Here is a 112,898-nt window from a genome sequence, read left to right as displayed (position 1 = left end):
CCAGACGCCGCAATCCGCTGCACTCCCTGGGGCGCGGCTCACGGTTGGTGTTATTCGAACCATGGCTAGGTGTCGCGACCTGAGTGATCATATACCTTCAAAGAGTTATGCTTTATTCCAAGGTCGAGCTGCCCTTGAGGCGCTCGGTGAGAGCCTGAAAGCGGAAAGCGCAGGAAGTTGAGCATGAGCGGTGCGACTATTCACACGCAGGTCCGAACGACGCCACAGTTGCGGGAAGAGATCCGCCAGTCGGCCCTGTCCGAGCGGGCGCTGGCGACGAAGTACAACGTCACGCGCTCGACGGTGCGCAAGTGGAAGTATCGGGATACCAGCGCCGACCGCAGCCATCGGCCGCACACGCTCCACACGGCGCTGCCCGCGGCGCAGGAGGCGATTGTGGTGGAGCTGCGGCGCTCGCTGCTGCTCTCCACCGACGACCTGCTGGTGGTGGTGCGCGAGCTTATCGAACCCGACCTCAATCGCTCGACGCTGCAACGGCTGCTGGTCCGCCATGGCGTCTCTAACCTCAGGGACCTGGTGGCGCAGCCTGAAGATGAGGTGAAGCCCGCGAAGACGTTCAAGGACTACGAGCCAAAGTTTGTGCACGTGGACATCAATTACCTGCCCGCCATGGCCGACGAGGAGGGACGTACGTATCTGTTCGTGGCGATCGATCGGGCCAGCCGCTGGGTCTACCTGGAGCGCCACCGGGAGAAGTCGAGAGAGGCCGCCCTGCGCTTTACCAAGCATCTGCACGAGAAGGCCCCGTTTCATATCCATGCGCTGCTCACTGACAACGACCAGGTCTTCACCGACCGCTTCACCCAGAAAAACCGCCAGCCCTCCGAGCGGCATGTGCTCGACCGGTTGTGTACGAAGATGGACATTGACTATCGACTGACGCCGCGTCGGCATGCCCAGACGAATGGGCTTGTAGAGCGGTTCAACGGGCGCATTAGCGGGCCCAGCGCCACATAACCCGGGTTCAGGCGCTCAAGCGCTGGCATAGGGAAAACCCAATTTATTCCGGAAACAGGTATACGAACAATCAGGTCTTGGTAGCTAGGAGAGGGAATGATCCCTAACTTTAATCACTCAGGCGTGCTGCCGCCCTTTTTACCGGAGATTGGCCCCACTGATGCCGCGGCGATGGCCCCTTTTCGAGTCTCGATAACCGATCTCGTCTCCGGCTTTGCGGGCAGTCCCGAGCGAGATGCGATAATGAGAGGGTTGCTCGATTACCGGGCGGAACTTGTGCGCTCGGGAATACAGAGTGGATTCCAGTGGATTGCTGGAAGTTTCGTCGAGGATTGCGAGAGCAACCGAAACCGATCGCCCGCCGATGTCGATATTGTCACTTTCGCTCGGCGCCCGCCGGGGCGCAAACAATACTCTGATTGGGCAGCCTTCTGTCGCGAGAATTCAGATCTATTCAAGAGGTCTGTGATAAAAGCGAACTATTCATGTGACGCGTTCTTCATTGATCTTGAAATCCCGGCCGAGATGGTCGTCTCGTACTCACGCTTTTGGTTCGGACTATTTTCCCACCAACGGGAGACCTATTTGTGGAAGGGGATTCTACAGGTGCCGCTGGTTGGTGATGACAGCCAAGCGCGGGAGTTAGTCACTGGAGGCTCGGCTGATGCCCCATAAGCTAAGAATTGATTCGCTTCAGGCAGAGTTAGCCGAACTGCGCAAACTCCAAACAGATGCGCAGGAAATGGGCGACATAGTTGGCGAGTCTCAGTTTTCCGAGAAAATCGAGGAAGTCGGTGCGGAAATTGAGCGACTCAAGTGCGCTGAATCACCATTTGCCAATGTCGCTCTATTTTTTTCAGGTAAACCGGTATTCGGTTCGCGTGGAATTGCCGCCGATTTCGCTGGAAAAGCCCTTGAGCACTACCAAGGGTTGGTTTCTAGGTTGTATGCGAAGCAGGAGTTGGGCGCTTTGGGTGAACGGGGCCGAATACCGATGCGCGCAAGTACTAATTTGATGGTTACAGGACTGACTCACGGATCGTTTGGTTTTGTCCTTGAGGAGCTCTCCGATCAGGATGAACTGCACGAGACGGCGCTTAAAGAAGTAGTATCAAATGTGTCGCATCTCCTCTTTACTGCGTCGGTCGAGAGCGACAGTGAATTCGAGCGAGTCTTAGAGGACTTGGATTCTCGGACATTGGTCGTAATGCGTGACTTCTTTAAGGAGTTGGATTCGAAGGAAGCAACGATTCGGGTTGTGGAAGATAAAACGGAATTTTCATTGGATGCCATGGCAATCGATCGCGGCAGAATGCGAACCGAAGCAACCGAAATCGATGAGAAAACGGAGTCGATATCCGGGGTCCTCTTGGGGCTTTTGCCTGAGCACAGGAGATTCGAGCTACGAGTGAATGATGGAGACACCCTTTATGGAACAGTTACTAAAGATGCCGCTGCACAATTCGAAGAAGCGGTTGAGGAGGGGCGGGTCGCCGCACAAACCTATTGTGAAGCGGAGTGTCTAGTCCGTGAAGTGCGACCGCTTAACAGAGAGGCAAAGCTGACCTATCGAATTACTCAGTTCAATAGAATCGGCGGAGGCAAATAACTATACGCTTAAGCCGGCGCTCGCAATTTTGCGCGCCTCAGCTATCTTTTATGCGGAATTGAGCGATCCGATGGACATATCTAGATGAAGGCTAAGGAACTGACTAAATGAATCGAAGCCCACGGGTCGCTCTACACGCCACGCATTAGCTCTAAATCGTACGGACATTTAGGTAGGGGAGAGCGGATATGTCGGATTTGATAACCATCATTACCGGTGCCGGGACGGGTATCGGGCGCGCTCTGGCGTTGCGCTATGCCGAACAGAGCCGAGCCGTGCTGGCCATCGGGCGTCGCAGCGAGCCGCTTGAGGCGCTGGCCGCGGAAAATCCGGCAATCCATGCCTGTGCCGCGGATGTGAGCACTGATGAAGGTCAGACAGCGATCGAAGGCGCCGTTGGCGAATCAGGCGTCGAGGCGCTGATTCATAACGCCGGCGTCCTGGCACCAGTCGGGCCATTGCTGGATCAATCCGCCGACGATATCCGCCAGCACCTAGCCATCAACCTGGAGGCGCCGATCGCGCTCAGCCGCAGGCTCCGGCCGATGATGGACACGGATGCCCGAATCCTGCATATCTCATCGGGCGCGGCGCACCGAGCGCTGCCTGGCTGGGGCGCTTATTGCATTAGTAAAGCGGCGTTATACATGGCTTATGAGGTTCTGCATCAGGAGCTTGCCGAGTCATCGATCAGCGTCGGCAGCCTGCGGCCAGGCGTAGTGGATACGCCGATGCAGTCGTTGATCCGATCACAGTCGGTCGAGGATTTCCCCGCGGTGGAGAACTTCCGCGCGCTTAAGGAGAACGATGCTCTCACGTCACCGGAGAATGTGGCGCGTTTCATCGACGCAGTGCTCAAGCTGCCAGCCGATCGTTTCAGCGCCGGTGAGTGGGACATCCGTGAACACTGGGATGCCGTTGTCGATGGATAAGAGCGGGGAGATATGACGGCAGTTGAATGGTGCTCAGCATAGCCTCGATTGCGTTATTTAACATAATATATATTATACGCACTAATATTAATGCCCGGAAAAAGCCATAACGGCTTCTGACTGCTCCCCGACCTTGGTAACCTGTGCACTTATGGCGGTAACCATCCACGACTGGATCCTTACTGAAGCGGTCCGTCTCCATGAACAACAGCACGGTCGCAGCCACGACGATGACACCGCGAACGCGGTGGCACGGTCGACAAACGGCTCTCTGACCGATCAGCTGGCGGCTCGCGCAGTGGCACTGCCTGAGGCGGCCACGGCGGCGGCTGACCTCAAGCATCTCAAGCATGCGTTTCAGCTGTTCGTTATGGCGGCGCTCGTCGGTGCAGCGCTCGCAGGCTGGTTCGCCGCACGCGCTGCACTGGAGATACGCGACGTCGATGCGTTGCTCGTACTGGTCGCGCTGCTGGGGCTGCCAAGCCTGACGCTGGTCGGCTGGCTGATCGTCATGATTGCTCGTCCTGGCTGGCGTTCTGACGGGATGCTGATCGGTCCGCTGCTACGCGGCTTTCTCGAGCGGCTGGCACCGAAATTCCTGCACAGCGATCTGGCACCCAGTCTGGTTCGCGCCTGTGTTTATCTACTGCGTACACCGGCCGGACAATCGCGCCTCGCGGCGATCATCCATGGTTTCTGGCTGGCGTATACGAGCACCGCCATCGCCGCCATGGCGCTTTATTTCAGCATTATCGAGTACACACTCAGCTGGGGTACGACGATTCTCGACGCCGAGGTTATCGTTGGTCTGGTGAGTGGCCTGGCCAGCTTGCCGGCGGCGCTGGGGCTGATGCCCGAGGTGCAGTCTGACTGGGTTCTCGCCGCCCGGGATGGTACGGCGACGGCCGCGCATCGCGCCGCCTGGGCGGCCTTTCTTGTGGGCGCGGTAGCCATTTACGGGGCATTGCCGCGTCTCGTGCTGGCGGTAGTCTATGGCCTGCTCGGGCACTTTCAGGGCAACCGAATGGCACTGGACACGGGACTACCTGGTTATCTGCGACTGCGCGAGCTGGTTCATCCGGCGTCGGCACCAGCCAATCAATCCGAGGCACCCATGGCCACCCTCCCCCGCGCGCCACGGCAGGCCGCGGAAACCGCCACGGGCCCGATACTGGTCATCGCCGCAGAGCGCACCACCGATGACCTGTTGGCGGCGATTCCGGATCTCAGCGCGCCGGTCATCGGAGCGGTTGACACACGTGCCGCCCGGCGACAGTTGATCGCGGCGCTGCAGGCGCAGCCCCATCCGACGACGGGGCTGCTGGCCACCTGCTCGCTCCTTCGTACACCGGATACCGGAACTGCCTACATCCTGGGCGACATGGCGAAAACGGCGGATGCTCCGCTGATCCTGGTACTACACGACGCAACGGAGCTCGCCTCGAGGGGCGGTGATCCGCAGGCACGCATTGCCGACTGGGATCGGCTTGCGGATTCAATCGGCGCCGATTACGTCGTTTTCGATCACCAACAACCGGATCCGGCGGCGATCGCATCGATTCGCCAATGGACCGACGAGGCGGAAACAGCATGACCGACGCACCCATCCTTGATGTCGGTATTGTCGGACACACCAACGCCGGCAAGACGTCATTGGTTCGAACTCTCACCCGCAACCGCAGCTTCGGCGAGGTCGAGGATCGCGGCGGGACCACCCGCCGCGTGTCAGCGGCAACACTCGCCGATGGCGACGCAACGCGGCTGCGTCTCTGGGATTCTCCCGGACTGGAGAATGCCCCGACCCTGCTCGACCATCTCGAGGAGACGAGCACGCAGCGCCACGACGGTCTGGCCGCGCTTCAACGGCTTCTCGACGATCCCCACATCGCACGTCAGTTCCCCGAGGAAACCCGGGTCCTCGAGCTGACCCTCGGCTGCGATGTACTGCTCTATGTCGTCGATGTGCGCGAGCCGGTGCTCGAGAAATACAAGGACGAGTTGGCGGTGCTGGCGAGCAGTGCGCGGCCGATTATTGCCGTGCTCAATTTTGTCGCCGCGGACGACAGTCGGGAGTCGGAATGGCGCGACGCCCTCGCCCGGGTCACGCTGCATACCGTGGTCGCCTTCGATGCCCGGGTACGGAGCCTTGATACGGAGCTACAGCTCTACAAGAAGGTTGCGAGCCAACTCAATGATTTCGAACCGGCAATCGAGGCCTGGATCTCCCATCGGCAGACCGAGGAACATCAGTGTCGCGAGGCCGCACGTTCAACCATCGCTACGCTGTTGGTAGACGCTGCCGCCGCGCAGCGAAGCCTGAAAAAGACCGACCGGAATGGTCCCGATCCCTCTCTCGAGGCGCTGCGGGAGGCGATTCGGGCGCGTGAGCAGGTGTGTAGCGAGACTCTGCTCGCCCTCTACGCCTTTGCCGACGAGGACTACGAGGACGACGACTGGCCGCTGGCGAGTGGTTACTGGCCGGAGGACGTATTCAGCGTCGATGCGCTCAAGCGCTATGGCCGGCAGGGTGCCGGGTATGCGGGAGCGGGCGTGGGGATCGGGGCCGCCTTCGATATCGGGACCGGAGGCCTGTCACTGGGTACAGGCACCCTGCTGGGGCTGTTGGTCGGCAGTAGTACGGGCGCGGCACGCGCTTTGGTGCCGCCGTTGTGGAAACGATCCTACGGACAGCCTCCGGTCTGCGTCAGCGACGAGACGCTGGAGCGACTGGCGGCACGGCAACTGCACCTGATCAACGCCCTCAACCGCCGTGGTCATGCCACGACCGAGACGCTGGAGGGGGAGCAGGCGGCGCTCTTCGAGAATACCGAGCGGGTCGCCCTGTTGCACAAGGCACGCCAGCACCCGGAATGGTCATCCCTGAATGCGGATTTCAGGGACAGTGCCCAGCGTAACGAGGTGATTGAGAAGGTGGCCGCAACCCTGCCCGATTTCTACATCGACTGATCCGGCACCAGAAGCACCGGAACATCCAGCCCGCGGCAGGCCGCCTCGGCCACACTCCCCAGAAGCAGCTGTTGCAAAGGATTGCGCCCCCGCTTGCCAAGCACGAGGAGGTCCACGTCTTCGGCATCGGCCATTTCGGTCAGCACGCGACGTGGATCACCTTCCGCGATACGGGTCTCAAGCGATGCGATGCCTTCGGAGAGCTCCGCCAGATGAGACTTCGCCTCGGCGACGGCACTGCTCTCGCTCCCGGCGTCATCGAGCACCGTGACCGCCAGTGCCCTCTGCGCCCGTCCGGCCAGATCGGCGAAAACCGCCTCCGCCGACTTCGCGGCTGTTGAACCGTCCGTTGCCAGCAGAATGGTTTGATCGGTTGCCAGGCATTCCTCTCCCACAGGCTCCAGCCACAGCGGCATTCCTGCCAGTCGAGCGGTATCAAGGGCGGTACTACCGAGGAAGAACTCATGGAAGCGACTCTGGCCCCGACTGCCCATCAGCAGCAGATCAGCGCCAATATCGTCAGCGGCCGCGACCAGCTCCGCCCCGGGCTCGCCGGTTCGGATCTGCCAGTCCACATCGAGCCCCGGTGAAGCGAGCTGACCCGCTTCCTCCGTCAGGCGCTGCTCGTACCAGGCCCTGTGGCTTTCCTCGGGCACCGATGGATAGCGGCTGCTGAGTACATACACCAGGGTTACGCGCTCCAGCCCCGAATCGCGTAATGCCTCCACCCGCCGGCGAACACAGGGCCAGGCCGGTGAAAAATCGATTCCGATCAGTGCGTGCTTAAACATCACTCTCTCCTTGTCCACTTTTGCCCGCTGCCATCTCGAGACCGTCAACGAAAAGCCGCCGGAAACCCAGAAAGCCCTCCAGTCGAACCGTCAGCGGTTGCTCGATCCGCAGATCATCCGCCACATAGACGCGGATACCTTCCTTAATCTCCGAGACATAGCCAGCGGGGTCTCCGGGTTCTCCCGGATCCGCCACCGGCACCGAAGCGGAACCACCGCAGCAGCCATGGCGGGTTGACCCGCGAATCATCATGCTGCCGCCGAGTCGCGTAACCCAGTCCCTGGCCTCCGGTGTGATTTCGATGTCGAGTCCGGTCATTAGCTGCTTGCCTGCGCTACCGGGAAGTACCCGCGCGTCTGGTTGGCGATCCAGACCAGCCCCAGCATTAATGGCACCTCGACCAGGACGCCGACCACGGTGGCCAGCGCCGCCCCGGACTGCATCCCGAATAGCGAGATCGCCGCCGCCACGGCCAGCTCGAAGAAGTTGCTGGCACCGACCATCGCGCCCGGGGCCGCCACGCTGTGGGGCACGCTCCAGGCCTTGGCCCAGCCGTAGGCGATCGCAAAGATCAGGAAGGTCTGAACAACCAGCGGCACCGCGATCAGTACGATGTGCAGCGGGTTCTGCAGGATGACCTCGCCCTGGAATGCGAACAGCAGCACCAGCGTCAGGATCAGGCCAACGGGTGTCACCGGGCCCAACCGCTTCATGAAGACGTTGTCGAAGTAATCGATGCCCTTGCTGGCGATCACGTAGCGGCGCGTGGCGTAGCCGGCGGTCAGCGGAATCACGATGTAGAGAAAGACCGACAGTCCGATCGTCTCCCAGGGAACGGTCATATCCGAGAGCCCCAGCAGGAACATCACGATCGGCGCAAACGCGAACAGCATGATGAGATCGTTGAGTGATACCTGCACCAGGGTGTAGGCGGCGTCACCCCGCGTGAGATAGCTCCAGACGAAGACCATGGCGGTACAGGGGGCCGCCCCCAGCAGAATGGCGCCCGCCAGGTACTCCCGGGCCAGGCCCGCCTCGATCAGTGGCTCGAAGAGCACGACCAGGAAGAACCACGCAATGGCGAACATCGTGAAAGGCTTGATCAACCAGTTCACCGTCGTGGTGATAATCAACCCCTTGGGCTGGCGACGTACGCCCGCAATGGAGTCGAAATCCACCTGCACCATCATCGGAAAGATCATGGCCCAGATCAGGATCGCGACCGGGATCGACACCTGTGCGTACTCGAAACGCGACAGAAGCTCGGGCACCACGGGCGCGAACTGACCCACCGCAATGCCGGTCACGATCGCCAGCGCCACCCAGACTGACAGGTAACGCTCAAAGAGGCCCATGCCCTCCTTGATATCCGGGGAATTATCAGTCTTGCTCACGCTTAACCTCCAGTAACATTCATATCTGCATATGCGTATATAACAATAATCGGATGGTGCGCTGCATCGGCCGTTGTGTCAAATTCCTGCCAACCGGGAGTTCATTACGCCCGCTTTCCGGGTAGCCAACGCACCCTAACCCCGTGATAATGCGACTCCACGCAGCCTGAAGATATCCATGACCGAAAACGACGAAAGCTCGCTGATCCGGAAGGTAACGGTGGGGTCGACGACGTTTACCCTCCTCGGGACGGCCCATGTCTCACCGCAGAGTATCGCCGACGTACGCCAGGAGGTGGATAACGGCGCCTACGATGTCGTTGCGGTCGAACTCTGCGACAGCCGCTACCAAAACCTGATGAATCCGCAGGCGATCGAGCAGCTCGATCTCTTCGATGTCCTGCGTAGCGGCAAGGCCGGGATGATCATCGCGAGTCTCGCCCTCGGCGCGTATCAGCAGCGCCTCGCCGAGCAGTTCGACATCCGGCCCGGCGCCGAGCTGGAGGCGGCAGTCCACGGCGCACGGCGTCGGCGCCTGCCGGTCTGGCTGGTCGACCGCGATATCGGTACCACCCTCAGGCGTGTCTATCGGAATGTTCCCTGGTGGCAGCGACCCATGCTGTTCACCGGACTGCTGGGCAGCCTGCTATCGCGCGATCAGGTCAGTGCCGAGGATATCGAGCGGCTCAAGCAGGGGGATATGCTCGAGTCGACCTTCAGTGAATTCGCCGCGGGCTCGGCGCGGCTCTTCGAGCCGCTGATCAATGAGCGCGACCGCTACATGGCCGCCCGCCTGCTGGCAAGCGCCGACGCGGCGGAGGCAACGCCACGGTCGGTACTCGTGGTCGTGGGCGCCGGCCACCTGAGTGGCCTGGAAAAGGCGCTTGAGGCCGGCTTCGACGACCCCGCCGCGGAATCCGAGCGACTCGCGCATACCCCGGCGCGGTCGCGCTGGCCGAAGCTCATTCCCTGGGTAGTTGTCGCGATTATCCTCACTGGTTTTGCCATCGGTTTCAGCCGCAGCAGCGAGCTCGGCTGGCGCCTCGTGACCGACTGGGTCCTGATCAATGGCAGTCTCTGTGCGCTGGGCGCCGCCCTCGCCCGCGGTCATCCATTCACGGTCATCGGCTCGTTCGTAGCTGCGCCGTTAACCTCACTGAACCCCACCATCGGCGCCGGGTTTGTGGCCGCGGCCATCGAACTGATGAGCCGCAGGCCCCGGGTCGAGGACTTCCGCGGCCTGCGCGAGGCGGTAGCCGACTGGCGGGGCTGGTGGCGGAACCGGGTGGCCCGGACGCTGCTCGTTTTCCTGTTCGCTACCCTCGGCTCGGCGGCGGGGACCTACCTAGCCGGCTTTCGCATCATCGGCCAGCTGGTCTAGCGCTCAACCCGCGGCGGACGGGGTCGCCCTTGGAAAGCAGGCGTAAAAGTTCTCCGCGGTCTGTTCGGCCACGGCATCAGCGCTCAGGCCCTGCAGGTCCGCCAGGCAATCGATGACCTCGCGGACCCAGCCGGGGCGATTCTCCTCGCCCCGGTGAGGCACGGGCGCCAAATAGGGGCTGTCGGTTTCGACGAGCAGACGATTCATGGGCAGTCCGCGAACGGTCTCCCGCAGCGCCTCGGCCCGACGAAACGTCAGAATCCCCGACAACGACAGGTAAAAGCCCAGATCAAGCATGCCGCGGGCTATCGTGGCGTCCTCCACGAAACAGTGGATCACACCCCCGACCTCGTCGGCCCGGCTCTCGCGCAGTATAGCCAGGGTGTCGTCGGGCGCCATGCGGCTGTGGACGATGATCGGGCGTTGTGACTGTCGGGCGGCCTCGATATGGCGTCGAAAACGATCCCGCTGCCAGCCGTAGTCGCCGGCTGCGTCGCCGTAATCGAGTCCCGTTTCACCGATCGCGACCACGCGGGGGTGATCGGCCATGGCGGCCAGCGCATCGGCCTCCGGATCCTCCCCGTCGCCACAGGGGTGAACGCCTACCGAGGTGAAGACGTCGTCGTGGCGCTCGCTAAAGGCAATCAGCCGGTCTCGCTCCTCCACCCCGACGGCCACGTTCAGGAACGCGTCGACACCCGCGGCGCGGGCCTCGGCAAGGGCGTTGTCGGCGCTCTCGGGGCGCTCGAGCAGGTGGAAGTGGCAGTGTGAATCGATAATCATGGCCGACTCCAGATCAAAAACAGGGCTTCGATGGACAGTTCACGGCTGAGGGGCTGTTCGGCGGCATCACGCAGCGGCAGCAGATCTGTCTGGATCCGTCTCAGCCGCTCGACGGTGAGCTTTTCCTGCAGTCGCTCGAGCCCGGGATAGCCGCTCAGTCGACGGCGGGCATCAATCGCTCCGCGCATGAGCTGAATGGCGAGGCGTTGCATGTGCTGCGTCGTCTCCAGGGCGCCCACCGACCGCCATTCCATGGCCACATCGACGGGGCTCCGACGCTCACCGATAACGGCCGCAAGATCACCGGCCAGCGCTTCGAAACGCTCGACACCCTCGGCCGCGGCCAGATGCCGGGCGCTCAGCGGGCTGCCACCGGCCAGCTCGAGCAGTGCCTCGGGGGCGGCAACGCCCTGCGTTTGCAGCCACGACACGGCCTCGGCCCGTGGCGGCACACCAAGACGATAATGCTGGCAGCGGCTGCGAATGGTGGCGCTCAAGCGCCCTGGCTGATGACTGACGAGGATCAGCACCATGCCGTCGGGGGGTTCCTCGAGGGTTTTCAGCAGGGCGTTGGCCGTATGCCGATTCATGGCCTCGGCCGGGCTGAGAACGGCAATACGGCGGCTGTTATGCTGGCTCGTGCGATGGCTGAATTCGGTGAGTTCACGTGCCGATTCGATCTTGAGGATACCGCTCCCACCGGTTGCCGGCTCGATGATGTGCAGGTCCGGGTGACTGCCCGCCATGCGCAGCCGACAGTCCCGACAGGTACCGCAGGCGGCTCCCCCGATCGGTTGCTGGCAGAGCAGCCGGGCCGCCATGGCCCGCGCCAACTCACCCTTGCCGGTTCCGGCCGGACCACCGAGCAGGAGCGCATGCGGGATCCGCTCGGCCTCGGCGCTGGCCTGAAAGCGTGACCAGGCGGACACCTGCCAGGGCAACGGCATCGAGCTGGATGGCGCCCCGGTCTCAGTCATCGAATCGCGCCGAGAGGATCGTCGTGATCGTCGCCTGGACCCGTTCGAGTGCGGGCGACGCATCCACGCGGCGGATACGGTCCGGCTCGGTGCGGGCGATCTGTGCATAGGCCGAACGGACCGCCTCGAAAAAGCGCTGGTGCTCCGATTCGAAACGATCCGGGGCACTCCGGCCGGCAGCACGAGCCAGCCCGGTTGCCACGGGCAGATCCAGCCACAATGTCAGTCCGGGCCGCAGATCGCCCATCAGCCACTCGGCGAGCCCGCGCACCCGCTCGACGCCGAGTCCGCGACCGCCGCCCTGGTAGGCGAGGCTGGCGTCGGTAAACCGATCGCAGATCACCCAGCGACCGGCCTGTAGCGCCGGCTTGATGACCGTCTCGAGATGCTCGGCCCGCGCCGCGAACATCAGCAGCACCTCGGCCTCTGCGCTCATGCCCTGCTCACGGTGGCCGAGTAGAACGGCGCGCAGTTCCTCCCCGAGCGCGGTACCACCTGGTTCGCGCGTAATCAGCGGGTCATCACCCCGCGCGATGATCCAGTCGCTGACCGTTGTCAGCGCCGATGTCTTGCCCGCTCCCTCGATGCCCTCGATGGTAATGAAACGCCTTGTATCCATGCCGCTACTCCTCCTCGCCCAGCTGGTAGCGACGCACGGCGCGGTTGTGCGCCTCGAGCGTTGCCGAGAAGACGTGGCTGCCATCCCCGCGGCTAACGAAATACAGGCTGTCGCCGGCCGCCGGGTTGACCGCGGCGTCGATGGCCGCACGGCCGGCAAGCGCGATGGGCGTGGGCGGCAGACCGTGGCGGGTGTAGGTGTTGTAGGGCGTATCGGCTCGCAGGTGACGACGCAGCAGATCGCCGTCGAATTCCTCGCCGAGGCCGTAGATGACCGTGGGATCGGTCTGCAGGCGCATGCCGCGGTTGAGTCGCCGAATGAAAACACCGGCGATGCGACGGCGTTCATCCGCCTGCCCGGTCTCTTTCTCGATGATCGAGGCCAGCGTCAGGGCCTCGTCGGCATCCGCCAGCGGCAGATCATCGGCGCGCTCGGCCCAGGCCGACTCCAGCGTGGATTCGAGGTCGCGGTTGGCTCGACGCAGCAGGGCAACATCGGTGGTCCCGCGCGGGAATCGGTAGGTCTCCGGGAGGAAACGCCCCTCCGCGGCATCGTCGGGGCGATCAATGGCGGTCATGATCGCGGCGTGGTCGACATCCGGCGGTAGGGTCCGATCAATCGCCGGATGCCCGTGGATCGCGGCGATCAGCTCCTCGATCCGCCAGCCCTCGATAATCGTGAATCGATACTGCACAACATCGCCATCGACCATGCGCTGCATCAGTCCCGCGGCGGTGAGTCCGGCGTCAATCGCGTATTCTCCCGCCTGTATCCGCGCCGCAGCGCCCTTCCAGCGGGCATAAAGCCGCAGTGGCAGCGGATGATCGATAAGCCCCCGATCCGTGAGCAGCGTCGCAACCGTGGCAAAGCTCGATCCCGAGGGAATCGTGACGGGAGGACGATCGGTCTCGGTGAGCGGGGTTTGCTCGATTTGCTGGATCTTCTGGCTCGCAGCGATCGCGAGGGCCGCGAGCAACACGACCAGGAGCAGTGCAGCAACGACAAGGACACGACGGATTGTCATGCGCCCGTCACCGCCGGCATCAGCGCCGTTTTTGCCCGGGCGATCTCGGTCTGGAGCCGCGCGACCCAGGGCGAGAGCGGTAATGGCATCCCGGCAATGGAGTGGACCGGCCACAGCCCGATCAGGCTGTTCGTCAGCATAACGCCTCCCCGGTCGCCTGGCAGATCATCCCGCCGGAGGGTGTCTCGCTCAACCGTTGCGCCCATCGCGTTCGCCCGCTCCAGGAGCCATGTCTGCATCACGCCATCGACGCCGCAGTCTTCGGTGTTCGGTATACAAAGATCATCGCCGCGATCGACGATCAGGTTGGTTGCAGTCGCCTCGATCACGCGTCCATCGGTGCTCTCCATCAGGCCCTCGGCGATTTCCGGCGTCTGCCATTCCCGACGTGCCATGACCTGTTCGAGCCGATTGAGATGCTTGATCCCGGCCAGTGCAGGCTGGATCGACAGTCGCATCGCGCAAAAGCGGACGGCGACACCCTCTGTCCACCACTCGGCCGGTCTCGCGGGAGCAGGAAGACAGCGCACGATGCGCGTAGGCCGGGGTGAAAGTGGTGGGGCGTAACCTTGCCCGCCGATACCCCTCGTGGCGCTGATGCGCAGGACGCCGAAGCGTGGGAGCGCGAGTCTTTCAAGGTCGCCAACCCATGCCCCGCGGGGAGGTGATTCAAAGCCGAGCCGCTCGCAGCCGCTTTCGAGTCGGGCCAGGTGGCGGTCCCACAGCTTCGGCTTGTACTCGACCACGGCGATGGTCTCGAAGACCCCGTCACCGTAGCTCAACCCGCGATCCGCAACGGCGATTGACGGCGTCGGTTCGCCGTTGACGAGAACCGGCTCGGTGTTCTCGCTCACGCGTCCAGGGCGCGGAAGATGACCGTGCCGTTGGTGCCGCCGAAACCGAACGAATTCGACAACGCCGCCCGAACAGGTTGCTCGCGGGCGACGTTGGGCACCAGGTCCATATCCAGATCGTCGTCCGGGGTGTCGAGGTTGATCGTCGGCGGCAGAATACCGTCGCGCATCGCGAGGAGCGTGAAAACCGCCTCCACACCGCCGGCCGCGCCGAGCAGATGCCCGGTCATGGACTTGGTGGAGCTGATTGGCAGTTGCCGTGCACGCGCCCCGAAAGTGCCCTGAACGGCGCGGATCTCGGCCCGGTCGCCGGCCTGGGTCGAGGTCCCGTGGGCGTTGACGTAGTCGATCTGATCCGGGCTCATTTCCGCATCCTCGAGCGCCCGGGTCATGCAGCGCTGCGCCCCTTCGCCGGTCTCCGCCGGCAGGGTCATGTGGTGGGCATCGCCGCTCATCCCGAAGCCGGCGATCTCCGCATAAATGGGTGCGCCGCGCCGCCTTGCCTGCTCGTACTCCTCGAGAATCAGCACGGCGGCACCATCACCAAGGACAAACCCGTCACGTCCCTGGTCCCAGGGACGACTCGCGGCCTGCGGATCGTCGTTTCGGGTGGACAGTGCCCGCGCCGCCGCGAATCCGCCCAGGCCGGTCGGCGTGGTGGAGAACTCGGCCCCGCCGGCGATCATCGCATCGGCATCGCCGTAGGCGATCATCCGCGCGCTCTGGCCGATATTGTGCGTGGCACTGGTACAAGCCGTTACCGTGGCGACGTTGGGCCCCTTGGCCCCGAGCAGAATCGATAGATTGCCGGAGACCATGTTGATAATGGCGCTGGGAATGAAAAACGGCGAAATCCGCCGCGGTCCCGACTCCAGATAGGTCTTGTGACCCTCTTCAATGGAGTGGATACCGCCGATCCCGGAGCCCACGGAGACGCCGATTCGATCGGCATTCTCCGCATCGATTGTGAGGCCGGAATCCCGCAGTGCATCCATCGCTGCAGCGATTCCGTAATGTATGAAGGGGTCCATCTTGCGGGCTTCCTTGCGACTCAGGTACTCAGTCACATCGAACCCCCGAACCTCGCCGCCGAAACGAACGGCGAACGGTTCGGTGTCGAAGCGCTCGATCGGCCCGATGCCGCTGCGCCCTTCCCGGATGCTCTGCCAGGCCGCGTCGACGGTATTACCGACCGGCGAGACGATGCCCAGCCCGGTGACTACGACCCTGCGTCCAATCACCCGCGAACCCCCTGCGATTACTCTTCGAGATGCCGATTGATGTAGTCGAACGCGTGCCGAACCGTCGTGATCTTCTCGGCTTCCTCGTCCGGGATCTCGCACTCGAACTCTTCCTCGAGCGCCATCACCAGCTCGACCGTGTCCAGCGAATCCGCGCCCAGATCGTCGACAAAGGAGGCCTCGGCGGTCACCTCGTCTTCCTTGACGCCGAGTTGCTCGACTACGATCTTCTTGACTCTTTCCTCGATGCTACTCATCTCGCTCCTACCTCTCGGATTGCAATTGTGGGGCTATGGCCCGAACCGGGGCGTATTCTATGGAATACGGTGACAATGCGCCAGCGACCGGCTACTGCATCAGCAGCCCGCCGTTAACGTTTAGGGTTTCACCGGTGATGTAGCCACCGGCGGGGGATGCCAGGAAACACGCCGCCGCGGCGATGTCCGCCGGCTGGCCCAGACGCTGTAGTGGCGTCTGCGCGGTCAGTGCCGCGCGTTGATCGTTATCAAGCGCATCGGTCATATCGGTCTCGATGAAGCCGGGCGCAATGGCGTTGACGGTAATGTTGCGGCTGCCGACCTCGCGCGCCAGCGACCGGGTCATGCCCAGCAGGCCGGCCTTGGCGGCGGCATAGTTGGCCTGGCCGGCATTGCCCATGAGCCCCACCACCGAACCGATGTTGATGATCCGCCCGCGTCGGGCCTTCATCATGCCGCGGAGCACTGCGCGAGAGACCCGGAAAACGGCGTTCAGGTTGGTCTCGACCACGCTGTCCCAGTCGTCATCGCTCATGCGCATGGCGAGATTGTCGCGGGTAATGCCGGCATTGTTAACCAGGATGCCGGGCGTGCCCTCGCGCGCCGCGATCTCGCCTACGCAGGCCGTAATCCCCTCGCGATCCTGGACATCAAGCGTGACACCGCGGCCACTCAGCCCGAGCGATTCGAGATGCGCACTGATGCGCTCGGCGCCGATATCGCGGGTGGCGGTCCCGATCACGGTCGCCCCGCTGCGTCCGAGTTGCTCGGCGATCGCTGCGCCAATGCCCCGGCTGGCGCCGGTCACGAGCGCGACCTCGCCATCAAGCTGCAGATTCATGTCACCTCCAGTGTGTTGAGTGCCTGCGCCAGCGAGTCCGGATCGTGGATCGCCTGAATGCCCATGCGCCGGTTGATGCGTCGGTTAAGCCCCGCGAGGACTTTGCCCGGCCCGCACTCGACCACCTGCTCGATCCCATGCCCGGCGATCTGCTGGATACACTCGGTCCAGCGCACCGGTGAGCGCAGCTGCGCAACCAGTCGCTCACGAATCGCTGCGGGCGTGGTGGCAAAGCTCAGGTCGACATTGTGAATGACCGGGACGCTCGGCGCCTGCAAGTCAACGCCGGCGAGGCGATCGGCCAGACGATCGGCGGCCGGCGCCATCAGCGAGCAGTGCGCGGGGACACTCATCGGGAGCATCACCGCGCGTTTGGCACCGGCCTGACGTGCAGCCTCAAGGGTCCGCTCGACCGCCTCGCGATGGCCGGCAATCACCGTCTGTCCCGGTGCATTGTAGTTGACTGGCTCGACCACGGCCTCCGTCACCTCGGCACAGAGCGCGGCGAGAGTGGTCTCGTCCAGTCCCAGGACCGCGGCAATGGCGCCCTCACCCTCCGGCACCGCTGCCTGCATGAAGCGGCCACGATCGCGCACCAGCTCCACGGCGGTGGGAAAATCGAGGGCGCCGGCGGCAACCAGCGCCGTGTACTCGCCCAGGCTGTGGCCGGCCATCATCGCCGGCAGCGCTCCGCCACCCTCTCGCCAGGCGCGCCAGACGGCGATGCCGGCCGTGAGCATGAGCGGCTGGGTGTGATCGGTACGGTTCAGCATCGACTCCGGTCCCTCGCTGGCAAGGGCCCAGAGATCCTCCCCCATCGCGGTCGATGCCTCGATGAAGGTCTTCTGGACCACCGCGTGGCGGTCGGCGAGCTCGGCGAGCATGCCCAGTGACTGGGAGCCCTGGCCGGGGAATACGAATGCGAGGTCGTTACGCGTTGACATGTGGCATCCCGTTCAATACCGAATCAGGGCGGAGCCCCAGGTAAAACCTGCCCCGAAGGCCTCGAGAAGCAACAGCTCGTCGCGCTGGATGCGACCATCGCGCACGGCCGTGTCGAGCGCGAGCGGGATGGAGGCCGCAGAGGTGTTGCCGTGCTCTGCCACCGTGCTCACCATCCTCGACGGTGGCAACCCGAGTTTGCGCGCAGTCGCCGCCATGATACGGATGTTCGCCTGATGCGGGACCAGCCAGTCCACGTCGCCCCGCTCAAGGCCATTGGCGCTGAGTGTCTCATCGACGAGTGCGCCAAGGGTGCGCACGGCGACCCGGAAGACCTCGTTGCCACGCATGCTCACCTTGCCATGGCTGCCCTCGAGCCGTTCGTAGCCCTGCGAGACGCCCCAGGGGACATGCAGCAGCGGAGTCTGCCGGCCATCGGCATGCAGATGCGTGGAGAGGACACCCGGCGTATCACTCGCCTCGAGGACAACCGCCCCGGCGCCATCGCCGAAGAGCACACAGGTACTGCGGTCCTTCCAGTCGAGGATCCGCGAGAAGACCTCCGCGCCGATCACCAGCGCGCGCTGCGCGCCGCCGGTGCGAATGAACCGGTCGGCCATGTCGAGACCATAGACAAAGCCGGAGCAGGCCGCGCCGATGTCGAACGCGACTGCGCCCGGGGCAATGCCGAGCCGTTCGACAAGGCGGCAGGCCGTGCTCGGGAAGACATGATCGGGCGTGGACGTGGCGACCACCACCAGATCGATATCGTCTGCCGTGAGGCCGGCCGCGGTCAGGGCCCTCGCCGCGGCGGCCTCGGCGAGGTCGGAGCAGATCTGGTGGGGCGCGGCGACGTGCCGCTGAGCGATCCCCGTACGCTCGAGGATCCAGCGGTCGGTGGTGTCGACCATTGTCTCGAGCTCGGCGTTGGTCACCACCCGGTCCGGCAGGTAACCACCGGTACCGCGAATACGGGAACGGTTCATTGCTCCGGCTCCGCATGGAAGATTTCACTGAGCCGGGCATCGATCCGGCGGGGAATCGCCTCGACCGCCTCGACAAACCCGGTCTCGATCGCCTGCTCGAACGCCCAGGCGTCGGCGCTGCCGTGGCTCTTGACGACCACGCCCCGCAGCCCCAGCAGACTGGCGCCGTTGTACTGTCGATGGTCGAGCCGGCGTCGCAGGGCGCGGAGCACCGGCATCGCCACCAGCCCCGCCAGCCGCGTGAACAGATTGCGACGAAACTCGTCGCGCAGATACTGCGAGATCATCGCCGCCACGCCCTCACTGCTTTTGAGCGCGACGTTGCCGGTGAAACCGTCGCAGACAACCAGGTCCGCCACATTGCGGAACATGCTGTCACCCTCGACGTAGCCGATGTACCGCAGGTCACTATCCTGCAGGAGCTGGGCGGCGTGCTTGACCTGATCGTTGCCCTTGATCTCTTCCTCTCCGAGATTGAGCAGGCCGATCCGGGGATGGTTACTGTCACCGAGCGCTTCTACCAGCACCGATCCCATCACCGCGAACTGAAAGAGATGCTCGGCGGTGCAGTCTACATTGGCACCGAGATCCAGCATCCGGAACCGGCCGCCGCGACAGGGGATGGTGGTGCAGATCGCCGGGCGGTCGATGCCCGGTAATGTCTTGAGCCGGTAGCGCGCCGTGGCCATCAGCGCACCGGTGTTGCCGGCGCTGACGCAGGCATCGGCCTCCCCCGAGCGGACCAGGTCGATGGCCACCCGCATCGATGAGTCGCGCTTGAAGCGCAGCGCCTGGGAGGGTGACTCGTTCATATCCACGACCTGGCTGGCGGCATGGATGCGCAGACGGGCGCGCACCGGCGGGTCGAGCGGCTCGATCTGGCGCTCGAGTCGGTCGCGATCACCCACAAGGATGAGCGTCAGAGAGGGGTGCCGGCCGATTGCCGCGGCGGCGGCCTGGACCGTCACCGACGGCCCGTGGTCACCGCCCATCGCATCAATGGCCAGCGTGCAGGATTGAGCCAACGAGGCTAGTCGTCCTTACCGGTGGTCACCTTGCGGCCACGGTAGTAACCGTCCGCCGAGATATGATGCCGGCGGTGCGTTTCGCCGGTGGTCGGTTCGACACTCAGGCTCGGGTTCTTGAGCGCGTCGTGACTCCGGCGCATGCCGCGACGGGAGGGCGATTTCTTCGATTTCTGTACGGCCATTGTATTGTCCTGCGTTTCGCTGGTTCAGTCAGTGTGTTTCGCCCGAATCGTCACGCTTGAGTGATTCGAGCACCTGGAACGGGTTTTCCCGTACCGGGGTCGGTTCGTCCGCCGGGCCGAATTGCCGCTGCCCGCCGTCGCAGTTCACATCCTCATGCATCGGGATGAGCGGTAGTCCGAGAATAATCTCATCCTCGAGCACCGTGGCGACATCCAGCCACCCTCTGGGCGCGACCACCACGGGGGTGTCCGCGTCATAGGCGTCGGCCTCTGCGATGCGATCCACGACGATCAGATCGAAGGCACCCTCGACCGCCAGCGATACCGGCGAATGGCAGCGCTCGCAGTCCATGGTGACGACCGCCTGGCAGTCGCCACGACACCCCGGATGCGAGGGGCCGACCGTTAGCGTGATCGATCCTGCGACCTCGCGGGCGTGACCCCCGAGCTCGTGAATCCGCGGTAGCGAATCACCGGAGAGCGTCCCTGTCCAGGCGTGCTCGCCCGCGGCGAGTCGGCCAATATCGATCGAGCGCGGCAACTCATCGTCGTGCATAACCGCTGGATGTTAGGCGCCCGGTCGATTGCTGTCAAAAACGGCCGGTCTCCCCGTCGTGATTGCGTCTGCACGCGCAGTCGCCGACCATAACCGCCCTGGTGACATTGCATAAGGATCCGTAATGACCTCGATCATACTTGCGTCAAGCTCCCCCTATCGCGCGGCGCTGCTGCGCCGTCTACAGATCGACTTCGAGGCGATCGCCCCCGGCATCGATGAGCAGCGCGGCACCGACGAACCCGCCGAGGCCTATGTCCGGCGACTCGCACGCGACAAGGCGGAGGCAATCGCCGCGCGTTATCCGCAGGCCATTGTCATCGGCTCGGATCAATGCAGCGAGTGCCAGGGCGAGATTCTCGGCAAGCCGGGGACTACCGAGCGCGCCATCGAGCAACTTCTCAACGCCTCCGGTCAGCGCGTCACGCTCTCGACCGCCGTGGCCGTTCACGATCCCGCCAGCGGACATACCGAGGTCGACTGCGTTGGCACCTACGTCCAGTTCCGGCGGCTCGGGCGCAGCGCCATCGAGCGCTACGTCAACACCGATCAGCCGCTGGACTGCGCCGGTGCCTTCCGCGCCGAGGGGCTGGGCATCAGCCTGTTCGAATCGATACAGACCGACGATCCCAACGCGCTGATCGGTCTTCCGCTGATCGCGCTGAATCGGCTGCTTGGCCGGATCGGCGTGATCCGTCCCTGATCAGCGCATCATCAGCGGGTCCTGCAATCGCAGCCAGGTCGTCGCCGCGGCGCTGCCAAACCGCTCCAGCGCCCGGTCGAACAGGCCGCGACGCGGCGTGTAGTCGACACGTTGTGGTGCGCCGATGACCTCGCGGGCAACGGTTTCCGGGCTGCCGCGGGCGTCGGCCAGTCCCAGCTCGATACCCTCGCCGCCGGTCCATGCGCGTCCCGAGAAGAGGTTATCCGGCTCCCCGTTCAGCCGATCGCCACGACCCGCCCGGACCGCCTCGATAAACTGCACATGGATGTCGTCGAGCATCCGCTGCATGGCAGCCACCTGGTCATCATCCGGGGGCATGAACGGATCGAGGCCGGACTTCTCGTCCCCGGCGGCATAGACGCGCCGCTCGATCCCCAACCGCTCGATGGCATCGGCGAAACCGAATCCGCGGTTAATGACCCCGATCGACCCGATGATGGACGCGCCATTGACGTGGATATCGTCCGCGGCGGCGGCGATGTAATACGCCCCCGAGGCCATGACGTCGCCGGCAACCGCGTGAACCGGCTTGTCCGGATGGGCGGCGCTGAGTCGGTTGATTGCCTGGTAGATGCGACTCGAGGCCACCGGCGATCCACCGGGACTGTTGATCTGGAGCATGACGCCGCGGGCATTGTCCGCCTCGAATGCGCGCTCTAGCCCCTGGATGATCCGTTCGGCATTGGCGGGCTGGCCGGCCAGAATCGGTCCGTTCACCTGCACTACCGCCGTATGGGGACCGGTGCCGGCGCCCTCTCCGATGGGCAGCGCTGTCCTCAGTGACGAAAACACCGCCACGGCGATCAGCGATAGCAGCACCAGCCGCAGAAATATTCTCCAGCGCCGCGAACGGCGACGCTCGCGAATCCCCTCGAGCGCGACCTCACGCAGTGTTTCGCGGGCCCAGGATTCATCATCACTCATCGATTCACTCCAGCATCAGGGGCCGTAACGGCCGGTTATTTTTCGGTGAGGCGCGTGAGCACCGCCTGCAGTTCGCCCGGGAGCGGCGCGCTCGCCTCGATCCGCCCATACCCGGGCAGATCGAACGCCAGCCGTTCGGCGTGCAGGAAAAGGCGCTTGAGCCCTTTCGATCGCAGCGCCTGGTCGGCGCGTTCATCGCCATAACGACGATCCATCGCCACGGGACAGTCGATGGATGCGGCATGCGCCCGGATCTGGTGAGTCCGACCGGTATGCAAGGTTGCCCGGACCAGGCTCCACCCTTCATAGGACGTCAGCGGAGTGAAATCGGTTCGCGCAGATTGCCCCCGGGGATGGACCCGCATGGTCCGCTCGCCCCCCTTGCCCGCCTCGGCACACAGCGGGGCATCCACTCGTCGAATACCCGGCGGGAGCGATCCGCGCATCAACGCGAGGTAGTCCTTGTCCACGGCGTTGTCGCGAAACGCCGCATGCAGGGCGCGCAGTGCCGAGCGACGCTTGGCAAGGACCAGGCAACCGCTCGTGTCACGATCGAGTCGATGCGCGAGGTCCAGAAACGGTGCGCGCGGGCGCATGATCCTCACCGCCTCGACCACACCATAGGCAATGCCGGAGCCGCCGTGGACCGCCATGCCGGAGGGTTTATCGAGGATCAGCAGACGATCGTCCTCGTGCAGGATTGCCGATTCGAGGCGCTCCATGATCCGTGCCGACGGTGCCATGGTCTCGCCGGGTGCGGCCTGACGGACCGGCGGGATCCGCACCCGGTCACCCTCGGCGAGGCGGTAGGTGGGCCGGATCCGACCGCCGTTAACCCGCACTTCACCGCGACGCAGTAGTCGGTAGATCCGCGTTCTCGGCACGCCCTTGAGCTGACGCAGCAGGAAATTGTCAATGCGTTGTCCCGCGATTTCCGCCGCCACGGTATGCATGCTGGGTCCCGCCAATGGGGCTCTCCGTTGTTGATCAGCCACCAAGATTGCCACAGATCCCGGGGCTTTTTGGACGCCTTGGCGGCAGATTGCTATGCTGTAACTGCTCTGGCAGGTGAGAGAGGCGCGAGACGGTGCGCTCCCCGCAGGGTGGAAAAGAATGCTGAGTGGGCGGCGGCAAGCGGCTGGCGTCCGATGGAACAAAACAATCAACCCAACAACGCGCCTCGCCGGGCGCCCGCAGATGGACACCCCATGATGGGTCTATTGATCCCGCGTATCAGCTGCCTGCCGTTGACGCTCGCCAGTTTCCTCTGGCGCTGCGCCGGCCAGCTATGCGCGTGTGCGGACGCCACGGAGGGGCGCCGGAGACGAATTCGGCATGAAGAGAATGCTCGTCAACGCAACCCAGCCCGAGGAGCTGCGCGTTGCACTGGTCGATGGCCAGTCCCTCTACGACCTCGATATCGAAACCCCTGCGCGCGAGCGTAAGAAAGCCAATATCTACAAGGGACGGATCACCCGCGTCGAGCCCAGTCTCGAGGCGGCGTTCGTCCAGTACGGTGCCGAACGACACGGTTTCCTGCCATTCAAGGAAATCGCGCCGGAATACTTTGACGGTGGCGACGACATCGACCCCGGCAGTGTCTCCATTGCCGATGTCGTTACCGAGGGCCGCGAGGTCGTCGTCCAGGTCGAAAAGGAAGAGCGCGGGACGAAGGGCGCGGCGCTGACCACGTTTGTCAGTCTTGCCGGCCGCTACCTGGTGCTGATGCCCAACAACCCCCGCGCCGGCGGCGTCTCGCGGCGGATCGAGGGCAACGAGCGCAACGAGATTCGCGATGCGCTGAAGACTCTCGAGGTGCCTGACGGCATGGGGCTGATCGTGCGCACGGCAGGTGTCGGTCGTAACGCCGAGGAGCTGCAGTGGGATCTCGATTACCTGCGCAACCTCTGGACGGCGGTCCAGAAGGCCGCAGAGACCAAGTCGGCGCCCTTCCTGATCTACCAGGAAAGCAACGTCATCATTCGGGCCCTGCGGGACTACCTGCGCGCGGATATCGGCGAAATCCTGATCGACGATCGTGAGATCTACGAGCGCGCCCGGGAATTCGTCGAACAGGTAATGCCGCACAACCTGCAGAAGCTCAAGTTCTACGACGACAAGGTCCCCCTGTTCAGCCGCTACCAGATCGAAAGCCAGATCGAGTCGGCCTTCCAGCGAGAGGTCCGTCTGCCTAGTGGCGGCGTCATCGTCATCGACCACACCGAGGCCCTGGTGTCCATCGATATCAACTCGGCGCGGGCGACCAAGGGCGCCGATATCGAGGAGACGGCGCTCAAGACCAACCTCGAGGCCGCCGAGGAGATCGCCCGGCAGCTGCGGCTGCGCGATCTCGGCGGACTGATCGTCATCGACTTCATCGACATGGGGCCCAATCGCAACCAGCGCGAGGTGGAGAACTGCGTTCGTGACGCCGTCAAGCAGGACCGTGCCCGCGTCCAGCTGGGCCGTATCTCGCGGTTCGGGCTGCTGGAGATGTCCCGTCAGCGTCTGCGCTCGTCGCTCGGGGAATCGGCGCTCGAGGTCTGCAGCCGCTGCAGTGGCCAGGGCACCGTGCGCAGCGTCGAGTCCCTCGCCCTGTCGGTGCTGCGGATCATCGAAGAAGAGGCGATGAAGGACAAGACCGGGAAGGTGGTTGCCCAGCTGCCGGTCGATGTCGCGACTTTCCTGCTCAATGAAAAACGCGGCATCCTCGAGACCATCGAGGCGCGCAACGGCATCGGGGTGATCCTCATCCCCAACCGCAATCTCGAGACGCCACACTACGAGCTCGAGCGAGTGCGCAGCGACGAGGAAACGGAGACTGGCACCAGTTACCAGATGGGAACGGCAGAGACCGCACCGAGCCGGGCCGAGGAGCTTCTCACGGCCGAACGGCCCCAGGCCGAGCGGCCGGCCGTCAGCAGCGTGAGTGCCGGTCGCCCCGCCCCGGCCCCCAGCCAGCCCGCGACACCGGAACCGACACCGACGCCCGCGCCGGCATCCGCACCGGCATCGCCGGTCGCGACCGGAAACGAGCGCGACACCCCCCGCGCGCCGGGACTGATCGGCTGGCTGAAACGTCTCGTCAGCGGCGACGACAACGCCACGCGTGACTCACCGATGTATTCGTCCACGGCGCGGACGACCTCGGATGCGCAGACCGGTGCAAGCGATGGCGATTCGTCGGACGAGTCGTCGTCACGGTCGCGCAGTGGTAACGGTCGCCGGCGGCGCAGCGGCAGCGGTAATCAGGGCAATCGTCGTGGCGGCCAGCGTCGCAATCGCGCCACCGGCGCCGATACCGCATCTGCTGACTCCGCCACCGACGCGTCAGTAGCGAACGACGAGGCCCCTGTGACCACGGCTGATTCCGGGGCATCGGGTTCGGAGGAATCGCGAAGCAGCGAAAAGCGCAAGGGCAAGTCGAAGCCTTCCGGAAAGAAGAAAGACAAGAGCAAGGATACGGAAAAGGCCGAGCCGAAACCGGAGTCCGTGCCTGAGGACGAGACGCGGGGGACGACATCCGGCAACGACACCGAGCCCGTCGAGCCGGTCGATGACGGGGATGAGTCCAACGGTGAGAACGCCGCTAACGGCAATCGCAGCCGGCGTGGCCGCCGGGGTGGCCGTCGTCGGCGTCGCGGCGGCGGCAATGGCAAGGGTGGCGACGAAAACGGCGTTGACGCGACCGCGGAGACCGAGGCGGCACCTGCCGATCAAGCCCCGGCGGAGCCGGCGAAAAAGCCGTCACCCGAGCCCCGGCCAGAGCCCGAGCAAGAGCCCGAGCCCGAGGCTCAACAGACGCCTGAGCCCGAACCGGAGAAGGAAAAGCCCCAGCGGCGCCGCTCACGATCGGGCGGCGGTCGTCCCCGCAAGACCGGGAAGACCGACGAGTCCTCGGCGGCCCCCGAGTCGGCGGCACCGGCGTCCGTGACACCGGAGGGTGACCCGCGCCGCTGGTCGGGGCGCCCCCGTCTGCCGTCAGAGGAGACGGATTAGTCGGTTATCCGGCGACGCACGCTGTCGAGCAGGCCATTCGCGGCGTCATCGATGAGTTCGTAGACGCTGCGAAAGCCTGAATCGCCACCGAAGTAGGGATCCGGCACCCAGTGGACTCCCGGTGACGCCGCGAAGCTCAGCATCGGCTGGATCTTTGCCTGGTAGTCACTGGGTGCCTCAGCCCGAAGCCACTCGTAATTGCCCTCGTCCATTGCCAGGACGTAGTCGAAGAATTCGAAATCGAAGCCGTCCACCTGCCGGGCACGCAGGTCGCTGATATCGATACCCTCCTGCGCCATCATCGCCTGCGCGCGTCGATCCGGCGCCCTTCCAACGTGGTAGTCATGAGTGCCGGCGGAGTCCGTGGACACCTGTTCGGTCAGTCCCTCGACACGCAGCCGCTCACGGAAAATCCCCTCGGCGATGGGGGAGCGACAGATATTACCCATGCAGACGAACAGTACTCGCGTCATTACCTACTCTCCTGATGTGATTCGGGACCGATGGCGGCTTCGGCCATCGCAAGGTCCGCAGCGGTGTCGATACCGGGCCCGGGACGCTCTCCGGCATCGGCGACCTGGATGTGGATTCCGGCCTGCAGTGCCCGCAGCTGCTCGAGCTGCTCGATCCGCTCGAGCGGGCTCGGTGGCAACGCCGGATAATCGAGCAGGAATCCCGCCCGATAGGCATAGATCCCGAGATGCCGGCGGGCAATGGCATGGACCATCTCGCTCGTCCCTTCCCGATCGCGGGGAATGGCGGCGCGGCTGAAATAAAGCGCCCGGCCGTTGTGATCGGTGACCAGCTTGACCGCGTGTGGATCATGCAGTTCATCGCCATCCGCGATCGGTGTGGCGAGGGTCGCCATCGAGGCGACCGGTGTCGATGCCAGCGTCTCCGCCACCTGGGCCAGCAGGGCGGGCGGCATGAGCGGCTCATCGCCCTGGAGATTCACGACAACGGCATCCGTGGCAAACCCGTGCAATCCGACCACCTCGGCGATGCGCTCGGTGCCGCTCGCGTGGTGCGGCGCCGTGATGCAGCATTCGGCACCAAAGGCGCTGACGCGGTCGGCAATCGCCTCATGATCCGTTGCAACAATCACCCGCTCGGCGCCGCTCTCGATCGCCCGCCGCCAGACATGCTCGATCACCGGCCGACCCCCGAGCGGGAGCAGCGGTTTGCCGGGCAAGCGGGTGGAGGCATAGCGGGCTGGAATCACAACGGTAAAGCCGGTCATGAAGTCCCCTTTCGGTTATTGAAGCGTTGTTGCGCCCGATCGAGCAGTCCTTCCAGACACCGGGCCGATGGATGATCGGGTTGTGCGGCCACCGGCAGATACCAGCTCGCCTGCGGGGCGATTGCGCGGCATTTGACGGCATCCTTTTCGGTCATGACCACGGCGGCGTCATCGCCGAACCGCAAATCACCTGCCCGGTATCGGTGATGATCACCCAACGGGTGCGCGACCACTTCGAGACCCATCGCGCGCAGGACATCGAAAAAGCGCTCGGGATGCCCGATCCCCGCCACGGCGTGCACACGGTCGCCACTGGCGGGCGCTGCCGGCGCCGAGTCAGTGACAGGCCGGAGGTCACCGGGAATCAGCATGAAGCGGTACCCATTCTCATCCACTGCGCCGCCGTGGCCGATCACGGCGTCGACCTCCGCAAGCCGGGACGGCGGTTCGCGGAGCGGCCCGGCGGGCAGACAGCGAGCGTTGCCATGACCGCGCCGCGCGTCCACCACGACGATTTCGACATCGCGTGCCAGACGATAATGCTGCAGGCCGTCATCACTGATCACCAGGTCAACGTCGCCGGTGGCGACCAGGGCATCGGCGGCCGCGGCCCGGTCGCGCCCCGTCATTACCGGGTACCCGGTACGCTTTGCGATGAGGACCGCCTCGTCGCCCACCGCGGCGGGATCGCTATCGCCCGTCACCGCCGTTATCCCGCGAGCGCGGCCGCCGTATCCCCGTAATACCACGCCGGGCCGCCAGCCGCGCGCCGCGGCGGCCGCGACCAGCCAGATCACCAGCGGAGTCTTGCCGCTACCGCCCACGGCGAGGTTGCCGACCACGACCACCGGTGCCGGCATCGCCCGCGCGATCGGCTCGAGTCGACGGCGGCGGGATGAGGCAATGCAGCGGAAGAGCCACTCCACCGGCCCGAGCAGCCGAGCGAGTACACCATTATCGGCCCAGAAGCCGGGCCAGTGCCTAGTCATCGTCCGCCTGCGACCACTCGCTGCGGAATTGCAGGCGATGCAGCGCCGCGTAGTGCCCGCGGCTCGCGATCAGTTCGGCATGCGTGCCCTGCTCCACCACTCGGCCCGCATCGAGTACGACGATACGATCGGCGCGCTCGATGGTCGAAAGCCGATGGGCAATGACCAGGGTCGTGCGGCCACGAATCAGGCGCTCGAGCGCCGACTGGATGTGCTGTTCCGACTCCGAGTCGAGCGCCGAGGTGGCCTCGTCGAGAATCAGCACCGGTGCGTCCTTGAGCAGCGCCCGGGCGATCGCGAGGCGCTGGCGCTGGCCGCCGGAGAGTTGCACGCCGTCGGCGCCGATGAGGGTCTCGAACCCGGACGGCAGCGCATCGATGAAATCCCGGGCGTTGGCCGCTTCCGCCGCGGCGACGATCGCCTCGCGCGACGGCATCGGATCCTTACCGTAGGCGATGTTCTCGGCAATGGTGGTATTGAACAGAACCACTTGCTGTCCCACCAGCGCGAGCTGTCGCCGCAGGGCGTCCAGCCGATAGTCCGCGAGCGCGACGCCATCGAGACGGATCTCGCCGGCCGTCGGTTCATAGAAGCGGGGCAGCAGGTTGACCAGTGTGGTCTTGCCGCTCCCGGAGCGCCCCACTATGGCGACGGTCTCGCCTGCGGGGATATCCAGATTGATGGCATCGAGTACGGCCGCGGTACCCGTGTCATAGGCGAAGCACACATCGCGGAACGAGATCTGCCCGCCAACACGTTCCGGCGCGTACTCGCCGTTGTCGGTCTCGGGCGGCTCATCGATAATCTCGAATATGCTCTCGCCGGCGGCGATGCCGCGCTGTATCTCGGCATGGACGCGGGTGAGCCGCTTGAGTGGCTGTAGCAACAGCATCATCGCGGTGATGAACGAGACGAACGTCCCCACGCTGACCGACGTGACACTGCCCTGCGAGGTCGCCAGCCAGACCACGATGGAGAGCGCCAGTGCCGCGCAGAACTGCACCACCGGCGTGCTCAGGGCCTGTGTGCTGGCGAACTTCATGAACTGGTCGATGTTGCGCTGGTTGGCGGTCTCGAAGCGTGCCTGCTCGACCCGCTGCGCGCCGTGCATGCGCACCTCGTCACTGCCCTCGATCGCCTCCTCGGCGACGTAGGCGATACTGCCCACCGATTGCTGGATGGTATGACTGAGGCGTCGGAAACGCTTGCTGACATAGAGCACGACACCGATTACTACCGGCCCGAGCAGCATGAAGGTGAGCGTCAGCGACCAGCTGAGCCAGGCCATGTAAGCGAGCAGGAAGAACACCGTCGCGCTGTCGCGGATGATGATCACCATGGCATTGGTGCCGGCCTGGGCCACCTGCTCGACGTTATAGGTCAGTCGCGAGAGCAACATGCCCGAGGAGATGTCATCGAAATAGCGCCGCGGCAGCGTCAGCAGCCGCGCAAACACCTCGCCGCGCAGCCGGGCGATCACCCGGCGACTGATCCACGCCGTGCTGTACTGGGCGGCGAAACTGCTGATTCCCCGCACCAGGAAAATGGCAAGCACGCCGAGCGGAATCAGCTGCAACACCGCCGGATCGCGTTCGACAAAGCCTGAATCGAGCATGGGTTTGACAAGCCATGCAAACCCGGCCTCGCTTGCCCCGGTAACCAGCATGCCCGCCACGGCCACCACCGCGACGCGCCAGTAGACGAGGACATAGGCGATCAGGCGGCGGTAGATCTGCATCCCCGTGGCCGCCTGCATGCCGCTGGATGATCGGCTCATGGTTTCCCGACCTGCCCGGTAGTGGCGATGCTGACATTCGCAAAGCCGGCCCGACCCGCCTGGTCCATTACCCGCAGCACCCGTCCATGCGAGACGGTACGATCCGCGCGGATGAGCAGGCGCTCGGTGGCCGCCGGTTGCTCGGCGCGAGCCGATGCCAGTGCGCGGCGAAGCGCCGTCGCCGTGTCGGCGATGGGTGTTCCGTCGATACGCAGATCACCTCCGGCACCGATCACGATCTCCACGGGCGCGGTCGGCACGGGCTCGCCGGTCTCTGCCACCGGCAAGGTGATCTCGAGTGCCTCGCGGTCCGTAAACGTGGTGGTGACAACGAAAAACACCAGCATGAGGAACACGACATCGATGAGGGGGGTGAGATTGATCTCGGGGGCCTCGGGCTCACGGTCGCTCAGTCTCATGCCCGGCTCACCGTAGTCGTGTTGCGGGCAAGCACATCGGCGAGCTTCAGTGCCTCGCGCTCGATGGCCACGACCAATCGGTTGGCACGACCGCGCAGGTAGCGGTGCGCCGCAACACTCGGGATCGCCACGGTCAGTCCGGCCCCGGTGGTGATCAGCGCCTCGCCGATGCCGCCGGCCAGGGCCCGGTTACCACCCAGGCCCTCGGCGTTGATGGTGCTGAATACATCGATCATACCGATCACCGTCCCGAGGAGACCCAGCAGAGGGGTAACCGCTGCGATGGTCCCCAGTGTATTGAGATGGCGCTCGAGCTGCATGGCCTCGACGCGGCCAGTCTCCTCGATGCGCTCGAGCATCGCCGATCGCGGGCCGTTTGCATGGCTGACGCCGGCGGCGATCACCCGCCCCAGCGGCGATCCTGCCCGCAGGCGGCGCAGATTGACCGGGCCCAGCGCATCGGTCGCCACCAGTCGCCATACCTCGGGGACGAGATCCGCCGGGGCCACCCGCTGGCTTCGCAGTATCCAGACGCGCTCGACGATGATCGCGATGGCAAGGATGGACGAGAAGATGATGGGGGCCATGACCCAACCACCGGTACCGATCAGTTCCCACACGTTGACTGGCGCGACTCCATGGATACCCCCGGATAAGGTCGTCGATCATAATGGATTCGCGGGCCGTCCCGAAAGCGCCCGCGCCGCGGGGACTCGTGCAGCAGGCCGCGTCCGGGGCCCCGCGAGGCCCGCCAGCGCGGTGATTGCCCGCCTTTGAGCTCGAGCCGCAGTGCGCCCTGCAGGCCGGTGTCATGCAACGGTATCCGGCGACAGCGCAGACGCTCGATGACCGCCGCGTGGGGCATGTCATAGGCGTTGCGATAGCCCGCGGAGATGATGACCCGCGCCGGCGCGGCGGCCGCGAGAAGTGCCGGGCCAGTGCCCGTCCGGCTGCCGTGGTGCGGGGCCTCGAGGGCCACCACCGGCGTCTCGATGCGGAGCGCGATGCGGCGTTCAATAGCCCGATCGATGTCGCCGGTAAAAACCACATCACCGCCGCTCGAGCTGAGTCGCAAAACGCAGGAGGCCGCATTGCCGCTGGCAGTAGCGGGGTGATCGGGCCACAGATACTCGAATCCGACCCCATCCATCTGCCAGGTCTGTCCGGCCTCGCAGCGCCGCGCCTCCGGGAACCGGGCCAGCGGTTCACCGACATCGACGCGATCGATCGCAACCGCGTCGTCCAGTGCCGCGACGCCCCCGCGGTGATCGCGATCGGCATGGGTCACGATCAACCGGTCGATGCGCTCAATGCCCCGCGCCTCGAGGAACGGGATCAACGAGAAGGCCGCGGCATTCGCACCGCCGAACCAGGCCGGTCCGGTATCGACAATCAGGGTATGCGCACGGGTCCGGATGACCGCGGCATTGCCCTGACCTACCTCCAGCCAGGTAATCGTGGCCGAGCCAGGGTCGAGCGGATCGGGACGGGCCATGAAAAAGACGGTGATCAGCGGGATGGCCAGAACGCGAAGGGGTGTCCCGCGCGGTGAGAGCAGCAGAATCAGGCCCAGGCACAGCGCCCCGGTCGTGACTCCGCCCGCGGGGTTGAGAGGCCAGTCCGATACGCCGGCATCGAGCATATGGCCACCGGCGGCCATCAGGGCGTCGAGCAGCCGGGCGAGCACCCCCAGGATCGGATCGCCCGCGGCGGGCAGGCCAAGGCTGACCAAGGTTGCGATCAGCGCCGCGGGCACGATGAAAAAAGAGAATAGCGGCAGCACGATCAGATTGACGAGCAGCCCCGCCGGGCTCCAGCTGCCGAAGAAAAGCCCCGAGAGCGGGGCTAGCCCGATCAGCAGCGCGACCTGAATACGCCACAGGCCCGCGATCGGCCCCGGGCGCTGTCCCCGCACCGCCAGCAGGATAATGGCAACGGCGAGGAATGACAGCCAGAACCCGGCGCCCAGCGCGGCTGCCGGATCGATCAGCATAACGGCGGTAGCCGCGACCGGCAGCACCCGCCACGGCGTGACCCGGCGGCCGAACAGCCCTGCCAGCGCCAGCACCGTGAACATCACGAGTGCGCGCAGCGTCGGCAGTGCGAAACCGGCCATCGCGGCATAGCCGAGCGCCGCGCCAACCGCCACCAGCGAGGCGGTCAGGCCCCGTCGCCCGGGGAGTCGCGCGTGCATCCACAGCCGGCGGCCCGCGGCGTAGCCAAATGCCGCGACGAGCCCGATGTGCAGACCCGATATCGCCATCAGGTGGCTGGTGCCGCTCGCGCGCAGGATCGCCCAGGTCCGATCATCGAACCCGCGCCGATCACCGGTCACGAGCCCCCTGAGGAGCGCCGCGCCGGGCCCCTCGGTGGCACTCGAACGCGCGATGTGTCGCGAGAGTCGGGCGCGCCAGTGGACAAGACCGCGAGCCGGCGCCAGGCGCTGCGCCTGCGCGGGCTCGGTGATATAGGCCGTGGCATCGATATGCTCACTCGCGAGCCATTTCTCGTAATCGAATCGCACCGGGTTCATGAAGCCGCGCGGTCGGCGCAGGCGCAACGGCAGACGCCAGCGCTCGCCGGCGGCGATAACCGGTGCATCGGCATACAGGCTGATCCGGATGCGCCGCGGCAGATGCCCGGTATCGTCATCGATCCGCTCGGGGCGGAGTACGAAACGCTGGCGACCGTCGGATTGCTCGGGCAGCGAGGCGACGCGCCCGACGACCTCTACCGACTCGGTGGGATCGATGTCCGGGCGCCGCTCGAGGGCACTGGCCTGGCCGATAAGCGCGACGACGACGCCGACGGCGACCCAGCCCGGCCACCGCCCGCCGGCGGACAGTGCCAGGCACGGCAGCAACGGGGTGATGACGAGCAGCCCGGGCGCGAACTGCACCGGGGTGAGAGCGCCGAGCATGAGTCCGGCGAGCAGCGCCGCGAGCGTATCCCCAAAGCTGCCCGCCGCCATGCGCCACCCCTGTCCCGTCTCGAGGGGATCAGGCTAGCAACGCGGCTCAGACGATCCGCAGCAATCCGTCGGCGAGATTCATCCGCCGGTCCATCCGGGCCGCGACATCAAGGTCATGGGTCACCAGCACAACGCTGGTCTCGTTGGCCCGGTTGAGCGACTGGAAAAGCGCCAGCACCGACTCGGCGGTCTGATCATCGAGATTGCCGGTGGGCTCGTCGGCGAGCAGGCAGGCCGGACGGGTGACGAGCGCTCGCGCGATCGCGACCCGCTGACGCTCGCCGCCGGAGAGCTCACCGGGTTTGTGGTCCAGACGATGATCGAGCCCCACCGACTCCAGCATTGCCGCGGCGGCGGCGCGGGCGTCGCGGATCGCCTCGCCCCGGATCAGCAGTGGCATGGCGACGTTCTCGATGGCGGTGAATTCACCCAGCAGATGGTGGAACTGGTAGACGAATCCCAGTGCGCGGTTTCGTAGCCGACCGCGTGCCGCCGCGCCCAGCCGGCTCACCGGCTGATCGGCGATCCGCACCTCGCCGCTGTCCGGATCCTCGAGCCCGCCGAGCAGTTGCAACAGCGTGCTCTTGCCGGACCCGGAGCGTCCGAGGATCGCGATCTGCTCGCCGGGTGCCACCTGGAAGTCGAGCCCGCGCAGCACGTCGACGTCGAGTCCGCCTTCGTGGAATCCCTTGCCGACGCCGCGGCATTCGAGCACCGGTGCCCGCTCATTCATGGCGCAGGGCCTCCGCCGGTGCCGTTCGCGCGGCCCGCCAGGCGGGATAGAGCGTCGCCAGCAGGCTCAGGCCCACCGCCGAGAGGCTGATCCGCCAGACATCCGCAGCGCGCAGGTCCGAGGGCAGCTCGCTGATCAGGTAGATATCACCCGAGAGGAACTGGGTGTTGAAGAGCTGCTCGATGGCCGGGACGATGGTTTCGACGTTGAGGGCCAGGGCGACACCGGCCCCCGTGCCGATCAGCGTCCCGACAATCCCCAGCAGACTCCCCTGGATAATGAAAATCGCCATGACCGTTGCCGGTCGGGCACCGAGCGTGCGCAGGATGGCGATATCGGAGCGCTTGTCCTGCACCGCCATGACGAGCGTCGAGACGATGTTGAACGCCGCCACGCCGACGATGAGCATCAGGATGATGAACATGACCGTTTTCTCCATCGCGACCGCACGAAAGAAGTTGCGATGCTGCATGGTCCAGTCGCTGACGCGATAGCGACCGGGGAGTTCGCTGGCGATGGTGCGGACGCGCTCCGGCGCCGCCATCAAATCGGTGAACTCGAGCCGTATGCCGGTCACCGCATCCCCCATACGCTGGAGGCGCTGTGCATCGGCGAGATGGATCAGGGCCAGCGAACCGTCGTACTGGGCCATGTCCACCTCGAACACCCCGGCAACTTCGAAACGGCGCAGGCGTGGCAGGATACCGGCGGCCGATGCGCGTACCTCGGGCGTAATCAGACTGATCGCATCACCGCGTCCCACGCCCAGTTCCGCGGCCAGGCGCTTGCCGAGGATAATGCGCCAGGCGCCATCCTCCAGATCGTCGAGGCGACCGGAGACCAGGTTATTGGCGATCCGTGACACCGAGCCCTCGCGGGCCGGATCGATCCCGCGGACCAGCGCCCCGGTGACCGCCGAGCCCCGAGTGAGCATGACCTCGCCGTTGACGAACGGGGCGGCGCCGATCACCGACGCGCGCTCGCTGAGCTCCGGCAGGAGCGACTGCCAGTCCTCGAGCCCGCCGTTGCCGCCCTGAACCGTTGCATGGGAAACCATCCCGAGGATGCGCTCGCGCAGCTCCTTTTCGAAGCCGTTCATCACCGAGAGGACGGTGATAAGGGCCATCACCCCCACGGCAATACCCAGCATCGAGCTCGCGGAAATGAACGAGACGAAGCCGTTGCGGCGCCGGGCACGCGTATAGCGCAGGCCGATAAAAAGCGGAAGCGGTCGGATCATGTGATCACCGGGATTCGGCGATCCACGCGAATACCCTCGCCAACGGGCGTCGCCCCGACGCCGATCACGGCCACCCCGGCGGCGCGCGCGGCACGGAGCGCGACACCATAGGCGGGATCGATCCGGTCGGCCGGACGGATCTCGTCGACATCGGGGCGCTGGGCGCAGAAGATAAGCATCGCGCCCTGCCCTCGCTCAGCGAGGCGCTGCAGGACTTCGAGATGGCGCACGCCGCGGCTGCTCGGGGCATCGGGGAAGACCGCCACACCGGTATCCACGGCAGCGGTGACGTTCTTGACCTCGATGAAGCGGCCATCGCCCTCGAGCCGGAAATCGGCGCGCATCGGCTCATCGGGGACGTTGACCTCGGCGCGCGGCCTGCCGGCGCCCACCACCTCGGGGATGAGCGCGGGATCGCCGAGGGCCTCGGCAACAAGGCGATTGGTCCGGCCGGTATGGATGCCCACCCGGATCCCGCCCTCGACCTCGACCTGCTCCCAGGTATGGGCATACTTGCGACCGGGGCGGTCGCTGTGCGACAGCCAGACCCGCATTCCCGGCTCGGCGCAGCCGAGCATCGAGCCGGTGTTGGGGCAATGGGCGGTCACCGCCTCGCCGCTGTCGAGCGTCACGTCGGCCAGGAATCGCTTGTAGCGACGATGCAGGATTCCGGTGGTGAGCGGCGCGTCGTATTCCATCAGCGCAGTCTAACCGCTGCGGCAAAGGCGTTCATCCCGTTTCCCGTGCTCGCTGCATTGGGTAGACTCCGATTCTCGACCTATTTTGATTGCCGGGTTCATGCCGAATACTACCCCCCTGCTCGTCCACCATGATCTGCCCACCCGCGCCGGGACCCGCCAGGACTGGTTCGGTCTGCCCGGCGATGCCGGCGCGCTGGCGATCGCCGAGACGGCCGCCCGTCACGACGGACCACTGCTGGTGATCACCACCGGTACCGCCGAGGCCGAGGAGCTGCGCCGCGGGCTGCGCTTTTTCGGTGTCGGGGACATCGCACTGATGCCCGACTGGGAGGTACTGCCCTACGACGTCTTCTCGCCTCACCAGGACATTACCTCGGAGCGCTTGCGCGCACTCCACCGGTTGCCACGCAAGCGGGACGGTGTCGTGATCGTGCCGGCGGCAACGCTGATGCAGCGCATTGCCCCGCCGTCCTTCCTCGAAGGCACGGTGATCCGGCTCGCCACCGGTCAGCAGCTGGACCTCGAGCCAATGCGCAGCGCGTTGCAGAGCAGCGGTTACCGTTGTGTCTCCGAGGTGCTCGAGCATGGCGAGTTCGCGGTACGCGGCGCGATCCTCGATCTCTACCCGATGGGCGCCGAGGCGCCGTTCCGGATCGATCTGTTCGATAACGAGATCGACACCATCCGCAGCTTCGATCCGGAAACCCAGCGCAGCATCGACCGGCTGGAGTCGGTCGAACTGCTGCCGGCGCACGAATTCCCCACCGACGACGAGGGCATCAAGCGCTTTCGCCGCCAGTACCGGGCGCGCTTCGAGGGCGATCCCACGGCGAGCCCGGTCTATCAGTCGGTCAGTGACGGGCATATCCCCAACGGCATCGAGGCCTATCTGCCGCTTTTCTTCGAATCGACGGCGACACTGTTCGACTACCTGCCGGCCGGCACCCTGGCTGTGCGCATGGGCGCGGTGGATGACCAGCTGGCGAGCGAGTGGTCGCAAATCGGTGAGCGCTACGAGCAACGCCGCCATGACCGCGAGCGACCCCTGCTACCGCCGGATGTCCTCTATCTCGATCCGGATGCCGTACGTCACCACCTCCACGCCGGCGCGCAGATCGATCTGCCGGCGGATACGAGCCGCGAAGCGTCGCGCAATCGCGATCGTGCCCTGCCGGCCGAACCGCTGCCGGATCTGCGCACCGCCCCGGGGGATGACACCGGGGTTGCATCGCTTCACTCGTTTGTCGACGGGTTCGAGGGGCAGGTGCTGCTTACCGCCGAGACGGCCGGGCGCCGGGAGGCCTTCCGCGAACGTCTCCAGGCCGCGGGGATCCGTGTTCGCGACGTCAGTGACTGGGCCTCGTTCGTCGCCGATCGGCCGGCGCTCGGCCTGACGGTTGCTCCGCTGGATGCGGGGTTCCGGCTGCCGGAGACCGGGCTCGCCGTGGTTCCTGAGTCGGCACTGCTCGGCGAGCGCGTGGAACAGCGTCGGCGCCGCAAATCGTCTCCCGACCGTGACCCGGACGCCATCATCCGTGACCTCACCGATCTGTCCATCGGCGCCCCGGTGGTGCACGAGCAGCACGGCATCGGCCGCTACCAGGGACTGCAGACGCTGGCGGTGGATGGCATCGAGACGGAGTTTCTGACCCTCGAGTACGCGGCAGGTGACAAGCTCTACGTCCCGGTCGCATCGCTGCATCTGATCAGCCGCTACACCGGTGCCGATGATGATGGCGCACCGATGCATCGGCTCGGTAGCGGACAGTGGGACAAGGCGCGCAAACGTGCCGCTCAGAAGGCACGCGACGTCGCCGCCGAGCTGCTCGATATCTACGCCCGCCGCGAGGCGCAGCAGGGTGAACCGCACATCGTCCCGGCGGAGGATTATGCCCACTTCGCCGACCAGTTCCCGTTCGAGGAAACCCCTGATCAGCAGACCGCCATCCATGCCGTGCTGCAGGATCTCCAGCAGATCCGGCCGATGGACCGGGTTGTCTGCGGCGACGTCGGCTTCGGCAAGACCGAGGTCGCCATGCGCGCGGCGTTTGCCGGTATCCAGTCGGGGCGACAGGTGGCGGTACTCGTCCCGACGACGCTGCTCTGCCAGCAGCATTTCCAGAACTTCAAGGATCGCTTCGCCGACTGGCCGGTACGGATCGAGCAGCTGTCGCGCTTCCAGTCCGCCAAAGAACAGTCGAAAACGCTCGAGGCGCTCAACGAAGGCAAGGTCGATGTCGTCATCGGCACCCACAAGCTGCTCCAGCAGTCGGTCCGCTTCAAGCGCCTGGGGCTGATGATCATCGACGAGGAGCACCGTTTCGGCGTGCGGCAGAAAGAGGCGCTCAAGCGGCTGCGTGCCAACGTCGATGTGCTCACACTGACCGCCACGCCGATCCCTCGCACGCTGAACATGTCGCTCGCCGGCCTGCGCGATCTATCGATCATCGCCACACCGCCGGCGCGGCGCCTGGCCGTCAAGACGTTTGTCAACGAATGGGATGACACCACCATTCGCGAGGCCTGTCTGCGCGAGCTCCATCGGGGCGGCCAGGTATACTTCCTGCACAACGACGTCGACAGCATCCAGCGGATTACCGAATCGCTCGCGACCCTGCTCCCCGAGGCCCGCGTCGGCACGGCTCACGGTCAGATGCCGGAGCGCGAGCTCGAGCGGGTGATGCTCGATTTCTACCACCAGCGATTCAATATCCTCGTGTGCACCACCATTATCGAGAGCGGCATCGACGTCCCGACGGCGAACACCATCGTCATCAATCGCGCCGACCGGCTCGGGCTTGCCCAGCTCCACCAGCTGCGCGGCCGGGTGGGCCGCTCGCACCATCGTGCGTATGCCTACATGGTTGCGCCGCCGCGGCGCAGCCTGACCGCGGACGCCGTCAAGCGGCTGGACGCGATCTCGTCGCTGGAAGACCTGGGAATCGGCTTCGCGCTGGCGAGCCATGATCTCGAGATCCGCGGTGCCGGTGAGCTCCTCGGCGAGGGACAGAGCGGGCAGATCTACGAGGTGGGATTCAATCTCTACAGCGATCTGCTCGATCGCGCGGTGAAATCGCTAAAAGCCGGCAAAGAGCCGGCGCTTGAGCAGCCGCTTGAGCAAAGCGCCGATGTCGATCTGCATATCCCCGCATTGCTGCCGGAGGACTACCTGCCGGATGTCCACACGAGGCTGGTCATGTACAAGCGCATCGCGAATGCCAACGACGCCGGGGCACTGCGCGAGTTGCAGGTCGAGATGATCGACCGCTTCGGACTCCTGCCCGATCCGGCCCGCAACCTCCTCGAGATCGCCCGGATCCGCCAGCAGGTCCAGGCCATGGGCATCACGCGCTTCGAGGTCGGCCCCGGGGGCGGCGTGGTCCAGTTCGGGGAATCACCGCAGGTGGACGCGAGCGCGCTGGTGCGGCTCGTCCAGGAGCAGCCGGCCGTCTATCGGCTGGAAGGCCAGGAGCGCCTGCGCATCAGGCGCGAGACCGAAACCGCGCAGGCCCGCATCGAGCTGGTCGACCGGCTGCTCGAGTGGATGGCCCTGCGGGAGGCGGCATGATCGGGCCCGCACGCGCCGCGGCGTTGGCCCTGGCGCTGGTGGTCATTGCCGGGCCGGCGTCGGGCCAGGCGCAGGACGACTCCGCTGCGCCGCCGCGCTATCAGGTCGAAGTGATCGTGTTTACCCAGCCGCCCATCGGCGAGAGCGTCGAGGAGGCACCGGGCACTGAGCCCATCCCCCTGCCCGACCGCCTCGCCTGGCCCCTGGGTGGATCAGACGACGGTCTACTCGGCTATGACCGCCTCCCGGTATCGAGCTACCAGTTGACGGACACTGCTCGCCGCATCGATGCGCGGCCGGGATTCGACGTCCACTGGCATGCGGCGTGGAATCAGCCGGGGGTAAGCCGCAGTACGGCGCAGCCGTTGGCATTGCCCGCCATTGAGTCGATCCCGGCGCTGGACGGCACGATCCAGATCTCGCGCGAGCGCTTTCGTCATGCGCGGGTGGAACTGCGTCTCGCCGAGTCGGCGGACACCCACTGGACGCTTAGCGCGAGTCGCCGGCTACGCGGCGAGCAGCCCCACTATTTCGATCATCCGGTGCTCGGTGTCGTGATTCGGGTCGATCCGCTGGGCGAGGATTAATCCTCGTCGGCCGGGTCGGCGGCGTAGATCGCGTCGACATTACGTAGATAACCCTTGTAGTCCATCCCCGCGCCGAACACGTACCGCTCCGGCACCGTGAGGCCGACGAAATCCGCGGCGAGACCCGGTACCCGTCCGGCGTTGGGCTTGTCCGCGAGAACGGCGGTATGCACGGAAGCTGCCCCGTGCTCCAGGCATTCGTCGATCAGACCACGGAACGTATGACCCTCATCGAGGATGTCATCGACGATCAGGACATGGCGATCGCGCAGCGGTGTCTGCGGCCGCGCCAGCCACACCAGTTCTCGCCCGGTGGTGGTTTTGTGATAGCGAGTGGCGTGGATGTAGTCGATTTCCAGCGGGAAATCCAGCCGATTGAGCAGTCGCCCCATCGGCACGATCGCCCCGGTCATCACCCCCAGGACCAGTGGCCGGGTGTCCGCCATCACCGCGGTGATCTGCTCGCCCAGCCGATTTAGAGCCGCCTCGATGGCATCGGCATCATGCAGGCACTCCGCGCGCTCGAGAACACCCGCAAGTTGTTCGGCGGTCAGTTCTACGCCCTGGGTCATGATCATCGCTCCATTGTCGAAAGCCGCGCAGTATAGCGGTCGCCTTACAAGGCATCCAGTAACGCTCGGGCCTGGCGGTAGTCATTACTGGCATGGAGGGTGTCGAGCCCGGAGCCGCCGCGACCATGCAGGCGGGCCAGACGCAACGCCGTCAGCGGATCGGGTGTCACCCACCGGTCGAGAAACGGGTCGATGCGGCGGCCGGCGTTGCCGTACAGCACCATGTCACAGCCCGCTGCCAGCGCCCTGTCGGCACGCTGTGCCAGATCGCCCTCGGTCGCGGCCGCGGCCATCTCCAGGTCATCGCTGAAAATCGCGCCCTGGAAACCCAGCGACCGGCGCAGATATCCGGTCCAGGCGGACGCGAATCCCGCCGGACGAGGGTCCACCGCCGGAAAGCTCACATGCGCCATCATCACGCCGGCGAGGCCGTTATCGATCAGCCGTCGGAACGGCAGCAGATCCTGGTGGACGAGGTCCGCCAGGGCGCGCTTGTCCACTACCCGCTGCTGGTGGGAATCGGGCGCGGTCCCGCCGTGGCCGGGGAAATGCTTGCCGATACAGATCGAGCCGGCCGCACGTACCCCGCGCTGCCAGGCGAGGCCCAGTGCGGCGACTGTTGCCGGATCGCTGCCGAAGGCGCGATCGCCGATGACTCGACTGACGCCGCGATCGAGGTCAAGCACCGGAGCAAAGCTGAAATCGACGCCCAGCGCGCGGAGCTCTGCCGCCATGACCCAGCCGGCCGCCCGGGCGGTATTCCGCGCCAGTGCCGGAGCCGCTGCGGCCGCGCGACCGATCACGCCCGTCGCCGGCAGGACCGTAAGCCCGCTCCGAAAGCGCTGAACGCGACCGCCCTCCTGGTCCACGGCGATCAGCAACGGGGGCTGGCGCAGCGCCTTGATGGAGCGGGTCAGCGCGAGCAACTGGGCGGGGGTCTCGAAGTTGCGGGCGAACAGCAACACCCCGCCCACCGCCGGGTGTTGCAGTCGCCGGCGCTCCTCACCGAGCAGCTCCAGTCCCTCGATACCGATCATGAGTGGGCCGAGCATCAGTCGCTGGCTCCGATCCAGACCGGCATGCCCGGTCGGCAGGCATTGAACAGCGCGATGATCTCGGCGCTGTGCAGACGGATGCAGCCGTGGGAGCGGGGTATACCCATGGGCTCGGTCTCCGGGGTGCCGTGGAGGTAGATAAAGCGTCGCTGGCTGTCGACCGCCCCGCCGCGGTTGAACCCGGGCTCGCTGCCGCAGAGCCAGAGGATTCGGGTGAGGATCCAGTCGCGTTGCGGGTAGGCGGCGGCCAGCGCCGGGGAGTAGACCTCACCGGTCGGGCGCCGCGCCACGAAGACGCTGCCGGCGGGCGCCGATGCGCCGATCATCGCCCGAATCCGGTGCCAGCCCCGCGGCGTGGCACCGCTGCCGTTGAGCTCGCCGGCGCCCGCCGCCGCCGTCGACACCGGCCAGCTCTGTACCACCCGCTCTCCCGCGCGGATGTCGAGTCGCTGTCGGGGCAGAGAGATCGCGATCCAGTCGTCCATCCGCTGTCTCTGGTGGCTCATGGGGCGAATGCTATCCTAGTCGTCTAATCAAAAACCACGAAGGGGGACTCGCCCATGAAACGACTGATCCTGCTGCGCCACGGGCAGAGCGTCTGGAATCTCGAGAACCGGTTCACCGGCTGGCATGATGTGGATCTGAGCGACAAGGGCCGCGACGAGGCGATTGCCGCCGGCGAACTGATGCACGCCGCCGGCATTGCCCCCGATGCGCTCTACACCTCGGTGCTCACCCGCGCCATCCGTACCGGATTCATGGGACTCGATGTCCTCGATCGGCTGTGGGTGCCGATGATCAAGGACTGGCGGCTCAATGAGCGCCACTACGGCGCACTGACCGGCCTCGACAAGGCCGAGACCGCGGCCCAGTACGGCGACGAGCAGGTTCATATCTGGCGCCGCAGTTTCGCCACGCCACCGCCGGCCCTGGACAGCGATGACGCCCGTCACCCGCGCCACGACCCACGCTATGCCGATCTCGATCCCGCGCGGCTGCCGGCCACCGAATCGCTCAAGGATACCCTCGCAAGGGTACTGCCCTACTGGGAGAGCGACCTGGTGCCGGCGCTCGAGCGCTATCCAACGCTGCTGATCGCCGCCCACGGCAACAGCCTTCGTGCGCTGGTCAAACACCTCGAGGGGATTTCGGACGAGGATATTACCGGCGTGGAAATCGCTACCGGCGACCCCCTGGTCTACGAGCTCGGTGATGACTTCGGCGTCGAGCGCAAATACTCCCTGAGGGAAAACACTTGAGCGAGCTGCCGCATCTCAATGCCTCGGGTGAGGCGCACATGGTGGATATCGGCGCGAAGCCCGACAGCGAGCGCGTTGCGGTGGCCGAGGGGTGGATCGTCATGGCGCCGGACGCCCTGGGGAGCCTGGAGCGCGGTGAGCTGAAAAAAGGCGACGCCCTCGGCACCGCCCGTATCGCCGGCATCATGGGCGCGAAGCGCACCGCGGATCTAATACCGCTGTGTCACCCATTGTCGCTCTCGAGGGTGGAAGTGACGCTCACCGTGGATGTCGACAGCTCGGCGGTCCGCTGCGAGGCATCAACAGCAACCCGCGGCGCCACCGGTGTCGAAATGGAAGCACTGACGGCGGTGCAGGTAGCCCTGCTCGCCGTCTACGATATGTGTAAGGCCCTCGATCGTGGCATGACCATCGAGGGCGTCCGGCTCATCCACAAGCGTGGCGGCCGTTCCGGCGAGTGGTGGCGCTAGCCGTCCACCGCCTGGTTGACCTTGGCGGCATAGATGAAGTCGTTTTCGTGCAGCCCACCGATCGCGTGGGTATGGATCTCGACCTCGCACCAGCCGTAGCCGAAGCGGATATCCGAGTGATGATCCTCCTGCTCGGCGACGTCACCTGCCTTGTTCGCGACCGCCTGGGCCTTCGCGAAGTCGCCCGTTTTGAACAGCCGGCTAATCCGCGTCGCATCGTCGTTGAGCGTCCAGCCCGGGATGTCCGCGAGATAACGCTCTGCCTCTTCGCGGGTCAGCGGATCGATACCCCCCTGGCAGGGGGTGCACTTCTTTTCGGTCAGACTCATGAGAGCTCCTTTTCTGCGCCCGGCGATTCGGCCGGGGTCGATGTGGTTCACCAATTACTAGCAAACCATTGATCCGGTTCGGTATTCAAGTGGGGTCAATGCCCTGGTCGCGCGCCTTGGCCTGCTGATAGGCGGCCTCGAGCCGGTCGAATCCTACCGATTCGAGATCTTGACCCGTATTGGCAATAATCGCCTCCAGGCCCCTGAAACGGCGCTCGAATTTGGCATTGCCATCGCGCAGCGCCTGCTCGGGATCGACACCGATCTGGCGCGAGAGATTGACACAGGCGAGTAGTAGATCCCCCATCTCTTCGTGGACATGCGCAGGGTCTCGCGGTGAATCGCCCAGCGCCTCTTCGAGCTCACCGAGTTCCTCGCGCAGCTTGTCGATGACCTGACCCGGTTCCGGCCAGTCGAATCCAACCCGTGCCGCCCGCGACTGGAGCTTGCGGCTGCGGGTCAGTGCCGGCAGCGCCAGCGGGACATCATCGAGCGCGCTCGGAGCGGCATCGCCGGAGGCACGCTCGGCACGTTCTTCCGCCTTGATGGCCTCCCAGGTCGCCCGCTGTGACCCGGCGGTGGTCTCCTCGCGATCGCCAAAGACATGCGGGTGGCGGCGGATCAGCTTGTCCGTCACCGCCCGGGCAATCGCCTCGAAATCGAAGCTGCCCGCCTCGCGGCCGATCTGGGCATAGAAGACCACCTGGAAGAGCAGATCACCGAGCTCGTCGCGCATGGCGGGGTGATCGTCACGCTCGATGGCATCCGCCACTTCGTAGGCCTCTTCGAGCGTATGCGGGACGATGCTGCGGAAATCCTGGGCACGATCCCACGGACAGCCCCGCTCGGGATCGCGCAGTCGCGCCATGACCGCGAGCAGTTCCTCCACAGCAGTCATCGGCGCTGATACTGACTGCTGCCGAACAGCTGCTCCTTGGCGGCATCGTCCAGCGCCGGCGCGCGGGCGTCGGCGAGCACCTGAAGACCGCGCTGCACGGCCGGCCGCTCACTGATTGCCTCGTACCAGCGCTTGAGGTTCGGATAGTCGTCGAGCGACTGACCCTGGTCGTCATGCGGACGAATCCACGGATAACTCGCGATATCGGCGAGGGTATAGGTATCGGCCGCAAGCCATTCGTGATCGGCAAGCCGACGATCCATGACCGCGTAGAGGCGGCTTGCTTCATTGGTATAGCGGTTGAAGGCATAGTCGATATGCTCGGGCGCGTACTGGCGGAAGTGGTGCGCCTGGCCCAGCATCGGACCCAGTCCACCCATCTGGAACATCAACCATTCCAGTGTGTTATAGCGTTGTCTTGCATCGTCCGGAACGAGTTGGCCGGTCTTTTCAGCCAGGTACAGGAGGATTGCCCCCGACTCGAAGATCGAGATCGGCTCACCGCCCGGTCCGTCCGTATCAACGATCGCCGGGATCTTGTTGTTGGGACTGATGCGCAGGAACGCCTCGCCGAACTGGTCGCCCTGGCCGATATTGATGCCGTGGACCTGGTAGTCGAGTCCGAGTTCTTCGAGGGCGATGTGGACTTTATGACCATTCGGTGTTGGCCAGGTGTAAACGTCGATCATGCGGATTCCATCCTTTATAATAGAACTATGAACGAAATGTCCGGTTTTCAGAGACGTCCCAGTGTGCCGGTGAAGGTGGGCCACGTCACGGTGGGCGGCGATGCCCCCGTGGTCGTGCAGTCCATGACCAATACCGACACAGTGGACGAGGTACGCACCGCGATTCAGGTTGCCGACCTGGCGCGCGCCGGATCCGAGCTGGTCCGCATCACCGTCAACAACGAAGAAGCGGCACGCGCGGTTCCGAGGATCCGTCAGCGGCTCGATGACATGGGTGTGGATGTGCCGCTGGTCGGCGATTTCCACTTCAACGGTCATCGCCTGCTGAGGGCCGTGCCCGAGTGCGGCGAGGCGCTGGGCAAGTGGCGAATCAATCCCGGTAACGTGGGGAAAGGCAGCCGCCGCGACCCGCAGTTCACCGAGATCATCGAACTCGCCCGCGACATGAACCGCCCGGTGCGCATCGGCGTGAACTGGGGCAGCCTGGATCAGGATCTGCTCTCGCGCCTGATGGACGAGAACGCCGCACGTGCCGAACCGAAGCCGCCGGAGGCGGTTATGCGCGAGGCGGTGGTCGTCTCCTCGCTCGAGAGCGCCGAGCGCGCAGAGTCGATCGGTCTGCCCCATGACGCGATCATCATCTCCTGCAAGATGAGCCGCGTGCAGGATCTGATCAACGTCTACCAGGATCTCGGCGCACGCTGTGACTTCCCGCTGCATCTCGGCCTCACCGAGGCGGGGATGGGATCGAAGGGCATCGTCGCCTCTACCGCGGCGTTGTCCGTGCTGCTCCAGCAGGGAATCGGCGACACCATCCGGATCTCGCTGACGCCGGAGCCGGGTGGCGACCGCACCCAAGAGGTCATCGTCGCCCAGGAGATCCTCCAGACGATGGGGCTTCGCAGCTTCACGCCCCTGGTGGCGGCCTGCCCCGGCTGCGGGCGCACCACCAGTACCTACTTCCAGGAGCTCGCCGACGAGATCCAGACCCATGTCCGCGATCGCATGCCGGAATGGCGCGAGCACTATCCCGGCGTCGAGTCGATGAGCCTCGCGGTGATGGGCTGCGTGGTCAACGGTCCCGGCGAGAGCCGCCAGGCCGATATCGGCATCAGTCTGCCGGGCACCGGCGAGAAGCCGGTCGCGCCCGTGTACGTCGATGGTGAGAAGACCGTGACGCTCAAGGGCGATAATATCGCCGGCGAATTCAAGGCACTCGTCGAGGATTATGTGGAGCGCCGTTACGGGATGGCCAGCGCCGACCGCTGACGGATCACCACCTCACTCGATGATCTGATCGCGCTTGTCGGTAACCGATTCCCAGCCCTCCGCATCGGCGGGGGGATCCTCGCGGCGGCTGAGCACGGGCCACTGCTGCGCCAGACGCGCGTTGAGGGCGATAAAGTCCTGCTGATCGGCGGGCACTTCATCATCCGGATAGATCGCATCCACCGGGCACTCCGCCACGCAGACCGCGCAGTCGATGCACTCCTCCGGGTCGATTACCAGCATGGTCGGACCACCATGGAAGCAGTCTACCGGACAGACCTCCACGCAGTCCGTGTACCGGCAACGAACGCAGGATTCGGTGACGACGTAGGTCATGCGCCCGACGCCCCGGTCGAGGGCTGCTGCCGCGTCGACAGGGCACCACAGATATCGCAGCGCCAGCCACCACCATTGTACTGGTCGACCAGCGCGTCACGGATCTCCGGTCGCGCCGCGAAATCCGCCAGCGTAATCCCGTTCAGGAACGCCTCGATCCGATCGGCAAGCCCCGCCCATAATTGCGCGTCGAGGGCGGAGGTCGCGCGCCGCGGCCCGCCCTGCCCGTCCATGAGCGTAATCACCTCGCCCATGGAAATGGCCTCGGGGTCACGCCCGAGTCGATACCCGCCACCGGGACCGGGCGTGCCACGAACGAGCCCCGCGCGTCGCAGCTTCCAGAAGATCTGGTCGATGTAGGACATCGAGATCCCCTGGCAAACGGAAATCTCCGCCAGGGGAACCGCACCCGCCTGATTGTGGACCGCCAGGTGCAGCAGGGCGCTGACGGCATAACGGCTCTTCGCCGACAGTCTGATCATTGCGTTGTCACGTCTGCTCGTTATCGCTGCCCCTCAATCCATAAGGGGCCACGGTATGCGAATGGTTGACCGGCCCGTGCCCGTGACCGAGTGGTGATGCGCTCGCCAGGGCATCGTGCAGATAATCCCTGCCTCGGTGGACGGCCGCATCGAGCGGGAGTTCCCGGCCCAGCCCCTCGGCGATTGCCGAGGCCAGTGTGCAGCCCGTGCCATGGTCACTGGTGGTCGCGATACGGGGATGCTCGAAGCGCTGGCTACCCTCCCCGGTGGCGAGGACATCGATCAGCGTCTCGCCATCGAGATGCCCGCCCTTGAGCAGGACGGCCTCGCAGCCGAGTGCGAGCAGCGCCCGGGCCGCGTCATCCATGGCGGCGGCTGACTCGATCGGCCGGCCGAGCAGTGCCTGCGCCTCCGGGATGTTCGGCGTAATCAGCCGGGCGTGGGGAATCAGTCGGTCGCGGAGATAGGCCATACCATCATCCGCTACCAGCCGGTCGCCGCTCTGCGCGACCATCACCGGATCAATCACCCAGGGGACATGGCCGGCGCAGCGCTGGAGTTCATCGGCAACGGCATCAATCACGGCCCGGTCGTGGAGCATCCCGGTCTTCACGCAATCGACGCCCAGATCATCCACCACCGAGCGGATCTGCTCGCGGATGAAGGCCGGCTCGACGCCGACAACGCCCTGTACACCCCGCGTGTTCTGTGCCGTCAGCGCGGTGATGGCGGTCATCGCGTAGCCACCGAGTGCGGTGACCGTTTTGATATCGGCCTGTATGCCGGCACCCCCGCCGGAGTCGGAGCCGGCAATGATCAGAATGCGTGCGGGGCTCATGACGATCCTCCGTGATAAGTCTGCTCGTAGAGACGACGAGCCTCTCGCCGGTCGGGCTTGCCGGCACCGGTGAGCGGCAGGCTGTCGACCACCTCGATCACCGCCGGATGCTTGAAACGCGCAAGGCGCCCCTCGAGCCAGGCAGACAGCGCCGCCGACGCATCATGCGCGGGGCCGGTCAGCCAGGCAACCGGCCTCGCCCCCCAGTGCGCATCGGTGATGCCGAATACCAGGGCGCCGGTGACATCGGGGTGGCCGCGAAGGACGGTCTCGACCTCCTCGGCGGCGATGTTCTCGCCACCGCTGACAATGACATTGTCGAGCCGGCCGACGATAAAGACCCGTCCGGTATCATCTTCCCGGGCGATATCCCCGCTGCGGATCCAGCCATCCTCGCTCCAGCGCTCCGCCGTGCGGGCCGGATCATCCAGGTAACCGTCAAAATCGTGGGGACTGCGCATCTGCAGCTCACCGGGTTCATCGACCGCTACGGGCCGAAGAGACGCCGGCTCGACGATGCGGTAGTCGGTGTGGAAAAAACTGGTGCCAACGCTCGCCCGGTCGACGGCCGCCTCGTCGGCCTCTCCCGGTTGAGCGGCATTGATGAAGTTCGACGGCCCGGCCTCGGTCAGTCCGTAGGACTGCCGCACGCTGATGCCACGCGCCAGGAACGGCGCCATGCTCGCCTCGGCGCAGGGCGCGCCGGCGGTGGTAATGGCCTCGAGCGATTGCAGCGAATGCGTGGCGAACGCGGGACGCGCGGCAAGCGCCTGCAGCATCGCCTCCACCGCCCCCAGGTGGTTAATGCCGTAGGCATCGATCGCGCTCAGGACGGCGTCCGGATCGAATGCCGGCGGAACGACCGCGCACCCCCCTGCATAGAGGATAGGAATGAGCGTGTTCCAGCCACCGATGTGGAAGAGCGGGAACAGCACGAGCTCGCGGCGCTTCGCCAGTGCACCGTCAGCGGCGAGCAGGAGCTCGATCGCATTCCAGAGCATCTGGCGGTGGCTGATACGGCAGATCTTGGGCAGACCGGTACTACCGCCGGTATGCACCAGCAGACAAGGGTCTGCCAGGGCGAGCGCGCGGTTGATCGGCGCCGTTGTCTGGCGCGCGAGCGCCTGCTCGGCCGGACTCCCGGGCGCACCGAAGCGCAGTCGTGCCAGAGCGGCGTCATCGACCCCGAGCGCATCGACGAAATCATCCAGCGCGTCGTCGAATACCAGCCATGCCGGCGCGAGCCGCTGGATAAGCTCACCCGCCTCGCTGGATGTCAGCCGATGGCTGACCGGTGCGATCACTACCCCGGTCTTCCCCGCCGCGAGGAAGAGCTCGATCGCCTCCAGCCGATTGCGGGTAATGAGCGCGACGACCTGCCCCGGGGTCAGCCCGGCTTCATCGACCATCCAGTGCGCCCAGCGTCGCGCACGGTCATCCAGCTCACGGTAGGTCAGCCGCTGGTCCGTCGCCGGATCGACCAGCGCCGTTCGCGTCGGCGTGAGGGTCCGTCGGCGACCGCTCCAGTCACCGACCCAGTTCATCGGGCGCTGATCCCCGGTTGAATCCATGTTCATCATCCCTCGGAATTCCAGCAGAATATTCGCATGCAGTACAACGACCTCATCGATATCGGCGTCAACCTCACCCATGCGCGCTTCAATGCCGATCGCGATGCGGTGATCGAGCGGGCAACGGCCGCCGGTGTCACCGGCATGATCCTCACCGGCGTCAACCTCGCGGAGTCGGAATCCGCCGTGACGCTCGCAGAGACGCGGCCGGCCCTCATGCACGCCACGGCCGGCGTTCACCCGCATCACGCCGATCAGTGGTCGAGCCCCGCGGCCCGATCACTACAGGCATTGATCGAGCGGCCTTCCGTGGTGGCCGTTGGTGAGACGGGGCTCGATTACAACCGCGACTTCTCACCGCGTTCGGACCAGCGGGCAGCCTTTGCCGCCCAGCTCGAGATTGCCGCCGCCAGCCAGTTGCCGGTCTTCCTGCATCAGCGCGATGCCGAGGCCGACTTCCTTGCCATTCTGCGCGAGCATCGCGCGGCCCTGCCCGCCGTGGTCCTGCACTGCTTCACTGGGGACCGGACACTCCTCGAGGCGTGTCTCGCACTCGATGTCCACATCGGCATTACCGGCTGGGTAGCGGATGACCGGCGCGGCGCCGAGCTGCGGCGCTGTGTGCCCGACATCCCGCTCGACCGGCTGATGATCGAGACCGACGCCCCGTTCCTGTTGCCTCGCAACCTGCCGGAACCGCCGGCAAAACGGCGTAACGAGCCGGGTTTCCTGCCCCATGTCCTCGAGGCCGTTGCTGCGCTTCGCGACGAATCGGCCAGCCACCTGGTCGCATCCACCGCGGCAACAAGCCGCCGCTTTTTCCGGCTGCCCGGGTAAGGCAGCGCCCTCGCTATGCGGTGGAGGGCGTGGCTGGCGTTTCCAGCGCTGCCTGGCGGGCCTCGAGCGCCTGATCAATCACCTCGGGGCCGGCGCCGCGAACCGCGCCCTGCTCGCTCAGCGCCCGACGCCAGATGCGGGCCCCGGGCAGGCCCTGGAAGAGCCCCGAGAGATGCCGCGTAAACCGCGTGATCGGCATGCTCGGCTGCCAGTGCTCGGCCACGTAATCGCGGTAGGCCCGAACAACGTCGTCCCGGGCAGGCGCCGCGCACGAGAGATCGCCGAAAATACGGCGATCGGCCTCGGCCAGTAGCCACGGGTTGTGGTAGGCCTCGCGTCCGATCATGACGCCGTCGAGCGTATCGAGCCAGGCCAGCGCGGTATCGAGATCGCGGATTCCGCCGTTCAGCATGATCGGCAAAGCGGGAAAGTCGCCCTTGAGGGCTGCCACGCGATCGTAGCGCAGCGGTGGCACATCGCGGTTCTGTTTCGGTGAGAGCCCCTGCAACCAGGCCTTGCGGGCATGCACGATCAGCGCATCGGCACCGCCATCGATGACGGCCTGCGTGAATAAGCACAGTGCGTCGTAGGAATCGTAATCGTCGACGCCGATACGCGATTTAACCGTGACCGGCAGCCGCGTTGCCGATCGCATCGCCGCGACGAGCTCGCCGACAAGCGCCGGCTCGCGCATCAGGCAGGCGCCGAATCGCCCCGACTGGACGCGATCACTGGGACAGCCGACATTGAGATTGATCTCATCATAGCCCCAGGCCTCGGCCAGCTCCGCGCCACGGGCGAGCTGTAGCGGATCGCTGCCACCGAGCTGCACCGTCACGGGCGTCTCGGCGGGATGCCCTTTGAGGAAGCGTTCGGGGTGACCGTGCCACAGGGCCTGCGCCGGGACCATTTCCGTATAGAGCTGCGTGTGGCGGCTGATCAGGCGTAGCAGGTACCGGCACGCAGGATCAGTCCAGTCCATCATCGGGGCGACGCTCAGACGGCGGTGTTGCGCCATACTCATGCGGGTCGCAATCGCGCTATCCTCTGCGCGAGGTTCATTCAATCGGGTATCTGATGTCATTGGTGCGATTTTACACCACTTCCGGCTGTCGTCTCTGTGATGAGGCGTATGCCCTGCTCGTACCGGTTGCCCGCCGGCGCGGAGTCGATATCGAATGCGTCGATATCATGGACGATCCGCAGGCAGAGGCGACCTACGCCGAATCGATCCCGGTCATCGACTGCGACGCCCGCGCCGATGTCCTGCGCTGGCCATTCGATACCGCGTCGCTCTACCGGTATCTGCCGTGACGCGTGCGCGCCCAGGTATCCGCCTTTTCTGCGTTGTCATCGCGGTGCTCTGCGTGGCAGCCATGACAATGGCACCGGCCGCATCGGCACCGCGCGGCGATATCTGGGTCCGGGTGGACACCGAAACCGCGGTGACGGAAGTCTGGCGGGGCAATGAGCGATTGCTGGAGCTCGACGACATCGCATTCGGGCGCGGCGGCATCTCGGATCTGCACCTCAGGGGCGACCAGACCACGCCACGCGGTGAGTACCGGATTACCCACTTCAACCCGCAGAGCCGCTTTCATCGATTCATCGGCATCAACTATCCCACCCTCGATCATCTCGATCGGGCGCGACGACGGGGTGACCTGTCGGACCGCCGATACCGTATGACACTGGAGAAGGGACTGCGAGACGGCCGCTTCCCCCAGGACGGAGTCCTCGGTGGGCACATCGGGTTCCATGGCATCGGTGACGGTGATCCCGATATCCACCAGGCATTCCACTGGACCAAGGGCTGTATCGCGATGACCAATGAGCAGATCGAAACGCTGCAATCCCTGGTCGATGTGGGTACACCCGTGGTGATTGAATAGCGGGCGGGGGTTGAACTACGGCGGGTAGCGCGTAATCATGCGATGGACATTCATGGCGTTTAACCGCTGATAATGTCATGTCAGGAATAGACGTCATACAAGAATCAAGGAGATTTACTATGAGCCAGACACTTAAAACCATGCTCAAACTCAGTGCCGCAGCCGCCTCCGTCGGCCTGCTGGTTGGTTGCGCCTCGCAGACCTCGATGCAGGACCTGCAGGCCGAGATCGACGATGTCCGTGGGCTTGCCGATTCCGCGATGGATGAGGCGAGCACCGCCATGATGACCGCCGAGGGAGCGGAGACCTCCGCTGCCAACGCCAACCGCAAGGCTGACGAGAACAGCGAGAAGATTGATCGCATGTTCGAAGAGTCGATGTACAAGTAAGACCTTGTCAAAAAGTCTGACCCAAACCCCGCATTAGCGGGGTTTTTTATGTCTGGACGGCTACCGCTCCCGGGCGATGGAGCTCACCTCGTTACGCCGCGATATCGCGGCGGGCATCCCGCTTGCGGCGTCCATGACGCGCACCAGCCGCTGATGATCCACCCGAGCCGCACCGCGATCGATCACCGCGGAGATCGCCTCGACGGCATTGCGCATCGGTGGGGATTTCATCGGGTCGTAGGCGTTTTCGGCTTCGGGGGGCAAAACCGGATGTGCCTCGATCAGCAGCTCGCCGATCGCCCATCCCGCTTTCACGGGCTGATTGACAATACGCACGCTGGCTCCCGAGGACACCCGGTTGAAAAGCGATTCGACGTCCTCCGGAAACATGCGGATACAGCCATGAGTGACGCGCATGCCGATGCCCCGTGGCTCGTTGGTGCCGTGAATGAGATAGGCGCCTCCGGGAATGTCCAGACGCATCTTGTGCCGGCCGAGGGGGTTTTCCGGCCCGGGCGGGACTGCATCCGGGAGCGGCCGCCCCTGTTCGGCGCGCTCGGTCAGGATCGACTCGGGCGGAAACCAGTAAGGGTCCTCGGTCTTCTCGGTGATACGTGACTGGCCGAGCGGGGTATTCCAGTCCATCCGGCCGACGCTGATCGGATAGGTCTCCACCTGCGGCGTATCGCCGTCTTCGGTTTCGGGATAATAATACAGCCGCATCTCCGCGATATTGACCACGATTCCCTCGCGCGGGGCATCGGGGAGGACGTAGCGGCTCGGTATCACGATTTCGGTGCCTGCACCCGGCAGCCAGACATCGACTGACGGATTGGCGCGGCGCATCTCTTCGTAGCCGATTCCGTATCTGCGTCCGAGCCCGAGCAGCGTATCGTCACGATCGGCTTTCACCTGCTTTATCTCGCCGACCACATCCACGCCTGCCGGCGGAAGCGGAAAACTCAATGCGGCGACGGCGGGCGAGAGCAATAGCCACCCGATGAGCCAACCGATTCTGATGATTGAGCACCCTCTTCCCGCAACCATTCCTGCAACCCTGCTATTGGCGATTAATCGACTCGTCCCGAAATGTCGGTGATGAGAGTCTACCGCAGGTTTTTTGGTCACGGGGCTTCGCTTTCCAGTGGGTTTGCGGAATAATGAACCTATGAAGGGTAAAGGCATGACAAGGCAGTTATTACTGATATCGGCAGCAACGATTGCGATGTCGGCGAGCGTCCATGCCCAGCCAGTCGATTGGCAGTCGAATGGCGCACTGGAGCCCGAGCTTACCGCCCGTCTCAACGATCGTCTGGATATCCGCTTCGGTGTCTCGGATCGCCCGGTTCGGCGAAATGATCTGTCGCACTCGGCCTTCGATCTCATGGGCGACGAGCTTGCATTCTCCGCCCTCATCGACTGGTCATTCAGTGACAACGGGTTGCGGATGCGCGGTGGCGCACGCTACGGCGATATACCGGAAAACGCCGAGTCGTGGAGCCCCTCCGCGATCAAACGCGACAATATCCAGACTTACGTAGGCGTGGGATGGGACAACAACATCAGCCGCGACGGCCGACTGGGGCTGTCGCTGGATATGGGGCTCTCGTTCGAGAGTATCCCTGATGCGGACGGGGCCGAGACCGGATCCGGTGCCGCGTTAACCGATGACTCGGGTCTAGGAAGCACGTTCGAGAGCTTCAGGTATAAACCGAGCGTCTCGGCAGGGCTCGAATACCGGTTCTAGGTTGCCGCTGGATCTGGAGCGGGCCGTTCAGCCCCTGAACTCCGGTTAATTGAACCGAGGCAGACTGCTGTTGCCTTTTCCTCACCGCTTGCACACGCCCTATACACACTCCTCGATGTGTATAAGGCATGTGCAAAGGGTCGGGAAGAACCAACAACGGAAGAGCCGGGAAGAATTGATTCGGCCTTCGGCCTCACCCTCACCCTGCGGCCTCACCCTTCGGGCGCATCGCTGCGCGACGCGTCCCAATCGCTCGCGCGATTGGTCGAACCCCGTTTATCTGCTCCGGGGGTTCGAACCCCGCGCTGCATCAGACATAAAAAAGGGGCCTGCGGCCCCTGTTTTATGTCTGGCGGAGAGGGAGGGATTCGAACCCCCGGAGCCCTTTCGGACTCAGCGGATTTCAAGTCCGCCGCAATCGACCACTCTGCCACCTCTCCGGTGACGGGGATTGTCCATTCGGTTAACGGTCAGAGCAAGCCTTATCGTCAATCGCACTGATCGCGGATGGATCGGGCGGCATGGCGGACGAGCGCGGGGCCTTCGTAGATCAGCCCCGTGTAGATCTGCACAAGGTCAGCACCCGCCTGGATCTTCTCCACGGCATCATCGCCACTCATGATGCCGCCCGCCGCAATGATTGGCAGATCGCGCCCCGCCTGTTCCCTCACCCGGGCAACGACATCCGTGGCCCGGTCGCGAAGCGGACGACCGCTGAGGCCGCCGGCCTCATCGGCATGACGCGCACCCTCGACGGCGCTGTGATCGATCGTGGTATTGGTCGCGGTGATGCCGTCGATTCCGGCCTCCTGCAGGGCATCGACCAACCAGCGGAGGGCATCGTCGTCGAGATCCGGGGCAATCTTGACTACCAGCGGCACGCTACGACCGGTTTCGGCCTGCAGCTGGTCAGAGCGCTCGCGCAGGCTGCCGACCAGATCCGTCAGTTCTCTCCCCGCCTGAAGCGAGCGCAGCCCGGGCGTGTTGGGCGAGGACAGATTGACAACGACATAGTCGGCAACGCCGTGAACCGCCTCGAGGCAGGCCCGATAGTCGTCGGCCGCTCGTTCAAGCGGCGTATCGCGATTCTTGCCGATGTTCACGCCGATAGGGATATCAACGCGCGGTGCCGCCCGCTGCACGGCGTTGCAAAGGTGACCCACCCCCTCGTTGTTGAAGCCGAGCCGGTTGATCAGGGCCTGATGCGCCGGCAATCGGAACAGGCGCGGCGCCGGGTTACCCGGCTGGCCAACCGGTGTGACGGTTCCCAGTTCGAGAAACCCGAACCCGAGGGCTGCGAGGCTGCGGATATGATCGCCGTTCTTGTCGAGACCGGCCGACAACCCCACGGCGTTGGGAAAGCGAAGCCCCAGCACGTCGCGCGGCGCCTCGACACGTCGGGGCAATAACCGCCCGCCGCCGGCACTGACCAGCCAGTCGAGTGAACCGAACGTGACATCATGCGCCCGCTCGGGCGGCAGCATGAAAAGCAGGCGCCTGGCGGCACTGAACATAGGAACCCTCGACCCGGATGGTGGACATGCCTAGACTGATATCAATGCACGAATTATAGCAGGAGATCGCGTGTGCTTCGGGTCATCTTCAACCAGAAAGGCGGTGTCGGGAAATCGACAATCACCTGCAACCTGGCCGCCGTCGCGGCCCGGCGCGGACTCCGAACCCTGGTTATCGATCTGGACACCCAGGCGAATGCCACCCAGTACCTGCTCGGCGAGCAGCCTCGCGAGGCGGCGGATACCATCGCCGGCTACTTTGAAGATACACTGAGCTTTCGCATCTATCCCCGTGATATTCATGCTATTGCACGACCAACCGGCTACGACAACCTGGCCGTTGTTGCCGCCCATCCGGCACTGGAAACGCTGCAGGGACGGCTCGAATCGCGCTACAAGATCTACAAGCTTCGTGAGTCACTGAATGCACTTGAGGGCTACGACCGGATCTATATCGACACGCCCCCTGCACTCAACTTCTACACCCGCTCGGCGCTGATCGCCGCCAACCGCTGCCTGGTACCTTTCGACTGCGACGCCTTCGCGCAACAGGCGCTCGACGAGCTGATCGCCGCGGTGGATGAACTGAAGATCGACCACAACCCCGAGCTCGTGATCGAGGCGATCATCATCAATCAGTTCCAGTCTCGGGCGCGGCTCCCCGGCGAGCTCGTTGACAGGTTACGGGAGCAGGGACGGCCGGTCGCCGAGCCGTACCTGCCGTCGTCGGTCAAGGTGCGCGAGTCCCACCAGGTGGCGCGCCCGTTAATCGATCTGGCACCCCGTCACAAGCTCACGGCGGCCTTCATCGAGCTCCATGACTATCTGGAGGCGAAATGAGCGACGATACCGTGAGCACCCTCGAGCGACTCGGCGAGGCCGTGGCGGCGGCGCGGGACAACGGCGTACTCGTCATTACCGACGACACGGCGCTTGCCGATACTCTGTCGGCGCACAATCCGACCATTGTCGACGCCCCTGATGCGCAGGCGCGCCTGGATGCGCTGCCGAGCGTCGAGCTGGCCGTGGTGGATGCCGCGGCGGGCTTTGCCGATGAGGCCGCGGCGGTTCAGCTCGTCAGCCGACTGCGTGATGTCTGTGCGAGCCGGGTCCTGGTTATCGGCGCGCCACGGTCCGGTGCCGTGCTCGGACGTCAGCAGTTGGTCGGGCTGGGATTCCGCCGCTGGGACACCACCGGCGAAGGCGACAGCCGCCGGCGCTGGTACGAATTCAGTCTGGCCGATTACAAGGTCACGCCGGATTGGCTCAATGCCCGTCACTGGGCCAACCCGGCGCTTTGGGACCGATACCGCTGGTAGGGCTCAGGGGATGGCCCTCGAATCGAGCCAGTCGACAATCGCCTGCGCGGACCGCTCCCACCCGGGTTCGATCATCATTGCATGGGCAAGCCCGGGGACTTCCTCCCACGTAGCATCCCAGAGATCGGCGACGGCCTTCGTTTCCCGGGCATTGAAAAGCGCGTCCTCGGCACCGGCGATCACATGCACGGGGATATCGCCGCGGGTCAGCCGGGGACGGCCGCGGGCGTGGACGTTCATGTCCCACAGGGCGCGCTGGGATTCGCGCTGGACGAGCTCGGCATAGTCCTCGAGGTCTTCCTGCGCCGTCGACTCGGAGAACACCGCGCGCTGGGCGACGCTACTGTCGACCGTGCCTGCACCAAAGAACTGCATCATCCCGAACTGCAGGTAGAGCAACGGATCCCCGATCATCATGCGAAGCGTCGATGGCATGAGCCCGTGCGGCGGGACCGGCGCCATCAGAACGGCCGCCGAGACCGATGCCCGCTCCATGTAACGCTGCACCACCAGCGCCCCCATCGAATGGCCAACGAGGATGGGCGGCGGCCCCTCCAGTTGCCCGACGACCGTCGACAGATCGTTGACGTAGTCGTTGATACTGGCACTGTCGAGTCGATCGAAGCCCTCGCTGTCACCGTGCCCGCGCAGGCTCGGGGCAATCGCGTGAAAACCCTGACCGGCGAAATAATCGAGGAAATTCGGCTGCCAGGACCAGGCACCCATGAACGCCCCGTGGATGAACACGATCGGTGTCTGACGCGCCGCCGCGCCCGTTGAGGGTTGGGAGGCGAGGATCTGGAGCGCCGGATCACTGGTTTGCTCCCAGTTCGGCCAGTGGAAATCGGCAAACATTGGTTCCCCCTGTTTCGTGGAGCGGATACGCTACCAGAATGCGCGATGGATTTTCCCGCTACGCGACCTGTCTGATGGTTTAGCGTTCAAGATCGGATCAAGGTGGAACATTGAAACAAGCCAATCGAATTACTCGGGTTATCTGCGGACTGCTGCTGCTCGCAGGCGCATCTGGCGTCTCTGCGTCGGAGGCGATCAAGCCGGAGGCGATCCAGAAGGAGTCCGCACCGGTGGTCGGCGAGCTGCTGTCGCGCTATCACTACAACGATCGAGCGGCCGGCGATACGCTCTCGCGCGCTGTCTACGATGCCTACTTCGACGCCCTTGACCCGCAGCGTTACTACTTCACTCGCGACGACATCCGCGCCTTCGCCGATCGGCGACGCGAGCTCGACGACGAGGTCGAGAACGGCAAGCTCGATACCGCTTATGCGATCTTCGAGCGTTATCGACAGCGCGTACGCGAGCGCAGTGACTATGCCCTGGAGATCCTCGACAACGGGCTGTCCTTCGATGGCGACATGCGCTTCGACGCCGACCGCACCGATGCCGAGTGGGCGGGATCGATGTCGGAACTCGACGCGATCTGGCGTAAACGCGTCACCAACGATGCCCTCAAGCAAAAACTGAGCGGTCGCGATATCGCCGCCATCGAGGAATCCCTCACCGAGCGGTACGAGCGGCTCCCGGGGACGTTGGCCCAATACGAGCCCGAGGATGTCTTCCAGACTTTCATGAGCGCCTGGGCCGGTGAGTACGACCCGCACAGCAGCTACATGTCGCCGCGCCGGTCGGAGAATTTCGATATCAATATGCGCCTCTCGCTCGAGGGCATCGGCGCATTGCTGGGTAGCGAGGGGGATTTCGTCGAAATCGTCGAGCTCATCCCCGGTGGTCCGGCCGAGGGTAGCGGCGAACTCGGCGCAGGCGATCGGATTGTCGGCGTCGGCCAGTCGCCCGATGAAATCGAGGATGTGGTGGGCCGGCGACTCGCCGATGTCGTCGACCTGATCCGTGGCCCCAAGGGCTCGGAAGTCTACCTCCAGGTCCTGCCCCCGAGCGGGTCCGGCGACAGTAGCCAGGACACCGTGGCCCTGACGCGCAACACCATCGAGCTCGAGGAGCAGGCGGCCAAGGCCGAGATCCGCGAGGTCAAGCGCGACGAGAACAACCGGCGTATCGGCGTGATCGATATCCCGACGTTCTATGCCGACATCGAGGCCGCCAACGCGGGGGACTCCGACTATCGCAGCACCACCCGGGATGTTCGCGAGCTCATCGAGAGCGATAAGCTCGAGGGGATCGACGGGCTCATCATCGACCTGCGTGGCAACGCCGGTGGCGCGCTCGACGAGGCCGTCCAGCTGAGCGGGCTTTTCATCGACAAGGGGCCGATTGTGCAGGTCCACCGGCGTAACGGTGAGCGTCGTGTCCTCAATGATCAGGCCGCGGAAGACGCCGTCTACGACGGCCCCCTCGGTGTGCTCGTGGATGGGCGCAGCGCCTCGGCATCGGAGATCTTTGCCGCCGCCATGCAGGATTACGGCCGCGGAGTGGTGATGGGTGACCAGACCTTTGGTAAAGGCACGGTACAGACGCTCATCAACCTGGATCGGTTCGGTGTGGGCAGCGAAGACAATCCGAGCGGCCGACTCAAGCTGACCATCGCCAAGTTCTACCGGATCAATGGCAACAGTACCCAGTTACAGGGGGTGACACCCGATCTCGAAATGCCCTATCCCCATGGCAATGACGCCATGAGCGAGCGGTCTGCCGATAACGCCCTGCCCTGGGACACCATTCAGACCGCTGACTACCGCCAGCTGGATCGGCTGAACGGACTGATGGGTGAGTTGCGGCAGCGCCACGAGCGTCGGCTCCGGCAGGACCCGGCGCTGGTCGCGATTTCCGACGAGGCCAGCCGCCTGCGGGAGTCGCGTGAGCAGACCACGGTGTCGCTCAATGAAGCGGATCGGCAGGCATCGATGGATGCAGACGCCGAAGAGCGCCTGGCCGCCATCAATTCGCAGCGCTCGGCCTACGGACTGTCACCGATCGATGACCTGTCGGCCCTGTCCTCCGATACGATGCCGGATGTGCTGCTCGATGAAAGCGCCGAGGTGATCGCGGATCTCGCCGAGCTGCGGGCGGATGAGGGCGCCCGCATCGCCGGACGATAGGGCGGGCCCCGGCTTCAGGCCGGGGCGAGGTGATCGACGATTAGCTGGGGACTATCAACGCCGCGGTACCGGTTGATCTCGAGCCGGAAAATCGCATCGACCACCTGCCCCCTGCCGATCTCGACGTCGGCGGCGGCATTGAAGGCGATCGCGTCGATTACGGTCGACGGTGCCTCCCATGGGCTCAGCGAAAGCTTGAGATGGTGTTCGCCGACAACCCGCTGATTCTGGACACGGAACCGGTCGTGAAAGCGGGGTTCCGGGAATTCCGCGCCCCAAGGGCCCGCGTAGCGGAGCAGCGACGCTGTCTCGAGCGTGTAGGCGTCGGCGGGCAGCACACCATCGGTCCAGAACACCTCGCCATCCGGCTCGTCTCCCAGCCGCTCCCGGGCGCACTCGACGAGTAACGCCTTGAAGGCCTGAAACTGATCACCTTGCAGGGTCAGTCCCGCGGCCATTGCGTGGCCGCCGAAACGCTGCACAATCCGCCCCCCGCTTCGCGTGTTGACGGCGTCCAGCAGATCCCGCATGTGCAGCCCCGGGACGGACCGGGCCGATCCCTTGATCTCGCCGGCCTCGCCCGGCGCGAACGCGACAACCGGCCGGCGAAAGCGATCCTTTAGCCGCGACGCCACGATACCGACGACGCCCTGGTGCCAGCGCGGATCGAACAGACACAGGATCGGCGGGACATCGCCCTGCGTTTCCAGCGACTCGGCCTCGACATCGGCGACCGCCGCGTCGCGCATTTCACGCTCGAGGTGGCGACGCTCGCGATTGAGGCGCTCGAGACGTCCGGCACACTGCTGGGCCGTGGCGGTATCGGCGGCGAGGAGCGTTTCGATGCCGAGGCTCATGTCATCCAGCCGTCCTGCCGCATTCAGCCTCGGTGCCGCACCGAATCCCAGATCCGTGGCATTGACCCGGGCCGGCTCCCGGCCCGCGGCATCGAGTAACGCCTGGATGCCGGGCGTCGCCCGTCCCGAGCGTATCCGCCGCAGCCCCTGCTCCACCAGTAACCGATTGACGCGATCCAGCGGGACGACATCAGCCACGGTCCCCAGGGCCACCAGATCCAGGTGCTCGGCCAGGTTGGGTTCGGGGCGCTGGTCGTCGAACCACGCCTCCGCCCTGAGCCGTGCCCGGGTGGCGAGGAGCACGTAGAAACAGACCCCGACACCGGCGAGATGCCGGCCCTCGAAGGTGTTCGAGGCGACCTGTGGATTGACGATGGCCAGCGCCGACGGAAGTGTCTCTCCCGGCAGGTGATGATCGGTCACCACCACATCGATGCCGGCCGCCCCGGCGGCCTCGACCCCCTCGTTGGCACTGATACCGTTATCAACGGTGAGGATCAGATCGGGCCGACGCTCGCGGGCAACGGCGACAAGCTCGGGCGAGAGCCCGTAACCGAATTCGAACCGGTTGGGGACGAGATAATCGACCGGCCCGGCGCCCATCGACCGAAGACCCTTGACCGCCAGCGCCGTGCTGGTGGCGCCATCGGCATCGAAATCGCCAACGACCAGCAGCCGATGGCCGGCCATGATCGCCGTGGCCAGTGTTCGCGCCGCCTCGTCAATGCCGGCGAGTGCGCCCGGAGACGGCATCGAGCCGAGCCCGTACTCGAGCGCCTGTGCCGAAGTGACACCCCGGGCGCGGTACAGATCGCGGAGAATCGCCGGCAGGGACTCCGGCAGGTGATCAGCGGCGTCCGCCGGTTGGCGTTGCCGGATTCGTGGCCCGGAGGCATCGGTCATTCGCGCTGGATCCAGTCCGTCAATGGCCGAATGCGCTGCCAGAATCGCCGCCGCGCCCCCGGCCCAAGGGTAAAACACGCACCGCCACCGACCTGCAGATCGATTTCCCGACCGGACTCGAGTGCGAGGTCACGCAGGATCGGCGCCCAGCTCGCCTCGAAGCGCTGCAGGGCCGCGAGCCAGCCCTCGACGTCGCCCCCGAGGAGCGCCCGCTCGGCGTCGGTCCAGGCAATCACGATCGCATCGGCACCGGCGAGTGTCGCCGGATCGACATCGCCGGGCTGACTCACCCGGGCATCCAGTGCCCGACCCACCCCCATGGCGAGCGGATCGTCGCTGACAATCCATGTCCCGTTACCCGAGATCGCTTCCGTCGTCATCTCGCCGCCACCCCAGAACCAGAAGCCGTTGACGGGCAGTTCGCCCCGTGACGAGCGGGCAACATTGACCGGATGATCGTAGAGGAACATCTGCGCTTCGTTGAGCAGTTTTCGCCACGGGCGTGTCGCGGCATCATCCGGGATGACCATGTCGAGGTAGCGACCCGCCACGCGGGAGAGCGAAGGCAGGTCCGGGCCCGGGGCGGTATCGGCGACCAGCAGCCATTCGCCATCCCGGGTCTGGAGCTCGATCCCGTCGGCGGCAAAGGCGCGGTTGAAATCGTCACGTATCGACGCGGCCTCGTCGGCGCTCGGACGGGCGTCATCGCCGGCAAACAGCAGGAGCCGATCGCGATCCGGTCGCAGGTGCACGGGAGCCGCCCGGTAGCCGATCCGTCCCGGGCCAATCCCGAACCCGCGCGCCAGCAAAGCGCCGGGGGCCGCATCACCGCCGGCGATCGCACAGATCAGCGCCTCGCCGTCGGCCGTTTCCGCCACCTCGCGCCGCGATTTGCCGAGCACGTACTCGAGCGCCGGAAACGGTCCCGCCGAACCGGTCGCCTCGGCGAGGGTTTCGGGCACGGGCCCCAGCAGGGCCGGCGCAAGACAGCGGATGGGGGTGCGCGATGCCACGGGCTCAGCCCATCTTGCCGAGAATCGCCTCGCGAACCGCCGACCCGTCTGCATCCACGGTGGTCACGGCGGCTTCGGCATGGCGCTGGGCGACATCGGTGTCTTTCAGGCCATGACCGGTGAGTGTGCACACCACCTGGCTCCCCGGCGGTATATTGCCCTTTTCAATATCCCGCATCGCGCCGGCGAGCGAGACGATCGAGGCCGGTTCGCAGAAGATACCCTCGTGGCTTGCCAGCTGGAACTGGGCGTCGAGGATCGCCTCGTCGGTAAACTCGTCGAACCATCCGCCGGATTCGCTCGAGGCGGTACGGGCATACTCCCAGCTCTGCGGCGCGCCGATGCGAATCGCCGTCGCCAGGGTCTCCGGATGGCTGACCGGTCCGCCGCGCAGGAACGGCGCCGAGCCGCTGGCCTGGTAGCCCAGCATCGTCGGTCGGTTGCGGACCAGGTTTTCATGGAAAGCGCAGTCGCCCCCACAGAAACTGCAGGCCCTGGTCCCCGGATGGCCGGGAGCGAGCGCCATTTCGCTGTAGCCCATCCAGTAGGCGGTGATGTTGCCGGCATTACCCACCGGCAGGCAGTGATAGTCCGGTGCCTTTCCCAGTGCCTCGCAGATCTCGAAGGCCGCGGTCTTCTGGCCCTGGAGGCGAAAGGGGTTGACCGAATTCACCAGGCTGACCGGCGCCTGATCCACCATTTCCTTGACGATCCGCATGCCGTCGTCGAAGTTGCCGCGGATCTGCAGGACCTCGGCCCCATGCATGATCGCCTGGGCGAGCTTGCCCATGGCGATCTTCCCGTCGGGGATCAGTACGAACGCCTTGATGCCGGCACGGGCGGCGTAGGCCGCTGCCGAGGCCGAGGTGTTGCCTGTCGATGCGCAGATAATCGCCTCGCTGCCCTCGGCGACTGCCTGGGTGACCGCAACGGTCATGCCCCGATCCTTGAACGAGGCGGTGGGGTTGAGCCCCTCGTACTTGACGTACAGCTCGATGTCCCGCTCCCGCGCCAGCGGCAGGTTATGAAGCCGGATTAGCGGGGTGTTGCCCTCTCCCAGACTGATCGGGCGGGCACCCGCCTTCAGCGGCAGCCTCGCCCCGTACGCACCGATAAGCCCGGTATAGCGATTGCCTTCCATTAGCGTAGCGCCTCCACGCGGATCCGTGTCACATGGCCCTGGATTGCTTCCATGGCCTCGATTCGCTCGCAGGCCTCGTCCATACGCATCTCCTGGACCTGATGGGTCAGGAGGATGACCGGGACTGTCTCGGCAGAAGGAGCCGGCTGCTTCTGCGTGATCGCCTCGATGCTGATACCCGCATGACTGAGAATGCCGGTGATATCGGCCAGCACCCCCGGCTGATCCCGCGCCTCGACGCGAAGGTAGTACGCGGTCTCTACCGATTGCATCCCGACCACCGGCTCGTCGGAGAGGGAATGCGACTGGAAGGCCAGGTACGGCACCCGATTCTCGGGCTCGAGCGTGAATTCGCGGACCACATCCACCAGGTCGGCCACCACCGCCGATGCGGTGGGCTCGGCGCCGGCGCCGGCCCCGTAGTAGAGCGTCGGTCCGAGCGGGTCGGCGTTGACCATCACGGCATTCATGACGCCGTCCACGTTGGCGAGCAGCTGGCGCTCGGGGAGCAGGGTCGGGTGGACGCGCAGCACGATACCCTCGCCCTCGCGGCGGCAGATGCCGAGGTGCTTGATCCGGAAACCGAGTTCAGCCGCATAGGCAACATCATCGGTGCTGATCTGGCCGATACCCTCGGTATAGACCTTGTCGAACTGCAGCGGAATCCCGAAGGCGATGGAGGCGAGGATCGTGAGCTTGTGCGCGGCATCGATCCCGTCGACATCGAAAGTCGGATCGGCTTCGGCGTAGCCGAGCCGCTGGGCCTCGGCGAGCACATCCCCGAAGGCGCGACCGGCATAACACATCTCGGTGAGAATGAAATTGCCGGTGCCGTTGATGATGCCCGCAAGCCACTCGATACGGTTGCCGACCAGTCCCTCGCGAACCGCCTTGATGATCGGAATCCCGCCGGCCACGGCCGCCTCGAACCCCACCGTGACGCCGTTGGCCCGGGCGCGGGCGAAGATCTCGTTACCGTGCAGAGCGATCAGCGCCTTGTTCGCGGTCACCACGTGCTTGCCATTATCAATGGCACGCAGGATCAGCTCCTTGGCCAGCGTGTCACCGCCGATCAGCTCGACAATGATCTGGATCTGCGGATCGTCAACCACCGCCTGGGCGTCGTAATCGAGCTGGATCCCCTCCGTGCTGCAGGTTCGCGGGCGATCGGGATGCCTCGCCGCGGCCCGGATCACGTCGACCGGACGCCCGGCCCGTCGCGTGATCTCGTCACGATTGCGCTCCAGCAGATTGACGGTACCGCCGCCAACCGTGCCCAGCCCGAGTACTCCGACCTTTACCGGCTCCAAGTCGCCTTCTCCCCTGTCGTTACTGCCCATAGCCATCCCGTCGGAACATCTGCTTGATACCCCGCACGGCCTGTCGTGTCCTGTGCTGATTCTCGATAAGCCCGAAGCGGACATGCGTATCGCCGTATTCCCCGAAGCCGACGCCCGGAGATACCGCCACACCGGCGTCGCTGATCAGCTTTTTGGCGAATTCCAGCGAGCCCATTGCCTGGTAGGGCTCGGGGATGCGCGCCCAGGCGAACATCGTCGCCTGGGGCCGGTTAATCGGCCAGCCAGCCGCCTCGAGCCCGTCGCAGAGAACGTCGCGCCGGCCCTGGTAGGTGTCGCGGATTTCGGCCACGCAGTCCTGCGGCCCCTCGAGCGCGTGGATGGCGGCGACCTGGATGGGGGTGAACATGCCGTAATCGAGGTAGGACTTCATGCGCGCCAGCGCGGCGATCAGCTTGTCGTTGCCGCACATGAAACCGACCCGCCAGCCGGGCATGTTGTAGCTCTTGGAGAGCGAGAACGACTCCACCGCCACCTCGCGTGCACCGGGCACCTCGAGGATGGACGGCGCGCGGTAGCCGTCGTAGACAAGGTCGGCGTAGGCGAGATCGTGAACGATCCAGATCCGATGTTCGCGGCAGATCTCCACCACCCGTTCGAAAAAGGCCAGATCCACACACTGCGCCGTCGGGTTGGCGGGGAAGTTGAGGATCAGCATTTTCGGCTTTGGAAAGGTGTCCTTGATCGCTTTCTCGAGCTCGGTGAAGAAGTCACCGTCCTCGATCAGCGGCACATGGCGGATATCCGCCCCGGCAATTACCACGCCGTAGGGATGGATCGGGTACGCAGGGTTGGGAACCAGTACTGCATCCCCCGGGCCCAGCGTCGCCAGCGCCAGGTGCGCCAGACCCTCCTTGGAACCGATGGTGACGATGGCCTCGGTCTCCGGATCGATCGGGACGCTGTAGCGGGTCTCGTACCACCGCGCGATCGCCCGCCGCAGGCGCGGGATGCCGCGCGAGACCGAATAGCGATGGGTGTCCGGCCGTTGCGCGGCTTCCGCCAGCTTGTCGACGATGTGTCGCGGTGTCGGCTGATCCGGATTGCCCATGCCGAAATCGACGATGTCCTCGTCGCGCGCTCGCGCCTGCGCCTTGAGGTCATTGACGATGTTGAATACATAGGGCGGCAGGCGCTTGATGCGCTGGAATTCCTCGTTCAAGGCGGTCCCCTCGGGCCGTTCGTTTGATCACGATCGGGATCGATTCCCGAAAGCCGCAATGATAACGCGTGAACGCTAAAATTGCCTCCCGGGACTGTCAAACGCTATCGTTAGCGCATGAAGATGAGTCTCGACGGTGCCGATGGCACTTACCGCATTCAGGGATACGCCGACGGCGAAATCCGCATCAACGATGTCCGTTATCGCGAGAGTCTGCTCGTGGCCCCCGACACGCTCATTACGGAGTGGGGTCCCGGCTCGCTGGAGGCGATCGGTCACACCGACTTCAAGCCGGTGCACGAGCTAGACCCCGAGGTTGTGCTACTTGGCACCGGTACCCGACAGATCTTTCCCGGTCGCGAACTCATGCTCGGCCTGCTCGAAAGTGGTATCGGCCTCGAGGTCATGGATACGGCCTCGGCCTGCCGCACCTACAATGTCCTCATGTCCGAGGGCCGGCGGGTGGTGGCGGCGCTGGTCATCGATCAGGGCAGATAAGCGGTCGGATCCACCGGCTGGCCGCGCTCGCGCAACTCGAAGTGTAACTCCCCCGGGTGCTCGTCACTGGCCCCGACGCGGGCGATGGTCTCGCCGCGATTCACACTGTCACCCTCCTCCACCAGCAGTTCGCGATTATAGCCGTAGGCGGTCAGAAAGCGCTCGTTGTGCTTGATGATCACGAGGTTGCCGTAGCCGGGCAGGCCGCTGCCGCTGTAGACGATATTCCCGCTCGCCGATGCGCTGACCGGGCTGCCCGGCTCGGCGGCAATCCCGATGCCCTGTTTGCCGGCCGCATTGGCGTCATACTGGCGCACGACTCGCCCTTCAAGCGGCCACTGCCAGCGATCCGGGTCGTCGCGATCCGGCGTTGGCGCGCGCTCGGATGCCGGGGCGGGTTCTGAATCCGGCCTGCTTTGCGGATCGGCCGCCGCGGTGCGACTGCGTCGGCTCTGCCCGCTCGGCGGACGCAGCCGCAGGCGCTGGCCGGGATAGATTACATACGGCGCATCGATGCCGTTCCAGCGGGCGACCTCGCGGAAATCGAGCCCGGCCGCGAACGCGATCTGGTAGAGCGTATCGCCCTCGCGAACGGTGTAGGTGGCAGGCGTACCGGCACTCACGCCCAACTCGCGCGAGGCGCGGTCGGCGGCATAGTCGAACTCGGCGCAACCGGCGAGTGCGAGTAACAGCAGTCCCCACCCCGCCAGCAGCCGCCTTAAAACGACAGGTAGGCGGCGATCCCGAGCAGCACAATGACACTGCACCAACCGATCCGCTCCATGTAACGTCGCAGCCACGGTTCAGCCCGCGGCCCGCCCCAGCTGATGACACCGGCGACGAGGAAAAACCGTGCACCGCGACCGAGCAGCGACGCCAGGACGAAGGGCAGCCAGGCCACCGCCATCGCACCGGCGGCGATCGTGAAGACCTTGTAGGGGATGGGCGAGAAACCGGCGACCAGTACCACCCAGAACCCCCAGTCCAGGAACCAGCGCCGCGCCTGCTCGTAGGCCGCTTCATAGCCGGCATCCTGGATAAGCGGTAACACGACCTCGAGGCCAAGCAGACCGATCAGGTAGCCGAGAACGCCCCCGGCGACCGAAGCGCCCGTCGTCAGTGCGGCGAGTCGCAGCGCACGCTTCGGTCGGGCCATGCACATCGGCGCGAGCATGACATCGGGGGGAACGGGAAAGAATGAACTCTCGGCAAAGCTCAGCCCGGCGAGCATCCATGGCGCCCGTCGATGCCGCGACCACCCGAGCACCCGGTCATAGAGCGCGGTGAAGAGGGCCATTACTCGACGCCCCCGCGCATTGGCACGAAACTCACCGCCTCGATCGCCTCCTCGACGAGGTCCCCGTCCCGGCGATGCCAGATACGCAGTTCCTGCGCCGCACCGCCTCCCACCGGCGCGATCAACCGGCCATCCTCCGCAAGCTGCTCGAACAGCGCGGCCGGCACCGCCTCGGGGGCGGCGGTAAGGACGATCGCATCAAACGGGCCGGCGGCACTCCACCCCGCGTAGCCATCGCCCAGCCGCTGGCGGATATTGTTGGTCCCCAGCTGGCGGAACAGCCGCCGACTGCGCTCATGAAGCGCGCCGACCCGCTCGATGGTGTGAACGCGGGCCCCGAGTTCGGCAAGCACCGCCGCCTGGTAACCCGACCCCGTGCCGATCTCGAGGATATGCGCCGGGATACCGTCGCGAATCAGGATCTCGGTCATTCGAGCCACCACGAAGGGTTGGGAAATCGTCTGCCCGTGACCGATCGGCAGTGCCGTGTCCTCGTACGCTCGTGATGCCAGCGCCTCGTCGACAAACAGGTGGCGCGGGATACGGCAGATGACGTCGAGCACCCGTCGATCCTCGATACCCGCCCTCTCGAGCCGCGCCACGAGTCGCTCGCGGGTGCGGCGGGAGGTCATACCAATTCCCTGCATCCGCCGCGCGTCCATCAACGCAGCCCCTCGATCCACCCGGCCACCGAGTCGAGTGCCGTATACCGGGTCAGATCCACCTGCATCGGGGTGATGGAGATGGCGTTGCGCTCGATGGCATCGAAATCGGTCCCGGGCCCGGCATCCTGCCGCGCTCCCGGGGGACCGATCCAGTAGATCGTTCGCCCCTTCGGGTCCTTGTCGCGAATCGCCGCCTCGGCCCGATGCCGGCTGCCGAGACGCGTCGCCTCGATACCGGTGACGGCATCCCAGGGCACATCGGGGATGTTGACGTTGAGGATGGTATCCGCCGGCAAGGGATCGCGGTGGAGCTGCTCCATCAGTCGACGGGCAAGAGTGGCCGCCGTTTCGTAATGCTCGGGCGCATCACCCACCAGCGAGATCGCAATCGCGGGCAGCCCCAGCGTACGCCCCTCCATGGCGGCGGCGACGGTACCACTGTAGAGCACGTCGTCGCCCAGGTTGCCGCCGGCGTTGATCCCGGAAATCACCATGTCGGGCAGCGCCTCGAGCAGGCCCGTGGTCGCGAGGTGGACGCAGTCGGTGGGCGTACCGTCGACCCGGAACACCCCGTTACGGATCTCCTCGACCCGTATCGGCTGATCCAGTGTCAGCGAGTTGCTCGCACCGCTTCGATCGCGTACCGGTGCAACCACCGTCACCGTGCCCTGCTCCGCCAGTTCGGCGGCCAGGGTGCGGATGCCGGTCGACTCGTAGCCATCGTCATTACTCACCAGAATTCTCATGTAAGGTCCTTTTCTCGCTGGGCTTTTGCCCATGTACTATACCGATCAACAGGCGCTGCGGGAGTCGGCCATGGAAGATCATGATTCAGATACGGCGCTGTTCCGGGCGGCCATGGAGGATGTCAATCCACTCGAGCAGGGTGATGCGGCGGATCTCCGCCGTCGCCGCCCACCACCGGTTCCGGGGCAGCGACGGGCCGATGATCGGGCCGTCCTGCGCGAGCTCGCCGAGGGCGAGCGCGATGGCTCGGAGCTCGGCGCCGAACTCGGCGAGGCACTCGCCTGGTCGCGTGCGGGACTGCATCGCAAGACCCTGCGCCGGCTGCGGCGCGGCGAGTTCAGCGTCATGGCCGAGCTCGACCTGCACGGCCACACCGCCGACTCCGCGCGGCGGCTGATGCACGACTTCCTCAATGAGTGCCATCGCCGTCATATGGGTTGCGTTCGCGTCATCCATGGCAAGGGACGCCGCTCGTCGAACGCGGGCCCGGTACTCAAGGGCCAGGTCGATCGCTGGCTGAGGCAGCGTGACGATGTCCTCGCCTTCTGCTCCGCGCGACCCGTGGACGGCGGCACCGGGGCGCTCTACGTCCTGCTGCGGCGCTGATCAGCACTCGGCTTCCGCCACCAGCTCACGCAGCACGACGGTGGCATACGCCCCGCGTGTCAACCAGAACCGAAGCTGCCAGGTAGCCGGATCCAGCTGCAGCGCGGCAAGCCCGTGAACGCTGAGCCGCAGTGCGCGGCGATCGGCGACCACCCGCTGCGACGCCAGCGACTCGATCCAGGGTGACCACTCTGCCAGTACGCCCGCCTCGCGTTCCGCAAGCGTTTCAGAGAGCGCCTGCCCGCGGTTTTCCGCCCCCGGCATGGGGCCGGTGGGATGGATCCGCAGCCCGGCCGCCCGGCGGCGATTGAAAAGGGCCTCCTCCGTCTCGGCGGTAAACAGGCTGCCACGACCATCAAGGGTCAGCAGATCGCCGGGCCGCGGCCAGCGCCAGTCACCGTCCCGGACCCGCTGCGCCAGGACGGCGTTGAACATCGCCGAACGCGCCGCTGAGATCAGCATGCTGCGGTCGTTGCGCGAGCGCGGTCGGCCGGTTCCGGCGAACCAGTCACGGGCCCGGACGAGATTATTGTCGTCACGCCCGAACCGCTGGCGACCGAAGTAATTGGGGACGCCATGCCGGGCCAGGGTAACCACGCGCCGCGCCATCGCCCCGGGCGAGGCCTCGACATCGCGCAGGGTGAGCGTGAACTCATTGCCGCTGAGCGCACCCACCGGCAGCTTGCGCCGATGCCGATCGATCTCGAGGATCTCGAGCGATGCCGTCTCATCAGCGAGCACCATGCCACCCGCCGGGCAGGCCGCATTCACATGCCAGGGCACGGAGAGCCACTGAGTAGTGACGGCAACCCGGTCCTTGCGGCCGGCATAGCCGATGCCCCGGCGGTCCACCTGCCAGTGATCGGCGATGATCTGGATGGCACGCATCGTCGTCAGACCACGCTTGCGAATACGCACAAGGAGATGCGGACCGGCGCCCTCGGCCGTAAACCCGAGCCGCTCATCGACCTGGAAATCCTCCGGGATCGCGGCGATCGTTGCCCGCCCCGGCGGCGGGCCCCAGGCAAACGGCAGTGAGTCGATGGCGCTCAAGGGCACTCGATCATCGCCACGGCGGTCGCGGCGATGCCCTCTCCCCGACCGGTAAACCCCATCCACTCGAGCGTTGTCGCCTTGAGGTTGATCGCCGTCGGATCCACCTGCAGATCCGCCGCGATGCATTCGATCATCGCTGGCAAGTGACTCGCGAGCCTGGGGCGCTGGGCGATGATCGTCGCGTCGACATTGCCGACGCTCCAGCCCCGTTCGGCGAGCGTTGAGTGCACCTGCCGCAGCAGCAGTCGACTGTCGATACCCGCGTAAGCGGCGTCGGTATCCGGGAAATGATGGCCGATATCGCCCAGGCCGCCGGCGCCGAGCAGCGCATCACAAATCGCGTGCAAGAGCACATCGCCGTCGGAATGGGCGGCGAGTCCGAAGTCGAACTCGACCTCGATGCCACCCAGAACGAGCGGCCGGTCGCTGACCAGTCGATGGGCATCGACCCCCTGTCCGATTCGCATCATGCCTCGTCTCCCGCACGCTGTCGGTCGAGCGCCCAGGCAAGCCAGCGCGCATCATCCGGATAGGTGTATTTGATGTTGCCCGGATCACCCGCCACCAGCCGGGGCCTTGCGCCGAGTCGTTCCATGGCCTGGGCCTCGTCCGTCACCACTGCGCCCGATGCCATCGCAAGGGCGGACTCGAGCCGGCCGAGGGGGAAGAGCTGCGGCGTCATCGCCTGCCAGAGGCCGTCCCGTGAGGGCGTGGATGCGACCCGCCCCTCGTCGTCCGCGCGCTTGAGCGTGTCGCGGACCGGCGCAGCCAGCAGCCCGCCATCGGGGTCGTCGCCGACGTGGTCAATGAGTCGACGGATATCGCCCTGTGTTACCGCCGGGCGGGCCGCGTCATGAACGAGGACACGGTCGGTGGCATCGGCGCCCCAGTCGCGCAGCGCCGCGAGCCCCGCCTGGACGGAGGCCTGTCGTTCGCCACCGCCGATACAGTCGCGCCACCGCGGGTCGCCACGGGGCATTACCGCCTCGAGGCATGTGTCATCGGCACTGCGCACGATCATGACGCCGGCGATTGCGGGGATGCCGAGCAGCGCATCCACCGACCAGGCCAGCACCGGGCGCCCGGCGATCGCATGATACTGCTTGGGACGGACCGAACCCATGCGTCGACTGGTCCCGGCCGCCACAATCACCCCCCAGAGCCGATACTCAGTCACGCGGAATAATGACCCGGTAGAACTGTTCGTCGGCGCCGATCATGCCCATGTCGCGACGTGCGCGCTCCTCGACGCTCTGCAGCCCGCTGCGCAGGTCCGCCACATCGGCGGCCAGGGCCGCATTACGCTCGTCGAGACGCTCGTTCTCGGCACGTTGCTCGGCGACGGCGGCCTGCATCCGGCGCATGGCCGGGATGCTGCCCTCCCCGACCCACAGGCGGAACTGCAGCACCAGGATCAACAGCGCCAGGCCTGTCGCGATCAAGCGCATGGCCGGGTTCAGGCACCCATCCGGCGCAGATTAGGGAAGGCCGCCCGGCCGGCATAGCGCGCCCGGTCACCCAGTGTCTCTTCGATGCGCAGCAGCTGGTTGTACTTGGCGACACGATCGGAGCGGCACAACGATCCGGTCTTGATCTGCGTGGCGGTGCTGGCGACCGCCAGATCGGCAATGATCGTATCCTCCGTCTCCCCCGAGCGGTGCGAGACGATCGCGGAGTAACCGGCCCGATCAGCCATGCTGATGGCATCCAGGGTCTCCGTGAGCGTGCCGATCTGGTTGAATTTGATCAGAATCGAGTTGCCGATTCCCGCATCGATTCCCGACTGGAAGATGCGGGTGTTGGTAACGAACAGATCGTCGCCCACCAGCTGCACACCCTCGCTGATCTGCCGGGTGAGCGCGGCCCAGCCCGTCCAGTCGTCTTCACCCATGCCATCCTCGATGGAGATGATCGGATAGCGGGCTGCCCAGTCGGCCAGCACCGCGGCGAAGCCCTCGGCATCGAAACGGCGATCCTCCGAGGCGAGATAGTACTCGCCGTTCTCGCAGAACTCGGAACTCGCCGCATCCAGGGCCAGCCAGACCTGCTCGCCCGGCGTGTAACCGGCGGCGCGCACCGCCTCGAGGATTACCTCGATCGCCGCCTCGTTGGACGGGAGGTCCGGTGCGAAGCCGCCCTCGTCGCCCACGGCGGTGGAGAGCCCGCGGTCGGCAAGGACTTTCTTGAGCGCATGAAAGATCTCGGTGCCGCAGCGCAGGGCATCGCTGAAACGGTCGAAGCCGATGGGCATGACCATGAACTCCTGGATGTCGACGCTGTTGCTGGCATGCGCCCCACCGTTGAGGATGTTCATCATCGGTACCGGCAGGGTGTATTCCCCGGCCGGCGTGAGATAGGCGAACAGCGACTGCCCTGCCGAGTGCGCAGCGGCCTGCGCCACCGCCAGCGACGCCCCCAGCAGCGCGTTGGCCCCCAGGCGGCTCTTGTTCTCGGATCCGTCCAGCTCGATCAGCCGCTCGTCGATGGCGCGCTGATCCTCGGCCATGCTGCCGGTCAGCGCGTCATTGATCTCGCCGTTGACGTTGGCAACGGCCTGCAGCACGCCCTTACCCAGATACCGCGACTTGTCCCCGTCACGCAGCTCCACGGCCTCGCGGGCGCCGGTGGAGGCACCGGAGGGCACCGCCGCCCGGCCAATGCTGCCGTCGCTGAGTGTTGCCTCGGCCTCGAGGGTCGGGTTGCCGCGCGAATCGAGGATCTCGCGGGCGTAGATGCGGGTAATACTGGGCATGGTGCCTCCTTTCAGTGTTCGTTTTCGGCGAATCCGTGCTGCTTGACCACGCTATCCAGCGCCAGCAATGCATCGAGCAACGCCGGTAGCCGGTCGAGCGGCCAGCTGTTCGGGCCATCGCTGAGCGCGTTTGCCGGATCGGGGTGGGTTTCCATGAAAAGGCCACTGACGCCGGCAGCGACGGCGGCACGGGCGAGTACCGGGACATGCTCGCGCTGGCCACCGGATGCACTCCCCTGCCCGCCGGGCAACTGGACGGAATGCGTGGCATCGAAAATCACCGGGGCGCCGGTTGCCCGCATCGCCGCCAGCGAGCGCATATCCGCGACCAGGTTGTTGTAGCCAAAGCTGACGCCGCGCTCGCAGACGGTAATCCGGGTGTTCCCGGTGGCCTTCGCCTTGTCGACGACATGCGACATGTCCCAGGGCGCGAGGAACTGTCCCTTTTTGATATTCACCGGACGGTTACAGGCCGCTACCGCCTGGATGAAGTCGGTCTGACGGCAGAGAAAAGCCGGTGTCTGCAGCCAGTCAACGACGTCGGCCACCTCGTCGAGCGGCGTGTACTCGTGGACATCGGTCAGCACCGGGATATCGAATCGCTCGCGCACCGCCGCCAGTGTCTCCAGCCCCTTTGCCTGACCGGGACCGCGGTAACTGCTCGCAGACGACCGGTTGGCCTTGTCGTAGGAGGCCTTGAAGACAAAGGGGATACCCCGTTGCGTGGTCATCTCGGTCAACTGCTCGGCAATCGCCAGCGTGGCTGAATGCGACTCGACCACACAGGGCCCGGCGATCAGGCAGAGCCGTTGATCGAGCCCCAGCTCATGGCCCTGCACGCGGATCGTCACGGTTCGCCGTCCGCGTCTGCATCGCGCTGCACGGTAGCGGCGGCGATGAAATCGGTAAATAGCGGATGGCCATCCCGGGGCGTCGAGGTGAACTCGGGATGGAACTGGCAGGCGAGGAACCAGGGATGATCCGACAGCTCCACCGCCTCGACCAGATGCGTATCCCCCGACCAGCCGGCGATTACCAGTCCGGCCTCGGTAAGCCGGTCGGCGTAGCCGTTGTTGAACTCATAGCGATGGCGGTGGCGCTCACGAATGACATCCTTGCCATAAATGCGATGGAACCGAGTCCCGCGAACCAGCGTCGACGCCTGCGCCCCGAGCCGCATCGTGCCGCCCAGATCGGAGTCGGTATCGCGATATTCACGCAGTCCCTCGGCGTTCATCCACTCGGTGATCAGCCCGATGACCGGATGCCGGGGATGGGTCACGAACTCGGTACTGTGCGCCCCCTCGAGGCCGGCGACATGGCGCGCGTACTCGATGACCGCCACCTGCAGTCCCAGGCAGATACCGAGGAACGGAACGCCCTCGCGCCGGGCATAACCGGCGGCGGCGATCTTGCCCTCGATACCCCGTTCGCCGAAGCCGCCCGGCACCAGGATCGCGTCGACGTCGTTGAGCAGCGAGGTGCCCTCGCGCTCGATCTCTTCCGAGTCGACATAGCGGATATGCACCTTCCGGTGGGTCTGGATGCCGGCGTGACGAAGGGCCTCGTTGAGCGACATGTAGGCATCCGCCAGGTCGACGTACTTGCCGACCATGGCCACGGTAACCTCCCCGGCAGGCGAGTCCATGGCCTCCACGACATGGGCCCAGTCATTCAGCGTGGCGGGCGGCAGGGTCAGCCCGAGTTTTTCCGCCACGATGCCGTCCAGCGCCTGCTCGTGGAGCATGGCGGGGACCTTGTAGATGTTGTCGACGTCGAGCGCGGAAATCACGGCCCGGGGCTCGACATTGGTGAACAGGGCGATCTTGCGGCGCTCCTCGGCCGGAATCGGCATCGATGCCCGGCAGACCAGGATGTCCGGCTGAATGCCGATGCTGCGCAGCTCCTTGACCGAGTGCTGGGTCGGCTTGGTCTTCATCTCGCCGGCGGCCTCGATCCAGGGCAGCAGCGTCAGGTGGATGAAAAGACAGCGCTCGCGGCCGAGTTCCGTGCCCATCTGGCGGATCGCCTCGAGGAACGGCAGCGATTCGATGTCGCCCACGGTCCCGCCAATCTCGATCAGCGCCACATCCGCGTCACCGGCGCCGTGCTCGATACAGCGCTTGATCTCGTCGGTGATATGCGGAATGACCTGGACGGTGCCTCCCAGGTAATCACCGCGACGCTCCTTGCGGATGACACTCTCGTAGATCCGCCCGGTGGTGTGGTTGTTGGCCTGGGCGGCGCGCATGCGCACGAACCGCTCGTAATGGCCCAGATCCAGGTCGGTTTCGGCGCCATCGTCGGTGACGAATACCTCGCCATGCTGGAAGGGACTCATGGTCCCGGGGTCGACGTTGATGTAGGGGTCGAGCTTGACCATGGTCACGCTCAGGCCCCGGGCCTGCAGGATACTGCCCAGGGAGGCGGCGGCGATGCCCTTGCCCAGTGAGGACACGACACCGCCGGTAATAAAGATAAATCGCGTCATGATACCGTCGGTCTGGTGGCAAATCGGGGTGGCGGGAACCCCTTGGAATAGAGCGAGAAGTTAGCAGAAGGACCGGGTCGGCACAATCTGGGGCCCGCGAAGAGATTCACGCCGCCGGTGCGAAAAGCCGTTGCCAGTCGGGACCGTTGGCGAGCGGCCGGGGCGCGAAGTCGAGCCCGATGCCGGTGGCATCCCCCGCACGCTCGGCGCCGATGCGCGTTGTGCCGAGTCCTGCTACCGCCAGGCATCGATCATGCTCGTCGACCAGGGCCGGCAGTCGATCGCGCCACCACGGGGGGACGCCACGCTCGCGCTGGAGCTCGCGAATCGACCCGCGCCGCCGCCCCGACAGGGCAATCCTCTCCCCGGCATGGGGCACACGCAGCCAGAGCGGCTCGGCCAGAGCCGGTGACCAGAATACCTCGCCAAGATCACCCCAGGCCTCCCGGGCCCGCCCCGGCGGTACTTGGCTCGGCGTGGGCACGGCGGGGAGCGGTCGTGGCAGGCGAAACAGCCATCCCCGGTGGCGTCGCACCGCAAAGGCGGACCAGGCCAGGACCGGATCGCGATCCTGCGCGGCGCTCACCAGTGCCGCCTGTCCGGCTGCCAGACGACGCGCGCCCGGGGGGCGTTGTCCACCATCCCGGATCCAGGCCCTGAGCATGGCCCGATCGAGCACGTCATCGCCCGAGGCGCAATCGGTCACGGCGAGCGGTCCATCGCCGGCGGTTGAACCGCACTGGCGACGATCGCGGAGCAGCCGATCGGTCAGCCGGCCCTGCTCCCGCGCATGGGTCGCCAGGCGAACGGCCGCCGCATTCGCCCGGGGCCAGCGCGCCTCGATCGCAGGGATAACGCGGTGGCGGAGGTAGTTTCGATCATGATCGAGCGAGGCGTTGCCCGGATCGTCGATCCAGCTCAGGCCATGCCGACGCGCATGCGCCTCGAGCTGCGCGCGTGATACCGCCAGCAGGGGACGGATCAACCAGCCGGGCCCGAGCGGCATCGCCGGCTGGATGCCGGCCAGGCCCGCCGGCCCCGTGCCTCTCAGCAGCCGATAGAGCAGGGTTTCGAGCTGATCATCGGCGTGGTGGGCGGTGAGCAGGCACTCATCGGCCTGCAGCGCCTCGCCGAGCACGCGATAGCGGTCGGCCCGGGCGGCCGCCTCGATCCCGTCGCCACGCCGATCGATGCTGATCGTCCGCGTGTCAACGGTAATCCCCAGCCGCTCACCCGTTCGCCGGCAATGTGCCGCCCAGTGGTCGGCCTGTTCATGCAGACCATGATGCACGTGCACCGCTCGAACGGGCCTTTCGACCTGCGCAGCGAGATGGAGTAGCACGGTGGAATCGACCCCGCCGCTGAAGGCAACGACCAGCCCGGCGGCGTTTGCCGGCAGTGCCGCCTCGATGACGCCGGCGTTCAGCGCATCCGCCGCGGGCGGATCAGCCCTTGAAGTCACCCAGCGCCATCAGTCGCTCGTAACGCTCGGCGCACAGGGTCCGGATGTCCAGCGAGGCCAACTCTGACCAGTGCCGTCCGAGCGCCTCGCCCAGGCGCTGCGCCATGTCCGCCCAGTCCCGGTGGGCGCCGCCGAGGGGTTCCTCGATCACCTCGTCGGTCAGCCCCAGTTCCGCGAGACGCGTCGCCGTAATCCCCATGGCCTCGGCGGCGTCGGCGGCCTTGTCGGCGCTTTTCCAGAGAATCGACGCGCAACCCTCCGGCGAGATCACCGAGTAGGTGCTGTACTGGAGCATCAGCAGCCGGTCACCCACACCAATCGCCAGGGCCCCGCCGGAGCCCCCCTCGCCAATCACCGTGCAGATGACCGGCGTCTTCAGGCCCGACATCGCGAAGAGATTGTGGGCGATCGCCTCGCTCTGCCCGCGCTTTTCCGCCTCCACTCCCGGGTAGGCACCGGGCGTGTCGATAAACGTGAATACCGGCAGGGAAAAGCGCTCCGCCATCTCCATGAGCCGCTTGGCCTTGCGATAGCCTTCCGGCCGAGGCATGCCGAAATTCCGCGCGATCTTCTCCCGGGTGTCGCGCCCCTTCTGCTCGCCGATGACCATGACCGGAGCGCCATCGAGCCGGGCGAGGCCACCGACAATCGCGGCATCATCGGCGAATGCCCGATCGCCGTGGAGCTCCTCGAAATCGGTGAATATCGCCTCGATGTAATCCAGCGCATAGGGCCGGTACGGGTGGCGCGCAAGTTGCGAGACCTGCCAGGGCGTCAGGTTGCGGAAGATCTGCTCGGTGAGCTGTCGGCTTTTCTGGCGTAGCCGCACCAGCTCGTCACTGATATTGATCTCGGCGTCATCATTGACGTAGTGCAGCTCCTCGATCTTTGCCTCGAGCTCGGCGATGGGACGCTCGAACTCGAGGAAATTCAGATTACTTGCCGCCAATGCCGCACTCCCCTGCCCAAAAGAAACCTGATGTTAGCACGCGCCTAGCGGCGGTAGTCGACGGCCACCCGATCGCTCGCCAGGAGGCGTGTCAGCGCGTCGATCAGCTCCGGCTCGGGCCGGACCCGCCACTCATCACCCAGGCGCAGCCGGGCCAGCGCCCCGTCGGCCTCGTAATCGATACAGACCCGGCACTCACCCTGCTGATAGGGAGTGAGCGTCTGTTGCAGTGCCGGCACGAAACCGTTGCCGGCCTCGGCGGCCGCCACGCGCAATACAAGCCGACGCGCGAACTGCAGCCGCGCACCGGCCAGGTCGTGAACCCGTTCGGCCGACACGCGATAGCCATCGCTGAACTCGTCATAACCGAGATCACCCTCGACGACGATCAGCTGATCCTTCTCGAGCAGGTGACGGAAACGCTGATAGACATCGCCGAAGAGGATCACCTCCATCCGCGCGGTCCGGTCGTCGAGGGTCACGAACCCGAGCCGACGGCCGCTCTGGGTCACCCGGCTGCGCACAGCGACCACCAGGCCGGCAAGGACAACGCGCGGCTCGCTGTCGCCCCGGCCGCTCCCCCGCTCGAGCCCGGCCGTCGCCTGGTTGAGTCGGCAGGTGACAAAACCCGACAGCTCCGCCTCGTGCTCCTCGATGGGATGCCCGGTGAGGTAGAGACCCAGCGTCTCCTTTTCGGCGGTCAGGCGATCCCGCTCCGCCCATTCCGGTCGGTGCCGCACGGACTCGTCACCACTCGGTGTCGCATCCCGCGACGAGCCCAGGCCGAACAGATCGTTCTGACCGATCTCGGCGTTGCGGCTCTGCTGCTCCGCCGCCTGCAGCGCCGCTGGCAGCGTCGCCATGGCCGACGCGCGGTTGGGACTGAGCGCATCGAGACTGCCGGAGCGGATCAGTGCCTCGAGCACGCGGCGGTTGACGCGGCGCAGATCGATCCGCCGGCACAGGTCATGGAGATCGGTGAATGCGCCGCCGGCCCGTCGTGCCTCGATGATCGCCTCGACGGCGGCATGACCGACGCCCTTGACTGCGCCGAGCCCGTACACGACTCCGCCGTGGTCCGGTGCCTGGAACATCCAGTCGGAGCGGTTGACGTCCGGTGGCGCCACCTCCAGCGACATCGCCCGGCATTCGTCGATCAGCGTGACCACCTTGTCGGTGTTGTCCATATCGGAGGACAGCACCGCCGCCATGAAGGCGGCCGGGTAATGCACCTTCAGCCAGGCGGTCTGATAGGAGAGCAGCGCATAGGCGGCCGAGTGTGACTTGTTGAAGCCGTAACCCGCGAATTTCTCCATCAGGTCGAACAGCCCCTCGGCCTGCGCCGGGGGCAGGCCCTGCCGCCTCGCACCGGCGAGGAAGATATCCCGCTGCTTGGCCATCTCCGAGGCCTTTTTCTTGCCCATCGCCCGGCGCAGCAGATCGGCCTCGCCGAGGCTGTAACCGCCCACCGTCTGGGCGATCTGCATGACCTGCTCCTGGTAGAGGATCACGCCGTAGGTGGGCTCGAGAATCGGCTTGAGGTCGGCGTGGTGCAGCTCCGGTGTGGGATAGGCCACCGGCTTGCGGCCATGCTTTCGATCGATGAAATCCTCGACCATGCCCGACTGCAACGGCCCGGGCCGGAACAGCGCCACCAGTGCGATGATGTCCTCGAAGCTGTCCGGGCGCAGGCGGCGAATCAGGTCTTTCATGCCCCGCGACTCGAGCTGGAACACCGCCGTGGTCTGGCATTCCTTGAGCCGGTCGAACGTGCGCGGATCGTCGAGGGGGATGGTCGCGATATCGAGCGCCGTCTCCCCCTGCTGCCCACGCAGCGCATTCACCGCGCGCACCGTCCAGTCGATGATGGTCAGGGTCCGCAGCCCGAGGAAGTCGAATTTAACGAGCCCGACGGCCTCGACGTCGTCCTTGTCTAGCTGGGTGGCGAGCCCGCCGCCGCCCGGCTCGCAGAAAAGCGGCGAGAAGTCGGTCAGATCGCTGGGCGCGATCACGACGCCACCGGCGTGCTTGCCGACATTGCGTGACAGCCCCTCGAGCCGTTGAGCCAGATCCAGCAGGAAGCGCACATCGTCGTCCTGCTCACGGAGCTGGCGTAGATCGGCCTCATGGCCCAGCGCCTTGTCGAGGGTCATGCCGACCTCGAAGGGGATCAGCTTGGCGATCCGGTCGACATAGCCGTAGGCGTGTCCGAGCACCCGCCCCACGTCACGAACGACCGCGCGGGCGGCCATGGTGCCGTGGGTTGCGATCTGCGAGACCTTTTCGCGGCCGTAGCGCTCAGCGACGTAGTCGATCACCCGGTCGCGCTTTTCCATGCAGAAGTCGACGTCGAAATCGGGCATGGAGACGCGTTCGGGGTTGAGGAAACGCTCGAAGAGCAGGTCGTAGCGCAGCGGATCCAGATCGGTGATATCGAGCGCATAGGCAACCAGCGAGCCGGCGCCCGAACCCCGTCCCGGACCCACCGGGATGTCCTGCGACTTCGCCCAGCGGATGAAGTCGGCGACGATAAGGAAATAGCCGGGAAACCCCATCTCGATGATGACACCCAGCTCGTGCTCGAGCCGTTCGCGGTAATCGGCCTCGCTCCCGCCCGGTGTGCCCAGCCGCTGAATGCGCTGATCAAGGCCGGCACGGGCCTGGTCACGCAGGTAGTCGTCGATACCCTGGTTCGCCGGTACCGGGAAATCCGGCAGCACGTTCTGGTCGAGCGTCAGGGAGAGATTGCAGCGGCGGGCGATGGCGAGTGTATTGTCGAGCGCCTCGGGCAGGTCGGCGAACCGCGCCATCATCTCATCGGGACTGCGCAGGAACTGCGAATCGCTGTAGTGGCGCGGGCGGTTGTCATCCTGCAGGGCCCGGCCGTCGTGAATGCACACGCGGGCCTCGTGGGCCTCGAAATCGTCGGCCGCCAGAAACCGCACGTCATTCGTGGCCACCACCGGCACCTCGGCCTCGCCCGCCAGGGCCACGGCGGCGTGGACATGGGCATCATCGCCGGGCCGGCCGGTACGCTGGAGCTCGAGGTAGTAGCGATCACCGAAACGGGCCTGCCAGAACGCCAGCCGACGCCGGGCGAGATCGCCGTTACCGGCGACAAGCGCTTCACCGACGTCGCCACGTGCCCCGCCGGAGAGAACGATCAAGCCCTCGCTCCAGTCATCGAACCACTGCCGGTCGACCAGGGGCAGACCCTGCGCCTGCCCCTGGAGGTAGCTCGCGGTGATCAGGCGGGTGAGGTTGGCGTAACCGGCATCGTTCATGCAAAGGAACGTCATCGTGTGATGATCGTCGCGCTCACCGTCGGCAATGCGCAGATCGGCACCGATCAGGGGCTTGACCCCGGCCGCCACCGCCGCCGTATAGAACTTCACCATGCCGAAAAGATTGCCCTGATCGGTGACGGCGACGGCGGGCATACCCTGGCGGGCCGCCGCCTCGACCAGCGGTTTGACCCGCACCGTACCGTCGATCAGGGAGAATTCCGTGTGCAGATGGAGATGAACGAAACCTGATGCCATGACCTGATCCGGACCCGTGCGGAGAGAGATCCTTATGCTACCGCTCAGGGCGTTCCGGATGATAGGTGCCCGTCGCCGCGCGCACTGGTGCAAAGCTTCGTCGATGCGCCGCACAGGGGCCATGGCGCCGGAGTCGTTCGCGATGCAGCGCGGTGGGATAGCCGCGGTGACGGTCGAAGCCGTACTCGGGGAACCGGGCATGCAGCTCGAGCGCGCACCGATCGCGGTAGACCTTGGCGATGATCGAGGCCGCGGCGATCGCGGGTACCCGATCATCCCCCCCGATCACCGCCATCGCCGGACAGGCCACGGCCGGGCAGTCGCGGCCATCGACCCGGATCGCTGACGGCCTCGGATCGAGCGCTTCCACCGCCCGCTGCATGGCGAGCAGGCTGGCCTGGCGGATGTTCAGGCGATCGATCTCCTCGACACCCGCGATCGCGATCTCCCAGCCGAGCGCCGATGCCCGAATCCGCGCATCCAGCTGTTCACGGCGTTTCGCCGACAGGCGTTTGGAGTCGCGAAGCCCTGACCAGTCCACCGAGGGGTCGAGGATCACCGCCGCCGCGACCACCGGACCGGCCAGTGGCCCCCGCCCGACCTCATCGACACCGGCTACTGCGGGGTCGATATCATCCCGCGTCATGGATGGACCCCCCGCTCGGCCAGCAGGTCTGCGACGCCGTTGGCCGCCCCTTCGCTGGCATCTCGGCGAAGACTGTCGTGGAGGGCGGCGAAGCGCGTCGCAATGGCATCCCGCTCTCCGGGTGTCTCGAGCAGTGTCGTGAGTGCAGCGGTAAGGTTGCCGGGCTCGGCCTCGTCCTGGACGAATTCCGGCATCAGCATTTCGCCGGCCAGCAGGTTGGGCATGGCGAAGTAGGGAATACGCAGGCTGCGTCGCGCCAGCATCGCAGTCAGGCGATTGACGCGGTAGGCCATCACCGAGGGGCAGCGCAGCAGCATGGCCTCGAGCGTGGCCGTCCCGGAGGCGATCAACCCCGCGTCGGCGGCCGCCAGGATCGTTCGCGCCTCGCCGTCGATGACCTCGATCGGCAACCGATCGGCACGTGCATCGATAGCCGCCTGGATCCGTGCCCGCAGCGCCGGTGTCGCGGCCGGCACGAAAAATCGGACATCGGGGAAGCGCTCGACGATACGCGCCGCGACCGTCAGGAATAACGGCAGCAGGGCTTTCACCTCGCTGCCACGGCTGCCCGGCAGGATCGCGATCGCGGTGTCCCCCACCCCGAGATTCAGCTGCCGTCGCGCCGGTCCGGCATCGGCCAGCGGCTCGATGGCGTCGGCCAGTGGATGGCCGACGAAGCGGGCATCCACCCCCTGGTCCGTCAGGAACCGCTCCTCGAACGGGAAAATACAGAGCATGCGGTCAACGGCCTCGCGAATCAGCCCGATCCGCCCGCCGCGCCAGGCCCAGACCGTGGGGCTGACATACTGCAGGGTAGGAATGCCGACGGCCCGTAGCGAGCGCTCGAGCCCCAGGTTGAAGTCCGGCGCATCGATGCCGATGAAGACATCCGGCGGGTCGTCGATCCAGCGCCGGCGCAGGTCCCGGCGGATGCCGAGAATACGCGGCAGATGCGCCAGCACCTCGACAAAGCCCATGACCGAGAGCGCTTCCTGCGGGTGATAGCTGTGCAGCCCGGCCGCCTGCATGGCCGGCCCGCCAATCCCCTCGAAACGCGCTGTCGGGTAGCGTTTCGCCAATGACCGGATCAGCCCGGCCGCGAGGAAATCGCCGGAGAGCTCACCTGCGACCAGCGCGATACGCATGGCGCCGGGGTTCTAGCGGACGATGCCGCGGGGAGAGGCCTTCAGAAACGCCACGAACCGCTGCAGTGCCGGGTCGTCCGCCGCCTGTGCGCCAATGGACTCGATCGCCTCCTGGAGGCGCAGGCCACGTTTGTAGAGCGTCCGATAGGCGGATCGCAGGCGACGCTGGCCATCGGCATCGAAGCCGCGGCGGCGCATACCTTCACTGTTCATGCCATGCGGCGTCGCCGGGTCGCCGGCGACCATGACCCACGGCGGCACATCACGCCGGATACAGCTGCCCATCGAGGTAAAACAGCCCTCACCAAGCCGGCAGAACTGGTGCACCAGGGTAAACCCGCCCAGCGTCGCCCGGTCACCGACACTGACGTGGCCGGCGAGTGAGGCACCGTTGGCGAACACTACCCCCTGTCCGACCTGGCAGTCGTGGGCGATGTGGACGTAGGCCATGATCCAGTTGCCGTCACCGATGGATGTCACACCCCCGCCGTCCTGCGTGCCGCGATTGATCGTCACGAACTCGCGGATGGTGTTGTCACGACCGATTTCCAGCCGGCTGTCCTCGCCCTCGAACTTCTTGTCCTGTGGCTGCTCGCCCACCGAGGCGAACTGGAAGATACGGGTGCCGCCGCCGATACGGGTCGGGCCGTTGATAACCGCATGGGGACCGATGGTGCAGCCGGACTCGATCACCACGCCCGGCCCGATCACCGCGTAGGGACCGACTGCGGTATCCGGCGCGATGTCAGCGGCCGGATCGATGATCGCGGAGGGGTGGATAGCCGTCACGCCCCCTCCATCGTGCAGCGGATCCCGGCGCTGGTCACGAGGCGGTCATCGAGCTCGATCCGGGCCTTGAAGAGCCAGATGCCGCGGACCACCCGATCAAGCGTGGCGGTAATCAGTGGCCGATCGCCGGGCACGACCGGCTGCTTGAAGCGCGCCTCGTCGACACCCACAAGGTAGAACAGCGGCGGTGTTGCCGGCATTTCCGCCCCCGCATCGGCCTCGCGGGTCACATAAGCGAGAAGGCCGCAGGCCTGGGCCATCGACTCGACCAGGAGCACTCCCGGCATGATGGTCTTATCCGGGAAATGCCCCGGCACCCAGAATTCGGTAGCGCTCACGCCCTTGGCGGCGGTCAGGGATTCCCCCGGTGTGTAATCGAGCACCCGATCGATCATCAGGAAGGGGTATCGATGCGGCAGGCGCTGCCGGATTGCCTCGGGCCCCATCTGACGGTCGGTTGCGCCATCCTTCGGCTCAGCGCCCATCACGATCCTTTGCGGTTTCCATCATCCTCTCCAGTTTCTCCAGCCGGCGGGCCATGTCATCGAGCTGCCGGAATCGCACCGCGCTACGTCGCCATTCGCGCGTCGGCATTAGCGGGACGCCAGAGGAATACACGCCCGGATCATTGATACTGCCGGTAATCATGCTCATCCCGGTGAACGTCGAGCCGTCGGCGATTTCGATATGCCCGACAAAACCGACACCGCCCGCAATCCTACAGTATCGACCGATGCTCGTGCTCCCCGAGATGCCGGCATTCGCCGCGATCACGGTATGCGCACCAATCCGGACGTTGTGCGCGATCTGCACGAGGTTGTCGATCTTGCAACCGGTATCGATTCGAGTGTCGCCCTGGGACCCCCGGTCCACGGTGGTGTTGGCGCCGATCGAGACATCATCGCCAATCCATACCCGGCCCAGCTGCGGAACCGCTTCCCAGTGATCGCCGGCGTCGGCGAAACCGAACCCGGCGCTGCCAATCACCGCGCCCGACATCACCTCGACCCGATCACCGAGTCGGCTGCCGCCAAGTACCGACGCGTTGGCATCGATCCGGCATGCCACGCCGAGATGAACGCCGGCACCGATAACGGCGCCCGGGCCAATACGGCAATCCGCACCAATTCGCGCATCGGCCTCGATCACGGCCCGCGGCCCGATCATGGCGCTGGCATCCACCCTCGCCGTCGTCGACACCGAGGCGTCGGGGTGGATGCCGGGTACCGGTGACGGCCGAGGATTGAGCAATCCGGCAATCCGCGCAAAGACAAGGTAGGGATTGTCCGCCCGCAGCACGGCGAATCCGTAACCCTCGCTGGATTCCTGGCGCGGCAGGATCACGGCGGCGGCACGGGTATCCGCGAGCTGGCGACGATAGCGACGGTTGGCCAGAAAGCTGACATCCCTCGGCCCGGCCGTATCGAGCGACGCCACACCGGTGATCAGACCATTATCCGATCCTTCCAGCTCGGCGCCGGTCAGCCTCGCCAGCTCACCGAGCGTGTACCGCGTGCCAGCCACCGGCTCCCCCTCCATCACTCACCATCATTACCCTGCTCATACTGACGCTCGAGGCGCTCGATGATGCGATCGGTGATATTCACCGCCTCGCTCGCAAAGACAACGCCATCGCTCACCACCAGATCATAGCCCTGTTCCTCGGCGAAACGCTCGACAACCCGCAGAATGCGTTGCTGGAGATCACCCAGCGCTTCATTGCGCCGGAGGTTGAAGTCTTCGCGGAAGATCTCCTGCTGGCGCTGAATCTGCCGACGCTGATTGACGATGCGGCGCCGCAGCTCCTTCTCGGCCTCGCTATCGAGGTTCATGCGCTCGCTGGCGAGGCGATCCTCCAGTTCCCGCAGCGACTCCTGCAGCGCGATGATCTCCTCGTCGCGGGGCGCGAATTCCTCCTGGAGGCGCTGGCGGGCGGCATCGGCCTGCGGGGCTTCATCGGAGACCCGCCCCGGATTGACATAGCCGATGGCCATATCGGTATTTACCTGCGCCGACGCCATCGGCGCGACCAGCATCAGTAAGGCGGTTACGATCGCGCGGGCATTCATTCAGAAGCTGGCTCCAATGGTGAACTGGAAGCGCTGGGTGTTATCCCGGTCCCCTTCGTTGAGGGGTTCGGCAACGCTGACGGTGAACGGGCCGATCGGCGAATAGTAGACCAGACCGAGCCCTGCCGAGAAACGCAGGCCCGAGAACGCAATATCCGACTTGTAGTCGAGGCTGTCGCGCTCGCGGTCCCAGACCTGGCCGGCATCGACGAAGGTGGCGAGGCGCAGATTGTTGCCATCCTCGTCCCGGGCAAGCGGGAAGCGGATTTCGGCCCGACCCAGTGCGCGCAGGTTACCCCCCGTGGGATCGTCGTTCTCGTCCCGCGGTCCCAGCGAGTTCGCCTCGAAGCCGCGCACGGTTCGAATGCCACCGGCGAAGAAGTTCTCGTAGAACGGCAGGCGCTCGCCCTCGCCGTAGGCGTTGCCATAGGAGAGCGTGCCATCCAGCACGAGGGTGAACCGCTCACTCAGCGCGAAGTAGCGCGACTGCTCGTAGCTGAAACGGTAGTACTCGATGTCCGAAATCCGTGGCAGGGCGACCGCCAGGCTGAGTCGTTGCCGGGCACCGCTCGTCGGGAATATCGCGGTATCGCGTGAGTCCCGCGTCCAGGACAGATCGGTGAGGACGGCACGGTTGGACTTCCCGTTGCGGGTCTCGAAATCCCGTTGAAACGCGGTGGGGTTGGAAAAATCGAGGGACACGTCCTCGAAGGTCACGTCCGCCCCGAGGCGATCCGTGTCACTGACCGGGATCCGATAGCCGTAGGAGGCGCGCGCGGTCTTAACCCCGTAGTCGGCAAGATCCGCCTCGTCCGCGTCGCGATCCCGGAACGACAGGGCGTAGCGGCGATCAATGCCGCTCATGGTGTGGTTGCGCTCGAGATAGGACAGCCGATAAACGGTGTCGGCATCATCACTGTTGGCCACGAACTCCGCGCGGTCCCCGGTTCCGAAGACATTGTCCTGCTGGACGCCGAGGTTGAGCAGCAGCCCCTGGTCACTGCCAAAGCCAACCCCGGCGCGAAGACTCCCGGAGAGCCGCTCGGTGGTATCCACCTCGACATCCACCTGATCGGTTGTGCCGGGGACGCGCGGCGTGTCGATGCTGACATCGCTGAAAAAGCCGAGCCGGCCCAGGCGTGACTCCGAGTTGCGGAGGTCACTGGTAGAGAGCCATGTCCCCTCGTACTGCCGAAGCTCGCCGCGGATGACGTCGTCGCGGGTCGTTTCATTGCCGCTGATGCGAATGCGTCGGACGTATACCCGCTCGGCCGGATCCACGAACAGGGTCAGATCGACGATACGCTCGGCCGCCTGCAGATCGGGCACTGGATTGACGCGGGCAAACGCATAGCCGCGCTCGCCGAGCTTGTCCTGGATCGCCTCGACCGTGCGGGTGATATTGCGCTGGTTATAGATCGCGCCGGTATCGACCTCGATCAGATCGCGCAGCGTCTCTTCGCTGTAGATCAGATCTCCGGCCAGCTCGATGTCGCCCACCGTATATTGCTGACCCTCATCGAGGTTCACGGTGATGTTGATGCGCTGACGATCCGGACTGATCGTGACCTGTGTGGAGTCGATACTGAAGTCGGCATAGCCGCGGTCGCGGTAGAACGCCCGCAGCCGCTGGAGATCACCGGAGAGCCGCTGGCGCGAGTACTTGTCCCGCTGCGACAGAACCGCCCACCAGGCCTTCGGCCCCATCTCGAAGACATCCCGCAGCCGGTCGACGTCGAAATCGCGGTTGCCGATGAAACGGATCTCCTGCACCGAGGCCGGCTCGCCCTCTTCAACGTCGACGCGGAGGCTGACGCGGTTTCGCGGCAACGGTGAAACCGTGCTCTCGATATCGACATCGTAGTAGCCGAGGGAAAAGTACTGCTGTTCGAGTTCGCGCTCGATCCGCGCCAGGAGCGGTCGGTCGAAACTCTGTCCCTCACCCAGTCCGGCGCCGGACAACCCTTCGCGGAGACGCTCGTTGTCGATCTGGCTGTTGCCGATGAATTCGATCCGCGCGATGGCCGGGCGCTCATCCACTTCGACGATAAGTGTGCCCCCATCACGAAACAGTACGACGTCATCGAAAAAGCCCGTGTCGAACAGTGCCTCCACCGCATCGGAGCTGCGCTGCGAATCCAGCTCGTCGCCAGCCTCCAGCGGCAGGTAGTTGAGCACCGTCCCCTCGGCGATACGGTCCAGACCACGAATGCGGATCTCTTCAATCGTAAATGCCTGTGCAGCGCTGACAGCGGTCAGCATCAGAAAAAACGCAGCCAGTCTTAATCGCATCATTCGCTCTTTACTTAGCCCCCGGCGCCGAATATCCGGTTGAGATCGTTGTAGAAGGCCAGGGCCATGAGCATGAAAAGCAACACGATACCGATCTGTTGACCCATCCCCTGGGCGGCCTCGGAGAGGGGTCGCCCCCGCACCCACTCGATTGCGTTATACAGCAGATGCCCGCCATCGAGGACCGGCACCGGCATGAGATTCAGGATACCAAGACTGATACTGACGATCGCAAGGAACTTGAGGAACGGGATCAGGCCGAGCGATACCGAATCGCCGGCGTACTGGGCGATATTGATCGGTCCGCTCAGGTTTTTGACCGACGCCTCGCCGGTGACCATTTTAAATAGCACGTCGACGGTCAGCGTTGCCGCCTGCCAGCTCGAGCCGACCGCCTCGCCCATCGCCGCCACCGGCCCGTAACGGACTTCATGACGAAGATCGGAGAATACCCCGTCGGGGACCTGTGGGGTGACGCCGAGGACGCCCGTGCGCTGGTCTCCCGTCCCACGGCTGTCGAGGGTGAATGAGCGTGTCAGTGACGCGCCCCCGCGCTCGATGGTCAGCGTGACTTCCGCTTCGGGTCGCTCGCGAATCGCCATCACCAGTGCCTGCCACGAATCCACCGGCTCGCCGTCGATCCGCCGGATCCGGTCACCCGGCTCGATCCCGCCCCGAGCCGCGCTACTCTCCGGCACCACCTCGTTGATCACGGGATCGATCCGGGGCTGCATCGGCTGCAGGCCGATCCGTTGCAGGACCTCGCCCTGTTCATCGAGCAGCCGGACCCCCGTCAGGTCGAGTGTCAGCTCGGCCCGTGCACCGCTCTCGCGCTCGACTTCAACGGGGAACGCCCCACCGTCGGCAGAGCCGATCAGGGTCATGACCGTGCCGTCCCACGCCTGGACGTCTTTACCATCGATGCGCAGGAACTCATCGCCGCTGGCGAGCCCCGCCTCCGCGGCCGGCGACCCCTCGGTGACCGGGCCGATCACCGGGCGGACCTCGGTCGCGCCGATCACGAAAACCAGCCAGTAGGCGAGGATCGCCAGCGCGAAATTAAAGATCGGACCGGCGCTGATCACCGCGTTGCGCGCCCACAGCGGCTTGCGATTGAAAGCCCGGTGACGCTCCGACTCGTCCACCGAGCCCTCACGCTCGTCGAGCATCTGGACATAGCCACCGAGCGGTATCGCGGCCAGCACATAGACCGTGCCGTCGGCACCCGTGCGCTGCAGCAGCGGTTTACCGAAGCCGATGGAAAAGCGCAGTACACGCACACCCACCCGCCGGGCGACCCAGAAATGGCCGAACTCGTGGACGGCCACAAGGACGCCGATAACAAGCAGAAAACCGATAATGTTGATGAGCCAGCTCAACGGTGCCTCCAGCGGCGGAGCGAGTCGGCGGCCTGCCGCCTCGCCCACTGTTCATGGGCAATCAATGCCTCGAGGGTTTCATCAGGCGCCGCCGGTAAGGCGGCGAGCGTGTCTTCTATGACCGCAGCAATCCGGTCATATCGCAGTCCCCCGTCGAGAAATTCCGCGACCGCCACCTCGTTGGCACCATTGAGGGCGGCGGTCGCACCGCTGCCGGCGTCGAGCGCGGCCCGTGCCAGCCCGAGGCATGGAAAGCGCTGATCGTCCGGCGCGGCGAAATCGAGCCGCCCCGCCCTGACAAGATCCAGCCGGTTCACGCCCGCGTCGATCCGCTCGGGCCATGCCAGTGCGTTGGCGATGGGCGTTCGCATGTCGGGATTGCCCATCTGCGCGAGGGTCGTACCGTCCCGGTACTGAACGAGCGCATGGATCAGGCTCTGCGGATGCACGACGATATCGACCTGCTCGGCGGGCATACCGAAAAAACGACACGCCTCAATGAGTTCCAGGCCCTTGTTCATCATGGTTGCCGAGTCGACCGAGATCTTGCGACCCATCGACCAGTTGGGATGGGCGCAGGCCTCCTCGACGGTGACCGCGGCGAGCGTTGCCGGGTCGCGATCACGGAACGGTCCGCCCGACGCCGTCAGGATCAGTCGCTCGACACCCGTCAACGCAATCGCTTGGCCGGGCCGATCGGGCAGGCACTGGAAAATACCGTTGTGCTCGCTGTCGATGGGCAGCAGCATGGCCCCGCTGGTCTGCGCCGCGGCCATGATCAGCGACCCCGCCACCACCAGCGCTTCCTTGTTGGCGATAAGCACCCGCTTGCCCGTCTCGACCGCTGCGAGGCAGGGCGCAAGCCCGGCCGCGCCAACGATACCCGCGACCACTGTGTCCGCATCGGAGTGAGTGGCGGCCTCGATCTGGCCGGCCGGACCGTCACTGACCCGGATTCCGGTCAGATCATCGAGCCGGTCCCGCAGCGCGGCGGCCGCCTGCGGATCGGCCATGGTGACGAGCGCGGGCCGGAAGCGTCGGCACAGCGCGGCCATGCCATCGACATCGCGGTTGGCCGACAGCGCGCTTACCCGGTATTGCTCCGGATGGCGGGCAATAACATCCAGCGTGCTGGCGCCAATGGAGCCGGTCGCCCCCAGCACGGCAACGCCGGTTGGATACGGCGACCCGGTCACGGAACGCTCACAAGCGCCGCCGCCAACACCGGGGCTGCCGCAAGGAGCGCATCGATGCGATCGAGCAATCCACCGTGACCGGGTAGCAGACGCCCACTGTCCTTGCGCCCGGCCTGGCGCTTGAGCACGCTCTCGGACAGGTCACCCACCACCGAGAACAACACCACCATGACAGCGACCGCGATCAGCCAGCCGTAGCCCGGCAGGCCGGCATAGACACCGCCAGTGATGGCCCGCAGGGAAATCACCAGGGCCATTGCCAGCGCCAGGCCACCGACCACACCCTCCCAGGTCTTGCCGGGGCTGATGGACGGCGCAAGTTTGTGGCGGCCGTAGCGCCGCCCGGCGAAATAGCCGCCGATATCCGCTCCCCACACCAGCACCACCAGCACGGTTAACCAGAGCGGGCCGACCTCGGGCTGGCCGTGAATCGCCGCGACGCTCACCCAGGCGAGGGTGAGCGTGATCAGCCCCGCACCACCGCGCAGCCAGCCGGGCAGAGGGGCCGGCGCAGATCGACGTGCCTGGTAGATCAGCCAGACACCGATCGCGAGCCACCACAGCACCCCGGGTACCCGCCAACCCGCCTGGGCCGGGAGATCGACCAGGGCCGCGAGGCCGAGCAGTGCCGCCACGACACCCGCGTAGGCCAGTTTGAGGGAGGGCCGTCGATACCCCGACAGGTCCGCCCATTCCCCGGCGCCCACGAGCATTGCCGCCGCCATCACGATCTGCACCCAGGCCGCCGGCGCCTGCCAGATGAGGGCAAGCACCCCGAGCGCCAGCGGCACGGCAGTGAGGATCCGCTGCCTAAGCATTGCTCGGTCCCCGTTGCCCGGGCACCGCGTTGACCCGACCGAATCGCCGTTCACGACCACTGAACCAGTCCAGCGCCCGGGCCATCTCGTCATCATCGAAGTCCGGCCAGAGGACCGGCGTGAAATAGAGCTCCGTGTACGCCATCTGCCAGAGCAGGAAGTTGCTGATCCGCTGCTCGCCGCCCGTACGAATGAACAGATCCGGCGCCGGAAGTGCATGCAGACAGATCTCGTCGCCGAGCGTGTCACAATCGATGGACGCCGATGATCGCTCCCCCGCCGCCACCTGTTCTGCAAGGCGGCGCGCCGCAGCGGCGATATCCCAGCGTCCGCCGTAGCTGGCGGCGATATTGAGTTGCATCCGGGTCTCGTCGGCGGTTAGCGCCTCGGCCGAGGCGCAACGATCTTGCAGCCGCCGCGACAGCCGTTCGCGATCGCCGATGATCCGCAGACGGATACCGTTTTGCCGGAGGCGTTCGGCCTCGCGGTCGAGCACCCGCATGAACAGCGCCATCAGCATGCTGACCTCGGCCGTCGGCCGCTGCCAGTTCTCGCTGCTGAACGCGAACAGGGTCAGCGCCTCGACACCGGCCCGGGCACAGTACTCGACCGTGCGCCGGACCGCTTCGGCGCCGGCCCGATGCCCGTGGTGGCGGGGTTTTCCCCGTTCGGCAGCCCAACGGCCGTTGCCGTCCATGATGACCGCGACATGCCGGGGAACGGCATCCGGGGAAGCAGTCTGTTCGGTCGTCATAGGTCGAATGACCTCAGATGGCCATCAACTCTTCTTCCTTCGCGGAGAGCATCTCGTCAATGATCTTGACGTGGCGATCCGTGAGCTTCTGGATGCGATCCTCGCCCTGCTTCTGGTCGTCCTCGGTGATTTCCTTGTCCTTGAGAAGCTGCTTGAAGTCGCCATTCGCGTCGCGACGGATGTTGCGCACCGCCACCTTGGCCTGCTCGCCCTCGCTGCGAACCACCTTGACCAGGTCCTTGCGGCGTTCCTCGGTCAGCGGTGGTAGCGGAATCCGGATGGTCTGGCCGGCGGAGTTCGGCATCAGACCCAGGTTCGATTCCATGATCGCCTTTTCGATGGGCGACACCATGCTTTTCTCGAACGGCGTGACCATCAGCGTCCGGGCGTCACCCACCGCGACCGATGCCGCCTGGTGCAGCGGCACCTCGGTGCCGTAGTAGCTGACCGTCACCTGGTCAAGCAGGCTGGTGTTGGCCCGGCCGGTACGGATTTTCTGGAGATCCTGACGCAGGCTCTCAACGCTCTTGTCCATGCGTTGGTCCGCGTCTTTGGCGATATCGTCGATCATTGAGTCACCCCAGCTCGACCCGTGTCCCGACATTCTCGCCTTCGACGATGCTTGCCAGTGCCCCGGGTCGGTTAATATCGAATACGATGATCGGCATGTTCTGGTCCCGGCACATGACAATCGCCGTCGCGTCCATCACGGACAGCCGTTCATCGAGAACGCGGTCATAAGTCAGGCGCTCGTAACGGAATGCCGAGTCATCGGTCACCGGATCGGCCGAATAGACGCCATCGACCTTGGTGGCCTTGAGCATTACGTCCGCCCCGATCTCGACCGACCGCAGGCTGGCCGCCGAGTCGGTTGTAAAGAACGGATTACCGGTGCCCGCAGCGAGTATGACCACCCGCCCCTTTTCCAGATGCCGAATGGCGCGTCGCCGAATGTAGTCCTCGCAGACCTGGTTGATCTTCACGGCGGACATGACCCGGGTAAAGACGCCCTCGTGCTCGAGGGCGTCCTGCATGGCCAGTCCGTTCATCACCGTGGCGAGCATGCCCATGTGATCGGCACTGACCCGATCCATGCCGGAAGCCGCGAGGCCCGCGCCCCGAAAAATATTGCCGCCACCGATAACCAGGGCCACTTCGACCCCCCGATCGATCAGCGCATGAACCTCGGCCGCGAGGCGCCGAAGCACCTTGGGATCGATACCGTAATCGGCCTCGCCAAGCAGTGCCTCGCCGCTGAGCTTTAAAAGAATTCGCCGGTAGACTGGATCCGCCATCGAACGACCCTCAGCTGCCCTGAATCGTCGCGGCCACCTCTTCGGCGAAGTTCTCTTCCTTCTTCTCGATTCCCTCACCGACCTCGAGCCGCGTGAAGTCGATCACCCGAGCTCCTCTGGCCTTGAGCAGGTCCTCGACGGTCTGATCGGGATCCTTCACGAACGGCTGTCCGAGCAGGGTAATCTCGGCAAGCCACTTGCGAAGCCGGCCCTCGACCATCTTGTCGATGATCTCCGGCGGCTTGCCGGAGGCCTGTGCCTGCGCCACCAGCACCTCGCGCTCGCTTGCGGCACGCTCTTCGGGTACGTCGTCGACGCCCACGCAGACCGGGCGACTCGCGGCGATATGCATGCACAGATCACGGCCGAGGGCCTCGTCACCGCCCTCGATCTCGACAAGAACACCGATCCGGCTGCCGTGAAGGTAGTACTGGACCTGGCCGGACTCGCTACCGTAGCGCTGGAAGCGACGGATCTGGATATTCTCGCCGATCTTCGCAATCAACTCTTTCTGCGCGAGCTCGACCGAATCGCCACCGGTTTCGAGCGGCAGCGCCAGCAGCGCCTCCAGATCGGCCGGGTCGTCGTTGAGGATGCGCTCCATCACCTTGCCGGCGAAGGCCTGGAAGTCATCGCCGTTGGCGACGAAATCCGTCTCGCTGTTGATCTCGACGATCGCGCCGCTGCGACCATCATCGGCCACTTTAGCGATCACGGCGCCATCCGCCGCGACCCGGCCGGCCTTCTTGTCCGCCTTGGCGAGGCCGCGCTTGCGCATGTGCTCGACCGCCGACTCCATATCGCCGTCGGTTTCCACCAGGGCCTTCTTGCACTCCATCATGCCGGCGCCGGTGCGCTCGCGCAGATCCTTGACCTGTTGTGCGCTAATTGCCATCGGTTATTCCCTTTGTTCGGTATTCGTTAGCGGGCGGTCTACTCGCCGCCAGCGGCCTTCTCGTCGCCGGTCGCCGGCTCGGCGACCTCGGCCTGCGCGGCCTCGCCCGGCAGTTCGACGAACTCGTCATCGCCTGCCGGCGTCTGCGCCGTACTCATACGCGCATCGAGGATGGCATCGGAGATGCCCCGCAGGTAGAGACGGATGGCGCGGATCGCATCGTCGTTGCCCGGCACGACGTAGTCGACCTCGCGCGGGCTGTTGTTGGTATCAACAACGGCAACCACCGGAATGCCCAGCTTTTTCGCCTCCTGGATCGCGATCTTCTCGTAGCCGACGTCGATCACGAACAGTGCGTCCGGCAGCGACTCCATATTGACGATACCGCCGAAGGAGCGCTCGAGCTTGTCCATCTCACGCTGCAGCGAGAGGACCTCGCGCTTGCCCAGCTTCTCGAACGTGCCGTCGGTCTTCTGCTGCTGGAGCTCTTTGTACCGGCGGATCGAGTGCTTGACGGTGCGGAAGTTGGTCAGCATGCCGCCCAGCCAGCGGTGATTGACATAGGGCATACCACAGCGATCGGCCTCTTCGCGGACGGCGTCCTGAGCCGCGCGCTTGGTCCCGACGAACAGGATCCGGCCGCCGTTGGCGGCAAGCTTGCCGGCATAGTTAACGGCATCCTCGTAGAGCGGCAGGCTCTTCTCGAGGTTGACGATGTGGATCTTGTTGCGGTGGCCGAAGATGTACGGTGCCATCTTCGGATCCCAGTAACGGGTCTGGTGGCCGAAATGAACGCCGGCCTCCAGCATCTGACGCATGGTCACTTTCGCCATGTCTGAAACTCCTTTTGATCGGGTTGAGCCTCCATGGACCCGCAGCTGACAACCTCTAAGGGCACCCCGCCAGCCGTGTCGGACCATGTGTGGTTTTTTGATTGAATTGCCCAGAAGGCGCTGCATTTATACCATAGGCGGCTAACAGCGACAATTTGAAAGCCCTCATGACGATATCAACCAAGTCACCCGCCGAGATCGAAAAGATGCGCGAGGCCGGCGCTCGTGCCGCCGCCGTGCTCGACATGATCGGCGAGCATGTCCGTCCCGGCGTCACTACCGGCGAACTCGATCGACTCTGCCACGAGAAAATCGAGGCGATGGGCGACATCCCCGCGCCTCTCAACTACCGCGGCTTTCCGAAAGCGACCTGTATCTCGGTCAACCACGTGATCTGCCACGGCATTCCCGGCGACAAGAAACTCAAGCGCGGCGACATCCTCAACATCGACGTCACCGTCATCCATGACGGCTGGCACGGTGACACCAGCCGCATGTACTTCGCCGGCGAACCCGGAGTTCAGGCGCAGCGTGTCAGCCGCGTCGCCCACGACGCGCTCTACGCCGGCATCGATGTGGTCAGACCCGGCGCACGGCTGGGGGATGTCGGACATGCCGTCCAGTCCTTCGCCGAGGGCGAAGGCTGCTCGGTCGTCCGCGAGTACTGCGGTCACGGCATCGGCCGGGGATTCCACGAAGATCCACAGGTCCTGCATCACGGTCAGCCCGGCACCGGCGAGACCCTCGAGCCGGGCATGACTTTTACCATCGAACCGATGATCAACGCCGGCCGCGCCGAGACCCGGCTGCTTGGTGATCAGTGGACCGTGGTGACCAAGGATCACAGCCTCTCGGCACAATGGGAGCACACGGTCGCCGTCACCGATGAGGGAGTCGAAATCCTGACCCTCAGTGGCGACGACTGAGATGATCGATCGACAGCTCCTCGATCTCGACGCGCTCGACCACGAGCTCACCGACACCGCCAACGTCACCCCCATCCTCCAGCGCGCCCTGCGCGAGGCGGACGATACGCTCAGTGCCCGGTTTCTCGATGGCGAACCGGCGTTCAAGCTCGTACCGCTGCGCGCCGCGGTCATGGACGCCGTCGTCACCCGCGCCTGGGCGATCTGCCTCGGGGAGTTCGCGGACAGTGCCTGCCTGGCGGCGGTCGGGGGGTATGGCCGCGGCGAGCTGCACCCGGGTTCGGACACCGATCTGATGATCATCATCCCCACGCCGCTGCCGGAGGCGCTCGAGGCGCGGTTGAGCGACCTCGTGACCCGCCTCTGGGATATCGGCATCGAGGTCGGTCACAGCGTACGCAGCGTCGATGACTGCGTCTTTCAGGCGAAACGGGATATCACCGTCGCCACCAACCTGATGGAGTCGCGGCGACTGGCGGGCAATGCGTCGCTGTTCCACGCCATGGAAGAGGCGACAAGCCCCTACCAGCTGTGGTCCGGGCCGGATTTTTTCGAGGCCAAGTGGGCAGAGCAGCAAAAGCGCCACGAGCGCTACCACGATACCGCCTACAACCTCGAGCCCAACCTCAAGGAAAGCCCCGGCGGGTTGCGCGATATCCACATGATCGGCTGGGTGGCCAAGCGCCATTTCAATGCCGGCGCGCTCAGCGACCTCGTCGACCTGGGGTTTCTCAGCGAGAGCGAGTACGAGGAACTGATCCAGGGCCAGCACTTCCTCTGGGATATCCGTTTTGCCCTGCACGGCCTCGCCGGTCGACGCGAGGATCGCCTGCTGTTCGACTACCAGGCCGACCTCGCCCGCCAGTTCGGCTACAAGGACACCGAGCACACCCTCGCCGTCGAGCAGTTCATGCAACGGTATTACCGCATGATCAAGCGGTTATCGCGACTTAATGAGATGCTGCTGCAGCTCTACCAGGAAACCATCCTCTATACCGAGCTCGACGAGAAACCGCAGCTCCTCAACAAGCGCTTCCAGATCAAGCGCGGCTTTATCGAGGTCACCCACCGTAACGTCTTCCAGCGCTATCCCTTCGCCATGCTGGAGCTTTTCCTGCTCATGCAGCAGCACCCGGAGATCCGCGGCATCCGCGCGGCAACGATCCGCCTCCTCCGTGAGCACCGCGGCCTGATCAATAACGCCTTCCGCCGCGATCTGCGCGCCCGCAGCCTGTTCATGGAGATCTTCCGCCAGCCGGCGGGGATCACCCACGCCCTGCGGCGCATGCACAGTCACGGCATCCTCGGCCGCTATATCCCGGCATTCGCGGCGATCACCGGTCGCATGCAGTACGACCTGTTCCACGTCTACACGGTCGATACACACACGCTGATGGTGGTCAGTAACCTGCGACGACTGAGCGTGCCGGAGCATCGCGACGAATTCCCGCTCTTGAGCGAGATCCACTCGCGCCTGCCAAAGCCCGAGCTCCTCTACCTGGCGGCCCTTTTCCACGACATCGCCAAGGGACGCGGCGGCGATCATTCCGAGCTCGGTGCCGAAGATGCCTACGCGTTCTGCCTGCAGCACGGGCTGTCGCGCTACGATTGCCGATTCGTCGCCTGGCTCGTGCGCAAGCACCTGCTCATGTCCATGACCGCGCAGCGTCGCGATATCAGTGATCCCGGCGTGATCAACGAATTCGCCGGCGAGGTTGGCGATCGCAAGCACCTCGACTATCTCTACCTGCTCACCGTGGCGGACATACGCGCCACCGACGCCAAGCTCTGGAATAACTGGCGCAAGTCACTGCTCCAGGAGCTCTACCGCCGCACCACCCAGGCGCTTCGGCGCGGGCTCGGCCAGCCCATCGACCAGGACGAGCTGGTTGCCGAGGCGCAGCACCGCGCCCGCGAGCTGCTGCGGCACAAGGGGCTGCATCATATGACCGTGCGCTCGATCTGGCGGCATTTCACGCCGGATTATTTCCTGCGCTACACAGCGGCCGAGGTGGCGTGGCACACGGAGGCGATCCACGCCGCCGGCGATGCCGCCCATGCACCGCTGGTGCTGGTGGAACCGGAAGCCGCACGCGGAGGTATCGAGGTGTTCATCTATACCCGCGACCGCGGCAATATCTTCGCGCTGGCGGTCTCGGCGCTGGACCAGCTGAGCCTCGATATCCTCGATGCACGCATCATCACAACCGACAATGGTTACACCCTGGACAGTTTTCTGGTCCATCCCCCCGCCGGCGGCGACGATCCGGCAGACTCGGCGGCGACCATCCGCGAGACGCTGCTTGCCTATCTCGAGGATCCGCAGACCCTGCCCGAGCCGGCCACCGGCACCACCCCCCGGCGGCTGCGGCATTTCAACACCATGACCCAGGTCGATTTCAGTGATGACACCCGCAACGAGCGCACCGCCATGGAGCTGATCGCGGGCGATCAGCCCGGGCTGCTCGCCCAGGTCAGCTATACCCTCGCGCGCTATGGCGTGCGGGTACAAAATGCCAAGATCGCCACCCTCGGCGAGCGCGCGGAGGACGTTTTTTTCATCACCGACGACGCCAATGGCCCGCTCGACAGTGCTACCCGCCAGCGGCTGCGCAGCGAGCTGCTGAGCGCGTTCGACGATGATTCGGATATTATGCGGAGGGGTGATGGCGTCTGACCGGCAGGCACCCGGTCAACCCGGACTGGCACGCCTGCAGCCCTATCCCTTCGAGCGCCTGCGCGCACTGCTGGCCGGCATCGAGCCACCCTCGGAACCGGCACCGGTGCCGCTATCCATCGGCGAGCCGAAACATCCCGTACCGGCATCGATCGCCAGTGCGCTCAAAGACGGTGTGGCCGAGAGCCTGGGCCGGTATCCCGCCAGCGCCGGCCTGCCCGAACTGCGTGAGGCGATCGCGGGCTGGCTCGGCCAGCGCTTCCGGCTCGACGACACGGCGGTCGATCCGGACCGACACATCCTGCCGGCGGCGGGTACGCGGGAGGCGCTCTTCGCCGTCACCCAGGCCCTGCTCGACCCGGCCGACCGCCCCGATGTGTTCATGCCCAACCCGTTCTACCAGATCTACGAGGGCGCCGCGTTACTCGCCGGCGGCCGGCCGCGCATGCTCAATACCGATGCCGACAGTGGACTGCCGGTGATCGAAGCGGTAAGCGACGCCGACTGGGCGCGCTGCGGTCTGATCTATCTGTGCAGTCCGGGCAACCCCACCGGCCGGATCATCCCGCAGGCGTTCTGGCAGCGGCTGTTTCGGCTACAGGCGCGTCACGGCTTCGTGATCGCCGCAGACGAGTGCTATAGCGAACTCTACCGCGACGAATCGCACCCACCCCTCGGGCTTTTGCAGGCCTGCGCCGCCGAGGGCCGTCACGGCTTCGAGGGCTGCCTGGTCTTCCACAGCCTGTCGAAACGCTCGAACGTACCGGGGCTGCGATCCGGATTCATCGCCGGTGATGCGCGTCTCATTCAGGCGTTCCGGGCCTATCGCACCTACCAGGGCTGCGCGCTGCCACTGCACGTGCAAAAGGCCAGCGTGGCCGCCTGGTCGGACGAAACCCACGTTCGCGCCAATCGCGACGCCTATCGCGAGAAATTCCGCCGGGCACGGGCGATTCTCGCCGACGTCGCCCCCTATCGCGAGCCCGAGGCCGGTTTCTACATCTGGCTGCCGGTTCCCGGAGGGGATGACGAGGCGTTCACCCGGGCGCTCTATGCCGCCACCGGCATCACCGTTCTACCGGGCCGCTATCTGTCGCGCCCCACCGCCGACGGCGACCCCGGTGCCGGCCACGTGCGCATGGCACTGGTGGCCGACACCGCCGTCTGCGAGGATGCGATGCGGCGGATCCGCCAATTCATCGAACAGACGTACTGACCCACGGAGAGCATTCAATGGAATCCATCCAGGAAACGATCGAGTCCGCTTTCGAGCGGCGCGACACACTGACGCCCGCCAACGCCCCTGCCGAACTACACGATGCCGTGGCCCGGGCGCTGGGTCGACTCGATCGGGGCGAGGCACGCGTTGCCGAGAAGGCCGACGGCGAATGGCAGGTCAACGAGTGGTTGAAAAAGGCCGTTCTGCTGTCGTTCCGCCTCACTCCCAACCAGCGCATGCGCGGCGCCGAGACGGATTACTTCGACAAGGTGGCGATGAAATACGCCGACTACAACAGCGCCGACTTCGAGGCCGACGGGGTCCGCGTTGTCCCGCCGGCCGCCGCGCGTCGCGGCGCCTACATCGCCGAGGGCGTGGTGTTGATGCCCTCCTACGTCAATATCGGCGCCTATGTCGATCGCGGCACCATGGTCGACACCTGGGCGACCGTAGGCTCGTGCGCGCAGATCGGGCGCAATGTCCACCTCTCCGGCGGTGCCGGCATCGGCGGTGTGCTCGAGCCGCTGCAGGCCAGCCCCACCATTGTCGAGGACAACTGCTTTATCGGCGCGCGCTCCGAGATCGTCGAGGGTGTTCGGGTGGAGGAAGGCGCCGTCATCTCGATGGGCGTGTTCATTGGCCAGAGCACCAAGATCTACAACCGCGAAACCGGCGAGGTGATTCATGGCCGGGTGCCCGCCGGCGCCGTTGTGGTTCCCGGCAGTCTGCCCGCCGCCGATGGCAGCCACAGCCTTGCCTGCGCGGTCATCATCAAGCATGTCGATGCCCAGACCCGTGCCAAGGTCGGCATCAACGAGCTGTTGCGGCCCTGAGTGGCGGCCGACGATTCCATGGACGCGTCCGACAGCGCTGACCGGGCCCTCGCACTCACCGAGGCGCTGATTGCCCGTGCCTCGGTGACCCCGAGCGACGCCGGCTGTCAGCCGCTGATCGCGGAGCATCTGACGGCGGCGGGATTCGACATCGAGTGGCTGCCGCGGGGCGACGTCACGAATGTGCTCGCGACCCGCGGTCGATCCGGTCCGTTACTACTCTTCGTCGGGCACACCGACGTGGTGCCGGCGGGACCGGTGGCGGGCTGGCGGTCGCCACCGTTCGAGCCGACGCGACGCGATGGCCACCTGTTCGGTCGCGGCAGTGCCGACATGAAAACCAGTGTCGCCGCCTTCACCACAGCCTGCGAGGCCATGGCGGCGACCCCGGCGGCCGTTGAGGGACTGCGCATTGCCGTTGCGTTAACCAGTGACGAGGAGGGCCCGGCGCAGGACGGCATGCGGGCGATCGCGCCAATCCTCGCCGAACGCCTGGGTACCATCGACTGGTGCCTGGTCGGCGAGCCGAGCAGTCGGACAACCCTCGGCGATACCATCCGGGTCGGTCGACGCGGCTCCCTGAGTGGCGAGATTTCCGTGACCGGGCGCCAGGGCCATGTCGCTTACCCGGACCAGGCCGATAATCCGGTACATCGCCTTGCCCCGATCCTCGCCGCCCTGGTCGGCACGCAGTGGGATAGCGGCACCGAGGAATTCCCGCCGACGCGGCTACAGATCACCGGTATCGATACCGATACGGATGCGGGCAACGTCATCCCCGGACGAGCCTCGGCCCGGTTCAACCTGCGCTATTCCCCGGCCACCACCGCCGAAGCGCTGCAAGAACGGATTACCACGACGCTCGAGACGTATGCGCCAATGGCAGGCATCCACTGGCATCACTCCGCGGTGCCGTTCGCCAGCGATGCCGGACCACTGCGGCAGGCAATCAGCGACGTTATCGAGGACCGAATCGGCAGCGCACCGATCGCCAACACCGCCGGCGGGACATCGGACGGGCGATTCATCGCGCCGCTAGGGGCGGAGGTGGTCGAGTTCGGACCGGTCAACCAGAGCATCCACCAGATCGATGAAAACGTCGCCATTGACGCCATCGGTCAGCTGACCGAGGCCTACGAGGCGATTATTCGCCGTCTGGCCCGGATTGCTCGGCGGCCAGACTAAGCAGTCGCCGTGCTGCGGCGCGACCACTGCGCCACGCCCCCTCGACCCGACCATCGGTGATCCAGTCACCGGCACACAAGAGATGGTCGTGCTCGAGATACCCGGCGGGCTCGGCGAGTGCGGTACGAGCCCGGGCAAAGCGCCAGCGATGGGCGATCTGATCGCGGATCAGCGGTCGCCGCCGCACCAGGTCGGCGAAACTCCGCGCAAGGAACTCCCCGGCAGCATCCGGCGACCACTCGATATTCGCCTCGCTCCAGGCGTCGGTCGCATGCAACGTCCAAATCTCCGGGTCATCGGGGCGCTGGGGACGGGAGCCCAGCCGTGCCACCCAGCCAAGGGGACCGCTGCTAGGGAAGCCGGCATCGAAGTCTACGTCCAGCGGTTTCTCGAGGACCACCCCGGCCGACCAGCAGGGCTGCATCGGCGCAGCCACCGCCCGTGCGGCGAGGCGCGGACTGGGCTCGGCCAGCAGCGACTGCGCCTGGGGTGCCGGGGCGGTCAGCAGAACACTGTCGAACTGGCCCAGGGATTCCCCGTGGCGGTCGTAGATGGCCCATTCCGTCGATTCGCGAACCATTTCACTGACCTGCACACCGCTGTGCAGATCCACACCATCGGCCATGTAACGCGCGAGGGCCGACATCCGCGGCACGGCCACTAGCCGCTCCTGGGGCCGCGCCGGCTGTCGCTCCGGCAGCACCAGAGGTGTCACCACCCAGGGCTCGACCACCCCGGCCTGCCGCCAGTCATCCACCGCAGCCCGAAACTCGCCGTCGCGAGCGGTAAAGTACTGAGTGCCCAGGTCAACGCCGCCGTAAGGGGTGCGTTTACTGACGATCCGTCCACCCGGGCCGCGGCCCTTGTCGAAAACCACCGGCTCGATGCCGGCGGCCCTCAGCGCGCCGGCCGCACTGAGCCCGGCAATGCCCGCTCCAATAATGGCGATACGCATGGTCGATTCCCCGCGTTCCCTGACGCCTCAGCCCCGCAGGCCCAGCACGTCTTCCATATCGTAGCGGCCCGCGGGTTGGCCCGTTAACCATCGAGCAGCGCGCAGGGCACCGCGCGCGAATGTCTCCCGACTCGCCGCGCGATGGGTGAGCTCGATACGCTCACCATCGCCGGCAAACATCACCGTATGCTCGCCCACGATGTCACCGCCGCGCAGGGCCTGGAACCCGATGGCACCGGCCGGCCGCTCGCCGGTCAGCCCCTCGCGGGCGTAGGTCGCCTGCTCGTCGAGCCGTACGCCCCGCCCCTCGGCCACGCACTGGCCGAGCGCGCGCGCCGTCCCCGACGGGGCATCACGCTTGTAGCGATGATGCGATTCGACGATTTCGGCGTCGTAGTCGCTATCGAGTGCCGACGCGGCGGTACGCACCAGCCTTTGCAGCAGCGTGACACCGCTACTGTAGTTCGCCGCATAGACGATCGGGATCGAGGCCGCCGCCGAATCGATCGCGGCGTTACCGTCGGCGTCGATCCCGGTTGTCCCGATCACGATCGGGCACGCAGCGGCCGTCGCGGCCTCCAGATTGCCGATGAGTGCTGCCGGCAGGGTGAAATCGATCGCCACATCGGCGCTCTCAATGGCGGCCGCTACCGATACCGTGACCCTCACATCCAGTGCCCCGCATCCGGCAAGCGTGCCGGCATCGAGGCCGTCTGCGTCGCTGCCCGGCCTGGCAGTGGCACCGACAAGATCGAGCCCGTCAGCGGCGGCGATCAGCCGGATGAGCGTTCGCCCCATCCGGCCCGCGGCACCGAGTATCGCGATTCGGGTCATCTCAGAGTTTCATCCGGTCGAAGAACGACTTCACCGAGTCCACCCAGGAACTGCCCCGTGGATTGTGGTGCTCGCCGTCCTGATCCAGCGTCTCGGCGAGTTCCTCGAGCAGCTCCTTCTGCCGACTGGTCAGATTGACCGGTGTCTCGACCATCACGCGGCAGAGCAGATCGCCGTGGGTGCCGCCACGCACGGGCTTGACGCCCTTGCCGCGGACCCGGAACACCTTGCCGGACTGGGTGCCCGCAGGGATACGGAGCGTGACGCGCCCATCCAGCGTGGGCACCTCGATCTCGCCGCCGAGGGCCGCCGTCGTCACGCCGAGCGGGATGTCGCAGCGGAGATCGGCACCCTCGCGAGTGAAGATCGGGTGGGGTTTAACCACCATTTCCACGTAGAGATCACCGGGCGGGCCACCCTGCTCGCCGGGCTCACCCTCGCCACTCAGGCGGATACGATCGCCGGTATCAACGCCCGGCGGCACCTGTACATTGAGGGTCTTCTGGTCGGATACCGTGCCGTTGCCCCGGCACTTGCGGCAGGGATCGCTGATCACCTGGCCGGTGCCATGACAGCGCGGGCAGCTCTGCTGGATGGAGAAAAAGCCCTGCTGCACCCGGACATCGCCGTGGCCGTTACAGGTGGGGCAGGTCTCGGGCTGGCTGCCCGGCGCCGCGCCGCTGCCGTCACAGGCATCGCAGGTCACCTGCGTCGGAATGCGGATATCCTGCTCGACGCCCTGGACCGCCTCTTCGAGCGAGATCTCCATGCGATAGCGCAGATCGGCCCCGCGGAAGGCACGGGCACCGCCGCGACCGCCGCCGCCGAAGATGTCACCGAAGACGTCGGAGAAGATATCGGCGAAGTCGCCACCACCGCGGCCAAACCCGCCACCACCGGCGCCACCGCCGCCGGCACTGGGATCGACGCCGGCGTGACCGAACTGGTCATAGGCCGAGCGCTTCTGCGGATCACTCAGGACCTCGTAGGCCTCTTTGACTTCCTTGAACCGCACTTCGGCGTCGTTGTCATCCGGGTTCCGGTCCGGATGGTACTTCATCGCCAGACGGCGATAGGCCTTTTTCAGATCGCTCTCGGAGGCGTTTTTGGAGACCTCGAGGATTTCGTAATAGTCGCGTTTTGCCATGGTGCCCGTTCTAACCGTTGTCGTTGCAGATTAACGGCCGCTTCGCTAACAGCAAAGGCGCAGGCACCGAATGCCGGCCGGAGGCCGGGATATTCGATGAGCTGCGCCTTGCCGACGAAGCGGAAGACCGCAGAGCGGTCTTACTTCTTGTCGTCGTCCTTGACTTCCTCGAAGTCGGCGTCGACGACGTCTTCCTGGTTCGACTCGGACTGATCGGCGTCACCCGCCTGCTCGGCGCCGCCATCGGCACCGGCATCCTGGTAGAGCTTCTCGGCGATCTTGCCCGATGCCGTGGCCAGCGCCTCGGTGGCCGACTCGATGGCCTCCTTGTCGCTGCCCTTCACGGCCTCCTCGACCTTGGCAATCGCGTCTTCGACGGACTGCTTTTCCTCGTCCGAGACCTTGTCACCGGCCTCCTCGAGGCTCTTGCGGGCACCGTGGATCAGGCCATCGGCCTGGTTGCGGGCCTCGACCAGCTCACGGGCCTTGCGGTCCTCCTCGGCGTTCGTCTCCGCGTCTTCAACCATCCGCTCGATGTCTTCGTCGGACAGACCGCCGGAGGCGCGGATCTGGATCGACTGCTCCTTGCCGGTGCCCTTGTCCTTCGCCGTGACATGCAGGATGCCGTTGGCGTCGATGTCAAAGGTCACCTCGACCTGCGGCACACCGCGCGGCGCCGGCGGGATGTCGGAGAGATCGAACTTGCCGAGCGACTTGTTATCGTTCGCCATTTCCCGCTCGCCCTGGAGGACATGCACGGTCACGGCACTCTGATTGTCCTCGGCGGTGGAGAACACCTGGTTCGCCTTGGTCGGGATCGTGGTGTTCTTCTCGATGAGCTTGGTCATCACGCCACCGAGCGTCTCGATGCCGAGCGACAGCGGGGTGACATCGAGCAGCAGCACGTCCTTGACGTCGCCGCCAAGCACGCCGCCCTGGATGGCCGCACCAACCGCAACCGCCTCATCGGGGTTCACATCGCGACGCGCATCCTTGTTGAAGAACGACTTGACCGCTTCGCCGACCTTGGGCGTGCGGGTCTGACCACCGACCAGGATGACCTCGTCGATATCACTCGTCTTCAGGCCGGCATCCTTCAGCGCCACTTCGCAGGGCTTGATGGTGCGCTTGACGAGCTCCTCGATAAGGCTCTCGAGCTTGGCCCGCGTGAGCTTGAGGTTGAGATGCTTGGGCCCGGTATTGTCCGCCGTGATGTAGGGCAGATTGACCTCGGTCTGCTGGGCGGACGAAAGCTCGATCTTCGCCTTCTCGGCGGCTTCCTTGAGCCGCTGCAGGGCAAGCCGGTCACCGGAGAGATCGATGCCCTGATCCTTCTTGAACTCGGCGATCAGGTAGTCGATAACCGCGCGGTCGAAGTCCTCGCCTCCAAGGAACGTATCACCGTTCGTCGACAGGACCTCGAACTGGTGCTCACCCTCGACCTCGGCGATCTCGATGATCGAGACGTCGAACGTGCCGCCGCCGAGGTCATAGACAGCGACCTTGCGATCGCCGCCCTGCTTGTCGAGCCCGTAGGCAAGTGCCGCGGCGGTGGGCTCGTTGATGATCCGCTTGACCTCGAGCCCGGCGATGCGCCCGGCGTCCTTGGTCGCCTGGCGCTGCGAGTCGTTGAAGTATGCCGGCACGGTGATGACCGCCTCGGTCACTTCCTCGCCGAGATAGTCCTCGACGGTGCTCTTCATCTTCTGCAGGACGCGGGCGGAGACTTCCGGCGGTGCCATTTTCTTGTCGCGCACTTCGACCCAGGCGTCGGCGTTATCGGCCTTGACGATGCTGTAGGGCATCTCGCGAACGTCGCGCTGAACAACATCCTCTTCGAACTTGCGGCCGATGAGGCGCTTGATCGCGTGCAGCGTATTCTCGGGGTTGGTAACGGCCTGGCGCTTCGCAGCCGCGCCGACCAGCACCTCTCCGTCTTCGGTGAATGCCACGGTGGACGGAGTGGTGCGATCACCCTCCGAGTTTTCGATGACCCGTGCCGAGCCACCTTCCATAACAGCGACGCAGGAATTCGTTGTTCCCAGGTCAATGCCTATAATCTTACCCATCAGTGATTGCTCCTCAATCTTCCAGAATTCGTCTTATCCGCAGAGTTGGTGTCGCTTGACGAGGTTTTCAAGCCCCGTCGCCGGAATCCGACGGGGCTTTCGACACGATGACCCGTGCCGGCCGAAGCAGACGCTCGCCGATCCGATAGCCTTTCTGGATGACGTTCACCACGGTGTTCGGATCGTAGTCGGCGGTCTCCTGTGCGGTCATCGCCTCGTGACGTTCCGGATCGAAGCGCTCGCCCTGCGGATCAATCTCCTCGATGCTGAATTTCCCGAGCGCCTGATCGAACATCCGCAGCGTCAACTCCGAGCCTTCGGCCAGTCGCGCTGCATCGGCGTTCTCTTCCTGCGCGGCCTTCAACCCCATCTCGAGGCTGTCCTTGACCGCGAGGAGTTCACCGGCGAGCTTCTCGAGCGACTGCTGCCGGGCCGCGGCGACATCCTTCTCGGACCGCCGGCGCAGGTTTTCCATCTCGGCGCGGGCACGCAGGTACTCGCTCCAGTTCTCCTGCGCGCGAGCCTCGGCGGCCTCGAGTGCCGCACTGAGCTCCTCGGGCGTTCGCTGCTCGCCCTCCGCCTCGACGGTCTCCCCGGTATCGGTCGGCTGTTGATTGTCGGGCTGCGCGGCCTGTTTATCGTCTTCGTTCATGTCTCGCTCCGGTGTTGGAATCGCCTGCGCGAAGAAGTGGGGATCAATGCGTTGGTTTCAAGGCATGACCGAGCAGACGTGCCGTTACATCAACGATGGGGATCACGCGATCGTATTCCATGCGCGTCGGTCCGATCACACCGAGCACGCCCAGAACGTTGTCGTCGCTCTGGTAGGTGGAGGTCACCAGGCTGACCCCGTCAAACGCCTGGTACCCCGACTCCTGGCCGATAAAAATCTGCACACCGTCCGCGGAGAGACAGCGATCGAGCAGGTGGAGAATGTCGCGTTTGCGATCGAACGCCTCGAACAGCTCCTTGAGCTTGTCGACGCTCGAGAGCTCGGCGAGGGTCATCAAATTGGTCTCGCCCGCCATGACGAAATCGTCATCCCGGCTCTCGTCATCCGCGAAAAGCTCACGTGCCACCGCGATCGCCGAGTTCATGAGGGCGTTGACGTCGTGCTGGTCCGCCTGCATCGCCTCTAGCAGGCCGCGGCGGACCTCACCCACGCTCTTGCCCGCGAATTCCGCCGACAGGTAGTTCGATACCTGCTGGAGCTCTGCCGCGGTGTAATCGCGCTCGGTCTCGATCACCCGGTTCTGCACCTCGGCGTCATTGACCACGAGAATGGCCAGGATCCGGCGCCGCGACAGCGGCAGGAACTCGATATGCCGGATCGCCCCGTAATCCCGCCGCGGCAGCGTCACGACACCCGCGAGATGGGTCAGCCCGGAGAGAATGTTCGAGGCCGAGTCCACCAGTGAATCGGTGCTCCCCTCGCCATCGAGCCGTATGCGCAGGGTTTCGGCATTGAGCCCGCTGTCGCGGTGACCGCTCAACAGGGTATCGACGAAGAACCGGTAACCGCGATCCGTGGGGATGCGACCTGCAGAGGTGTGCGGCGAGCGGATATAGCCCGCCTCTTCCAGATCGGCCATGACATTGCGAATCGACGCCGCGCTGAGATCGAGCCCGGTCTCGCGGGTCAACGCTCGGGAGCCGACGGGCTGGCCGTCGCGGATATAGCGATGGACCAGCACCTTTAACAGATGCTGCGAACGAGCGCTGAGTGGCTCGTCGCGATGTCGCTGGGCCATGGTTTCCTCCCGGGATTGGCACTCGTGAATGCCGAGTGCCAATTCAAGCTATCAACCGCCCCCATGGCTGTCAATTTGCGACCGCCGTGCTAGGTTGGAAATGAATTGTCGAGGGGTCTGCATGCAACCGTTCCAACGTATCGCAATCACAGGTAAACCGGGCGACGACGCGGTTATCGATACGATTCAAAAGCTCGTTGAGGAGCTTGATGGACGCGGACTGGAGGTTTTCCTCGACGACGCCATCGGAGAGGCGATTGACCCCTCTGCCGGTTCACCGCCCATCGTGCACCTGGAATCCGTCGCCGCAGACCTGGATTTGCTGATCGTTGTCGGTGGTGACGGAACACTGCTCCACGCCGGCAAGCGCGTGGCGGCGCAACAGGTTCCGATCCTGGGTGTAAACCGCGGCCGGCTGGGGTTCCTGGTCGATGTCTCACCGGATCGCTTCGATGAGATCAGACGCGTAATCGATGGTGATATGCACATCGAAGAGCGGCTCATGCTCGAGGCCCGAGTCGTTGCCGACGATCGGATCGTGGCCCGCGCTCCGGCTGTCAACGAGGTCGTGCTGCAGCGCTGGAACACCGCGCGAATGATCGAGTTCGAGACCTGGATCGACGGTGAACCCTGTAACCGTCACCGCTCCGACGGCCTGATCATCTCCACCCCCACCGGATCCACCGCCTATGCCCTGTCCGGCGGCGGGCCGATCATGCACCCCGGCATCAATGCCGTGGCGATGGTCCCGATATCGCCGCACACGCTTAGCAATCGACCGCTGGTGATCAGTGCCAGTAGCCATATCGAAGTGCGGGTGCAGGACGCATCCATCGATCATGTCCATGTCAGCTGCGACAGCCAGACCGACCTGGCGCTTACACGCGAGGGACGGCTGGATATCGTTGCCTATCCGCATGCGCTGCGACTTGTGCACCCACCGGGGCACCGCTACTTCGATATCCTTCGTGCGAAGCTGCACTGGGGAGATGGCGCGCCACCATGCTGAATCGTATCGAAATCCGTGACTTCGCGATTATTGATTACCTCGGCCTCAACTTCGAGACCGGACTGACCGTGCTCACCGGCGAGACCGGCGCCGGCAAATCGATCCTGCTCGATGCGCTGGGGCTGTGCCTGGGCGATCGGGCGGACACCTCGATGGTCCCGGAGACGGCAAAGCGCAGCGAGATCCATGGCATCTTCGATGTGTCCGACACGCCCAGGGCGCGCGCCTGGCTGAGCGAGGAGTCCCTCGATGAGGACGACGACTGCCTGATCCGCCGGGTCGTGCAGCGCAGCGGCCGCTCCCAGGCGTGGATCAACGGCCGCCCCGTGACCCGCTACCAGCTCGAGCAGCTTGGCGCGCGGCTGATGGGCATCCACGGCCAGCACGCCCACCAGGCGTTGATGCGCACCGATATACAGCGGCGCACGCTGGACGGCTTTGCGGTGCATCCCGAACACCTGGCGACCGTAGCCGATCTACATTCACGCTGGCGCGACGTCAACGCCGAGATCGAATCGCTCAGCGGGGGTAGCGCCGATCACCAGGATCGCATCGACCTGCTCCGCTATCAGCTCAAGGAGCTCGACGAGGCGGCACCCAGCGCAGAGGAATTTGCCGATCTGGAGCATGAGCAACGCCGCCTCGCCAGTGCCGGCGACATCATGGCGGCATGCCAGCGCAGCCTCGAGGCGCTCTACGATGGCGAGATAAGCGCCCAGTCGCTGGTGGCGAGCGCCGAGCGTGACCTGCAGCCGCATCTCGACGTCGACGCGCAGATGACCGAGATCCAGCAGCTGCTTGCCACGGGCCAGGTCCAGATCGACGAGGCGTGCCAGGCGCTGCGGGCGTTCGCCGACCACATGGAGATGGATCCGCAACGACTGCAGGCGGTAGAGGATCGGCTGACCCAGCTCCATGACCTGGCCCGCAAGCACCAGATCGAGCCCGAGGATCTTGCAACGCATAC

Annotated in this window: 112 protein-coding genes, 1 tRNA gene and 1 pseudogene (1 of these 114 only partly in view); 31 read left to right on the top strand and 83 right to left on the bottom strand. The window is 65.4% G+C overall.

The annotated features are described in order from the left end of the window. Nucleotides 1–183 precede the first annotated feature (183 nt). The 6 genes and pseudogenes from EV698_RS03965 to EV698_RS03940 all read left to right on the top strand — a co-directional run bounded on the left by EV698_RS03965 (nt 184) and on the right by EV698_RS03940 (nt 6,486). Nucleotides 184–1,066, top strand: a pseudogene (locus tag EV698_RS03965) (transposase family protein). A gap of 8 nt (nt 1,067–1,074) precedes the next feature. Then, a complete protein-coding gene (locus EV698_RS03960) occupies nt 1,075–1,653 on the top strand; it encodes a DUF6932 family protein (RefSeq protein ID WP_130502839.1) in 579 nt (192 codons plus the stop codon). Next, a complete protein-coding gene (locus tag EV698_RS03955; protein WP_130502838.1) occupies nt 1,643–2,587 on the top strand; it encodes a hypothetical protein in 945 nt (314 codons plus the stop codon). The genes EV698_RS03960 and EV698_RS03955 overlap by 11 nt, the downstream gene beginning before the upstream one ends. 188 nt (nt 2,588–2,775) lie before the next feature. Continuing rightward, nucleotides 2,776–3,519: an SDR family NAD(P)-dependent oxidoreductase gene (locus EV698_RS03950; protein WP_130502837.1), complete on the top strand. Its 744-nt coding sequence runs from the start codon at nt 2,776–2,778 to the stop codon at nt 3,517–3,519. A gap of 151 nt (nt 3,520–3,670) precedes the next feature. Continuing rightward, the gene (locus tag EV698_RS03945) at nt 3,671–5,113 is read left to right on the top strand and encodes a DUF2868 domain-containing protein (protein ID WP_130502836.1); all 1,443 of its coding nucleotides are present in this window, start codon (nt 3,671–3,673) and stop codon (nt 5,111–5,113) included. Next, complete coding sequence (locus tag EV698_RS03940) at nt 5,110–6,486, top strand: GTPase/DUF3482 domain-containing protein (protein WP_165385714.1); 1,377 nt, start codon at nt 5,110–5,112, stop codon at nt 6,484–6,486. The genes EV698_RS03945 and EV698_RS03940 overlap by 4 nt, the downstream gene beginning before the upstream one ends. Here EV698_RS03940 and EV698_RS03935 read toward each other — a convergent pair. Genes EV698_RS03935 through arsB form a run of 3 tightly spaced genes read right to left on the bottom strand, consistent with a single transcriptional unit; the run spans nt 6,474 to nt 8,633 of the window. Beyond that, entirely contained in the window at nt 6,474–7,277 is an 804-nt protein-coding gene (locus EV698_RS03935; protein ID WP_130502834.1) for a universal stress protein, read from the bottom strand. The two genes, EV698_RS03940 and EV698_RS03935, sit on opposite strands and share 13 nt — an antisense overlap. Further along, complete coding sequence (locus tag EV698_RS03930; protein WP_130502833.1) at nt 7,270–7,596, bottom strand: CC/Se motif family (seleno)protein; 327 nt, start codon at nt 7,594–7,596, stop codon at nt 7,270–7,272. The genes EV698_RS03935 and EV698_RS03930 overlap by 8 nt, the downstream gene beginning before the upstream one ends. Continuing rightward, on the bottom strand, nt 7,596–8,633 hold the full coding sequence (arsB, locus tag EV698_RS03925; protein ID WP_130504013.1) for an ACR3 family arsenite efflux transporter: 1,038 nt from the start codon (nt 8,631–8,633) through the stop codon (nt 7,596–7,598). Before arsB ends, EV698_RS03930 begins: the two co-directional genes overlap by 1 nt. Nucleotides 8,634–8,850: 217 nt before the next feature. Between arsB and EV698_RS03920 the strand changes: the two genes are divergently transcribed. After that, the gene (locus tag EV698_RS03920; RefSeq protein WP_130502832.1) at nt 8,851–10,053 is read left to right on the top strand and encodes a TraB/GumN family protein; all 1,203 of its coding nucleotides are present in this window, start codon (nt 8,851–8,853) and stop codon (nt 10,051–10,053) included. A gap of 3 nt (nt 10,054–10,056) precedes the next feature. Here EV698_RS03920 and EV698_RS03915 read toward each other — a convergent pair whose 3' ends face one another. The 13 genes from EV698_RS03915 to EV698_RS03855 all read right to left on the bottom strand — a co-directional run bounded on the left by EV698_RS03915 (nt 10,057) and on the right by EV698_RS03855 (nt 20,343). Further along, complete coding sequence (locus EV698_RS03915; RefSeq protein ID WP_130502831.1) at nt 10,057–10,836, bottom strand: TatD family hydrolase; 780 nt, start codon at nt 10,834–10,836, stop codon at nt 10,057–10,059. Then, the gene (holB, locus tag EV698_RS03910; RefSeq protein ID WP_165385713.1) at nt 10,833–11,813 is read right to left on the bottom strand and encodes a DNA polymerase III subunit delta'; all 981 of its coding nucleotides are present in this window, start codon (nt 11,811–11,813) and stop codon (nt 10,833–10,835) included. The genes EV698_RS03915 and holB overlap by 4 nt, the downstream gene beginning before the upstream one ends. Continuing rightward, nucleotides 11,806–12,432, bottom strand: coding sequence for a dTMP kinase (gene tmk, locus EV698_RS03905; RefSeq protein ID WP_130502829.1), 627 nt, complete (start codon nt 12,430–12,432; stop codon nt 11,806–11,808). Before tmk ends, holB begins: the two co-directional genes overlap by 8 nt. A gap of 4 nt (nt 12,433–12,436) precedes the next feature. Further along, entirely contained in the window at nt 12,437–13,456 is a 1,020-nt protein-coding gene (gene mltG / locus EV698_RS03900; RefSeq protein WP_130502828.1) for an endolytic transglycosylase MltG, read from the bottom strand. Then, nucleotides 13,453–14,310, bottom strand: a complete 858-nt coding sequence (gene pabC / locus EV698_RS03895; protein ID WP_130502827.1) for an aminodeoxychorismate lyase — start codon at nt 14,308–14,310, stop codon at nt 13,453–13,455. The genes mltG and pabC overlap by 4 nt, the downstream gene beginning before the upstream one ends. After that, a complete protein-coding gene (gene fabF / locus EV698_RS03890) occupies nt 14,307–15,551 on the bottom strand; it encodes a beta-ketoacyl-ACP synthase II (RefSeq protein ID WP_130502826.1) in 1,245 nt (414 codons plus the stop codon). The genes pabC and fabF overlap by 4 nt, the downstream gene beginning before the upstream one ends. Before the next feature lie 17 nt (nt 15,552–15,568). Beyond that, a complete protein-coding gene (gene acpP, locus EV698_RS03885; protein ID WP_023366518.1) occupies nt 15,569–15,808 on the bottom strand; it encodes an acyl carrier protein in 240 nt (79 codons plus the stop codon). A gap of 91 nt (nt 15,809–15,899) precedes the next feature. Beyond that, on the bottom strand, nt 15,900–16,643 hold the full coding sequence (fabG, locus tag EV698_RS03880) for a 3-oxoacyl-ACP reductase FabG (protein ID WP_130504012.1): 744 nt from the start codon (nt 16,641–16,643) through the stop codon (nt 15,900–15,902). A gap of 2 nt (nt 16,644–16,645) precedes the next feature. Further along, nucleotides 16,646–17,593: an ACP S-malonyltransferase gene (gene fabD, locus EV698_RS03875; protein ID WP_130502825.1), complete on the bottom strand. Its 948-nt coding sequence runs from the start codon at nt 17,591–17,593 to the stop codon at nt 16,646–16,648. A 12-nt stretch (nt 17,594–17,605) separates the two neighbouring features. Continuing rightward, nucleotides 17,606–18,577 (bottom strand): beta-ketoacyl-ACP synthase III, encoded by a 972-nt coding sequence (locus EV698_RS03870; protein WP_130502824.1) that lies wholly within the window; start codon nt 18,575–18,577, stop codon nt 17,606–17,608. Then, a complete protein-coding gene (plsX, locus tag EV698_RS03865; protein WP_130502823.1) occupies nt 18,574–19,602 on the bottom strand; it encodes a phosphate acyltransferase PlsX in 1,029 nt (342 codons plus the stop codon). The genes EV698_RS03870 and plsX overlap by 4 nt, the downstream gene beginning before the upstream one ends. A gap of 5 nt (nt 19,603–19,607) precedes the next feature. Continuing rightward, entirely contained in the window at nt 19,608–19,787 is a 180-nt protein-coding gene (gene rpmF / locus EV698_RS03860) for a 50S ribosomal protein L32 (protein ID WP_023366528.1), read from the bottom strand. 28 nt (nt 19,788–19,815) lie between these two features. Continuing rightward, the gene (locus tag EV698_RS03855; protein ID WP_130502822.1) at nt 19,816–20,343 is read right to left on the bottom strand and encodes a YceD family protein; all 528 of its coding nucleotides are present in this window, start codon (nt 20,341–20,343) and stop codon (nt 19,816–19,818) included. Between the two features lie 124 nt (nt 20,344–20,467). On the opposite strand from EV698_RS03855, the gene EV698_RS03850 reads away from it, so the two are divergent. Next, entirely contained in the window at nt 20,468–21,046 is a 579-nt protein-coding gene (locus EV698_RS03850) for a Maf family protein (protein ID WP_130502821.1), read from the top strand. On the opposite strand, the gene EV698_RS03845 is transcribed toward EV698_RS03850, so the two are convergent. Further along, nucleotides 21,047–21,991, bottom strand: a complete 945-nt coding sequence (locus EV698_RS03845) for a S49 family peptidase (RefSeq protein WP_130502820.1) — start codon at nt 21,989–21,991, stop codon at nt 21,047–21,049. It lies immediately after the preceding gene. Nucleotides 21,992–22,026: 35 nt separating this feature from the next. After that, a complete protein-coding gene (locus EV698_RS03840; RefSeq protein WP_239016204.1) occupies nt 22,027–22,959 on the bottom strand; it encodes an RluA family pseudouridine synthase in 933 nt (310 codons plus the stop codon). 367 nt (nt 22,960–23,326) lie between these two features. Here EV698_RS03840 and rne point away from each other — a divergent pair, with 367 nt between their 5' ends. Beyond that, nucleotides 23,327–25,990: a ribonuclease E gene (gene rne / locus EV698_RS03835; RefSeq protein ID WP_338062116.1), complete on the top strand. Its 2,664-nt coding sequence runs from the start codon at nt 23,327–23,329 to the stop codon at nt 25,988–25,990. On the opposite strand, the gene EV698_RS03830 is transcribed toward rne, so the two are convergent. Genes EV698_RS03830 through sfsA form a run of 10 tightly spaced genes read right to left on the bottom strand, consistent with a single transcriptional unit; the run spans nt 25,987 to nt 36,057 of the window. Next, nucleotides 25,987–26,463, bottom strand: coding sequence for a low molecular weight protein-tyrosine-phosphatase (locus tag EV698_RS03830; protein ID WP_130502819.1), 477 nt, complete (start codon nt 26,461–26,463; stop codon nt 25,987–25,989). The two genes, rne and EV698_RS03830, sit on opposite strands and share 4 nt — an antisense overlap. Then, entirely contained in the window at nt 26,463–27,230 is a 768-nt protein-coding gene (kdsB, locus tag EV698_RS03825) for a 3-deoxy-manno-octulosonate cytidylyltransferase (protein WP_130502818.1), read from the bottom strand. The genes EV698_RS03830 and kdsB overlap by 1 nt, the downstream gene beginning before the upstream one ends. Beyond that, on the bottom strand, nt 27,227–28,219 hold the full coding sequence (gene lpxK, locus EV698_RS03820; protein ID WP_130502817.1) for a tetraacyldisaccharide 4'-kinase: 993 nt from the start codon (nt 28,217–28,219) through the stop codon (nt 27,227–27,229). Before lpxK ends, kdsB begins: the two co-directional genes overlap by 4 nt. Continuing rightward, nucleotides 28,212–29,996, bottom strand: coding sequence for a lipid A export permease/ATP-binding protein MsbA (gene msbA, locus EV698_RS03815; RefSeq protein ID WP_239016203.1), 1,785 nt, complete (start codon nt 29,994–29,996; stop codon nt 28,212–28,214). The genes lpxK and msbA overlap by 8 nt, the downstream gene beginning before the upstream one ends. After that, nucleotides 29,993–30,415, bottom strand: coding sequence for an ExbD/TolR family protein (locus EV698_RS03810; protein ID WP_130502816.1), 423 nt, complete (start codon nt 30,413–30,415; stop codon nt 29,993–29,995). The genes msbA and EV698_RS03810 overlap by 4 nt, the downstream gene beginning before the upstream one ends. Beyond that, the gene (locus tag EV698_RS03805) at nt 30,412–31,035 is read right to left on the bottom strand and encodes a MotA/TolQ/ExbB proton channel family protein (protein ID WP_130502815.1); all 624 of its coding nucleotides are present in this window, start codon (nt 31,033–31,035) and stop codon (nt 30,412–30,414) included. Before EV698_RS03805 ends, EV698_RS03810 begins: the two co-directional genes overlap by 4 nt. Beyond that, nucleotides 31,023–33,386, bottom strand: a complete 2,364-nt coding sequence (locus EV698_RS03800; RefSeq protein ID WP_130502814.1) for a DNA internalization-related competence protein ComEC/Rec2 — start codon at nt 33,384–33,386, stop codon at nt 31,023–31,025. Before EV698_RS03800 ends, EV698_RS03805 begins: the two co-directional genes overlap by 13 nt. A gap of 46 nt (nt 33,387–33,432) precedes the next feature. After that, complete coding sequence (locus EV698_RS03795) at nt 33,433–34,119, bottom strand: ABC transporter ATP-binding protein (protein ID WP_130502813.1); 687 nt, start codon at nt 34,117–34,119, stop codon at nt 33,433–33,435. After that, nucleotides 34,112–35,359, bottom strand: a complete 1,248-nt coding sequence (locus EV698_RS03790) for a lipoprotein-releasing ABC transporter permease subunit (protein WP_130502812.1) — start codon at nt 35,357–35,359, stop codon at nt 34,112–34,114. The genes EV698_RS03795 and EV698_RS03790 overlap by 8 nt, the downstream gene beginning before the upstream one ends. Continuing rightward, on the bottom strand, nt 35,356–36,057 hold the full coding sequence (gene sfsA / locus EV698_RS03785) for a DNA/RNA nuclease SfsA (protein WP_130502811.1): 702 nt from the start codon (nt 36,055–36,057) through the stop codon (nt 35,356–35,358). Before sfsA ends, EV698_RS03790 begins: the two co-directional genes overlap by 4 nt. 100 nt (nt 36,058–36,157) lie before the next feature. Here sfsA and mfd point away from each other — a divergent pair, with 100 nt between their 5' ends. Continuing rightward, entirely contained in the window at nt 36,158–39,628 is a 3,471-nt protein-coding gene (gene mfd / locus EV698_RS03780; RefSeq protein ID WP_130502810.1) for a transcription-repair coupling factor, read from the top strand. Beyond that, nucleotides 39,625–40,215, top strand: a complete 591-nt coding sequence (locus EV698_RS03775) for a CsiV family protein (protein ID WP_130502809.1) — start codon at nt 39,625–39,627, stop codon at nt 40,213–40,215. The genes mfd and EV698_RS03775 overlap by 4 nt, the downstream gene beginning before the upstream one ends. Here the strand turns inward: EV698_RS03775 and EV698_RS03770 are convergent. The 3 genes from EV698_RS03770 to EV698_RS03760 are packed head-to-tail and all read right to left on the bottom strand — an operon-like array spanning nt 40,212 to nt 42,348. Beyond that, entirely contained in the window at nt 40,212–40,787 is a 576-nt protein-coding gene (locus EV698_RS03770) for a hypoxanthine-guanine phosphoribosyltransferase (protein ID WP_130502808.1), read from the bottom strand. The two genes, EV698_RS03775 and EV698_RS03770, sit on opposite strands and share 4 nt — an antisense overlap. A gap of 44 nt (nt 40,788–40,831) precedes the next feature. Next, entirely contained in the window at nt 40,832–41,842 is a 1,011-nt protein-coding gene (gene nagZ / locus EV698_RS03765) for a beta-N-acetylhexosaminidase (protein WP_130502807.1), read from the bottom strand. Further along, nucleotides 41,839–42,348, bottom strand: coding sequence for a L,D-transpeptidase (locus EV698_RS03760; RefSeq protein WP_239016202.1), 510 nt, complete (start codon nt 42,346–42,348; stop codon nt 41,839–41,841). The genes nagZ and EV698_RS03760 overlap by 4 nt, the downstream gene beginning before the upstream one ends. 63 nt (nt 42,349–42,411) lie before the next feature. On the opposite strand from EV698_RS03760, the gene gpmA reads away from it, so the two are divergent. Together gpmA and moaC are read left to right on the top strand one after the other, a co-directional pair. Beyond that, a complete protein-coding gene (gpmA, locus tag EV698_RS03755) occupies nt 42,412–43,101 on the top strand; it encodes a 2,3-diphosphoglycerate-dependent phosphoglycerate mutase (RefSeq protein WP_476749582.1) in 690 nt (229 codons plus the stop codon). Beyond that, on the top strand, nt 43,098–43,571 hold the full coding sequence (gene moaC / locus EV698_RS03750; RefSeq protein ID WP_130502805.1) for a cyclic pyranopterin monophosphate synthase MoaC: 474 nt from the start codon (nt 43,098–43,100) through the stop codon (nt 43,569–43,571). The genes gpmA and moaC overlap by 4 nt, the downstream gene beginning before the upstream one ends. On the opposite strand, the gene EV698_RS03745 is transcribed toward moaC, so the two are convergent. The 3 genes from EV698_RS03745 to EV698_RS03735 form a co-directional block, all read right to left on the bottom strand. Next, entirely contained in the window at nt 43,568–43,900 is a 333-nt protein-coding gene (locus tag EV698_RS03745) for a 4a-hydroxytetrahydrobiopterin dehydratase (RefSeq protein ID WP_130502804.1), read from the bottom strand. The two genes, moaC and EV698_RS03745, sit on opposite strands and share 4 nt — an antisense overlap. 85 nt (nt 43,901–43,985) lie before the next feature. After that, on the bottom strand, nt 43,986–44,798 hold the full coding sequence (gene mazG / locus EV698_RS03740; RefSeq protein ID WP_207220492.1) for a nucleoside triphosphate pyrophosphohydrolase: 813 nt from the start codon (nt 44,796–44,798) through the stop codon (nt 43,986–43,988). Further along, on the bottom strand, nt 44,795–45,487 hold the full coding sequence (locus tag EV698_RS03735) for a glutathione binding-like protein (protein WP_130502803.1): 693 nt from the start codon (nt 45,485–45,487) through the stop codon (nt 44,795–44,797). The genes mazG and EV698_RS03735 overlap by 4 nt, the downstream gene beginning before the upstream one ends. Before the next feature lie 27 nt (nt 45,488–45,514). On the opposite strand from EV698_RS03735, the gene ispG reads away from it, so the two are divergent. Continuing rightward, complete coding sequence (gene ispG, locus EV698_RS03730; RefSeq protein WP_207220491.1) at nt 45,515–46,756, top strand: flavodoxin-dependent (E)-4-hydroxy-3-methylbut-2-enyl-diphosphate synthase; 1,242 nt, start codon at nt 45,515–45,517, stop codon at nt 46,754–46,756. Between the two features lie 12 nt (nt 46,757–46,768). Here ispG and fdxA read toward each other — a convergent pair whose 3' ends face one another. From fdxA to EV698_RS03710, 4 genes are read right to left on the bottom strand one after another with little or no spacing between them, the layout of a single operon-like run. Next, complete coding sequence (fdxA, locus tag EV698_RS03725; RefSeq protein ID WP_130502802.1) at nt 46,769–47,092, bottom strand: ferredoxin FdxA; 324 nt, start codon at nt 47,090–47,092, stop codon at nt 46,769–46,771. Then, nucleotides 47,089–47,574 (bottom strand): Rrf2 family transcriptional regulator, encoded by a 486-nt coding sequence (locus EV698_RS03720; RefSeq protein WP_130502801.1) that lies wholly within the window; start codon nt 47,572–47,574, stop codon nt 47,089–47,091. Before EV698_RS03720 ends, fdxA begins: the two co-directional genes overlap by 4 nt. A gap of 7 nt (nt 47,575–47,581) precedes the next feature. Next, a complete protein-coding gene (thiD, locus tag EV698_RS03715; RefSeq protein WP_130502800.1) occupies nt 47,582–48,412 on the bottom strand; it encodes a bifunctional hydroxymethylpyrimidine kinase/phosphomethylpyrimidine kinase in 831 nt (276 codons plus the stop codon). Beyond that, nucleotides 48,409–50,064 (bottom strand): class I adenylate-forming enzyme family protein, encoded by a 1,656-nt coding sequence (locus EV698_RS03710; protein WP_239016201.1) that lies wholly within the window; start codon nt 50,062–50,064, stop codon nt 48,409–48,411. The genes thiD and EV698_RS03710 overlap by 4 nt, the downstream gene beginning before the upstream one ends. Between EV698_RS03710 and EV698_RS03705 the strand changes: the two genes are divergently transcribed. Next, complete coding sequence (locus tag EV698_RS03705) at nt 50,020–50,820, top strand: TatD family hydrolase (RefSeq protein ID WP_130502799.1); 801 nt, start codon at nt 50,020–50,022, stop codon at nt 50,818–50,820. The genes EV698_RS03710 and EV698_RS03705 overlap by 45 nt on opposite strands. Nucleotides 50,821–50,833: 13 nt before the next feature. On the opposite strand, the gene dusA is transcribed toward EV698_RS03705, so the two are convergent. After that, entirely contained in the window at nt 50,834–51,844 is a 1,011-nt protein-coding gene (gene dusA / locus EV698_RS03700) for a tRNA dihydrouridine(20/20a) synthase DusA (protein ID WP_239016200.1), read from the bottom strand. 53 nt (nt 51,845–51,897) lie between these two features. Between dusA and EV698_RS03695 the strand changes: the two genes are divergently transcribed. The 3 genes from EV698_RS03695 (at nt 51,898) to EV698_RS03685 (ending at nt 53,101) form a co-directional block, all read left to right on the top strand. Beyond that, on the top strand, nt 51,898–52,134 hold the full coding sequence (locus EV698_RS03695; protein WP_130502797.1) for a glutaredoxin family protein: 237 nt from the start codon (nt 51,898–51,900) through the stop codon (nt 52,132–52,134). Beyond that, nucleotides 52,131–52,712, top strand: a complete 582-nt coding sequence (locus tag EV698_RS03690) for a L,D-transpeptidase family protein (protein WP_239016199.1) — start codon at nt 52,131–52,133, stop codon at nt 52,710–52,712. Before EV698_RS03695 ends, EV698_RS03690 begins: the two co-directional genes overlap by 4 nt. Before the next feature lie 119 nt (nt 52,713–52,831). Then, a complete protein-coding gene (locus EV698_RS03685) occupies nt 52,832–53,101 on the top strand; it encodes an Lpp/OprI family alanine-zipper lipoprotein (protein WP_165385712.1) in 270 nt (89 codons plus the stop codon). A gap of 60 nt (nt 53,102–53,161) precedes the next feature. Here the strand turns inward: EV698_RS03685 and EV698_RS03680 are convergent, their stop codons facing one another. Further along, entirely contained in the window at nt 53,162–54,013 is an 852-nt protein-coding gene (locus tag EV698_RS03680; protein ID WP_239016198.1) for a L,D-transpeptidase family protein, read from the bottom strand. Nucleotides 54,014–54,284: 271 nt separating this feature from the next. Here EV698_RS03680 and EV698_RS03675 point away from each other — a divergent pair, with 271 nt between their 5' ends. Continuing rightward, nucleotides 54,285–54,848, top strand: coding sequence for a hypothetical protein (locus tag EV698_RS03675; protein WP_130502794.1), 564 nt, complete (start codon nt 54,285–54,287; stop codon nt 54,846–54,848). Nucleotides 54,849–55,198: 350 nt separating this feature from the next. On the opposite strand, the gene EV698_RS03670 is transcribed toward EV698_RS03675, so the two are convergent. Further along, nucleotides 55,199–55,288, bottom strand: a tRNA-Ser gene (locus EV698_RS03670). Nucleotides 55,289–55,336: 48 nt separating this feature from the next. Beyond that, the gene (locus tag EV698_RS03665) at nt 55,337–56,362 is read right to left on the bottom strand and encodes a quinone-dependent dihydroorotate dehydrogenase (RefSeq protein ID WP_130502793.1); all 1,026 of its coding nucleotides are present in this window, start codon (nt 56,360–56,362) and stop codon (nt 55,337–55,339) included. Between the two features lie 72 nt (nt 56,363–56,434). On the opposite strand from EV698_RS03665, the gene EV698_RS03660 reads away from it, so the two are divergent. Both EV698_RS03660 and EV698_RS03655 read left to right on the top strand, forming a co-directional pair. After that, nucleotides 56,435–57,202 (top strand): ParA family protein, encoded by a 768-nt coding sequence (locus EV698_RS03660; protein WP_130502792.1) that lies wholly within the window; start codon nt 56,435–56,437, stop codon nt 57,200–57,202. Then, the gene (locus EV698_RS03655; protein WP_130502791.1) at nt 57,199–57,681 is read left to right on the top strand and encodes a DUF6231 family protein; all 483 of its coding nucleotides are present in this window, start codon (nt 57,199–57,201) and stop codon (nt 57,679–57,681) included. The genes EV698_RS03660 and EV698_RS03655 overlap by 4 nt, the downstream gene beginning before the upstream one ends. Nucleotides 57,682–57,684: 3 nt before the next feature. Here the strand turns inward: EV698_RS03655 and EV698_RS03650 are convergent, their stop codons facing one another. Then, the gene (locus EV698_RS03650) at nt 57,685–58,536 is read right to left on the bottom strand and encodes an alpha/beta hydrolase (RefSeq protein WP_130502790.1); all 852 of its coding nucleotides are present in this window, start codon (nt 58,534–58,536) and stop codon (nt 57,685–57,687) included. Between the two features lie 110 nt (nt 58,537–58,646). Between EV698_RS03650 and EV698_RS03645 the strand changes: the two genes are divergently transcribed. Beyond that, nucleotides 58,647–60,716, top strand: coding sequence for a carboxy terminal-processing peptidase (locus EV698_RS03645; protein ID WP_130502789.1), 2,070 nt, complete (start codon nt 58,647–58,649; stop codon nt 60,714–60,716). A 14-nt stretch (nt 60,717–60,730) separates the two neighbouring features. Here the strand turns inward: EV698_RS03645 and recJ are convergent, their stop codons facing one another. Genes recJ through alaC form a run of 5 tightly spaced genes read right to left on the bottom strand, consistent with a single transcriptional unit; the run spans nt 60,731 to nt 67,150 of the window. Further along, nucleotides 60,731–62,476: a single-stranded-DNA-specific exonuclease RecJ gene (recJ, locus tag EV698_RS03640; protein WP_130502788.1), complete on the bottom strand. Its 1,746-nt coding sequence runs from the start codon at nt 62,474–62,476 to the stop codon at nt 60,731–60,733. Further along, nucleotides 62,473–63,489: a hypothetical protein gene (locus EV698_RS03635; RefSeq protein ID WP_130502787.1), complete on the bottom strand. Its 1,017-nt coding sequence runs from the start codon at nt 63,487–63,489 to the stop codon at nt 62,473–62,475. Before EV698_RS03635 ends, recJ begins: the two co-directional genes overlap by 4 nt. A 4-nt stretch (nt 63,490–63,493) precedes the next feature. Then, complete coding sequence (gene thrC / locus EV698_RS03630) at nt 63,494–64,630, bottom strand: threonine synthase (RefSeq protein WP_130502786.1); 1,137 nt, start codon at nt 64,628–64,630, stop codon at nt 63,494–63,496. Further along, entirely contained in the window at nt 64,630–65,940 is a 1,311-nt protein-coding gene (locus tag EV698_RS03625) for a homoserine dehydrogenase (RefSeq protein WP_130502785.1), read from the bottom strand. The genes thrC and EV698_RS03625 overlap by 1 nt, the downstream gene beginning before the upstream one ends. Nucleotides 65,941–65,959: 19 nt before the next feature. After that, complete coding sequence (gene alaC, locus EV698_RS03620; protein ID WP_130502784.1) at nt 65,960–67,150, bottom strand: alanine transaminase; 1,191 nt, start codon at nt 67,148–67,150, stop codon at nt 65,960–65,962. A gap of 117 nt (nt 67,151–67,267) precedes the next feature. Between alaC and EV698_RS03615 the strand changes: the two genes are divergently transcribed. Beyond that, nucleotides 67,268–67,648 carry an Mth938-like domain-containing protein gene (locus EV698_RS03615; RefSeq protein ID WP_130502783.1) on the top strand — a complete coding sequence of 127 codons (381 nt, stop codon included), beginning with the start codon at nt 67,268–67,270 and terminating at the stop codon, nt 67,646–67,648. Here EV698_RS03615 and EV698_RS03610 read toward each other — a convergent pair. The 4 genes from EV698_RS03610 to surE are packed head-to-tail and all read right to left on the bottom strand — an operon-like array spanning nt 67,636 to nt 70,356. Next, nucleotides 67,636–68,415 carry a peptidoglycan DD-metalloendopeptidase family protein gene (locus EV698_RS03610; RefSeq protein WP_130502782.1) on the bottom strand — a complete coding sequence of 260 codons (780 nt, stop codon included), beginning with the start codon at nt 68,413–68,415 and terminating at the stop codon, nt 67,636–67,638. The two genes, EV698_RS03615 and EV698_RS03610, sit on opposite strands and share 13 nt — an antisense overlap. Then, on the bottom strand, nt 68,367–68,945 hold the full coding sequence (locus EV698_RS03605; protein WP_130502781.1) for a YqaA family protein: 579 nt from the start codon (nt 68,943–68,945) through the stop codon (nt 68,367–68,369). The genes EV698_RS03610 and EV698_RS03605 overlap by 49 nt, the downstream gene beginning before the upstream one ends. Next, on the bottom strand, nt 68,945–69,607 hold the full coding sequence (locus tag EV698_RS03600; RefSeq protein ID WP_130502780.1) for a protein-L-isoaspartate(D-aspartate) O-methyltransferase: 663 nt from the start codon (nt 69,605–69,607) through the stop codon (nt 68,945–68,947). The genes EV698_RS03605 and EV698_RS03600 overlap by 1 nt, the downstream gene beginning before the upstream one ends. Further along, nucleotides 69,607–70,356: a 5'/3'-nucleotidase SurE gene (surE, locus tag EV698_RS03595; protein WP_130502779.1), complete on the bottom strand. Its 750-nt coding sequence runs from the start codon at nt 70,354–70,356 to the stop codon at nt 69,607–69,609. Before surE ends, EV698_RS03600 begins: the two co-directional genes overlap by 1 nt. A 31-nt stretch (nt 70,357–70,387) precedes the next feature. Here surE and EV698_RS03590 point away from each other — a divergent pair, with 31 nt between their 5' ends. Continuing rightward, entirely contained in the window at nt 70,388–70,963 is a 576-nt protein-coding gene (locus EV698_RS03590; RefSeq protein ID WP_239016197.1) for a Smr/MutS family protein, read from the top strand. Here the strand turns inward: EV698_RS03590 and truD are convergent, their stop codons facing one another. From truD to rpsB, 25 genes are all read right to left on the bottom strand, one after another. Continuing rightward, on the bottom strand, nt 70,964–72,016 hold the full coding sequence (gene truD, locus EV698_RS03585; RefSeq protein ID WP_165385711.1) for a tRNA pseudouridine(13) synthase TruD: 1,053 nt from the start codon (nt 72,014–72,016) through the stop codon (nt 70,964–70,966). Continuing rightward, nucleotides 72,013–72,486, bottom strand: a complete 474-nt coding sequence (gene ispF / locus EV698_RS03580) for a 2-C-methyl-D-erythritol 2,4-cyclodiphosphate synthase (protein WP_275395081.1) — start codon at nt 72,484–72,486, stop codon at nt 72,013–72,015. Before ispF ends, truD begins: the two co-directional genes overlap by 4 nt. After that, nucleotides 72,486–73,196 carry a 2-C-methyl-D-erythritol 4-phosphate cytidylyltransferase gene (gene ispD / locus EV698_RS03575; protein WP_207220490.1) on the bottom strand — a complete coding sequence of 237 codons (711 nt, stop codon included), beginning with the start codon at nt 73,194–73,196 and terminating at the stop codon, nt 72,486–72,488. Before ispD ends, ispF begins: the two co-directional genes overlap by 1 nt. Beyond that, nucleotides 73,189–73,467, bottom strand: coding sequence for a septum formation initiator family protein (locus EV698_RS03570; protein WP_130502776.1), 279 nt, complete (start codon nt 73,465–73,467; stop codon nt 73,189–73,191). Before EV698_RS03570 ends, ispD begins: the two co-directional genes overlap by 8 nt. Before the next feature lie 8 nt (nt 73,468–73,475). Continuing rightward, on the bottom strand, nt 73,476–74,771 hold the full coding sequence (gene eno / locus EV698_RS03565) for a phosphopyruvate hydratase (RefSeq protein ID WP_130502775.1): 1,296 nt from the start codon (nt 74,769–74,771) through the stop codon (nt 73,476–73,478). Nucleotides 74,772–74,782: 11 nt separating this feature from the next. Beyond that, nucleotides 74,783–75,616 (bottom strand): 3-deoxy-8-phosphooctulonate synthase, encoded by an 834-nt coding sequence (gene kdsA / locus EV698_RS03560; protein ID WP_130504001.1) that lies wholly within the window; start codon nt 75,614–75,616, stop codon nt 74,783–74,785. Nucleotides 75,617–75,618: 2 nt separating this feature from the next. Then, entirely contained in the window at nt 75,619–77,262 is a 1,644-nt protein-coding gene (locus EV698_RS03555) for a CTP synthase (protein ID WP_130502774.1), read from the bottom strand. A 106-nt stretch (nt 77,263–77,368) separates the two neighbouring features. After that, nucleotides 77,369–78,724: a tRNA lysidine(34) synthetase TilS gene (gene tilS, locus EV698_RS03550; protein ID WP_130502773.1), complete on the bottom strand. Its 1,356-nt coding sequence runs from the start codon at nt 78,722–78,724 to the stop codon at nt 77,369–77,371. Continuing rightward, entirely contained in the window at nt 78,708–79,673 is a 966-nt protein-coding gene (locus EV698_RS03545; protein ID WP_130502772.1) for an acetyl-CoA carboxylase carboxyltransferase subunit alpha, read from the bottom strand. The genes tilS and EV698_RS03545 overlap by 17 nt, the downstream gene beginning before the upstream one ends. A gap of 44 nt (nt 79,674–79,717) precedes the next feature. Further along, complete coding sequence (dnaE, locus tag EV698_RS03540) at nt 79,718–83,215, bottom strand: DNA polymerase III subunit alpha (RefSeq protein ID WP_130502771.1); 3,498 nt, start codon at nt 83,213–83,215, stop codon at nt 79,718–79,720. A gap of 37 nt (nt 83,216–83,252) precedes the next feature. Then, entirely contained in the window at nt 83,253–83,861 is a 609-nt protein-coding gene (rnhB, locus tag EV698_RS03535; protein ID WP_130502770.1) for a ribonuclease HII, read from the bottom strand. Further along, a complete protein-coding gene (gene lpxB / locus EV698_RS03530; RefSeq protein ID WP_130502769.1) occupies nt 83,858–85,006 on the bottom strand; it encodes a lipid-A-disaccharide synthase in 1,149 nt (382 codons plus the stop codon). The genes rnhB and lpxB overlap by 4 nt, the downstream gene beginning before the upstream one ends. Before the next feature lie 12 nt (nt 85,007–85,018). Next, nucleotides 85,019–85,795 (bottom strand): acyl-ACP--UDP-N-acetylglucosamine O-acyltransferase, encoded by a 777-nt coding sequence (gene lpxA / locus EV698_RS03525; protein WP_130502768.1) that lies wholly within the window; start codon nt 85,793–85,795, stop codon nt 85,019–85,021. Then, nucleotides 85,792–86,280 (bottom strand): 3-hydroxyacyl-ACP dehydratase FabZ, encoded by a 489-nt coding sequence (gene fabZ / locus EV698_RS03520; protein ID WP_239016196.1) that lies wholly within the window; start codon nt 86,278–86,280, stop codon nt 85,792–85,794. The genes lpxA and fabZ overlap by 4 nt, the downstream gene beginning before the upstream one ends. Next, nucleotides 86,270–87,319, bottom strand: coding sequence for a UDP-3-O-(3-hydroxymyristoyl)glucosamine N-acyltransferase (gene lpxD, locus EV698_RS03515; protein ID WP_130502767.1), 1,050 nt, complete (start codon nt 87,317–87,319; stop codon nt 86,270–86,272). The genes fabZ and lpxD overlap by 11 nt, the downstream gene beginning before the upstream one ends. A gap of 14 nt (nt 87,320–87,333) precedes the next feature. After that, on the bottom strand, nt 87,334–87,864 hold the full coding sequence (locus EV698_RS03510; RefSeq protein ID WP_130502766.1) for an OmpH/Skp family outer membrane protein: 531 nt from the start codon (nt 87,862–87,864) through the stop codon (nt 87,334–87,336). Beyond that, nucleotides 87,865–90,159, bottom strand: a complete 2,295-nt coding sequence (bamA, locus tag EV698_RS03505) for an outer membrane protein assembly factor BamA (RefSeq protein ID WP_130502765.1) — start codon at nt 90,157–90,159, stop codon at nt 87,865–87,867. Nucleotides 90,160–90,170: 11 nt separating this feature from the next. Continuing rightward, a complete protein-coding gene (rseP, locus tag EV698_RS03500; protein WP_130502764.1) occupies nt 90,171–91,535 on the bottom strand; it encodes an RIP metalloprotease RseP in 1,365 nt (454 codons plus the stop codon). Continuing rightward, the gene (locus EV698_RS03495) at nt 91,532–92,731 is read right to left on the bottom strand and encodes a 1-deoxy-D-xylulose-5-phosphate reductoisomerase (protein ID WP_130502763.1); all 1,200 of its coding nucleotides are present in this window, start codon (nt 92,729–92,731) and stop codon (nt 91,532–91,534) included. Before EV698_RS03495 ends, rseP begins: the two co-directional genes overlap by 4 nt. Next, nucleotides 92,728–93,549, bottom strand: coding sequence for a phosphatidate cytidylyltransferase (locus EV698_RS03490; RefSeq protein WP_130502762.1), 822 nt, complete (start codon nt 93,547–93,549; stop codon nt 92,728–92,730). The genes EV698_RS03495 and EV698_RS03490 overlap by 4 nt, the downstream gene beginning before the upstream one ends. Next, the gene (uppS, locus tag EV698_RS03485) at nt 93,542–94,303 is read right to left on the bottom strand and encodes a polyprenyl diphosphate synthase (protein ID WP_130502761.1); all 762 of its coding nucleotides are present in this window, start codon (nt 94,301–94,303) and stop codon (nt 93,542–93,544) included. Before uppS ends, EV698_RS03490 begins: the two co-directional genes overlap by 8 nt. 13 nt (nt 94,304–94,316) lie before the next feature. Further along, the gene (frr, locus tag EV698_RS03480) at nt 94,317–94,874 is read right to left on the bottom strand and encodes a ribosome recycling factor (protein WP_130502760.1); all 558 of its coding nucleotides are present in this window, start codon (nt 94,872–94,874) and stop codon (nt 94,317–94,319) included. 4 nt (nt 94,875–94,878) lie between these two features. Then, on the bottom strand, nt 94,879–95,598 hold the full coding sequence (pyrH, locus tag EV698_RS03475; RefSeq protein ID WP_130502759.1) for a UMP kinase: 720 nt from the start codon (nt 95,596–95,598) through the stop codon (nt 94,879–94,881). Between the two features lie 10 nt (nt 95,599–95,608). Then, nucleotides 95,609–96,493, bottom strand: coding sequence for a translation elongation factor Ts (gene tsf, locus EV698_RS03470; protein ID WP_130502758.1), 885 nt, complete (start codon nt 96,491–96,493; stop codon nt 95,609–95,611). 38 nt (nt 96,494–96,531) lie between these two features. Further along, the gene (gene rpsB, locus EV698_RS03465) at nt 96,532–97,326 is read right to left on the bottom strand and encodes a 30S ribosomal protein S2 (RefSeq protein ID WP_130502757.1); all 795 of its coding nucleotides are present in this window, start codon (nt 97,324–97,326) and stop codon (nt 96,532–96,534) included. Between the two features lie 167 nt (nt 97,327–97,493). Here rpsB and map point away from each other — a divergent pair, with 167 nt between their 5' ends. Genes map through dapE form a run of 5 tightly spaced genes read left to right on the top strand, consistent with a single transcriptional unit; the run spans nt 97,494 to nt 104,166 of the window. Continuing rightward, on the top strand, nt 97,494–98,252 hold the full coding sequence (gene map / locus EV698_RS03460) for a type I methionyl aminopeptidase (RefSeq protein ID WP_130502756.1): 759 nt from the start codon (nt 97,494–97,496) through the stop codon (nt 98,250–98,252). A 1-nt stretch (nt 98,253) separates the two neighbouring features. Continuing rightward, entirely contained in the window at nt 98,254–100,929 is a 2,676-nt protein-coding gene (gene glnD / locus EV698_RS03455; RefSeq protein WP_130502755.1) for a [protein-PII] uridylyltransferase, read from the top strand. After that, nucleotides 100,919–102,145, top strand: a complete 1,227-nt coding sequence (gene dapC, locus EV698_RS03450) for a succinyldiaminopimelate transaminase (RefSeq protein ID WP_130502754.1) — start codon at nt 100,919–100,921, stop codon at nt 102,143–102,145. Before glnD ends, dapC begins: the two co-directional genes overlap by 11 nt. A gap of 17 nt (nt 102,146–102,162) precedes the next feature. Continuing rightward, entirely contained in the window at nt 102,163–102,981 is an 819-nt protein-coding gene (dapD, locus tag EV698_RS03445) for a 2,3,4,5-tetrahydropyridine-2,6-dicarboxylate N-succinyltransferase (protein ID WP_130502753.1), read from the top strand. Then, nucleotides 102,982–104,166 carry a succinyl-diaminopimelate desuccinylase gene (gene dapE, locus EV698_RS03440; protein WP_239016195.1) on the top strand — a complete coding sequence of 395 codons (1,185 nt, stop codon included), beginning with the start codon at nt 102,982–102,984 and terminating at the stop codon, nt 104,164–104,166. Here the strand turns inward: dapE and EV698_RS03435 are convergent. The 6 genes from EV698_RS03435 to hrcA form a co-directional block, all read right to left on the bottom strand. Next, nucleotides 104,126–105,121, bottom strand: a complete 996-nt coding sequence (locus EV698_RS03435) for an NAD(P)/FAD-dependent oxidoreductase (RefSeq protein ID WP_130502752.1) — start codon at nt 105,119–105,121, stop codon at nt 104,126–104,128. The genes dapE and EV698_RS03435 overlap by 41 nt on opposite strands. A 27-nt stretch (nt 105,122–105,148) precedes the next feature. Then, the gene (gene dapB / locus EV698_RS03430; protein ID WP_130502751.1) at nt 105,149–105,955 is read right to left on the bottom strand and encodes a 4-hydroxy-tetrahydrodipicolinate reductase; all 807 of its coding nucleotides are present in this window, start codon (nt 105,953–105,955) and stop codon (nt 105,149–105,151) included. 1 nt (nt 105,956) lies between these two features. After that, complete coding sequence (gene dnaJ, locus EV698_RS03425) at nt 105,957–107,102, bottom strand: molecular chaperone DnaJ (protein ID WP_130502750.1); 1,146 nt, start codon at nt 107,100–107,102, stop codon at nt 105,957–105,959. A 140-nt stretch (nt 107,103–107,242) separates the two neighbouring features. Then, the gene (dnaK, locus tag EV698_RS03420; protein WP_130502749.1) at nt 107,243–109,171 is read right to left on the bottom strand and encodes a molecular chaperone DnaK; all 1,929 of its coding nucleotides are present in this window, start codon (nt 109,169–109,171) and stop codon (nt 107,243–107,245) included. A 67-nt stretch (nt 109,172–109,238) separates the two neighbouring features. After that, nucleotides 109,239–109,823, bottom strand: a complete 585-nt coding sequence (gene grpE / locus EV698_RS03415) for a nucleotide exchange factor GrpE (RefSeq protein WP_130502748.1) — start codon at nt 109,821–109,823, stop codon at nt 109,239–109,241. A gap of 43 nt (nt 109,824–109,866) precedes the next feature. After that, nucleotides 109,867–110,922 (bottom strand): heat-inducible transcriptional repressor HrcA, encoded by a 1,056-nt coding sequence (gene hrcA / locus EV698_RS03410; protein WP_130502747.1) that lies wholly within the window; start codon nt 110,920–110,922, stop codon nt 109,867–109,869. Between the two features lie 121 nt (nt 110,923–111,043). Here hrcA and EV698_RS03405 point away from each other — a divergent pair, with 121 nt between their 5' ends. Further along, nucleotides 111,044–111,931 (top strand): NAD(+) kinase, encoded by an 888-nt coding sequence (locus EV698_RS03405; protein ID WP_130502746.1) that lies wholly within the window; start codon nt 111,044–111,046, stop codon nt 111,929–111,931. Continuing rightward, nucleotides 111,925–112,898: the 5' portion of a DNA repair protein RecN gene (gene recN, locus EV698_RS03400; protein WP_130502745.1), read on the top strand. 697 nt of this gene lie beyond the right edge of the window; 974 of the gene's 1,671 nt are visible here — the first part of the coding sequence; its start codon is at nt 111,925–111,927; its stop codon lies beyond the right edge, outside the window. Before EV698_RS03405 ends, recN begins: the two co-directional genes overlap by 7 nt.

It is taken from the genome of Spiribacter vilamensis (genome assembly GCF_004217415.1).
Classification (GTDB): Bacteria; Pseudomonadota; Gammaproteobacteria; order Nitrococcales; family Nitrococcaceae; genus Spiribacter; species Spiribacter vilamensis.
The sequence above is the reverse complement of the archived record's forward strand: the minus strand, read 5'-3'. Positions and strand labels throughout refer to the sequence as shown.

Excerpts from the sequence above, each read along its gene's own strand:
- EV698_RS03960 (WP_130502839.1), top strand. The coding sequence starts at position 1,075 with ATGATCCCTAACTTTAATCACTCAGGCGTGCTGCCGCCCTTTTTACCG.
- EV698_RS03955 (WP_130502838.1), top strand. The coding sequence starts at position 1,643 with ATGCCCCATAAGCTAAGAATTGATTCGCTTCAGGCAGAGTTAGCCGAA.
- EV698_RS03950 (WP_130502837.1), top strand. The coding sequence starts at position 2,776 with ATGTCGGATTTGATAACCATCATTACCGGTGCCGGGACGGGTATCGGG.
- EV698_RS03945 (WP_130502836.1), top strand. The coding sequence starts at position 3,671 with ATGGCGGTAACCATCCACGACTGGATCCTTACTGAAGCGGTCCGTCTC.
- EV698_RS03940 (WP_165385714.1), top strand. The coding sequence starts at position 5,110 with ATGACCGACGCACCCATCCTTGATGTCGGTATTGTCGGACACACCAAC.
- EV698_RS03935 (WP_130502834.1), bottom strand. The coding sequence starts at position 7,277 with ATGTTTAAGCACGCACTGATCGGAATCGATTTTTCACCGGCCTGGCCC.
- EV698_RS03930 (WP_130502833.1), bottom strand. The coding sequence starts at position 7,596 with ATGACCGGACTCGACATCGAAATCACACCGGAGGCCAGGGACTGGGTT.
- arsB (WP_130504013.1), bottom strand. The coding sequence starts at position 8,633 with ATGGGCCTCTTTGAGCGTTACCTGTCAGTCTGGGTGGCGCTGGCGATC.
- EV698_RS03920 (WP_130502832.1), top strand. The coding sequence starts at position 8,851 with ATGACCGAAAACGACGAAAGCTCGCTGATCCGGAAGGTAACGGTGGGG.
- EV698_RS03915 (WP_130502831.1), bottom strand. The coding sequence starts at position 10,836 with ATGATTATCGATTCACACTGCCACTTCCACCTGCTCGAGCGCCCCGAG.
- holB (WP_165385713.1), bottom strand. The coding sequence starts at position 11,813 with ATGACTGAGACCGGGGCGCCATCCAGCTCGATGCCGTTGCCCTGGCAG.
- tmk (WP_130502829.1), bottom strand. The coding sequence starts at position 12,432 with ATGGATACAAGGCGTTTCATTACCATCGAGGGCATCGAGGGAGCGGGC.
- mltG (WP_130502828.1), bottom strand. The coding sequence starts at position 13,456 with ATGACAATCCGTCGTGTCCTTGTCGTTGCTGCACTGCTCCTGGTCGTG.
- acpP (WP_023366518.1), bottom strand. The coding sequence starts at position 15,808 with ATGAGTAGCATCGAGGAAAGAGTCAAGAAGATCGTAGTCGAGCAACTC.
- fabD (WP_130502825.1), bottom strand. The coding sequence starts at position 17,593 with ATGTCAACGCGTAACGACCTCGCATTCGTATTCCCCGGCCAGGGCTCC.
- EV698_RS03870 (WP_130502824.1), bottom strand. The coding sequence starts at position 18,577 with ATGAACCGTTCCCGTATTCGCGGTACCGGTGGTTACCTGCCGGACCGG.
- rpmF (WP_023366528.1), bottom strand. The coding sequence starts at position 19,787 with ATGGCCGTACAGAAATCGAAGAAATCGCCCTCCCGTCGCGGCATGCGC.
- EV698_RS03855 (WP_130502822.1), bottom strand. The coding sequence starts at position 20,343 with ATGCACGACGATGAGTTGCCGCGCTCGATCGATATTGGCCGACTCGCC.
- EV698_RS03850 (WP_130502821.1), top strand. The coding sequence starts at position 20,468 with ATGACCTCGATCATACTTGCGTCAAGCTCCCCCTATCGCGCGGCGCTG.
- EV698_RS03845 (WP_130502820.1), bottom strand. The coding sequence starts at position 21,991 with ATGAGTGATGATGAATCCTGGGCCCGCGAAACACTGCGTGAGGTCGCG.
- rne (WP_338062116.1), top strand. The coding sequence starts at position 23,327 with ATGAAGAGAATGCTCGTCAACGCAACCCAGCCCGAGGAGCTGCGCGTT.
- EV698_RS03830 (WP_130502819.1), bottom strand. The coding sequence starts at position 26,463 with ATGACGCGAGTACTGTTCGTCTGCATGGGTAATATCTGTCGCTCCCCC.
- kdsB (WP_130502818.1), bottom strand. The coding sequence starts at position 27,230 with ATGACCGGCTTTACCGTTGTGATTCCAGCCCGCTATGCCTCCACCCGC.
- lpxK (WP_130502817.1), bottom strand. The coding sequence starts at position 28,219 with ATGACTAGGCACTGGCCCGGCTTCTGGGCCGATAATGGTGTACTCGCT.
- msbA (WP_239016203.1), bottom strand. The coding sequence starts at position 29,996 with ATGAGCCGATCATCCAGCGGCATGCAGGCGGCCACGGGGATGCAGATC.
- EV698_RS03810 (WP_130502816.1), bottom strand. The coding sequence starts at position 30,415 with ATGAGACTGAGCGACCGTGAGCCCGAGGCCCCCGAGATCAATCTCACC.
- EV698_RS03800 (WP_130502814.1), bottom strand. The coding sequence starts at position 33,386 with ATGGCGGCGGGCAGCTTTGGGGATACGCTCGCGGCGCTGCTCGCCGGA.
- EV698_RS03795 (WP_130502813.1), bottom strand. The coding sequence starts at position 34,119 with ATGAATGAGCGGGCACCGGTGCTCGAATGCCGCGGCGTCGGCAAGGGA.
- EV698_RS03790 (WP_130502812.1), bottom strand. The coding sequence starts at position 35,359 with ATGATCCGACCGCTTCCGCTTTTTATCGGCCTGCGCTATACGCGTGCC.
- sfsA (WP_130502811.1), bottom strand. The coding sequence starts at position 36,057 with ATGGAATACGACGCGCCGCTCACCACCGGAATCCTGCATCGTCGCTAC.
- mfd (WP_130502810.1), top strand. The coding sequence starts at position 36,158 with ATGCCGAATACTACCCCCCTGCTCGTCCACCATGATCTGCCCACCCGC.
- EV698_RS03775 (WP_130502809.1), top strand. The coding sequence starts at position 39,625 with ATGATCGGGCCCGCACGCGCCGCGGCGTTGGCCCTGGCGCTGGTGGTC.
- EV698_RS03770 (WP_130502808.1), bottom strand. The coding sequence starts at position 40,787 with ATGACCCAGGGCGTAGAACTGACCGCCGAACAACTTGCGGGTGTTCTC.
- EV698_RS03760 (WP_239016202.1), bottom strand. The coding sequence starts at position 42,348 with ATGAGCCACCAGAGACAGCGGATGGACGACTGGATCGCGATCTCTCTG.
- EV698_RS03745 (WP_130502804.1), bottom strand. The coding sequence starts at position 43,900 with ATGAGTCTGACCGAAAAGAAGTGCACCCCCTGCCAGGGGGGTATCGAT.
- mazG (WP_207220492.1), bottom strand. The coding sequence starts at position 44,798 with ATGACTGCTGTGGAGGAACTGCTCGCGGTCATGGCGCGACTGCGCGAT.
- EV698_RS03735 (WP_130502803.1), bottom strand. The coding sequence starts at position 45,487 with ATGATCGACGTTTACACCTGGCCAACACCGAATGGTCATAAAGTCCAC.
- ispG (WP_207220491.1), top strand. The coding sequence starts at position 45,515 with ATGAACGAAATGTCCGGTTTTCAGAGACGTCCCAGTGTGCCGGTGAAG.
- fdxA (WP_130502802.1), bottom strand. The coding sequence starts at position 47,092 with ATGACCTACGTCGTCACCGAATCCTGCGTTCGTTGCCGGTACACGGAC.
- EV698_RS03720 (WP_130502801.1), bottom strand. The coding sequence starts at position 47,574 with ATGATCAGACTGTCGGCGAAGAGCCGTTATGCCGTCAGCGCCCTGCTG.
- thiD (WP_130502800.1), bottom strand. The coding sequence starts at position 48,412 with ATGAGCCCCGCACGCATTCTGATCATTGCCGGCTCCGACTCCGGCGGG.
- EV698_RS03705 (WP_130502799.1), top strand. The coding sequence starts at position 50,020 with ATGCAGTACAACGACCTCATCGATATCGGCGTCAACCTCACCCATGCG.
- EV698_RS03710 (WP_239016201.1), bottom strand. The coding sequence starts at position 50,064 with ATGGGTGAGGTTGACGCCGATATCGATGAGGTCGTTGTACTGCATGCG.
- dusA (WP_239016200.1), bottom strand. The coding sequence starts at position 51,844 with ATGAGTATGGCGCAACACCGCCGTCTGAGCGTCGCCCCGATGATGGAC.
- EV698_RS03695 (WP_130502797.1), top strand. The coding sequence starts at position 51,898 with ATGTCATTGGTGCGATTTTACACCACTTCCGGCTGTCGTCTCTGTGAT.
- EV698_RS03685 (WP_165385712.1), top strand. The coding sequence starts at position 52,832 with ATGAGCCAGACACTTAAAACCATGCTCAAACTCAGTGCCGCAGCCGCC.
- EV698_RS03675 (WP_130502794.1), top strand. The coding sequence starts at position 54,285 with ATGACAAGGCAGTTATTACTGATATCGGCAGCAACGATTGCGATGTCG.
- EV698_RS03665 (WP_130502793.1), bottom strand. The coding sequence starts at position 56,362 with ATGTTCAGTGCCGCCAGGCGCCTGCTTTTCATGCTGCCGCCCGAGCGG.
- EV698_RS03655 (WP_130502791.1), top strand. The coding sequence starts at position 57,199 with ATGAGCGACGATACCGTGAGCACCCTCGAGCGACTCGGCGAGGCCGTG.
- EV698_RS03650 (WP_130502790.1), bottom strand. The coding sequence starts at position 58,536 with ATGTTTGCCGATTTCCACTGGCCGAACTGGGAGCAAACCAGTGATCCG.
- recJ (WP_130502788.1), bottom strand. The coding sequence starts at position 62,476 with ATGACCGATGCCTCCGGGCCACGAATCCGGCAACGCCAACCGGCGGAC.
- thrC (WP_130502786.1), bottom strand. The coding sequence starts at position 64,630 with ATGGAAGGCAATCGCTATACCGGGCTTATCGGTGCGTACGGGGCGAGG.
- EV698_RS03615 (WP_130502783.1), top strand. The coding sequence starts at position 67,268 with ATGAAGATGAGTCTCGACGGTGCCGATGGCACTTACCGCATTCAGGGA.
- EV698_RS03605 (WP_130502781.1), bottom strand. The coding sequence starts at position 68,945 with ATGGCCCTCTTCACCGCGCTCTATGACCGGGTGCTCGGGTGGTCGCGG.
- EV698_RS03600 (WP_130502780.1), bottom strand. The coding sequence starts at position 69,607 with ATGGACGCGCGGCGGATGCAGGGAATTGGTATGACCTCCCGCCGCACC.
- surE (WP_130502779.1), bottom strand. The coding sequence starts at position 70,356 with ATGAGAATTCTGGTGAGTAATGACGATGGCTACGAGTCGACCGGCATC.
- EV698_RS03590 (WP_239016197.1), top strand. The coding sequence starts at position 70,388 with ATGTACTATACCGATCAACAGGCGCTGCGGGAGTCGGCCATGGAAGAT.
- ispF (WP_275395081.1), bottom strand. The coding sequence starts at position 72,486 with ATGCGAATCGGACAGGGGGTCGATGCCCATCGACTGGTCAGCGACCGG.
- EV698_RS03570 (WP_130502776.1), bottom strand. The coding sequence starts at position 73,467 with ATGCGCTTGATCGCGACAGGCCTGGCGCTGTTGATCCTGGTGCTGCAG.
- eno (WP_130502775.1), bottom strand. The coding sequence starts at position 74,771 with ATGCCCAGTATTACCCGCATCTACGCCCGCGAGATCCTCGATTCGCGC.
- EV698_RS03555 (WP_130502774.1), bottom strand. The coding sequence starts at position 77,262 with ATGACGCGATTTATCTTTATTACCGGCGGTGTCGTGTCCTCACTGGGC.
- dnaE (WP_130502771.1), bottom strand. The coding sequence starts at position 83,215 with ATGGCATCAGGTTTCGTTCATCTCCATCTGCACACGGAATTCTCCCTG.
- rnhB (WP_130502770.1), bottom strand. The coding sequence starts at position 83,861 with ATGACGCGGGATGATATCGACCCCGCAGTAGCCGGTGTCGATGAGGTC.
- lpxB (WP_130502769.1), bottom strand. The coding sequence starts at position 85,006 with ATGCGTATCGCGCTGGTCGCAGGTGAGCTCTCCGGCGATTTCCTCGCG.
- fabZ (WP_239016196.1), bottom strand. The coding sequence starts at position 86,280 with ATGGGCGCTGAGCCGAAGGATGGCGCAACCGACCGTCAGATGGGGCCC.
- EV698_RS03510 (WP_130502766.1), bottom strand. The coding sequence starts at position 87,864 with ATGAATGCCCGCGCGATCGTAACCGCCTTACTGATGCTGGTCGCGCCG.
- bamA (WP_130502765.1), bottom strand. The coding sequence starts at position 90,159 with ATGATGCGATTAAGACTGGCTGCGTTTTTTCTGATGCTGACCGCTGTC.
- EV698_RS03490 (WP_130502762.1), bottom strand. The coding sequence starts at position 93,549 with ATGCTTAGGCAGCGGATCCTCACTGCCGTGCCGCTGGCGCTCGGGGTG.
- uppS (WP_130502761.1), bottom strand. The coding sequence starts at position 94,303 with ATGACGACCGAACAGACTGCTTCCCCGGATGCCGTTCCCCGGCATGTC.
- frr (WP_130502760.1), bottom strand. The coding sequence starts at position 94,874 with ATGATCGACGATATCGCCAAAGACGCGGACCAACGCATGGACAAGAGC.
- pyrH (WP_130502759.1), bottom strand. The coding sequence starts at position 95,598 with ATGGCGGATCCAGTCTACCGGCGAATTCTTTTAAAGCTCAGCGGCGAG.
- tsf (WP_130502758.1), bottom strand. The coding sequence starts at position 96,493 with ATGGCAATTAGCGCACAACAGGTCAAGGATCTGCGCGAGCGCACCGGC.
- rpsB (WP_130502757.1), bottom strand. The coding sequence starts at position 97,326 with ATGGCGAAAGTGACCATGCGTCAGATGCTGGAGGCCGGCGTTCATTTC.
- map (WP_130502756.1), top strand. The coding sequence starts at position 97,494 with ATGACGATATCAACCAAGTCACCCGCCGAGATCGAAAAGATGCGCGAG.
- glnD (WP_130502755.1), top strand. The coding sequence starts at position 98,254 with ATGATCGATCGACAGCTCCTCGATCTCGACGCGCTCGACCACGAGCTC.
- dapC (WP_130502754.1), top strand. The coding sequence starts at position 100,919 with ATGGCGTCTGACCGGCAGGCACCCGGTCAACCCGGACTGGCACGCCTG.
- dapD (WP_130502753.1), top strand. The coding sequence starts at position 102,163 with ATGGAATCCATCCAGGAAACGATCGAGTCCGCTTTCGAGCGGCGCGAC.
- EV698_RS03435 (WP_130502752.1), bottom strand. The coding sequence starts at position 105,121 with ATGCGTATCGCCATTATTGGAGCGGGCATTGCCGGGCTCAGTGCGGCC.
- dapB (WP_130502751.1), bottom strand. The coding sequence starts at position 105,955 with ATGACCCGAATCGCGATACTCGGTGCCGCGGGCCGGATGGGGCGAACG.
- dnaJ (WP_130502750.1), bottom strand. The coding sequence starts at position 107,102 with ATGGCAAAACGCGACTATTACGAAATCCTCGAGGTCTCCAAAAACGCC.
- dnaK (WP_130502749.1), bottom strand. The coding sequence starts at position 109,171 with ATGGGTAAGATTATAGGCATTGACCTGGGAACAACGAATTCCTGCGTC.
- grpE (WP_130502748.1), bottom strand. The coding sequence starts at position 109,823 with ATGAACGAAGACGATAAACAGGCCGCGCAGCCCGACAATCAACAGCCG.
- hrcA (WP_130502747.1), bottom strand. The coding sequence starts at position 110,922 with ATGGCCCAGCGACATCGCGACGAGCCACTCAGCGCTCGTTCGCAGCAT.
- EV698_RS03405 (WP_130502746.1), top strand. The coding sequence starts at position 111,044 with ATGCAACCGTTCCAACGTATCGCAATCACAGGTAAACCGGGCGACGAC.